Raw genomic sequence first — 115,343 nt, 5'->3', positions numbered from 1 at the left:
CGACCATGGACCAGACCCGACGTCAGGCGCGGATCCAGCTCAAGGGCCTGTACCTTGAAGCTGACGCGCTGCTGGGTGAGTTCGGTCACGGCTGGCCGCACCTTGAGCGCGTCCTGCAACTGGCCTGCATCGGCCTGGCTGCCGAACAGACCGGCGGCGCGCAGCAGGTGCTCGACCTCAGCGTGGCCTACATGCAGGAACGCCAACAGTTCGGGCGCCCGATTGCCAGTTTCCAGGCCCTCAAACACCGCGCCGCCGACATGATGCTGCAAGTCGAATGCGCGCGATCGGCCAGTTACTATGCCGCGTGCGTGGCCCAGGAAGTCCTTGATCCCCAGGGCGATCCGCAGGTCGCGGCCGAACTGCCGCTGGCGGCGGCGCTGGTCAAGGCACAGTGCTCCGAGACCTATTTCGACTGCGCGTCCGAGGCGATCCAGTTGCATGGCGGCGTCGGTTTCACCTGGGAATACGACCCGCACCTCTACTTCAAGCGCGCCCGCGCCAGCGAGAGCTTCCTCGGGCTACCGGCCTGGCATCGCGAGCGGATTGCTTCGGTGATTCTTGGAGAGCAGCCATGAAAATCAGTTTCAGCGAACAGGACGAACGCTTCCGCCAGGAAGTGGCCGACTGGATGAGCGCCAACCTTTGCGGCGAATTCGAAGCCCTGCGCTTTCGCGGCGGTCCGGGCGATGAGCACATGTTTCCCGAAGAGCGCAAAGCCTGGGAGCGCAAGCTCGCCGAGGGTGGCTGGACCTGCGTCGGCTGGGCGCCGGAACATGGCGGGCGTGGCTTGTCGATCACCCGGCAAGTGATTTTCCACGAAGAATACGCCCGCGCCGGCGGCCCCGGTCGCATGGGCCATATCGGCGAAGGCCTGGCCGGGCCGACCATTGCCGCGTTCGGCACGGTTGAACAGCAACAGCGCTTTTTGCCGGGAATCGTCAGCGGCACGTCGTTCTGGTGCCAGGGCTATTCGGAGCCGGGCGCCGGTTCCGACCTGGCCAACGTCAAGACCCGCGCCACGCTGGATGAGGCGAGCGGCCAATGGGTGATCAATGGCCAGAAAGTCTGGACATCCCTGGCCCACGAATCGGACTGGTGCTTTGTCATCGCTCGTACGGAACCTGGCAGCGTCGGCCATCGCGGCCTGTCGTTCCTGCTGGTGCCGATGGCCCAGGCGCAAATCACCGTGCGGCCTATCGAGCAACTGACCGGCACCTCGGAGTTCAACGAAGTGTTCTTCGACGATGCCCGCACTGACGCCGCCAACATCATCGGCGCGCCGGGCGACGGCTGGAAGATCGCCATGGCGCTGCTCGGTTTCGAGCGCGGTGTGTCGACCCTCGGCCAGCAGATGCAGTTTCAGAACGAACTGAACGAAATCATCGCCATTGCTAAAGCCAACGGTGCCGACCGCGATCCGATCCTGCGCCAGCGCCTGGCCGAAGCCTGGAGCGGGTTGCGGATCATGCGCTACAACTCGCTGCGCATGCTTTCGGGTAGCCAGGACGGTTCGCTGCGCAAAGAGGCGACCATCTACAAGCTGTTCTGGTCGACCTGGCACGCCAGCCTCGGCAAGTTGGCGATGGACGTACTCGGCGCCGAAGCGGAATTGCTCGAAGCGGCGCCTTACCAACTGACTCGCTTGCAGTCGCTGTACCTGTTCAGCCGCGCCGACACCCTGTACGGCGGCAGCAACGAAATCCAGCGCAACATCATCGCCGAGCGTGCCTTGGGCATGCCCAAAGAGCCGCGTCCGCGCGTCTGAAAGGAGAGAGTTCATGTCTGTACCTCAATATGTTGAAGGGCGCGGCCTGCTGCGCGGCAAGTCGGTACTGATCACCGCGGCGGCGGGTGCCGGGATCGGTTTTTCCGCCGCCGTGCGCGCTGCCGAAGAAGGTTGCCGGGCGCTGATGATCAGCGATATCCATGAAGGTCGGTTGGCCGAAGCAGTGCTGAAAATTCGCGAAACCACCGGGCTGCAGCAGGTCTTCGGCCAGGTCTGCAACGTCGCCGACGAAGCCCTGGTGCAGCAGCTGATTGCCTGCGCCGAGCGCGATCTGCAAGGCGTCGATGTGCTGATCAACAATGCCGGCCTCGGCGGCTCGCGCCTGCTGGTGGAGATGGGCGACGAAGAGTGGAACCGGGTGCTGGATGTGACGCTCACCGGCACCATGCGCATGACCCGCGCCATGCTGCCGAAAATGATGGAGCGGCGTGCCGGGGTCATCGTCAACAACGCCTCGGTACTGGGCTGGCGCGCGCAGAAAGAACAGGCGCACTACGCCGCGGCCAAGGCCGGCGTCATGGCGCTGACTCGCTGTGCAGCGGTCGAAGCCGCGGACTATGGCATCCGCATCAATGCGGTCAGCCCGAGCATCGCCCTGCACGATTTCCTGCGCAAATCCGCGCCTCAGGCGGTGCTCGATCAACTTGCCGCCAACGAAGCCTTCGGCCGCGCCGCCGAAGTCTGGGAAGTGGCCAACGTGATGATGTTCCTGGCCAGCGACTACAGCTCCTACATGACCGGCGAAGTGTTGTCGGTATCCAGCCAGAGGGCGTGACCATGCCACGTATTTTCGACACGCCGATGGCCCTGTTCGAAGCCGTTGGCCAATCGCTCGGCGTCAGCGACTGGTTGCTGCTGGAGCAAGACCGCATCGACCGGTTCGCCGACGCCACTGGCGATCACCAGTGGATTCACGTCGATCCGCTCAAGGCCGCCGATGGCCCGTTTGGCGCCTGCATCGCCCATGGCTACCTGAGCCTGTCACTGGTCAACCTGTTCCTGCCGCAGATCGTCGAAGTCCGTGGCCTGGCCATGGGCGTCAACTACGGCTGCGAGCGGGTGCGCTTCCCCTCGGTGGTACGCGTCGGTTCGCGGGTGCGCGGCAGTGCGCAATTGATCGCGGTCGAGGAAGTGAAGGGCGGCGTGCAGGCGACCATCCGCGTCAGCGTCGACATCGACGGCGAGGAACGCCCCGGCTGTGTGGTCGACACCATCAGTCGCTATTACCCGGCCTGACCTTCAACAGCATTTTCGAGGAATCCAGCATGAAAGAAGCCGTCATCGTTTCGACCGCCCGTACTCCGATCGGCAAGGCCTTTCGCGGTGCGTTCAATGACACCGAGGCGCCGCAACTGGGTGGCCACGTGGTGCGCGAAGCCGTACGTCGCGCGGGCATCGAGCCGGGTGAAGTGGACGACGTGATCATTGGCGCCGCCGCACAGCAGGGTACGCAGTCCTACAACCTGGGACGCCTGTGCGCGATCGCCGGCGGCTTGCCGGCATCGGTTGCCGGGATGGCCGTCGAGCGCCAGTGCTCGTCGGGCCTGATGAGCATCGCCATGGCCGCCAAAGGCATCATGTGCGACGAAATCGACATCGCCGTGGCCGGTGGCCTGGAGTCGATTTCCCTGGTGCAGAACAAGCACAAGAACCTCTATCGCAACCAGTCGGCTTCGGTGATCGAGCTGGACCCGCACGCCTACATCCCGATGATCGAAACCGCCGAGATCGTCTCCGCGCGCTATGGCATCTCCCGCGACGAGCAGGACGAATACAGCTACCAGAGCCAACTGCGTACCGCACAGGCCCAGAGCGCCGGGCGCTTTGACCGGGAACTCGCGCCGCTGGCCAGTCGCAAGGCACTGTTCGACAAGGCCACCGGTGAAACCAGTTATGAAACCGTGACCTTGCTGCGTGACGAATGCAACCGTATCGACACCACCCTCCAGAGCCTGAATGCACTTGAGCCGGTATGGCCGGGCGGTCAGTGGAGCGACAAGGGGCGTTTTATCACTGCCGGCAATGCCTCGCAGTTGTCCGACGGTGCGTCGGCCTCGGTGTTGATGAGCGCGAAAATGGCCGAGAAGCGCGGCCTGGAACCGCTGGGGATCTATCGCGGCATGGCGGTCGCCGGTTGCAATTCCGACGAGATGGGCATCGGCCCGGTCTACGCCATTCCCAAGCTGCTCAATCGCCACGGCCTGACCATGGACCACATCGGCCTCTGGGAGTTGAACGAAGCGTTCGCCTGTCAAGTGCTGTACTGCCGCGACACCCTGGGCATTCCCGCCGAGCGCCTGAACGTCAACGGCGGGGCGATTTCCATCGGCCATCCATTCGGCATGTCCGGGGCGCGGATGGTCGGCCATGCGTTGGTCGAAGGCCAGCGTCGCGGTTTGCGCTATGTGGTGGTGAGCATGTGCATCGGTGGCGGCATGGGCGCCGCCGCCCTGTTCGAGGTGGTCTGAATGATCAGCGCACAGCAGATCCAGACGACCATGGCGCGTTATGTGGAGCTGGTGGATGCCGGCGACATCGAAGGCATCCTCGCGCTCTACGCCAAGGACGCCACCGTTGAAGACCCGGTCGGCCAGGCGCCGTTGCAGGGCATCGACGCCATCGCGCGTTTTTATCGTGAAGGACTGGGGGCGATGAAGGTCTCGGCAACCCGGACCGGCCCGGTGCGCGCGACGCTCAACGGTTGCGGGGCGATACCGTTCCGGGTCGACATGGAGTGGGGCGGGCAACCGTGCTCGCTGCATGTGATTGATGTGATGGAGTTCGATGCCGACGAAAAGATCCGCTCGATGAAAGCCTACTGGAGTGAAGTTAACGTAACTGCGCGAGGTGAAGCATGAACCTGGAACAGCGGATCGCCCGCCTGGAAGCGCTGGAGGACATCCGCCAGCTCAAGCATCGCTACCTCAACGCCTGCGACCTCAAGCAGGTCGAGGTGATTGCCGACTGCTTTGCCGAGGGTGAAGTGCTGATCGATTACGGTCCGTTGGGGATCTTTCGTGAGCGCGACAGTTTTGTCGCGCTGTACGGTGAACTGGCCTGCCATGCGCGGGTGATCGACCTGCATCATGGCGCCAACCCGGAAATCGAGGTGCTGGACGAGGATCAGGCCCGGGGCCGTTGGGCCCTGTGGTATTTCAACCTGGATGGCGAGAGCGGGGCGACGCGGCAGTTGGGCGGCTTCTATAAGGACCGTTACCAGCGTATCGCCGGCCAATGGAAGATCGTCGCCACCCATTTTACCGCTCACTCGGAAGTGGCGCGCCCTTGAACACTGGCGACAATTGTGGCGAGGGAGCTTGCTCTCGCTGGCGGTGTGTCAGGCAACATTGATGTTGGATGTTCCGGCCCCTTCGCGAGCAAGCCCGCTCCCACTGGTTTTAGGGTGAGCCTGGTATTTGCGCACACCCCAATCCCCCTGTGGGAGCGGGCTTGCCCGCGAAGGCGGCGTGTCAGGCGACATCAATGTTGGATGTGCTCAAAGCCATATCAGAATTCTGCGTCCGGCCGGTTTCGTAGTACGCCTTGAGGTTCTCGGCAATCTGCCTCACGACCTTGTCGAAGGCCTTGGCCAGCAGCCACTCTGCCAACCGGCCACCGCGCAGGCTGTAACGCATTTGCAGGGTGATGCGGGTCGCACTGCCTTCGGCTTGCAGGGCATAGCTGAAGCTGGCCTCGCGAAACGGAAAGGGCGAACCATTGCTGCCTTTGTGCAATAGCAGCACGAACCCCGTGCCTTCCTGCCACTGCATCACGCTTTCATCCAGGTACTGACCGCCCTTGCGCAACACACGGCGACTGGCGCCGACACCTTCCGTTGCGCCGGGATGAAACTGGCAACCGGTCAGCCCTGGCACGTAGTGCGGGGCGAGGCTCAGGTCGCGCAGTTTGGTCCAGGCGGCTTGTGGCGGGAGATTGAGTAAAACACTGTGGCTGGCGATTGCGGGCATGTCGGAACTCCTTTTGTTATTCGAATGCTGGAAAGATCGCAGCCTGCGGCAGCTCCTACAGGTACGGCATTATCTTGTGTAGGAGCTGCCGCAGGCTGCGATCTTTTCAGGATTGTGCCGCGCCGAGAAACGCCGGTCGCTCGCCGGCACCGTGCACCGCAATGTCCGCGCCGCTGACATAACGGGCCAAAGACGACGCCAGGTACAGGCAGGTATCGCCAATGTCCTCCGGGGTCGCCAGGCGTTGCAATGGAATGGTCGCCGCCACCCGGGCAATGCCCGCGTCGTCACCATAATGCATGGCCGCCTGTTCGGTGAGAATCAGCCCGGCGGTGACCGCATTGACCCGCACCTTCGGCGCCCATTCCACCGCCAGCGAGGTGGTCAGGTTCAGCAGACCGGCCTTGGCCGCGCCATAGGCGGCGGTGCCGGGGGAGGGGCGGGTGGCGCTGACGCTGCAGATATTGATGATCGCGCCGCCGTCGGGCTGGGCCTGCATCGCCTGGTTGGCCTGCTGGCACAGGTTCAGTGGTGCGATGAGGTTCAAGCGAATGATCGCTTCACTGAAACGGGGAGATGCCGTGGCCGCGTCGGCATTCGGTGAGCCGCCGGCGTTGTTGACCAGCACATCGAGGCGGCCGAAACGCTCGACGATCTGTGCGATCAAGCGTCCGGATTGTTCGACATCCCGCAGGTCGCAGGGCACGAACAGCGCCTCGCGCCCGCCGCTGGCAGGCAAGGATGGCGGGGCTTCGCGACCGCAGATCACCACTTCGGCGCCACAGTCCAGAAAGCGCTGAGTAATGCCGCGACCCACACCTTTGCCACCGCCGGTGACCAGTACCACTTTGCCGCGAAAGTCCATTGGATCAAGCATGGGAATTCTCTTTTTGCCGCTCGGGAATGCCGTCGATGCTAGGTCTGTGGTCCCTGTAATCCAACGTCCGATGAGACTAGGGCCTTCTGTAGGAGCGAGCCTGCTCGCGATGGACGTCAACGATAACGCGTAAAACCTGATGCCCCACGGTGTCCTGGCGTTTTTCGCGAGCAGGCTCGCTCCTACAGGGGCGTAGTCCTGTCGGACGATGTTGCGCACCCGGCCCGCCTGAATAATCCGACTACAACAACAGGCCGGGAGGACACCTTATGGGCGCTTCAGCGCAAGGGCACTTCGTTACGCTGCCGGATGGTTTGCAGCTGCGCTATGTGGATACAAGCGGGAAGGATGGCGGCAACGGCGAGCCGGTGATTTTCATCCATGGCAGCGGGCCGGGCGCCAGCGGTCACAGCAACTTCAAGCAGAACTACCCGGTGTTTGCCGAGGCCGGTTACCGGGTCATCGTTCCCGACCTGCCTGGCTACGGCGCCTCGGACAAACCCGACACCCTCTACACCCTGGACTTCTTTGTCGCGGCCCTGAGCGGTTTGCTCGATGCCCTCGACATCCAGCGTTGTGTGCTGGTTGGCAACTCCCTGGGCGGCGCGATCGCGATCAAACTGGCCCTCGACCAACCGCAGCGTGTCAGCCGTCTGGTGCTGATGGCGCCCGGTGGCCTGATGGAAAAGGAACAGTATTACCTGCAGATGGAAGGCATCCAGAAAATGGGCGCGGCCTTCGCCAAGGGTGAGCTGAACGATGCGGCGGGCATGCGTCGGCTGCTGGCTCTGCAACTGTTCGACGAAAGCCTGATCAGCGACGAGACGGTCGACGAGCGCGTGGCCGTGGTGCAACAGCAGCCGGTGTGCGTGCTGTCGACCATGCAGGTGCCGAACATGACGTCGCGCCTGGGTGAGTTGCAGTGCCCGATCCTCGGTTTCTGGGGCATGAACGACAAGTTCTGCCCGTCCTCCGGTGCCCTGACCATGCTTGAACACTGCAGCAAAATCCGTTTCGTGATGCTCAGCGAGTGCGGGCATTGGGTTCAGGTCGAGCACCGTGACTATTTCAACAGCCAGTGCCTGGCGTTTCTTCAGGAGGCCCGCGGATGAGCGTGCAATTGCGCCGTGAGTTCGGCGAAGAGCTTTATCAGGCGCTGCGCAGCGGCTCCACCCTGGCGCCGCTGACCGAGCGTTGGCCGTCGATCAGCATCGAAGACGCCTATCACATTTCCCTGTACGCCATTGAGCGTCGGGTCGCGGCCGGTGACCAGATCGTCGGCAAGAAGATCGGGGTGACCTCGGCGGCAGTGCAGCAGATGCTCAACGTGCATCAGCCGGATTTTGGCTTCATCACCCGGCAGATGTCGTTCGATGACGATGCGCGCATTTCCCTGTCGGCGAACAAACTGATCCAGCCCCGCGCCGAGGGCGAAATCGCCTTCAAGCTCAAGCGCGACCTGGTCGGCCCCGGCATCACCGAAGCCGATGTGCTGGACGCCACCGAATACGTGATGCCGTGCTTCGAGATCGTCGACTCGCGGATTCACGACTGGCGCATCCGCATCCAGGACACGGTCGCTGATAACGCCTCCTGCGGCGTATTCGTACTGGGCGACAGCAAGGTCGACCCCCGCGAGCTGGACCTGCCGAACTTGCACATGCGTGTGTTCAAGAACGGTGAACCCCTGAGCGAAGGCCTGGGTTCGGCGGTGCAGGGCAATCCATTGACGGCGGTGGCCTGGCTGGCCAACACCCTGGGTGCCTTCGGCATTCCGTTCAAGGCCGGGGAAATCATCCTGTCCGGCTCCCTGGTGCCACTGGAACCGGCCCGTGCCGGCGACCGCTTTTCTCTGACCATCGATGGCCTGGGCAGTGCCCGGGTGTCTTTCTGCGCCTGACTTTTGGAGTTTGACCCCATGAGCAAAAAACTCAGAGCGGCCATTATCGGCCCGGGCAATATCGGCACCGATCTGCTGATGAAAATGTGTCGATCGGAATGGATCGAGCCGGTATGGATGGTTGGCGTCGACCCCGAATCCGAAGGCCTGAAACGTGCCCGGGAAATGGGCATCAAAACCACCGCCGGCGGAGTCGACGGCTTGCTGCCGCACGTGCTCGACGATGATATTCGCATCGCTTTCGACGCCACCTCGGCCTATGTGCACGCGGAAAACAGCCGCAAGCTCAACGAGCTTGGGGTGATCATGATCGACCTCACGCCGGCGGCCATCGGCCCGTTCTGCGTGCCGCCGGTCAACCTCAAGGAGCACGCGTCGAGCCTGGCAATGAACGTCAACATGGTCACCTGCGGTGGCCAGGCGACCATCCCGATGGTGGCGGCGGTGTCGCGGGTGCAACCGGTGAGCTACGGCGAAATCGTTGCCACCGTCTCTTCCGGTTCGGTCGGCCCGGGCACCCGACAGAACATCGACGAATTCACCCGCACCACCGCCGGTGCGGTGGAGAAGATCGGCGGTGCCCGACGCGGTAAAGCCATCATCGTCATCAACCCGGCCGAGCCGCCGCTGATGATGCGCGACACCATCCACTGCCTGACCGATGACGAGCCGAACCAGGATGCGATCCGCACCTCGGTACTGGAAATGGTTCGCGAGGTGCAGCGCTATGTGCCCGGCTACAAGCTGATCAACGGGCCGGTGTTCGACGGGCGCAAGGTGTCGATCTTCATCGAAGTCGAAGGCCTCGGCGATTTCCTGCCCAAGTCCGCCGGCAACCTCGACATCATGACCGCCGCCGGTTTGCGCACGGCCGAGATGTTCGCCGAAGAAGCCCACAAGGGCACCCTGCAACTGCCTGTCCGTTGAGTGGAGAATTGCCATGAATTTGCAAGGTAAGAGCGTCCGTCTGCATGACATGAGCCTGCGCGACGGCATGCACGCCAAACAGCATCAGATCAGCATTGAACAAATGGTCTCGGTGGCCACCGGTCTCGATGCGGCCGGTGTGCCGCTGATCGAAATCACCCACGGCGATGGCCTGGGCGGTGCGTCGCTGAACTACGGTTTCCCGGCCCACAGCGACGAAGAGTACTTCGCTGCGGTGATCCCGCAGATGAAACAGGCCAAGGTTTCGGCTCTGTTGTTGCCGGGGATCGGTACGCTTGATCATCTGAAAATGGCCCATGAACACGGCGTATCCACGATTCGCGTGGCGACCCATTGCACCGAAGCGGACGTGTCCGGCCAGCACATCGGCATGTCGGCGAAGATGGGCCTGGACACCGTCGGTTTCCTGATGATGGCGCACATGGTCAGCCCGGAGAAACTGCTGGAGCAGGCGCGGCTGATGGAAAGCTACGGCGCCAATTGCATCTACTGCACCGACTCGGCCGGCTACATGCTGCCCGATGAAGTGACGCAAAAGATCGGTGCCCTGCGTGCCGGCCTGAACGCCGGGACTGAAGTCGGCTTCCACGGCCACCACAACATGGGCATGGCCATCGCCAACTCCCTGGCCGCCATCGAGGCCGGTGCTGCACGCATCGACGGGTCCGTTGCGGGCCTTGGCGCGGGTGCGGGCAACACGCCGCTGGAAGTGTTCGTCGCGGTGCTGGAGCGCATGGGGGTCAACAGTGGCGTGGATCTGTACAAGATCATGGACGTGGCCGAAGACCTGGTGGTGCCGATGATGGACCAGCCGATCCGCCTCGACCGCGATGCGCTGACGTTGGGTTATGCCGGGGTCTACAGCTCGTTCCTGCTGTTCGCCAAACGGGCTGAGCAGAAGTACGGGATTGCTGCTCGGGAGCTATTGGTGGAACTGGGCCGACGCGGGACCGTGGGTGGGCAGGAGGACATGATTGAAGACCTGGCGTTGACCTTGTCGCGGGCCCGTGGGGTATTGCCAACCTGATCCATGCAGCAACGAAAAAACCACCGATGATTCGGTGGTTTTTTTATGCCCGGTGAAATTTTGCGCTCAAGGCAACAGATTACGTACCAGCGGTGGATAACAATTGATCGCCGTGCTCGCACAGCTGAAATACGCCGTGGTCGGTCGATAGGCTTCGTTTTTGAACAGTTGGCACAGGCTGGTGGACGCGCCAGCACAGACGATGATGAACAGAGCACAAGTGGATTTGCGCATGGTGGGTCTCGACACGGTTTTATTGTTGTAGAGACAGGTTAGGGCGGCGGATGGCGAGCGGCTTCGTCCGAATGGACTAGTTGATCAATGTGAAGCTCCGCGGATCCCTTGTGTAGGCGCTGTCGAGTGCAACGAGGCTGCGATCTTTTGATTTTCAAGAGCGAGATCAAGAGATCGCAGCCTTCGGCAGCTCCTACAAGGATGGGTGTGTCAATCACGGTGTAACAGCGCCGCAATGCCCACTGTAGGAGCTGTCGAGTGCAACGAGGCTGCGATCTTTTGATTTCAAGAGCAAGGTCAAGAGATCGCAGCCTGCGGCAGCTCCTACAAGGATGGGTGTATCAATCACGGTGTAACAGCGCGGCAATGCCCACTGTAGGAGCTGTCGAGTGCAACGAGGCTGCGATCTTTTGATTTTCAAGGGCAAGATCAAGAGATCGCAGCCTGCGGCAGCTCCTACAAGGATGGGGGTATCAATCACGGTGTAACAGCGCCGCAATCTCTTCTGTAGGAGCTGTCGAGTGCAACGAGGCTGCGATCTTTTGATTTTCAAGAGCAAGGTCAAGAGATCGCAGCCTTCGGCAGCTCCTACAAGGATGGGTGTATCAATTACGGTGTATTAGCGCCGCAACCTCCTCTGTAGGAGCTGTCGAGTGCAACGAGGCTGCGAACTTTTGATTTTCAAGGGCAAGATCAAGAGATCGCAGCCTTCGGCAGCTCCTACAAGGATGGGGGTATCAACCACGGCGTGCTATGGCGCCCATGGCCATGAACAGCGCGGCAATCGCCCGGGCTTCATGGAGGTCGCCGCGGGCCACCAGTTCGGGGATCTGTGCCAGGGGGACTCGCAGGCATTCAAGGGGTTCGGGTTCGTCGCCTTCGAGTTGGCAGGGGCTCAGCTGTTCGGCCAGTACCACCCGGTAGCGATGGCACAAATGCCCCGGTGCCAGGGTCAGCTCGCCCAGCTCGGTGAGGCGTGCGGCGCGCAGGCCGACTTCTTCGCTCAGCTCGCGCTGCGCCGCCTGCAGGTAGTCTTCATCGGGCTCGGCGCCGCCCTTGGGCAGGCCGAGGATGGTTTTTTCCACACCGACCGCGTATTCGCGCACCAGCAGCACATGCTCCGGATCAGGCATCGCCACCAGCATCACCGAGCGATAACCGGTGCCGCGCAGGCGTTCGTAGACCCGCTGCTGGCCGTTGCTGAATTGCAGGTGCAGGGCTTCGATCTGAAAGTGGCCGCTTTGCGCCAGCAGTTCAGTCTTGAGGATGGTTGGGCAGTTGCGCATGGGGCAGTCCCCTGTTTGGGATAAGGACACTGTGCGCTGTACAACGGGGGCCGCCATCGTCCGAGCGGACGAGGGCGGCAATGAGGTTCAGCCGAGGGTCGCCACGCTGCGCAGGATCAGGCGCACCAGCATGGTCTGGCGGGTCACGCCGGTCTTGGAGAAGGTCGAGCGCAGGTGGGCCCGCGAGGTGTTGCGGCTGATACCCAGTTCTTCCGAGGCTTCGTCCAGGGTCAGACCGTTGGCCAGCAGCATCGCCAGCTGGGTTTCCGCCGGGGTGAAGTCGAACAGCGCACGCACGATTTCCTGCGGTGCGGTGGACTGTTGTTCCGGGTCGCTGATGAAAATCACCACGGTCGGGCACTGTTTGCCTTCGCTCCAGTCGGTCAAAGGCACCGAGCGCACGATGATCCCCAGGTCCGCTTTGCCGGACGGTCGCTGCACACGCAGGGCTTCGACCACCGACGGGTTGCTGCTCTTTTGCGACAGCAGCGACTGCTTGACCAGGCGACGGAACTCCTGGGTGTCCCGGGCCGTGCCCACCTGCAGGCCATCGTTGACCAGTTTGATGCCGTCCTTTTCCTGGATCAGCCGGTCGGCCACCTGGTTGGTCTGCAGCACCTTGCCGGACTCGTCGAGGATGATCGTGCCGACCGCCATCTGGTTCACCGCGCCGGCGTACAGGTTGCGCTCGGCTTCGATGCGGTTGAGCTGCATGTGGATCTTGATCGACCGCTCCAGGTGCGGAATGAAATGCGTGAGCATGGCCTTTTCTTCGTTACCGAAAGGCTTGTCGTCACGTCCGCGGCTGATGCGAATGCGACACTGGGCGCCGTCGACGGTGTTGATGTCGGCACCGAGGATGTGGAACACGTCCACCGGTTCAAGGAAGTTCTTGTAGAACTCGGAATTCTGCCAGTCGTCGTTGGAGACGAACTCGGCGAGGGTCACGACCTGGCGGTTGGGCAGGTCGACAAAGGGGTCGAGGCTGAAAAAGTGTTTGTTGTACGACGCGGTCGCCTCGGTCGAAGTGCCGGTGGTGTTGACCATCAAGCCGTCCACGTGGGCGCTGGGCGGACGCAGGATGAAGGTCACGTACTTGCTGTTCAGATGCACATTGAGCTGATTGAGGAACGTCGCCCAGGGAATGTTTTCCAGCGGACCCTGATAGAGGTTGCCGATCAAATCACTGAACGTATCGAGGCTGAGGCTCTGCTGCATAGGGAAAAACCGTTTTTATTATTAGCGTTGGCGGTGGCCGAGAATAAGCGCCGGTATCGACTCCTTGCAACGCTCGGGCTCAGGGCCTGACAGGCGGCTGCCGATCAGGCCCGGGGCGGGCGAAAAGCCGCTGATATCAAACCCGTTCGCTGGCGCGCACGACAAACTTCTTGTGTTCGGCAACGTCCGCCGACAGCGCCTGTACGTCGGTGTAGAACTGCTCGTACCAACGGCGCAACTGATAGACCGGACCGTCGCCGTCGCACAGCAGCGGGTTGTCGACGCGGGTCTTGCTGTGCCAGATGGCCACGTCTTCGTAGAAGGCTGCCTGGGCCTGTGCCACATAGGCCTTGGCCATTTCCTGGTTCTGCTCTTCGCTGAGCCCCGGGATTTTTTTCACCAGCACGCCGTAGCGCAGGGTGAAACTGTCCAGATCGATCGGCACATGGCAGTTGAGCAGGATCGAGTGGATCGGCTGGCCGTTCATGGCGCCGTTCATTTCGGTGATCTGATAGGCCGGGCCGAAGTAGGTGGCTTCGGTGGTCAACACGCTGTCGCCGGACAGGCGTTCGCTGCGGGCGCGCATGATCTGGGTGGCCAGGTGGCCTTCGAAAATGTTGATGAACTCATCGACCGGCGCGCCGTGCACAGTGCCGAAGTGCGCCATGTCGGCGATGTTGTCGATCAGTTCGCGGCAGTTGGTGCCAATCTGCAATTCGGCGACTTCCCATGCAGCCCATTCGTCGCTGTAGCAGGCGTCGATGCGCGGAATGCGTTGCTCCGGCAGCGGCGGGTTGCCTTCGGGGTCATTCCAGACGAACAGCAGCTGGTTTTCTTCCATGATCGGCCAGCTCTTGATCCTGGCCCGTGGCGGAATGCGCTTGGCATAGGGGATGTCGTCGCACACGCCATCGGCGCCCCAGCGCCAGGCGTGGAACGGGCAGCGGATCGAGTTGCCCTCAACGCAACCGGTGCTCAGGTCGGCGCCCATGTGCGGGCAGTAGCCATCAAGAATATGCAGTTCGCCGTCTTCACCCTGGAACGCCACCAAGCGGGTGCCGAACACCTCCAGGCGATGGGCCTTGCCGTCGCGGTATTGCGCGGCCAGGCCCAGGCAATGCCAGCCACGGGCGTAGCGGTCTTCCAGCAGTTTGGCTTCGATGCGGTGCAGGGTACTCATCTTATTATTCTCCCAAGGGATCACGGGGTTGGCGCATGTAAGGGATTCTGCCGCCCCTGTAAAAGCGGGCATCGTCTGAATGGACGATGGCTGCTTTAAGCAGGCCCGCTCTACTGGCGCCATTGGACCCATGGCAGGAGTTGGCGATGAGTAATGAACAAGGGCCGGTCGCGGTGATTACCGGGGCCGCCAGTGGTATTGGCCGAGGCTTGGCCGAGCACGCGGCGACGCTGGGCATGCGCCTGGTGCTGGCGGATCGGGATGCGGCGGGCCTGCAAGCCCTGTGCGACGAATTGAAGGCCGCTGGTGCGCAAGCGATTGCCTGCGTCACCGATGTCGGTGTGGTGAAGCAGGTCGAGCGCTTGCGTGACCGGGCTGTCGAGCACTTTGGCGGGGTCGACCTGCTGTTCAACAACGCCGGGGTGATGCAGACCGGTTTCAGCTGGGAGATCACCGAAGCACAATGGCAGCGCATGCTCGACGTCAACCTGGGCGGCGTGATCAACGGCATTCGCAGTTTCGTGCCGCTGTTGCTCAGCCAGGGCCGGGCAGCCCATGTGATCAACACCGCGTCCCTTGCCGGGCTGGTCAGCAGCCCGCTGATGGCGCCGTACAACGTGACCAAACAGGCGGTGGTCGCGCTCTCGGAAACCCTGCATTACGAACTCGCCATGCTCGGAGCGCCGGTGTCGGTTTCGGTGCTGTGCCCGGGGCCGGTGGCCAGTGAAATCATGGCGTCGAACCAGGTGGTGGACAGCGCCGGATCCGACTTCAGTCAACTGCTCGACAGCACCATTCGCCAGGGCATGACCCCGGCGGAACTGGCTGCGCAAGTGTTCGCCGCCGTCGCGCAAAAACGCTTCTGGATCCTGCCCCACAAGGGTTTCAAGCCGGCCCTTGAGCGCCGGGTACAAAGCATCCTGGGCGAGACCAATCCGCAATTTCAAATGACCGACGTAGAGGACGATGCCCATGCCGCTCGATAAGCAGATCGCCGGGGTTCTCCAGCAATTTCGCGACCTCCCGGAGCCCGATTTCAGCCAGGTCGATGCCGCTCAGTACCGGCAGTTCTCCGATAACCTGCTGCCGGCCATCCCCGGCGATCCGATGAGCGAGGTGCGCGATCTGAAAGTGGCCGACGCGGACGGTGATCTGGATGCACGGCTGTACCGGCCATCGCAAGCGCCCGACCTGCCGTTGCTGGTGTATTTCCATGGCGGCGGATTTGTCATGGGCAATCTCGATACCCACGATAATCTTTGCCGTTCGCTGGCGCGCCAGACCGAGGCGGTGGTGGTGTCCGTGGCTTATCGATTGGCCCCGGAACACCCGTTCCCGGCGGCGCCCCTCGATTGCTATGCGGCCACCTGCTGGCTGGTTGAGCACGCAGCCGAGCTTGGTTTCGATGGCAGCCGACTGGCCGTGGCCGGCGACAGTGCGGGTGGCAATCTGGCGCTGGCGGTCAGCCAGCTGGCGACGCGAGGCAAGGGACCGAAGATCAGCTATCAGTGCCTGTTCTACCCGGTCACCGATGCCGGATGCGACAGTCAGTCCTTCGAAGAATTCGCCGAAAGTTATCTGCTTTCGGCCAAGGCGATGCGCTGGTTCTGGCAGCAATACCTGCAAGAGGATGGACAGGCGGATGATCCGTTGGCCTCGCCATTGCGAGCCGAAAGCCTGGCAGGCTTGCCGCCGACCACCTTGTTCAGCGCCGGGTTCGATCCGCTGCGGGACGAGGGCGAAGCGTTGGCCGAGTGCCTGCGCGAAGCCGGTGTGGTGGTGCGCGTGCAGCGTTACGAAGGCATGATCCACGGTTTTATCAGCATGGCGCCGTTTGTTGAAGCCGCAGCACAAGCGTTGACAGACGCTTGCGCCGATTTGCGTGGAGCACTCCAATGAGTGGCCTGGCCTTCAACACGGTGCCGCAACTGATCGAGGCCATTGGTGCCGGTCAGATGGTGGTGATCACCGACGATGAACACAACGGCGAAGGCTCGCTGCTGATGGCCGCCGAACAGGCCGGGGCCGAGGCCGTCACCTTCATGGCGGTGCAGGCACGCGGGCTGATTTGCCTGGCCCTGACCGAGCAGCGCTGCCGCGCGCTGGGCCTGGACCTGATGGTGCCCAACTCCCGGGCGCAGCATGGCGTGGGGTTTACCCGCTCGATCGAAGCCGCCACCGGGGTGTCCACCGGCATCTCGGCGGCAGACCGGGCGCGGTCGATCCAGGTGGCGGTCGACCCGGCCAGCGTACCGGCGGACCTGGTGCAACCGGGGCATATCTTCCCGGTGCAGGCCTTGCCCGGTGGCGTGATGCAGCGCGCCGGTCATGTCGAGGCCGCTTGCGACCTGACACGGCTGGCGGGGCGGCAACCGGCGGCAACCCTGGTGGGCATTCTCAACGAGGACGGTGAACTGGCCCGTGGTGCCGAGTTGCATGACTTCGCCCAACGTCATGGCTTGCGGATCGGCACCATCGCCGACCTGATTCACTACCGCATCCTGCATGAGGGCACGATCGAGCGCGGCGGTGAGTATCCGTTACAGACACGCCATGGCGAGTTCCAGGTGACGACCTATCAGGACACCTACCAGGGCGCGTTGCACCTGGCGCTGGTCAAGGGCCGGATCGACAGCACGCAACCGGTGCTGGTGCGGGTGCAAAGCATCGAGACGTTACGTGACGTGCTGGGGTGTGATAGCGAAGGCGGGACACAGCAGTGGACCCTCGAACGCTCGCTGGCGAGCATCGCCGCCACCGGTAACGGCGTACTGGTGTTGCTGGCACAGAAGGAAACCGCCGACGGCGTGCTCGAACAACTGCGCCAGCGCAGCGGCAGCAAGCCGCGCACACCGCAGTTTCCGCAACGGACCCTGGGCATCGGCGCCCAGATCCTGCGCGACCAGAACGTGCGCAAAATGCGCCTGATGAGCTCGCCGGTGCCCTACAAGGCCGTGTCCGGGTTTGATCTGGAGGTGACTGAGTTCGTGCCGTTTCAGCCCGCAGGCTAAAGCAAATACAAAACCTGTGGGAGCGAGCTTTTGTGGCGAGGGGGCTTGCCCCCGTTGGGGCGCGCAGCGGCCCTGGAATCAGCGTTCGCGTTTTTCAGTGAGAACGCATTCGCCGATTTTACGACTGCTTCGCAGCCGAACGGGGCGGTGCGGCGATCCGACAAGCCCCCTCGCCACAGGTCAGTGTGTTCCCACGGATTCAACTTAAGGCTTGATCCCGCGCAACATCATCTTCGCCTGATCCTGCACCGCCGCCGGTGCCGTCATGTTGCCGTCGATCACGGTGATCACCGCATGGCCTTGCCACAGTTGGTACGCATCGGCCTTTTGCTGGGCTTCGGTCGGTGACAGCGGGGCGGCCAGGTTGACGTGGACCACGCCGTCGGCGCCACGTTGTGAGGTGAAGTTCACCCGGTCCCAGTTGCCGATCGGGGCAAAGCTCACGCCCTTGACCTCATCGGGTTTCAGCGGCGGGTAGTTGAGGTTCAGGCCGCTGACGCCCGGCAGGCCCAGCACGTTCAAATCGCACTGATGTTTGCTCCTTGCACAGGCCTGTCTGGCTTCTGTACCGGCCAGGCTCGCCTGCTCTATCACCTTCACGGCAAAGCGCGCCGTGTCGTCCATCGCGCCGAGGGTCTTGCGGTATCCAGCCTGCTGGTCGCGGATGATCAGGTCCATGTCGATGGCCGTGGACACCGCCACCGCCGGAACCCCTTTGAACATCGCCCGCACAGCCGCGTTGAGGGTGCCTGACATCTGCGTCAGCGGGCCGACGTTTTCGCCAAAGTTGCTGCCCGAGACCACCAGGTCCGGCGGCGAATCCTTGAGGATCACGTCGAGGCCGACGTTGACCGCATCCACCGGCGTGCCAATGGCTGAGGTCTTGCCGGCAGGTGGGGTGTAGCCCTGCGGTGGTCCGACGCAATACCGGCCCGGCGCCAGTTCGGTCACCGCCAGGGCCTGACCGGGCACGACCACGCTGGCGGCACTGATGCCGCTGCTGTCGTTCAACGGGCCGACCAGGGTGACTTTGTGTCCGGCAGCGGTCAGGGCGCGGTACATCGCATCGATGCCGGGTGCGCGGCAGCCATCGTCGTTGGTCAGCAGGATGTTCAGGGCGTTGGCCTGCATCGACAGGCCAACGCTGGCCATGGCGATGACGCCGGTGAGGAGTTTGTTCATGGGGACTCTTCCGTGGGAGGCGCGGATTTTACAAAGCACAACGCCCCGACCGAAGAAATCGGTCGGGGCGCGGTGAGTTTAGCGGGTGCCGAGTTTGCGCAGGTTGCCAGGGGTGAATTCGTCTTCGGTGAAGGCGGTGGCGTTGAGCTTGGCCGGTTTCTGATCGACCAGCATGCGGTCAACCAGGTAGGAGCCGGCGATCAGGTCGTGGTAGATGCCGAGGCGAGCGTGGTAGCGCTGCATCTCGTAGGCGTAGATCGAGGTCTGCATGTTGGTGCGCCACAACTGGCCACGGCTGTCGTAGTTGTCGGCCATGGTGGCCGACCAGGTGTCTTCGTCGAGGTACAGCACGCGCTTGGCATACACGTGGCGGGCGCCTTCCTTGAGGTTGGCCTGCAACACCCAGACTCGGTGTTTCTCGTAGCGCATGTACTGCGGATCGACGTGACCGGTAGTGTCCAGGATCTGGTCGGCCGTTACGCTCGGGTCGTCGATCTTGTAGTTGTGGTACGGGATGTAGATCTCTTTCTTGCCGACGATGGTCCAGTTGTAGCGGTCCGGCGCACCGTTGAACAAACGGTCTTCGTCGTACACGCGAAAACCACCGGCGCCGGTCGGCGAATCGTAGCCCACGGTCGGTGCGCGACGTACCCGGCGTTGACCCGGGCTGTACTGCCAGGCCTGGCGCGGGGAGGCGGTCGGGTTGATGAACTCGTGGCCGACCACGATCTCGCCTTTCTTGCGCACCGGCTCCAGGGTGGTGATCAGGAAGTGGGTGAATACACCGTTCGCAGCTTCCAGGCTCTTGTCCGGGCTCGACCAGATCGAGAAGATCTTGTAGTTGACCTCTTCGAGCACCTTTTCCTTGTTGGAGTACACCACCGCCTGGCCGTAGTTGGCCTCTTCAGTGCTGGCGCGCCCCTGCAAGGTATGGTTGAACATCAACTCGCTGCCGTTCTTCGGGATCGGGAACGGCGAAGCTCCCCACGCGTTCTTCGTGTCGTTGTTGTCATTGTCGAGTTCGGCAGTGACGGCGTTTTTCTTGACCTGGTCTTCAAGGCGCTGATCGAGGCGGAAGTCGCGGTGGCTCGGGTACACCGGGATCTTGAACGTGTCAGGGTAACGCTTGAGCAACGCTTTCTGGCCATCGGTCAGGTTGTCGGCGTACTTGTCCATGTTCTTCGAATCGATCACGAACAGCGGTTTTTCCGCGGCGTACGGGTCCGGGTACGGCGTGCCCGGACCGGCGTATTTGAGGCCGGGCGGCAGGCCGCGCCATTTGCCGGACCAGGCCGGGATGCTGCCGTCGGCGTTGCCGGCTTTTTCGGCGCCCATCGGGGTCAGGTCCTGGCCCAGGTGGGCGGCTTCTTCAGGGCTGACCTTGGCGTAGGCCAGGCCACTGCCGAGCAGGCTGACGGTCAGCGCCGTGCTCAATAATGTTTGGGTGAATCTGGACATGCTGTGCTCCTCCGATTGGGGAATCAGAACCGGTACTTGAAGTTGAGCGCGACGTTGTCGCGGTCGGCCAACGGGCTGTTGTTGGCGTTGCCGAGGTAGGCGTTGTAGCGGGCCTCGACGGTGAAGTTGCCCAGGTAGCGCCACGAACTGCCGATGCTGGCGCGGTTATCGTTCTGGCCGGCGTTGATCGAGCCGACCATCGAACTGTCGCCGTGGGCGGCGGCGCTGAAGGTGACAGGCACCGACATGTCCCATCCGCTGAATACGTCGTTGTAGTCAAAGTTCGCCTGCACCGTGTAGCCCCAGGCATCGCGGTCATAGACCAGGCTGTCGGTTCCCGGCAGCGCGAAGCCCGGCGCCAGGGTGACCGGCTGCGACTTGTCGTTGCTGACCACGGTGTTGTAGACCAGCTCACCGGTCAGGGTGGTGTTGTCGGCGAAGGAGGTCGGGCCGAGCACGTAGATCATCGACGTTTGCGCCTGCACGGTCTTGCCACGCACGGGGCTGGAGAAACCGTTGTCGACCATCACTGGCGTGCCGTCGCGGTAGCTGACTTCACCGGCCCAGCTGACGTCGCCCAGCACGGTGGCGAAGCTCGCGCCGAACAGGTCGATGTTGTCGAAGTAGCGCACCTGGTAGCGGCCCAGCGTTGTCGCGAAGTCCAGCGACGGGGTCTTGTCGTGATAGCGCGAGTAGTAGATGCCGAACTCGGTGTTGTTCAACGACTCGGCAGCGTAGGTGAAGGCCAGGCCGTACTGGCCGCTGTCGCTCGGCTTGTCGTCCTTGAGGCGGGTGACGAAACCGGAGGCGTCGTTGAAGCCGCCCTCATCGATGAAGTCGGTGGTGGAGAAGTAGCTGCCCACGCCGAACAGTTCGGTCTTTTCCCACTTGTATTGGTAGTACGCCTGGATACCCAGGCTTTCGGTCAGGGCGAACTGGGTGAACAGTTGGCCGACCGGCAGCAGGATTTCCTTGACCTCGACGCCCGGGGTGGTCGCCTTGGTCGCATCGACCGGGCTCTGCGCTGCGGAAATACCCGGGTAGAACAGGCTTTCACCCCAGCTCACCACCTGATTACCCAGGCGCGCGTTGAGGGCGTGGCCGCTCACGTCCCAGGTACCGTAGGCGTAGTAATCGAGCATGCGCAGTTCATTGCGATGCTGGTCGACGGTGTCCTGGGAGAAACGGTCGGGTTGGCTGCAATGGCCACCGGCGAAGCAGTTCGAGGTGCCAGTGGTGTTGTCGTTGCCCTGATCGTAGACGTTGTCGTAGAAGCCCGTCGCGCGGACGAACACGCCGTAGTTGTCTTGCCACTTGATGTTGGCTTCGGTGAGAAAGCCGCTGCGGTTGTTGATCAGGCTGCCTTTGTCGAAGGCGTTGTCGCCGTCGTTGGCGTTGGCATCGGCAGTCAGTTTGTGATCGCGAGACTCGGTCCGCCAGGCGAGGCTGTACGTCAGTGTGGTGTCCCAGTCGATGCTCAAGTCTTCGCTCGGCTGAAAGCTCATGGCGTTAACGTGAGCGCTTAATCCGCCAGCCAGCAACAGCAATGCCAGCTGTACGCGAGGGTGCTGTGTTGGTGGGGCGATTATTGTTTTTATCATGTCGTCCTCATGGCCCAGGTCAGACCTGCCCGACCTGCATTTCAGGGGGGTGATTGGTGCTGTGGGCGACTATGGAGTCACGACTTGCGCGCAACATCGTCCAAGCGGACTAAGCGATTTGTACGGGAACCGCCACACCGGATCGCTGTAGGAGCTGCCGCAGGCTGCGATCTTTTGATCTGGCCTTTAAAAGATCGCAGCCTCGTTGCACTCGACAGCTCCTACAGGGAGTGGGGCGCTGCGGTTCTCGCTGTAGGAGCTGCCGCAGGCTGCGATCTTTTGATCTGGCCTTTGAAGGATCGCACCCTCGTTGCACTCGACAGCTCCTACAGGGAATGGGGCGCTGCGGTCTTCTCTGTAGGAGCTGCCGCAGGCTGCGATCTTTTGATCTGGCCTTTGAAGGATCGCAGCCTCGTTGCACTCGACAGCTCCTACAGGGAATGGGGCGCTGCGGTTCTCGCTGTAGGAGCTGCCGCAGGCTGCGATCTTTTGATCTGGCCTTTGAAGGATCGCAGCCTCGTTGCACTCGACAGCTCCTACAGGGAGTGGGGCGCTGCGGTCTTCGCTGTAGGAGCTGCCGAAGGCTGCGATCTTTTGATCTGGCCTTTGAAGGATCGCAGCCTCGTTGCACTCGACAGCTCCTACAGGGAGTGGGGCGCTGCGGTTTTCGCTGTAGGAGCTGCCGTAGGCTGCGATCTTTTGATCTGGCCTTTAAAAGATCGCAGCCTCGTTGCACTCGACAGCTCCTACAGGGAGCTGCGGTCTTCGGCTTAGTCCCATCGGACGATGAACACCCGGCGCGTGCGGCGAACAATCCCGAGACCGACTGCACCGGGCGAAGATCCGGCGGTGGCGGTTTCTGCCTGATGGGCGCTGAACAAGGGTGATCGCATGAACGCTGCCGGGATCAAATGGGACGAGTGTTGTGATGTGTTGGTGATTGGCTCGGGAGCCGGGGGCATGACCGCTGCGCTGCGCGCCCACGACCTGGGCCTGAATGCGCTGCTGATCGAGAAGAGCGGCGAGTACGGCGGCACCTCGGCGGTGTCCGGCGGTGGCATCTGGATCCCCAACAACCACCGGATCAATGCACTCGGCGGCAGTGATTCGGCAGCCGAAGCGATTGCCTACATCCGCGCCGTGACCCATGGCGAGATCGACGACGGGCGCATCGAGGCCTATGTCGAACATGGCCGGGAGATGGTCGAGTACCTGGAAAGACACACCCGGGTGCGCTTCGAGGCGCAACCTCGCTACGCCGATTACTACCCGGAAGTCGCGGGCGGCAAACCGGGCTATCGCTCGATGGATCCACAACCTTTCGATGCCGCCGAACTCGGCGAAGAATTCCTGCGCATGCGCGCACCGTCCCCCGGCACCCTGATGATGGGGCGCATGGCGATGACCATGAAAGAGGCGCAAGTGCTGCTGTGTCGTGGCCCCGGCTGGTTGCGCCTGACCCTGCGGGTGATGTGGCGCTACTGGCGTGACCGCGAGGGGCGACGCTTGTCCCGCCGTGACCGCTACCTGACCCTGGGCAATGCCTTGATCGGTGCCTTGCGCTGTTCGTTGCAGGACCGCGGTAAATCCCTGTGGCTCAACTGTGCGCTCGAAGAACTGCTGTTGGTCGGCGACCGGGTCGGCGGTGCGCGGGTCAATCGCAACGGTCAGTTGCTCAACGTCAAGGCGCGCTACGGGGTGATCGTTGCTGCCGGTGGTTTCGAGCGCAACCAGGCGATGCGCGAGCAGTACCTGCCGCAGCCGTCCCGGGCCAACTGGAGTGCCACGCCGCCGAACAATACCGGCGACGGCATTCGCGCCGGCCAGGCCATTGGTGCGCGGACCGCGTTGATGGAGCACAGCTGGTGGGCGCCAACTACTTACGTCAAGGGCGAAGAGAAGCAGCGTGCGTTGTTCGTCGAACGTACCTTGCCGGGGTGCGTGATGGTCAACGCCGCAGGCGAACGTTTCGTCAATGAAGCCGCGCCCTATACCGACATCGTTTATGCGATGTACGCCAACAACCGCGAAGGCGCCGCGAGCGTGCCGTGCTGGATGGTGTTCGACGCCGAGTTCCGCCGCAAATACCCGTGCGGTGCCTTGCTGCCGGGCTATGCCCAGCGCGATTGGCAATTGCCCGAGCATCTGCGCGACTACTTCCACAAGGCGTCGAGCCTGGAAGAGCTGGCGACAAAAATCGGCGTCGACGCTGGCGGGCTGCTGCGCACCGTGCAGCGCTTCAACGGCATGGCCGTGCAGGGCGTCGACGAGGATTTCCACAAGGGAGACTCACTGTTCGACCGCTACTACGGCGACCCGAACGTGCAACCCAATCCGTGCCTGGCACCGTTGCTCAAGGGACCGTTCTACGCCGTGCGCATCGACGCCGGTGACATCGGCACCAAGGGGGGGCTGCTGACCGACGTGCACGCCCGCGTGTTGCACGAAGACGGGCAACCGATCAACGGCCTGTACGCCATCGGCAACAGCGCCGCCTCGATGATGGGCCGCACTTATCCAGGTGCCGGCTCGACCATCGGCCCGGCCATGACCTTCGGCTACCTGGCCGCCAATCACATCAAGCGCCAGAGCGAAACCGCTTCGGCCAAAACCTTGTTCGGGAGCGTTGAATGAATCAGCCACGTCAACAAATCGCTATCGTGACCGGTGCCAGTCGCGGAGTGGGCCAGGGCATCGCCCTGGCCCTCGGTGCGGCGGGCATGACCGTATACATCACTGGCCGCGCCCCGGCGCAGGGCGGCTCGAATCTGTATGGGCATGCCTTGTGCGGCTCGCTGGAGGACACCGCCGCCGCGATCACCGCCGCCGGTGGACGCGGTATCGCGGTGGTCTGTGACCACGCCGATGACGCGCAGGTCCGGGCGCTGTTTGCCCGAGTAGAAGCCGAGTGCGGGCATCTGGATTTGCTGGTGAACAACGCCGCGTTCATTCATGACCAGTTGATCGAACCCGGACCGTTCTGGGCCAAACCCCTGGACCTGGTGCGCATTCTTGACGTGGGCCTGCGCTCGGCCTACATCGCCAGCTACTACGCCGCGCCGCTGTTGCTCAAAAGTACCCAAGGACTGATTTGCTTCACTTCGTCGTTCGGGGCCGGGTGCTACATGCACGGCCCGGCGTACGGTGCGCAAAAGGCCGGGGTCGACAAACTGGCGGCGGACATGGCGATCGATTTCGAGGGGCAGGGCGTGGCGGCGTTGTCGCTGTGGCTCGGCCCCCAACTGACCGAACGCACGAAGATTGCCGGCGAGCAGCATGGCGAGCAGTACCAGGCGTTTCTCGCCCATGCCGAAACCCCGCAGTTCAATGGGCGGGTGATCCATGCCTTGCTCAATGATCCACAGTTGATGGCGCTATCCGGGCAGACCTTGATCACCGCCGAAATCGCTCCCGGCTACGGCATCAGCGAAGCCGAAGGCCGCCAGCCGCCGTCGCACCGCGCCATGCTCGGCGACCCTCGCCAGCAGCATCCGGCGCGGGTGGTCTGAATTCACAGTCGTCAGGCACACACAAACCTGTGGGAGCGGGCTTGCCCGCGATGAGGGCGTCAGCTTCAACATTGATGTTGACTGACACACCCCCATCGCGGGCAAGCCCGCTCCCACAGGTAATGTGGCATTAATCAAAATATCGCCGACGCTTAACTGACTGGCTGCAATGCCCACTCGCGCAACACATTCTTCGTCACTTTGCCCGCCGCATTGATCGGCATGCTCTGCAGCACCTGCACCCGGCGCGGCACCTTGTAGTTGGCCATCTGCTCACGGCACCAGGCGAGGAATCGCGCCTGCTCGATTTCCATTCCGGGTGCCGGCAACAGGAACGCCATCGCCACCTCACCCATGCGCTCATCGGGAATACCGATCACCGCGGCCTGGGCCACGCCCGGGTAGGTCAGCAGACACTGTTCGATCTCCGCCGGGTACACGTTGAAGCCACCGGTGATGAACATGTCCTTGAGGCGATCGGTGATGCGCAGATAACCCTGTTCATCGAGCATGCCGATGTCGCCGGTGTGCAGCCAGCCGTCGGCGTCGAGAATTTCCTGGCTGGCGTCGGGGTTGTTGAGGTAACCCTGCATCAGGTTGTAACCGCGAATCTGCACTTCACCGGGAGTGTTCGCCGGTTGGCTGCGACCCGTGTTGCCGACACAGCGCACTTCCACCCCAGGCATCGCCCGGCCACTGGTGTTGGCGACCAGTTCCGCGGAATCACCGGAGCGGCAGATCGTGGCGAAACCGCAGACTTCCGTCAGGCCATACGCGGTGACGATGGTGGCGAACCCCAGTTCGTCGCGCATGCGGTGGATCATCTCCACCGGGATCGCCGCCGCGCCGGTTACCGCTACCCGCAATGAGCCCAGGTCGAACTCGCCGCGTTGCGGATGGGCCAGCAACGATTGATACAGCGTCGGCGGCCCGGGCAACACGGTGATGCGTTCGCGCTGCACGCATTCAAGCACGGCCTGCACGTCGAACACTTGCTGCGGCAGGAGAGTGCAGCCACGCATCAATGCGGCCAGCCAGCCGGCCTTGTAGCCAAAGGAATGGAAGAACGGATTGACGATCAGGTAGCGATCGCTCTCGCGCAGTCCGACGATGTCACTCCAGTCGCGCACGATGCGCAGGTTCTGGCCGTGGCTGGTCATCACGCCTTTGGGCTTGCCGGTGGTGCCCGAGGTGAACAGCACATCGGACAAGGCTTGCGGGCCAACGCTTTGCTCGCGGGTGCGCAGGGCCAGTTGCGGCACGTCGGCCGCCAGATCCATGAACCGCTCCCAGGCCAGGGTGCCCGGATTGGCGCCGCGCAGGCTGACGATGTGACGCAGCTCAGGGAGGTCTTCCGACACCAGCATGCCGGGGTAGTCCGCGCCGAGGAATTCGCCGATGGCGAACAGCACGCAGGTGCCGCTTTCGCGCAGGATGTAGCCCGCCTCGCTGCCCTTCATCCGGGTGTTGAGCGGTACCAGGGCGGCGCCGACACTTTGCAGGGCGCCGGCGGCGACGATCCATTCCCATACGTTGGGCGCCCAGATCGCCACGCGGTCCCCGACCTGTACGTCGAGGGCCAGCAGTGCGCGGGCAGCCTGGCGACGCAACTGGTCGAGTTGTCGATAGCTGATGCTGTGGCCCGCGTCCTCGATGGCCGGGCGGTCGCCGTAGGCCTGGGCAGCGTTGGCGAACAGTTGAGCGATGGTCAGTGCGGTGGCGACAGGCGGCATGGGGCCTCCCCGGTTAGAAGACAATGACGAAAAAGGGAGTAGGCCGGGCAGGGCGCCCGGCCGGATTGCGAATTACTGGGCGGGCGGGGCGAAACGGCGACCGGCGGAGAAACCACCGTCCACGGCGATCATCTGGCCGCTGACAAAGGACGCTTCGTCCGAAGCCAGGAACAGCGCGACATTGGCCACTTCTTCCGGTTGCCCGGAGCGGCTGAGCATGTGCTGCGAGGCGAAGAAGGCGTGGAACGCATCGTTGTCACGGACCATGCTGGTCATCGGCGTTTCGATCAGGCCCGGGCACAGGCCGTTGACGCGAATGTTGGCGTAGCCGTAATCGATGGCCATCGAGCGGGTCAGCTGGTTGATGCCGCCCTTGGACACGTTGTAGGCCACGTTGCCGTCGCAGCCTTGCAGGCCGAAGATCGAACCGACGTTGATGATCGAACCACCGCGCTGCTCCACCATCGACGCCAGCGCGTACTTGCTGGTGAGCATGCTGCCGGTCAGGTTGATGTCCATCACCCGTTGCCAGTTGGCGGTGGTGGTCTGGGTCACGCTGCCCTGGTCGGCGACGCCGGCGGCGTTGACCAGAATATCGATGCGCCCGAAGCGGCTGATGACGTCTTGCATGACCTGCTGCACCTGCGCTTCGTCGCGCACGTCGAGGGTCATGAACAGGCCGGGGAAGTCTGCCGGGGCGCTGCCGATGTCCAGCCCGACCACTTGCGCGCCTTCGGCCGCGAAACGGCGCACGCAGGCCAGACCGATCCCCGAAGCGCCGCCGGTGACCACCGCGACCTTGTTCTGCAAACGAGCCATAACTGCACCTCTTTATTGTTGTGGGCTAATGCTGTGGCCGAGTCTAACTGCAGACCGGGCCTGAGTGATCGTCCGTTGAGACTAAGGCGACAAAGCCTGTACGCAATCCCCTGTAGGAGCTGCCGCAGGCTGCGATCTTTTGATTTTCAAAGGCAAGATCAAAAGATCGCAGCCTGCGGCAGCTCCTACAGGGTTATGCGTAGCCTTAATCCGGGAATTTCAGGCGTACCCGGGCACCCGTCGGGCGGCTCTGGCAGGCCAGCGTCCAGCCGTCGGCGAGTTCCTTGGGGGTCAGTACGTCGTTGCGCGCCAACTGGACTTCACCTTCCTTGACCACGCACATGCAGGCCCCGCAAAAACCTTCTTCACAGGACGACGGCACGTCGAGGCCAGCCGCTTTGCAACTTTGCAGCAAGGTGTCGCCGGGTTGGCAGGCAATTTCGTGTTGCTGGCCGTCGAGTTCGACGATCAGCGCTTCGCATTGCGACTGCATGGCCGCGGCTCGCGCCACGGCCTCTTCGGCCAACAGCTCGTCGGGGTCCGGGGGCGAGACGAAGCGTTCGACATGAATGCGTTCGGCCGCTTCGCCCAGTGCCAGCAGCGTGCGCTCCACGGTGTCCATGAAAGGACCCGGCCCGCAGATGAAGTAGTCGCCGCCGGCCGATCCGCGCAGCAGATGATGGACCTGATGGTCCGTCAGGAAGCCCTGCACCGAATCGAGGACGTGCACCACGTGCAATTGATCAGGATGCGCCTTGATCAACCGGCACAGCTCGTCCTTGAAAATCACCGACGCCTCATCGCGGTTGGCGTAGATCAACTTGATCGGCCGCCGGCTGCCATGGAGCACTGATTTGAGAATGGAAAACACCGGGGTGATGCCCGAACCGCCCCCGAACAGGACCAGGGGCTTTTCGGTGTCCGCCTGCGGGTCCAGGCAGAAATGCCCGGCCGGTGGCAACACTTCCAGCCAGTCGCCGACCTGGACTTCGTTCATCCAGTTCGACACCCGGCCGCCGTCGACCCGTTTCACCGTGACCTTGGGCAGTGCGTCCGCGAGGGGCGAACTGGCCATGGAGTAGCAGCGGGTCAACAGTTTGCCGGCGAAGGGCACGCGAAAACTCAGGAACTGGCCCGGTTTGTAGCGAAAGCGCTCACGCAGGGTTGGCGGTATGTCCAGCACCAGCGAGCGCGCATCGGCGGTCTCGTCGATCACCGCGCACACTTGCAATGAGACGCTTGCCGTCGTCGATTCGGCCGGGGTCAGGTTCTGTTGTTGCGTGCCCATGTTCACCTCGACCTCAGAGCCCGCTGATCAGTTGGGCGTTGTCGACGCGGATCTCGGCACCGTTGACGAACCGCGACTCGTCGGTGGCGAGGAACAGCACCACGTTGGCAATGTCCCGTGGCGCCGCCATGCGGTTCATCGGGTCCTGGTCCAGCGCTTCCTGCGGGATCGGCTGACCACCGGCCAGGGCCTGGGTCATCGGCGTGTTCACGCCATCGGGGTGCACGCTGTTGCAGCGAATGCGATAGCCCTGCTGCTTGCAGTGCAGGGCGATGGAGCGGGTCATCGCCGCCACCGCGCCTTTGGACGCCGAGTAAGCGCAGAACATCGGCATGGCGCCCAGGGCGGCGACCGACGACATGTTGATGATCGAGCCGCCACCGCTTTCCTTCATCGCCTGGATGGCGTACTTGCAACCGAGGAAGTAGCCGTCGCCGTTGATCTTCTGCACCTTCTGCCACAGCTCCAGGGTGGTGTCTTCGATGCTGCCCAGGGCCAGGATCGCGGCGTTGTTGACCAGTACGTCGAGGCGGCCGAAGCGTTCGACTGTGGTCTTGACCACGTGTTGCCAGTCGCTTTCGCTGGTGATGTCGTGGCGGATGAACAGCGCGTTGGCGCCGATTTCTGCGGCGACATGGCGGCCGGCTTCTTCGTTGAGGTCGGTCAGTACCACTTTGGCGCCTTCGCGGGCCAGCAGCAGAGCGTCTTCGCGACCAATGCCGCTGGCGGCGCCGGTGATGATGCAGACTTTGCCTTCTACACGTTGCATTGTTGTTCTCCTGATCGTGCGGTTTGAAGTGCGAATTGGTCGGCCACGTGGGCGGCAGCCCGGCGACCGGAATAGATGCAGTCGGCCAGTGACAGGCCGGAGACATAGAGGTTGGAGGCGACCCCGACCGCATTGCGGCCGGCGCTGTACAGGCCGTTTATTGGTTGGCCGGCGTGGTCCAGCACCCGACCGCTGGCCTCGCAGACTTTCAACCCGCCCAGGGTGATGACCGGGCAGGGGAACAGTTTGCTGGCGAATGAAAGGTCGAGGGCATACCACGGGCCCTGATCGAGGTTGGCGAGCATCGCCGCGGATTTGCCGAACTCGTCGGCGACTTCACCGCGTGCCGCGCGGCTATAGCGTTCGACACTCTGGCGCAGCAGTTCCGGCGGCAGATGGCAGCGCTTGGCCAACCCGGCCAGGCTGGTGCTGCGTTTGGCGTTGAACAGCAAATTGAGCAGCACTGGCAGGCGCTGGAAATTCCACACTTTGCCCGGGCCGACCTGACGCAACGCTTCGCCGACCAGCGCGCGGTTGAGCAGCAGAATGGCGCGGCCATCCTGTTCTTCGACCATGGCGTGGCCGAGGGTCGCGCCGTAGATTTCTTCGTTGGCGTAACGTTGTCCCCGGGCATTGACGATCAGCCCGCGAGCCCAGGCCAGCGGCGGATTGATGAAACGCCAGGCGCTGACCTTGTCCATCCGCGCCACGCTGCCACCGGCGCTCTGGCCCAGGGCGATGCCGCTGCCATTGCACCCGGTGGCGCCCAGCGGCAGACCGGCCAGGTACTGCGGCGCGTGCTGGCTCACCAGATCGCGATTGAAGATGAAACCACCGCTGCTCAACAGCACTGCCTGTTCGGCGCGAATCAATTGGCGGATGGCGCAGGTCTGTTCGATGCGACGTTGACGGGCGCGCAAGCGGTCGGCCAGGGCCGGAGCGTACATATGAATGGCCGCGGCCCAGCGCGACAGCCGCGCATGTTGCCGGGCGGCGCGGCTGCCCGACGGCAACTGCCAGGCTTCGACGCCGAGGACCTTGTCGTCGAGGTCGAGCACCAGCCGCCGCACTTCACACTGACTGCGCAGGCGTGCGCCGTGGCGCAAGGCGCTGGCCTTGAGCGGGGCGAACAGGCTGGCGCCGGACATGCCCGGGCCTTTGGTGCGGTGACCCCGTGGCGCTGGTTTGGCGCTGGCGGCATAGGCCGGTACGGCTTCGTTGCCCGAGTAATAGAGGTAGTACTGATCGCTCGGGTACGAGGTCTTGTGCGGCGGCACGCTGGCTTCGAAGGCCGTGCCTTGACGCTCCAGCCAGGCCAGTTGCTCACGGCTGCCTTCGCAGAAATCCCGTAGTGTCTCGAGGCTGACGGCCTCGCCGACTTCCTGGCGCAGGTAATTGAACATCGCCTCGCTGGTGTCTTCATAGCCAGCCTGGCGCTGATATGGCGTACCGCCGCCGGCATAGACCACGCCACCGCTGAGTGCCGTGGCGCCACCGCCTTCGAAGCGATCCAGGGCGAGCACCGACAGGCCGCGAGTGCTGGCTTCGATGGCGGCACAGGCGCCGGCTCCGCCAAACCCGACGATCAGCAAGTCGCAGCGGTCATCCCATGGCAACGGGTCGGCGCTGTTCACTCGCAGCGCCGTCAACCGGTTCAGGCTGTCCATGTTCGGGCCTCAGCCAGCGGCTGCGAGAGAAGGTGCGGGTTTGGCGGTGGTGGTGTAGCTGCCGTCGAGGTAGACCAGCGGGGTGATGGCGTCAGTGGTGTGAATCTGCAGGATGCGTCCGATGAACACGGTGTGGGTGCCGTAGCTGAAGTGGCCGTCCTGGCGGCAGAGGATCGCCGACTGTGCGTCGCCCAGGTAAGGAATGCCGCCGGGGCTGGTGAGCCAGTTGCCACGGTCGAAGCGCGCTTCGCCCTTGATCGCGCCGCTGCACAGGTTGGCCAGGTCTTGTTGTTCGACACCGAGGATGTTCACGCAGAAGTCGGCGCCGGTCGCCAGTGCGGCGTGGGGCGAGGCGGTCTTGTTGACACAGATCAGCAGCGATGGCGGTTCGGTGCTCAGGGAGTCGACCGCGGTGGCGGCCATGGCGAAGCGTTCGGAGCCGTTGCTGGTGCTGATAATGGTGACGGACTTGGCCAGGCGGCGCATGGCCTGGAGCATGTCGGCTTTGAGATTGGCGTCGTTCATCGCACTGGGCCTTTTTTGTTGGGGGTGGAGTGCGATGGATTCTTGCTCTGGTGTCTATTTGGAACATCGTCCGAGGGGACTAGGCCTTGGCGGCCTCTGGGCCGACCAGGCTGATGTTGTGTTGTGTACATATCCGTTTTTTTGGTAACGGCGGCTTATGGTTTCGCCCTTACGGCGAGTCACTTTTTTTACAAGCGCCTAAAAAAAGTAACCAAAAAAACGCTCGCCCCTTACGTACGGCCCCTCGCTGAGGCTCGGCGTTCCTTCGCTCCGGTATTCATCCGGGGGCATTGCCCTCCGGTCGGCTTCGCTTCGACCTACATGCAATGAGTTCGACTGCGTCGAACGGCGCTGCGCGCCCATCCCCGGATGAACACCTGCGCTCAGCCTGCCGAGGGGGCGGGTGGATCAAGATCAAGAGCTGCAGGCGAGCTAACGCTCGGCCTGATGAGTGGTGAGAAGCGGCGCGGTGTGGGCTGCTCTGCTTTTGCTCTTCTGTGGGAGGGGCGGTGCGGCGATCCGACTTGCTCGCGAAGGCGGCCTGGCAGCCGACCTGATATTTGCAGATGTCCCCAATCCCTGTGGGAGCTGGCTTGCCAGCGATGGCGGACTACTGGTCGGCAGAAACCTTGCTGCTGTACTCAGTTCCTGTGGGAGAGAGCTTGCTCGCGAAGGCGGCCCGACAGCCGACTGGAATTTTGTGTATGTATCACCTCCAAAAGATCGCAGCCTCGTTGCACTCGACAGCTCCTACAGGGGAATGCGCATGCATCAGAACCAGGCCGGCCTGTAGGCCGCCTCGGGCGCCGTTGTGGTGTACGCCCCCTCGTGAGGCGAGTGGAGGTTCTGCGCAGTGGGCAACCCGGCATGGATGCCGGGTTAGCCGCCCCCGGCCATGGATGGCCGATGGCGGCGGGCCCACGGAGCAGGACCGAAGCGAGGGCATGCCGAGCCTAGGCGAGGCACCGAATGTCAGGGGCAAGAGCGTTTGGTTACTTTGCGCTTTTCAAAGTGACCCGCTGTAAGAGCGGAACCCTAAGCGGCCGTTACCGCAGAAACGGATATGTCCACCCTCAAAAGTCCATGCCGCCTGACACAAAGCCATCGCGAGCAAGCTCCCACAGTGATCTTCAGTGGCCACCAGTCTCGAATAAAACAGGGAGCTCAATGTGGGTCTGCCCGCGAAGACGGCCTGCCAGCCAACACATCACCTTCTGATTCACCCCCACCCAGATACCAGTTCCCCAAAACCACATGGTCCGTTTGAGGGATGCCCGTCGCTTTGCGCATTGTTTGAATGCCAGCGTAGGGGCACTACACCCGCCCCGTTGCACGCGCGCCCCGGCGGATGGGGTGAACAAAGGAGAACAATAAAAATGCTCAACCAAGACCTGATTCGCCAGCGTCTGAGCCAACGTGCCCGTGAGTTGGTGCCGATCCTGCGTGAACGCGCCCTGAACGCCGCGCAAGCCGGGCAGTTGCCTGAAGAAACCCTGAAGGATTTCCACGACGCCGGGTTCTTTCGCATCCTGCAACCGTCCCGTTGGGAAGGCTATGAGCTCGAGCCCAAGGATTTCTTCGACGTGCAGATGACCCTGGCCGAAGGCTGCATGTCTTCGGCCTGGGTGCTGGGGGTGGTGGCGATCCATAACTGGCAGCTGGCGCTGTTCGACGACCGCGCCGCACAAGATGTCTGGGGTAGCGATTCCAGCGTGCTGATCTCGTCTTCCTACATGCCGGTGGGCAAGGTCGAGCGAGTCGACGGTGGTTTCAAGTTGAGCGGCCGTTGGGGATTTTCTTCCGGCAGCAAGCACTGCGACTGGGCGTTCCTCGGTGCGCTGGTGCCGCCGGAAGAGGCGGGCGGGGCGCCGGATTATCGGACGTTCCTGGTGCCGCGCAGTGACTACCAGATTCTCGACAACTGGAATGTCATGGGCCTGGAAGCCACCGGCTCCCACGACATTCTGGTGGAGAACGCCTTCGTTCCCGAGTACCGCACCCATCGCGCGCTCGACGGTTTCATGCAGAACAGTCCGGGCAATGCTGTGAACACCGCGCCCTTGTTCCGCCTGCCGTTCGGACAGATTTTCGTGCGTGCCGTTTCGTCCTCGGCCATTGGTGCCCTGCAAGGTGCGGTGGATCAGTTTGTCGAGCACAACCGCGCTCGAGTCGGGGTCAATGACGGTCGCAAGATGGTCCAGGACCCGGCCGCGCAATCGTCGCTGGCCAATGCCATGGTCTGCGTCGACGAGTGCAAGACCGTGCTGCACCGCAATTTCGCCCTGATGCTGGAGCGCGCGCAGAAGGGGGAGCCATTGAGCATGCCCGAGCGGGTGAAGATGCGTTACGACTCGGCGCTGGTGGCCGACAAGTGCGCCAAGGCTGTTGGCGACCTGATGTTCAACAGCGGTGCCTCGACGATCTTCCGCAGTCACGCAATCAACCGTGCCTTCCGCGACATTCACACCGGTCGCGCCCACGTCGCCAACAGCCCGGCCAAGTACGCCTGGAACCTTGGCGGCGTGAGCATGGGGCAGGACAGCAGCGACTTTTTCCTCTGACGCTTCCCTACAGCTCTTTTTCTATGAAACGGGCTAGTCCGTTTGCGTGATTCGAGCGCCCCGTCGATGCACGAGCATTGACGGTAAGGCGAAGGTCTACGGCGCCGACTGCGCATCCAAATAAGCACAAGGATCAACCATGAAATTTTCCCTGATTTACGAAGCCCAGACGGTGGACTCCAGCCGCGAAGGCGACCGCAAGATTTTCCAAGACACGGTCGAGCAGGCCGTCCTCGCCGACAAGCTCGGCTTCGACACTTTCTGGTGTGTAGAGCACACGGCGCTGAGCAACTACTCGCACATGTCCGCGCCGGAAACCATGCTGGCTTTCGTGGCCGGTAAAACCGAGCGCATCGGCATCGGTCACGGCGTGGTCTGCCTGCCTCCGGCGATGAACCACCCGGTGAAAGTCGCCGAGCGCATCGCCACCCTCGACCTGCTGTCCAAGGGCCGTGTGCACTTCGGCGTCGGCAAGGGCGGCACCCAGCAGGAAGCCGGCACCTTCGGCTACGACCTGGCGACCTTGCAGCCGCAGATCGACGAGATGATGTACCTGATCCCGAAAATGTTCGTGCAAGACGAGATCGAGCACAACGGCGACTTCGTGCAGATCCCCAAGCGTCCGATCCATCCAAAACCGTATCAGGACCCGCACCCGCCGATGTACCTGGCGTGCACCAACACCGAATCGCTGAAGAATGCCGGCGGTCGCGGCATGGGCGCGCTGGTGCTGGGCTTCGGTGGCCCGGAGGAAATCGCCAAGAAGGTCGAGGTGTATCACACGGCCTACGACAACCGCGATGAGAAGAAGCAAGTGGGTTTCCGCCCTAATCGGCACATCGCCGCGCTGTGCCCGGCCATCGTGCTGGACGACAACGAGGAGGCGCGCCGCATCGGTATCCGTGGCCAGCGTTACTTCATGGAGTCCCTGGGCTACTGGTACGGCGGTGGCGAGCGTCCGGATCCTGAGAAGTGGAAGGACGACACCTTCGTCGACGGCAACGGCCAGAGCGTGATCAAGTCGCGCTTCGCCTCCGAAGAAGTCAGTGTCGATTTCTCGGACCCGACCATGGCGATGATGAACCCGAACCACGCCTACGGCACCGTCGAGGATTGCATCGGCTACGTGCAACGCCTGATCGACGCCGGCGCCGACGAAATCCTGTTCATCTGCCAGATGGGCACCGTGCCGCAGTGGGCGCAGCTCGAGACGCTGAAGAACATTGGCGAGAAGGTGATTCCGCACTTCCGCAAGGGTTGATTCCGGACGAGGCCTGTTGGTTAACGAATGTTCTCCATGCGGACCGAACCTGTGGCGAGGGGGCTTGCCCCCGTTCGGCCGCGCAGCGGTCGCAAAACAGGGTTGCACGGTTTTTCAGACATTCCGTGTCGCCTGGATTTGGGACTACTGCGTAGTCCAGCGGGGGCAAGCCCCCTCGCCACAGGAAGTAGCACAAGGAAATTGATCGCTTGTGTTACAGGCCTGGCACGGACGTCAGGTCACCTTTCCAACGGGTCCCCAAGGCCCGTTTTTTTATGCCTGCACTACTCCCTCAGCCACCACACCTCTGTAGGAGCTGCCGCAGGCTGCGATCTTTTGATCTTGATCTTCAGTCATTCCAACTCCGCCAAAAGATCGCAGCCTTCGGCAGCTCCTACAGGGTGTTTGTGAGGGTTGTTTAATGCCTGTCGGAATCCCAACCCGTCGGACACCGATCAAATCGAACAACTCGCCTGACACGCCCCTGTAGGAGCTGCCGAAGGCTGCGATCTTTTGATCTTGATTTACATCGACTCCGAGAAAATCGCGACCATCGATAATTCCTACAGGGATTTCCGGGTCTTGACGAAGAGGTTAAAACACCCATTATTTTGTTGGCCTTTATTGAAGGTCATTACTGCTGTAATTGTTTCAAATATATACCTGAGTATTGTGGGCGGCTGATATCACTTCTATATTTCATCAGCTGCTCGCAGCGATTGTTTTTTTGAGGGCAAAAAACAACAAACAAGCGTCACCACTAAAATCGGCAAGGAATTATTCCATGCGAAAATACAACGCAATGTTTAAAGGCCTGCTCCTCGCTGGACTACTCAGTCCACTTGTCAGCCATGGAAAACAGATGGAAGATAAGACTGATATTCAGGCATTGGCCACATCTCCTCAATGGTTGACAACCAAGGTTTATATAGAGGGAGCCCCGGAAGTCGACGTCAAGGAAAAATATCCGGGTGTTGTTGGAATATCCATGTGGGATCCCGGACGTAATCGCTATGAATTTTTTTATACCGATACCGGGCAATCAAAGTATGACAATGGCGGCGGCGGTTACTTCCTTGTCACCGGTGACAAATCAACACATATTCTGGTACCTGATAAAGGAACTGTCAGAACGGTGGTCAGAAGACTGGAAAAGTTGAATGACGAAGAATTCACCTACTCACGAGAGGTGCCTCGCGACATGGTAGATACCAATGCCCCTGTCCGGATCTATGTGGTCCATGCGCCCTACAGAGGGCCTTTAAAGACCTCGATGTCAAACTAAATGCCTTTTGGTAGTCATTTATTAAGTAGTTATTTCGATACTTCAACACGTCCGCGTTAAATGACGCCACTCTGAAGTAGCATCCATAAAATCCATAAAATAAAAGGTGTGACATGAGTATGAAAATCAGAACGCTATTGATGTCTACGCTACTACTGGCCGGAATATACTCGGCTGGCGCCCATGCACAGCCGACAACACCTTCGGCCGCAAAAGACGCTATCGCCACGCCAGATAATGCACTCATGCTGACTGTTTTCCTGAAGCACGATCAATCGCGCCCATTGGGAGAGTTGAAAGAGCAACTCGCCAAACAGGATTTTTACAAGGTGTTCCCTCCGGCCGGGGTGGAGGTTGTCAGCTGGAATATAACCATGGGGATTGGACAGGTCATCGTTTTGCGCCTGCCTGCCTCGCGTCTCGCAGCGGTCAACCTCGCACTCGAAAACACCGCGTGGGGAAGTTACCGGACAGAATTCTTTCCGACCTATGATTTCAAGGAAATAGCCCTGGCAGAGCAAAAGAAAGTGCGAGAAGCCAAGTCTACCCAGTAATCACAGAGCCAATGCGCAGCGTCTTTGCCTGTAGGATTTTCCTCGGCTTTGAACACAATCGCACTTTCCTCAAACGGGCCATTTATGGCCCGTTTCTTTATGCCTGCACTCATCCCACAGCCACCACACCGTTGTAGGAGCTGCCGCAGGCTGCGATCTTTTGGCGGAGTTGGAGTGACTGAAGATCAAGATCAAAAGATCGCAGCCTTCGGCAGCTCCTGCAGGGTTGAATCCGCTAGTCCCATTGGACGATGTTGCCCCTCCCCGAACCCGTTTGAATAGGCCCTACATAAAGTCTCCCCCGGCACCAGCCGAAGGGCGGCACCGCCTGAGTAAAACGAGGAGTGCATCCATGGATATCCGCGGTCTGGGTTACGTCACCCTGTTATCCAGCGACCTGGCGCAATGGCGCCACTACGCAAGCCAGGTGCTGGGCATGATGGTCAGCGGCGACGATGAGCTTTTGTACCTGAAAATGGACGAGCGTCATTACCGCGTGCTGGTGCAGAACAGTGCCGAGAACGGTTTCGGTGCCTGCGGCTGGGAAGTGGCCGGCAAGGCGGCGCTGGAGCAGGCGGTCAGCGAGCTGCAACAGGCCGATGTGCAAGTGACCCGTGGCACCGCCGCCGAGGCCGAGCTGCGCAAGGTTCAGGAACTGGTGCACTTCAGTGATCCGGATGGCAATCGCCACGAAATTTTCTGGGGCCCGCTGCAGGACTTCGCCCGTTTCGTCTCGCCGGTGGGCGTCAAAGGTTTTGTCACCAACGACCTGGGCATGGGCCACGTGGTGCTGCCGGCACCGGCCTTCGAACGCTGCCGCGACTTCTACGAACAGGTGATGGGCTTTGGCCTGTCGGACCTGATGAAAGTCCGCTTCACCCCGGACCCGGCCGAGCCGCAAAAGCGCATCCACTTCCTGCACTGCAACAACGGCCGCCACCACTCGCTGGCGATTTTCGAGTGCCCGATGCCCCACGGCTGCGTGCACATGATGGTCGAGGTGAATGCGCTTGATGAGGTGGGCAGAGCGCTGGACCGTGTCCACGCCAACGGCGTGAAGCTGTCGGCCACCCTCGGCCAGCACACCAACGACCAGATGATTTCTTTCTACATCAAGACCCCGTCCGGGTTTGACCTGGAATACGGCTGTGATGGCCTGGTGGTCGACTGGGACCGCCACACGCCGTTCGAAAGCACCGTGGTCAGCCACTGGGGCCACGACTTCAGTGTCGGTCGCCAATGAGGAACATGACGATGGACAAGCAAATGACTACGGCCGAGATCGTCGGCCAACTGCGTGACGGCATGACCATCGGCATCGGTGGCTGGGGCCCGCGACGCAAGCCGATGGCGCTGGTGCGCGAAATTCTGCGCTCGGACCTCAAGGACCTGACGGTGGTTGCCTACGGTGGTGCCGATGTCGGCATGCTCTGCGCCGCCGGCAAGATCAAAAAACTGGTGTTCGCCTTCGTCTCCCTGGATTTCATTCCGCTGGAGCCGTACTTCCGCAAGGCGCGCCAGGAAGCGGCGCTGGAAGTGATGGAAATCGACGAAGGCATGTTGCTGCTCGGCCTGCGGGCGGCGGCGATGAATGTGCCGTTCATTCCGACGGCGGTGGGCCTGGGCACCGATGTGCTGCGCTACAACCGCCAGATCAAGTTGATCGCCTCACCCTACGCCGATGGCAAGGACTGGGTGGCGATGCCGGCGCTCAAGCTCGACGCAGCACTGGTGCACGTCGACCGTGCCGACAAACGCGGCGTGTGCCAGATAAGCGGCCCCGATCACTACATGGACGACCTGTTCGTGCGGGCCGCGACCCACAGCTACGTGACCTGCGATGAACTGGTCGACAGCGACTACTTCCATCAGGACAGCGCCCACGCCCATCAAGTGTTCTGGGAGCGCAACCTGACCACCGCCGTGGCCCACGTGCCGGGTGGGGCGCACCCGTCGTCCTGCGCGCCGCTTTACGGTTTCGACGTCGCGCACTTCAAGGCCTACAACGCCACGGTGCAGGCGGCCGATGGCTGGGAGGGCTACGTGCGCGATTACGTCGACTGCACCCACGAACAGTACCTGGACAAGGTTGGCGGCCTGGCTGCGATCCGTGAACTGCCGTTGCCGATTTTCTAAGGGAGCCTTCCGATGAGCACTACCACTTACAGCCTCGCCGAGCTGATGATCTGCGCCGCCTCCGAAGCCTGGCGCGAAGACGGCGAAGTGTTGGCCAGCGGCATCGGCGTGATCCCGCGTCTGGCCGCTTCGCTAGCCATGCTGACCAGCAACCCGCAACTGCTGATGACCGACTCCGAAGCCTACATGGTCGCCGAACCGGTGCCTTTGGGCGCACGCAAGGGCTATGAGCCCAAGCGCGACAGCTGGATGGGTTTCTCGCGAATTTTCGACAACGTCTGGGGCGGCAAGCGCCATGCACTGGTCGGCCCGACACAGATCGACCGCTTTGGCCAGGCGAACATTTCCTGCATCGGCGACTACGCCAAGCCCAAGGCACAGATGCTCGGTGTGCGCGGTTTCCCCGGCAACTCGATCAGCCACGCCAACTCGTTTTGCGTGCTGAGCCACAACCGTCGGGTGTTCGTCGAAGGCGAGGTCGATATGGTCGCCTCGGTCGGCTACAACCCGGCCCGCCTGGCGCGCGGCTGGGGGCTGGACGACATCGACATCCGCCTGATCATCACCGACCTCTGCGTCCTGGATTTCCTCGGCCCGCAACGACAGATGCGCATTCGTTCGCTGCACCCCGGCGTGACGGCGGCGCAGGTCCAGGACAACACCGGCTTCGAGTTGCACGTGCCGGACGACTGCCCGACCACCGCGGCCCCGACCGCCGAGCAATTGCAACTGATCCAGCGTCTGGACCCGCACAACCTGCGGGCCATGCAGCTCAAAGACAACCCGCCAGGCCAGCGCTGAGCGCCCGCGTTTTCGGAGACAAGTGATGGCTGAACATAACGACAAGAACGAGGCCGAGGTGGTCCTGTACGAAGTGCGCGACGCGGTGGCAATCGTCACCATGAATCGTCCCGAGTACCACAACGCACAGAACTCGCAGATGACTTATGCGCTGGACGCGGCGTTTCGCCGGGCCTGCGATGACGATGAAGTGAAGGTCATCGTGTTGCGCGGCGCCGGCAAGCATTTCTCCGCCGGGCATGACATCGGCACCCCGGGCCGCGACGTCGACAAGACGTTCGATCGGGCGAGCCTTTGGTACGACCACACCAACAAACCGGGCGGCGAGTTTCTCTATGCCCGGGAGCAGGAAGTCTATCTGGGCATGTGCCGGCGCTGGCGCGAGATGCCCAAGCCGACCATCGCCATGGTCCAGGGCGCGTGCATTGCAGGTGGGCTGATGCTGGCCTGGGTCTGCGACCTGATCGTCGCCAGCGAGGATGCGTACTTCGCCGATCCGGTGGTGCGCATGGGCATTCCCGGGGTCGAGTATTTCGCCCACGTGCATGAATTGAACCCGCGCATCGCCAAGGAATTCCTGTTCCTCGGCGAGCGCATGCCGGCACCGCGTGCCTATCAGATGGGCATGCTCAATCGGGTGGTTGCTCGCGATGAGTTGGAGCATCAGACCCTCGACATCGCCGGGCGCATCGCCCAGATGCCGCGCCTGGGCCTGCAACTGAGCAAGCAAGCGGTGAACAACGCCGAAGACCTGATGGGCAAGCGCGCGACCATGGACATGGTGTTCGGCCTGCATCACTTCGCCCACGCCCACAACGAACTGGTGTCCGGCGACCGCCTCGGCGGCTACGACGCCAAGGCCATGGCCAGTTCCCAGCGCAAAACGGGCGAGGCGTGAGCATGGCGATTTCGTTGAATACCCGCCTGACCGAACTGCTCGGTTGCCGCTACCCAATCATCCAGACGGCCATGGGCTGGGTCGCTGACCCGAAGCTGGTGGCGGCCACGGGCAATGCCGGTGGTTTCGGTTTTCTCGCCGGTGCGACCATCGAACCGCAGCAGATGGAAGCGGCGATTATCGAAACCCGACGCCTGACCGATCAGCCGTTCGGGGTCAATTTCCACATGTACCAGGCCAATGCCGGTGAGATCGTCGAGCTGGTGTTGCGCCACAAAGTCCGTGCGGTCAGCTACAGCCGTTCGCCGGGCAAGCTAATGATCAGCCGCCTGAAAGATGCCGGCGTGGTGTGCATTCCCACGGTCGGCGCGCTCAAGCATGCACAGAAAGCCGTGGAAATGGGCGCCGATGCGGTGACCGTACAGGGCGGCGAGGGCGGTGGGCACACCGGTTCCGTGCCGACCTTGATGCTGCTCGATCAAGTGGTCAACGCAGTCTCAGTGCCGGTGGTGGCGGCGGGCGGCTTCAAGGACGGTAAGGGGCTGGTTTCTGCATTGGCCTACGGTGCCGAAGGCATCGCCATGGGCACGCGTTTTCTGATGTGCGCCGATAGCCCGGTGCCGCAAGCAACGTTGGCCCGTTACCTGGCGGTCAAGGACCCGGCGGCGATCATCATCAGCCGCGCCATCGACGGCATGCCGCAACGGATGATCCGCAACGAATTGCTCAACCAGCTGGAAAACAGCGGCGGTCTCAAGCGCCTGCTGCTGGCCTTGCAGAGTGGTCTGGCCTACCGCCGCCACACGGGCATGAGCCTGACGCAACTGCTCGGCAGTGCCCTGAAAATGCGCGGTGCCGGAGAGCTGACCGCCGCGCAAAGCATCATGGCCGCCAACGCGCCGATGGTCATCCAGAAAGCCATGGTCGATGGGCAACCGGCCGCGGGCGTGTTGCCCGCCGGGCAGATCGCCGCTTCCATCGACAGCTTGCCCAGCTGCGCCCAATTGATTGAACAGATCGTCCGCGACGCCGAAGCGCGTCTGGGCGAGTTGTGCCGCCGTGTGTCGTAAGGGGAAAAGACATGAAACCATTTAGTGTCAGCATCGATAACGGCATTGCCGAACTGGTGTTCGACCGGCCGCCGGTCAACGCCTTCAACAACCAGGGCTGGGCGGATATCGCCAGCGAAATCGAGGACCTGGGCCGCAACAACGACGTGCGGGTGATCGTGATACGTGCCGAAGGTCGCGGCTTCTGCGCCGGGGTCGACATCAAGGAACTGGCCGCCGACGGCAACCTGATCGTCGCGGTGAACAAGGGCAACTACGACAGCTTCAAGGCCATTCACCGCAACCCGAAACCGGTGATCGTGGCCGTGCACGGCTTCGTCCTGGGCGGCGGCATCGGCATCTGCGGCGCTGCCGACATCATTGTCGCGTCCGAGTGCGCCACCTTCGGTGTGCCGGAAGTGGATCGCGGGGCCATGGGCGGCGGCGCGCATTTGCAGCGGCTGTTCCCGGTGCAGAAAGTCCGCCACATGTACTTCACCGGCGAGCCGATCGACGCCGCCGAGGCTTACCGCCTGGGCGCCGTGGAGCGGGTGGTCAAGCGCGAAGACTTGCGCGAAGCCGCGTTACAGATCGCCCGCACCATCGCCGCCAAGAGCCCGGGCATGATCAGCCTGGCCAAGGAAGCGTTGACCGGCATCGAAGACGGCAATCTGGAAGACAAATACCGCTGGGAGCAGGGCTTCACCCTCGAAGCCTACCGCTCACTGGACTCTCAGGAAGCACGCGACTCGTTCGTCGAGAAACGCGATGCCCGATTCAACGGCTGAAGGCATATCCATGGACCTGACCTATACCCCGGCCCAGCAGGCCTTTCGTGCCGAGGCGCGAACCTGGCTGGCGGCCAATGTACCGAGTGAACCGCTGCAATCGTTCGACACCGAACGGGGCTTTGCCGAGCATCGCGCCTGGGAAGCCAAACTCAACGAAGGCCGTTGGGGCATGGTCACCTGGCCGACCGAACTCGGCGGGCGCGGCTGCGACCTGATCGAATGGCTGATTTTCGAAGAGGAATACTACCGTTCCGGGGCACCGGCACGGGTCAATCAGAACGGTATCTTCCTGCTCGGCCCGACCCTGATGGAGTACGGCAGCTTCGATCAGAAAGCGCGATTCCTGCCGCGCATGGCCACCGGCGAAGACATCTGGGCCCAGGCCTGGTCCGAGCCGGGTGCCGGTTCCGACATGGCGGCGATCCGCTCCAAGGCGGAACGGGTGGGCGACCACTACGTGATCAATGGCCAGAAGACCTGGTCGACCCGCGCGGTGTGGGCCGATTGGGTGTTCGGTATTTTCCGTACCGATCCACAGTCCCAGCGCCATCACGGCCTGACTTTCATCCTGCTGCCGCTCAATACACCGGGCATCACCGTGCGCCCGATTCCGCAGCTCAACGGCTTGCCGGGTTTTGCCGAGATCTTCTTCGACGACGTCAAGGTGCCGGTGGAAAACGCCCTCGGCGGCGAAGGCATGGGCTGGCACGTGGCGATGTCCACCGCCGGTTTCGAGCGCGGTTTGCTTTTGCGTTCGCCGGCGCGTTTCCAGGAAACCGCCAAGCGTCTGGTGCAGCTGTACCTGGCCAACCGCGAGCAGGCCGACCGCGACCCGGCCATCGGTGAGGCGGTGATGCGCGCCTGGCTCGATGCCGAGGCCTACACCCTGAGCACCTACATGACCGCCTCGCAACTGGTGCAGGGCGGCAAGATCGGGCCGGAGTCGTCGACCAACAAGATCTTCTGGTCCGAACTCGACCAGCGCATGCACGACACCGCCATGAGCATTCTCGGTTTGCGTGGCGAGCTGCTGCCGCAAGCCCCGGCCGCCGGTGACGTCGGCCATTGGCTGGACGGTTTCCTGTTTGCCCAGGCCGGGCCGATCTACGCCGGCACCAACGAGATCCAGCGCAACATCATTGCCGAACGCATGCTCGGCATGCCGCGTGCCTGAGGAATAGACCATGGACTTTAGTTTCAGCCGCGACCAACTGCTGTTTCAGGACAACGTCCGCAGCTTCCTGATCAACGAAGTCACCCCGGAGCGCATTCGCGAACTGTGGCAGAGCGACAGCGGGCGCAGTGAGCGGCTCTGGGCGCAACTGGTGGAACTGGGCCTGACCGCACTGACCGTGCCCGAGGCGCAGGACGGCATGGGCATGAATGAATTGGATTTCGTGCTGATTGCCCAGGAATGCGGTTATGCCGGTCTGCCCGAACCGCTGGTGGACACCATGTTGGTCGGCGTGCCGTTGCTCGCCGCCCTCGATGAGCAACACGCGGCGCTCACGCAATACTGGTTGGCGCGGGTCGCCGGGGGCAGTGCACGGCTGGCCGTTTCCGAACCGGGGAACCCGTTGGTCAGCGATGCCCATGTTGCCGATCTGCTGTTGCTGGCCCATGGCGATGAAGTGCATGCGCTGGAGCGCGATGCCGTGCGCCTGACCCGCAATGAGTCGGTCGACCCGAGCCGTCAACTGTTCCAGGTCGAATGGACGCCGACTTCCGCTACTTGCGTGGCCAGCGGCGAACAAGGAAGGCAACTGTGGGCAGCCGCCTTCAACCGTGGCGCCCTCGCCAGCGCCGCGCAATTGCTCGGGCTGGCCAAACGCATGGTCGACCTGGCGGTGGACTACACCTTCGAGCGCAAGCAGTTCGGCAAGCCGGTCGGCTCGTTCCAGGCGGTCAAGCATTTGATGGCCAACGTCGCGGTGCAGATCGAGTTCGCCAAAGGCCCGTTGTACCGCGCCGCTTATGCGCTGGCCGAGCAGCAACCGGGGCAGGATGTGCTGGTGTCCCACGCCAAGCTGGCAACGGCGGAAGCGGCCATGCTGGCGGCGAAGAACACCATCCAGGCCCACGGCGCCATGGGTTACACCTGGGAAGTCGACCTGCATCTGTTCATGAAACGCGCCTGGGCGCTGGACAAGGTCTGGGGCGATCGCGGCCGTCACAAAGGGCGGATTCGCGCGGCGTTGTTCGAGGGCAATCCAGCGTTGGGTGCGGGCAGTACGTTTTAACTCGTCAGTAAGAGTGGCGCCCCCCCCTGTGGGAGCGAGCTTGCTCGCGATGGCGGTGCGTCAGATGGCATCAATGTCGGATGTGTCGGCCTCATCGCGAGCAAGCTCGCTCCCACAGGTTTTTCGGCGCTCTCAATACCAGATTTCAATTTCTTCACCGAGGTAGACCATGCCTGAAGCCTATATCGTCGACGCCCTGCGCACCCCCACCGGGCGGCGCAAGGGTGGTCTGAGCCAGATTCACGCCGCCGACCTGGGTGCGCATGTATTGCGCGCGTTGGTCGAGCGCAATGACATTCCCGACGAGGATTACGACGACGTGATCTTCGGCTGTGTCGATACCATCGGTCCGCTGGCCGGTGACATCGCCCGCACCAGTTGGCTGGCGGCCGGCCTGTCGCAATCGGTGCCGGGCACCACCATCGATCGCCAGTGCGGTTCGTCCCAGCAAGCGGTGCACTTCGCCGCCCAGGCGGTGATGAGCGGCACCCAGGACGTGGTCGTCGCCGGTGGCGTGCAGACCATGACCCAGATCCCGATTTCCTCGGCGATGATTGCCGCCGAGCCCTTGGGCTTCACCGATCCGTTCAGCGGCTCCGAAGGCTGGGTGCGGCGCTATGGCGCGCAACCGCCGACGCAGTTCCGTTCGGCGCAGATGATCGCGGAAAAGTGGGACCTGTCCCGGGCGCAGCTCGAAGCCTATTCGCTGGAGTCCCATCGACGGGCCCTGCAGGCCATCGAGCAAGGTCGTTTCAACCGCGAGATCGTGCCGTTGGCCGGTGTGCTGCATGACGAAACGCCGCGCCAGACCAGTCTGGAAAAAATGGCCGAGCTGGAATTCCTGTTCGGCTGCGACCGGGTCACTGCCGCGGTGTCGAGCCAGACCTGCGACGCGGCCAGCGCGATGCTGATTGTCTCGGAGGCGGCGCTCAAGCGTTACGGCCTAACGCCACGGGCCCGCATCCATCACCTGAGCGTGCGCGCCGAAGACCCGATCTGGATGCTCACCGCGCCGATTCCGGCCACCGCCTACGCGCTCAAGCGTGCGGGGATGAAACTGCAAGACATCGACCGGGTGGAGATCAACGAGGCCTTCGCTTCGGTGGCCATGGCCTGGCTCAAAGAGACCGGTTATCCCCACGACCAGACCAACGTCAACGGCGGCGCGATTGCCCTCGGCCATCCGCTGGGCGCCACCGGCACGCGTTTGATGTGCAGCCTGCTGCATGAGCTGGAGCGCAGCGGTGGCCGCTTCGGTTTGCAGACCATGTGCGAAGGCGGTGGGCAGGCCAATGTGACGATTATCGAGCGTTTGTGAGTTGACCTGATTCCAGGAAACACATCGATCCTGTGGGAGCTGGCTTGCCAGCGATGCAGGCGCCGCGGTGTATCAGGCGCACCGCAGTGATCCTATCGCTGGCAAGCCAGCTCCCACAGGTGATGTGTGTATTTGAGATGAAATTGAAGGAATACCCGCATGAAAATCTGTGAAAACCGCGTCGTGATCATCACCGGCGCTGGCGGTGGCCTGGGCCGGGCCTACGCGATGGCGTTCGCCGCCGAAGGCGCGAAGGTGGTGGTCAACGACATCAACCGCGAAGCGGCCCTGGCCGTGGTCGGCGAAATCCTCGGCCAGGGCGGCAGTGCCGTGGCCAACAGCGACGACATCACCCGATATGACTCGGCAGGGCTGATCGTGCGCCAGGCCATCGAAACCTTTGGCGACCTGAACGTGGTGGTCAACAACGCCGGCATCTGCCGCGACCGCATGTTCGCCAGCCTCAGCGAAGCCGACTGGGACGCCGTGGTGGCCGTGCACCTCAAGGGCCACTTCTGCATTTCCAGCCACGCCGTGAAGTACTGGCGTGAGCAGGCCAAGGGCGGTGCCAGAGTCGATGCGCGGATCATCAACACCAGTTCCGGCGCCGGTTTGCAGGGTTCCATTGGTCAGTCCAACTACGCGGCGGCCAAGGGCGGTATTGCCTCGCTGACGCTGGTGCAGGCGGCTGAGCTGCGTCGTTACGGGATCACCGCCAACGCCCTGGCGCCGGCCGCGCGGACCGGGATGACCGAGCAGGTGTTCGCCGACACCATGAAAAAGCCTGAAGAGGGCTTCGATTACTTCGCCCCGGAAAACGTCGCGCCGCTGGTGGTGTGGCTGGGTTCCGAGGCGTCCGCCGAGGTGACCGGGCAGATGTTCGAAGTCGAGGGCGGCAAGTTGTCGATCGCCGATGGTTGGCGCCGTGGCCCGCAACTGGATCGGCAGGGCCGCTGGGCGGTTGGCGAGATGGGCGATGCCGTCGCGCAACTGCTGACGCAAGCGGTCCCGGCGGCCAAAGTGTACGGCAGCTGAAAAAGACCGGTCTCGGGAGGACGGCACGCGGCTATAATCGGCCCCTGATGCTGATCACCTGTAGGAGCGAGCCTGCTCGCGATGGACTTCGGCGCAACGCGTTCATCCAGACAGAACGCGTTATCGTTCACGTCCATCGCGAGCGAGCTCGCTCCTACAGATGCACATGAACCACGTTCCTCCACACGAGACCTGCCATGACCATTTCCCTGTACGACGCTTCCGTGCCAGTTTTCCAGCAAATGCTCAATGCCCTGAGCGATGTACTGAAAAAGGCCGAGGCTCACGCCACCGAAAAAAACATCGACCCTAACGCTTTCCTGCAAGCGCGCCTGTTCCCGGACATGTTCCCGCTGGTGCGTCAGGTGCAGATCGCCGTTGATTTCGCCAAGGGCGTTTCTTCGCGTCTGGCTGAAGTTGAAGTGCCGAAGTACGACGACACCGAAACCACTTTCGCCGAACTGCAGGCACTGATCGCCAAGGTTTTGGCCTACATCGGCGAGTTCACGCCGGAGCAGATCAACGGCAAGGAAGGCATAGAGATCGTGACCCGTCCGGGCACGCCTAAAGAGAAGCGCTTCAGTGGCCAAGCCTACCTGCTGACCTACGGCCTGCCGCAGTTCTTCTTCCACGTCACCACCACTTACGCACTGCTGCGCCACAATGGCGTGGAAGTGGGCAAGCGCGACTACATGGGCGCGTTCTAAACCACCCAGGTACAAAAAAGCCCGCCAAGGTTTACGCCTTGGCGGGCTTTGTTTTACGTCAAAAGATCGCAGCCTGCGGCAGCTCCTACATGGGAACGGTGTACGCCCTGTAGGAGCTGCCGCAGGCTGCGATCTTTTGATTGTCAGGCCAGGCGCTCTTCACCCAGGCAAGCCGCCGCGGTGAACAGTACATCGGTGGACGAGTTCAGCGCGGTTTCCGCCGAGTCCTGCAACACGCCGATGATGAAACCGACCGCCACCACCTGCATGGCGATTTCGCTCGGGATGCCGAACAGGCTGCACGCCAGCGGAATCAGCAACAGCGAACCACCGGCTACACCCGAAGCGCCGCAGGCGCAAATCGCCGCGACCAAGCTCAGCAGGATCGCGGTCGGAATGTCCACGGCGATGCCCAGGGTGTGCACGGCCGCCAGGGTCAGCACGGTGATGGTGATCGCAGCACCCGCCATGTTGATGGTCGCGCCCAGCGGAATCGATACCGAGTAGGTGTCTTCGTGCAGGCCCAGGCGCTTGCTCAGTTCCAGGTTGACCGGAATGTTCGCCGCCGAACTGCGGGTGAAGAATGCGGTGATGCCGCTTTCGCGCAGGCAGGTCAGCACCAGCGGGTACGGGTTGCGGCGCAGTTTCCAGAACACGATGATCGGGTTCATCACCAGTGCCACGAACAGCATGCAGCCCAGCAGCACGGCCAGCAGGTGCGCATAGCCGATCAAGGCGCCGAAGCCGGAGGTGGCGAGGGTCGAGGCGACCAGGCCGAAGATCCCCAGCGGGGCGAAGCTGATCACCAGACGCACGATCACGGTCACGCCGTTGGACAGGTCGCCCAGCACTTCACGGGTAGTGTCGCCGGCATGGCGGATGGCGATACCCATGCCGATGGCCCACGCCAGAATGCCGATGAAATTGGCGTTCATCAGCGCGCTGACCGGATTGTCGACCACGCTCAGCAACAGGCTTTGCAGTACTTCGCCAATCCCGCCCGGTGCAGTGACTGCAACGTCCTGGGTCGACAGCACCAGGCTCGACGGAAACGCCATGCTGGCAACCACCGCGACCACGGCGGCGGCGAAAGTGCCGAGCAGATACAGGAACAGAATCGGCCGGATGTGGGTTTCCTGGCCGTGCTTGTGGTTGGCAATCGACGCCATGACCAGCACGAACACCAGAATCGGCGCGACGGCTTTCAGTGCCGAAACAAACACTTTGCCGATGAACGCCGTGGATTTGGCCACGTCGGGGGCAAACAGGGCCAGGGCAATACCGGCGATCAGGCCGATCACGATCTGCGTGACCAGGCTCAAGCGTTTAAGGCGGTGCAATAGAGAAGGGGATGAAGCAGTCATAAAACAGCATCTCTGATTTTTTATTAATGCATGGTTTCGCAGGTTTGCGGCAACAAACAGGGCAGGCCGCAGGCGGGAAACCGAGAAGGAAACACAGGGCTAATGCCAGCGCTGATTCCTGTGGCAAGGGAGCTTGCTCCCGCTGGGCAGCGAAGCGGCCCCAAAAAATGGGCCTGCTGCGCAGTCCAGCGGGAGCAAGCTCCCTCGCCACGGGGGCTCGGCTAACCGATCGGCATTAACCACAGGGTGTACTTTTTTCAGGGCGCGGACTTTATCACAGCGCAGGTACGATCCTTCAGACCTGTGACGAACTGACGCCCTGGTCTTCAACGCGAATTGCAGGTTCGTGCAACCGCATCCGAAAACACTCTGTTAAGATTCGCCATCCTCATTTTCATGTCTGCCAGTGGGCCTTCGGGCTATCGCTGGTGTCGTCGTTTTCTGGAGTTGTGCATGCGGTTGTTGCCCATTCTTCTGTTGTCTGCCGCCGGCTTCACGGTGCTTACCACGGAATTCATCATCGTTGGCCTGTTGCCGGCGATCGCCAGGGACCTGGAGGTCAGCATCCCGCAGGCCGGTTTGCTGGTGACCTTGTTTGCCTTTACCGTGGCCGCGTTCGGGCCGTTCCTCACCGCGTACTTCGCCCGCTTCGAGCGGCGCAAGCTGTTCATCTCGGTGCTGGTCCTGTTTGGCCTGGCCAATACACTGGCGGCGCTGGCGTCGAACATCTGGGTGATGGCGTTTGCCCGGTTGATCCCGGCGCTGGGGCTGCCGGTGTTCTGGGCGCTGGCCAGCGAGACAGCGGTGGACATCGTCGGGCCGGATTACGCCGGTCGCGCCATTGCCAAGATTGGCTTCGGCATCGTCTGCGCCACGGTGTTCGGCATTCCGGTGGGCACGCTGATTTCCGATGCGTTCGGCTGGCGCAGTGCCTTTGCGATTCTGGCGGTCATCGCCTTTGCCAAGGCGTTGCTGCTGTTTATCTATCTGCCCAGGACCAATCTGCACCAGCATCAGGTGAGCTTCCTGTCGCAGTTCAAGATCCTGCGCAGCCCGCTGATGCTCGGTCATGTGTTGTTGTCGGTGATCGTGTTCAGTGGCATGTTCACGGCCTATACCTATCTGGCCGACATCCTCGAGCGTCTGGCCGGCTTCAACGGCACCGTGGTCGGCTGGTGCCTGATGGGCTTCGGCGCGGTCGGGTTGATCGGCAACTCCCTGGGCGGCCGGGCGGTGGATCGGCATCCGTTGATGGCGTCGATGATGTTCTGCGCGTTCATGATTGCTGGCCTTGTGGCGCTGGTGCCGAATATCCATTCGCCGCTCGGTCTGGCGGCGGCGATGGGCATCTGGGGCGTGACTCAGGCGGCGTTGTTCCTGGTCAGCCATGTGCGCCTGATGAAAGCCGCGCCCGAAGCGCCGGCATTTGCCGCGTCGCTGAACATCGCCGGGGCCAACCTCGGCATCGGCCTGGGCGCGATGATCGGGGGCCGGGTGATCGACAGCGTCGGCCTGCAAGGCCTTGGCTTTGCCGCCGCCGCTTTCATTCTGGCTTCGATCCTGCTGGCCATCGCCCTGATGACGTTCAAGCCGCGCGAAGCGGCTACAGCGCTGTAAACAGCTCGCGTCGGGCACCTTCGGTAATCGCGACAATGCCGGGGTGCTTGACCTTGCGCTCCACTGAGATGGCATAGAACGACTCGCTCACCGCGTCGGTCTGGCCTATCACTTGCACGCCACACTGGCGTTGCACTTCATCGGCAATCACGCTCGGGCCGATGAAGATCCCGCTGCCGGATTGGCCGAAGGCCTGCATCAGGGCACTGTCGTCGAACTCGCCGACAATCTGTGGCTGGATCTGCTGCTCGGCGAACCAGCGCTGCAAACGGCTGCGCACCACGGTTTCCGGACCCGGAATCAGCAGGGGCGCACCGTGCAGGTTGCGCGGGAAGTCCTGACCGTAACGGGCCGCCAGCGTTGGGGTGGCGAAGAAGCTGATCCCGCACTCACCCAGTTTCTGGCTGTAACCCTTGATGTCCAGGTGCGACGGCATCGGGCTGTCTGAGATCACCAGGTCCAGGCGCTGGATCGCCAGGTCGGCCAACAAACGTTCAAGCTTGTCTTCGCGGCAGGTGATGCGCAGCGGTTCGCTCAGCTCCATTGTCGGGGCGATCAGGCGATAGACAATGGATTTGGGCACCACGTCGGCCACGCCGACACGAAACAGAATCTGCTGCTCATTGGGTTGTGCCCGCAGCATCAGTTCCAGTTCGCCACCCAGCTGGAACATTTGTTCGGCATAGGGCAGTGCCTGGCGTCCGGCCTCGGTCAGTTCGAGTTGCCGTCCGACGCGCCGAAACAACTCGATGCCGAAGGTCTGTTCCAGCAATGAAATCTGCCCGCTGATGGTTTGTGGCGTGAGGTTCAGCTGTTCGCAGGCGCGCACGATGCTGCCGGTCTTGGCCACCACCCAGAAATAATGCAGTTGTCGATAATTCAACATAGGTACGTAGTCCCGGTAGGAGCTGCCGAAGGCTGCGATCTTTTGATTTGAAAGATCGCAGCCTTCGGCAGCTCCTACACAAAAGCAAGAAGGTATGAGTTCGTGAAAATCGAAGTATATACCGCAAAAATACGAATTTTCCTGAAGTGTTTGCTTCCCTAGAATGCATCGCTATCAACGGGCCATCGTTTCGGTCCCGTTCGTTCTATCGAGGGAGCATCATGAAAATTAAAGCCACGGCGCTGTTGATCACATCTTTACTGGTATTGGCCGGTTGCGACCAGGCCGAGAAAAGCGCGCAACAGTTGATGGGCAAGGCCGCCGAAAGCGCCAAACAGGCGATTGACGATACCCACAAGGCCGCCGAACAGGCGCTCAGCGATGCCACCGGCGGGTTGATCAGCAAAAAAGAATCATCGGAAAAAGAATCGGAAAAAACCGAATCTTCCTCCCAGGAAATCTAAACCGTATTACAACGAGTCAGGACTGACCCATGGACTACCTTTTACAACTTGCCGCCAGCCCCACTGCCTGGGTTGCCCTGGCCACCCTGGTGGTGATGGAAATCGTGCTCGGCATCGATAACCTGATCTTCATTTCGATCCTGACCAACAAGCTGCCGGAGCAACACCGGCAGAAGGCGCGGCGCATCGGTATCGGCATGGCGCTGATCCTGCGATTGGGCCTACTGAGCACCATCGCGTTCATCGTCCAGTTGACCGCTCCGGTGATCGAGATTCTCGGCCACGCGTTTTCCTGGAAAGACATGATCCTGATTGCCGGTGGCCTGTTCCTGTTGTGGAAGGCGACCACCGAGATCCATCACAGCATGGACCCGGCGCCGGATGATCCGACGTCGAAGACATCCACCGTGACCTTGGGCTTTGCTGCCGCGATCGGCCAGATCCTGATGCTGGACATGGTGTTTTCCATCGACAGCATCATTACCGCTGTCGGCATGACCGAGCATTTGCCGATCATGATCATCGCGGTAGTGGTGTCGGTGCTGGTGATGTTGTTTGCGGCTGATCCGCTGGCCAAGTTCATCAACGACAACCCGACGGTGGTGATGTTGGCCCTGGGCTTCCTGATCATGATCGGCATGACCCTGATCGCCGAAGGCTTTGGCGCCCATGTACCGAAAGGCTACGTCTATGCGGCCATGGCATTCTCTGCTTCGATCGAGGTGTTGAACATGATGTCCCGTCGGGCCCGGCAGAAGCGGGTAGCCACTGAAGCCTGACCGCCGCTAAAACGAAACGCCTGAACACCTTGTAGGAGCTGCCGCAGGCTGCGATCTTTTGATCTTCTGGAAAAAAGATCGCAGCCTGCGGCAGCTCCTACAGATGTGTTCAGGCGTTTTTGTTTGTAATGCAGGTCAGTGGGCGCTGGCGTGTCGGCGGGTTGCCTTGGCGGGTTTTGCAGGTTGAACGGGAGGGTGGTGGTGGCGGCGAGTGATGCGCAGCACACCCCACAGCATGGCGGCGGCTACCGCCAGCCAGCTGCCAATCAACATCGCAAGGATCATGGTCAGGCTCATCTGCGCCTCCTCTTTGCCCTGCTGCGGGCACACACGCTTCACTGTCGTCTCTTTAGAACACAGTCTAGCCGTTACTGCATTTCAGACTATTGACCGAAAGTCGGCAGTCACCAACCAGTTCGCTCTATCGAATGCACTCGTCTGCCGTTTAAAGCTATACCCGGGCAGCGCGGCGACCTATGATCGACGACCGAGCCGGGAATGGGATTGCCTGGCGTCTGAACCTGAACAAGAGAGAGCTGATGGTGCGGGTATTTTCTCGAATTTTGTCGGCCATGCTGATGGCCGGTTGCGTGGCAAGTCTGGCGGGCTGCGCCGGGAGTGTTGCGCCCGAGATCAAGCGTTTGCCGGAGCGAGTCGAACTCAGCGGCCGATTCTACCGGGGCGACGCGTATCAAAGCGGGCCGCAGGTGCTGGCCAGCATGCTGTCCCAGCAGGGCATCGTGATCACCCCGGGCTTGCTCGAAAAGCCCTTGCATTTGCCGGGGGGCGAAGCGCAGTTGCAACAGAACATGCAGAACCTGGCCCGCGAGTACGGGATGGTGGTTTATCCCCTCGACAGCAACCTTGCGGCCTTGTTGACGCAGGTCGCCGCCGGTTTTCCGGTGATGGTGCGCTTCACCGAGGGCTCGGCGATGTGGGCCGAACCGCGTTACGCCATTCTGGCCGGCTACAACCGCCAGAAGCAGACGGTCCTTTTGCGTGCAGGGATGGATCGCCGCGAACTGATGAGCTTCAGTGCCTTCGAGTCGGCCTTCAAGGACGCCGGTGGCTGGGCCGTGCTGATCCAGAATCCGACGCAAATCCCCTCTCAGGTCGATCAGCAGCGCTGGCTCAAGGCTGCCAACGATCTGGCTCAGGCCGGTCAGGAGCAGGCTGCCGCGAAGGCTAAAAAGGCCTTGGCCGCCCACTGAGTCCGTTGGTCACCCGGCGGGCACCATCGCTCGCCGCCAGCCTCTGATCTTCAAGGGCCCGGATCATTGTTCCAGGCCGAGATCAGGAGGCACCCATGGCTCACACCACAACGCCCGTCGGTCCGCACTCGTCTGAACATTCCTCTGGCGATGAGCTGGGTTTCGATCCCGATTCCCCGGACCTTGCCGATCCTCAGGTCGACCCGATCGGGCCCGCCAAGGCACCGAGGGATGTAAAGCCGGGTGACAACCCCAAGGCTCCGGCCAAGCCCTACGATCCACTGGGTGATCTGAAACATTAGGTCCAATGGAGGTGTGTATGTCTACCGATTCCAGTTTCGACGACAAACGTCCTGAAACAGTCCCCACGACTCCCGAGCAAAGCACTGACCCGGTGATGGATCCGGACAGCCCGTTGCGCGATCCCCTGGCGCGGCCAACAGTGGTGCCCACTGAAAAGCCGAAGGGTTGGAGAGATCCAAGTACCGGCGACGGCATCCCGGATGACGACCAGATGCCGCTGCCCAACGACTGAGTAGCCGCCACCTGTAGGAGCTGCCGAAGGCTCGGGCCGCGTTCGGACGATCTTTTGATCTTGCTTTTAAAAGATCAAGGTCAAAAGATCGCAGCCTTCGGCAGCTCCTACAGATTGAAGTACCAAAAAAAGCCCCGAGTGATCGGGGCTTTTTCATGGGTCTGCAGCAAGGTTACTTCGACGCTTCAACCACGCCGGTCTGCCGCTGCTTGAGGTTCTTGTCTGCCTTGTACTGCAAGGCTACGGAAGGCACCTCCGCGCTCTTTCCGCTCTCTACCCAATTACGCATGCGCGTGGCATCGGCAAAATGGGTGTACTTGCCATAGGCGTCAAGAATCACCAGGGCCACCGGGCGGTTACTCATTCGGGTCACCAGCACCAGGCAGTGGCCTGCTTCGTTGGTGAAACCGGTTTTTGTCAGCTGGATGTCCCAGTCCGGCTTGCGGACCAAATGGTCGGTGTTGCGGAAACCCAGGCTGTAGTTCGGTTTACGGAACGAAACGGTCTTTTCCTTGGTTGTACTCAGCTCGGTCAGCAACGGGTACTTGTGCGCGGCGATCAACAGCTTGCTCAGGTCGCGAGCAGTGGACACGTTGCGCGGGGAGAGACCGGTTGGTTCGACGAAATGCGTGTTGGTCATGCCCAGTGCCCGGGCCTTGGCGTTCATGGCCGCGATGAACGCGGCATAGCCGCCCGGATAGTGGTGCGCCAGCGTCGCGGCGGCGCGGTTTTCCGAGGACATCAGGGCAATCAGCAGCATTTCCCGGCGCGGCAGCTCGCTGCGCAGCTTGACCCGGGAGTACACGCCTTTCATTTCCGGTGTGTCGCTGATGTTGACGTCGATGAATTCGTCCATGTTCTGCCGGGATTCAACCACGACCAGGCCGGTCATCAACTTGCTGACGGAGGCGATTGGCACCACCACGTCAGGGTTGCTGGCATAGATGACTTTGTTGGTCTGCATGTCCAGCAGCAGGGAGCTGCCGGAAGCGAGCTTGAGTGTCTTCGTGTCTCGCGGCGCTGCGGTGGTCTCGTCAGCACTGGCGAGGGGCGTGAGGAAAGTCCCTGTTACTGCAAAAAATAGGCTCAGGATGGAAAGACGGATTTTCACGCTGGCAGACTCACAAAGTGTTGATAAGCCGTTTTGTAACGGGCTATTTCTTAAAAAGCGCGACATTCTGGAGTATGGCTGAATAACTGTCGATGGTTGTTCAAACAACAGGCGAAAGTCCTGAGAAACATGAAAAAAATGTCATTTTCCGTCGGATGGTCCAGCGTGTGTTGCAGGCAAAAAAAACCCCGCCAAGGGCGGGGCTCTTCGATTCGCTGACAGCGTCTGCGGTGAAACTCAGCTGTGCAGGGTTTCAGCGGCGTACAGGGTGTTTTCCAGCAGGCAGGCACGGGTCATCGGGCCAACGCCGCCTGGCACCGGAGTGATCCAGCCGGCGCGGGGCAGGGCGGTTTCGTAGATCACGTCACCGACCAGCTTGCCATCGTCCTGGCGGTTGATGCCGACATCGATCACGATCGCGCCTTCCTTGATCCATTCGCCCTTGACCAGGCCCGGCTTGCCGGCGGCGACGACGACCAGGTCCGCACGACCGACATGCCCGGCCAGGTCCTTGGTAAAACGGTGGGTGACGGTCACGGTGCAACCGGCCAGCAGCAACTCCATCGCCATCGGGCGGCCAACGATATTGGACGCACCGACGACCACGGCATTCATCCCGTAGAGATCGACCCCGGTGCTTTCCAGCAGGGTCATGATGCCTTTGGGGGTGCATGGGCGCAGCAGCGGGATACGCTGGGCCAGGCGACCGACGTTATAAGGATGGAAGCCGTCGACGTCTTTGTCCGGACGAATGCGCTCCAGCAGTCTGGAGGCGTCCAGGTGTTCGGGAAGCGGAAGCTGGAGCAGAACGCCGTCGATCGCGGGATCGTCGTTCAGGCGATCGATCAGCTCGGTCAGCGCTTCTTGAGTGGTTTCGGAAGGCAGGTCATAAGCTTGGGACAGAAAGCCGACCTCTTCACAGTCTTTACGCTTGTGCGAGACATAAACCTGAGAGGCAGGATCGCTACCGACCAGGATCACCGCGAGGCCGGGCGTGCGCAGGCCTTGCTGGCGACGCTCGGTGACACGTTGGGCGATCTGCTGGCGCAGGCTGGCGGCGATCGATTTGCCGTCGATTAGTTGTGCAGTCATTGCGCGTGATTAACCATCGAGAGGGGAAAAAAAGAGAACGCATTCTCGCATGTCATGCGGTGAGGGCAAAGGCGCTTGGTCTGCAAATTCCCCTAACTCCTTTAATTAAATGAATTTTTTTTAAAAAGGATTTGACGACCTTCGGGTGGCTCTATACTATTCGTCGCACTTGTCGGGCACAGCCTAGCACTGGTTAGGAAGGTTGAGCGGGATTACGATTCTGCAAGACTGGAAAGCACTTAGTTTGTAGTCCTCCAAGGGTACAGCTAACAAGGCGCCCGTAGCTCAGCTGGATAGAGCATCCGCCTTCTAAGCGGATGGTCGCAGGTTCGAGTCCTGCCGGGTGCGCCATTAGGCAGCTTTGGCACAAGTAACGCGATATGGTGGGCGTAGCTCAGTTGGTAGAGCACGGGATTGTGACTCCCGTTGTCGTGGGTTCGATCCCCATCGTCCACCCCATATTTCGAAAGGCGCCAGATTAACAGTCTGGCGCCTTTGCTTTAACGGCTTCATCCGCGGATGTGGTGGAATTGGTAGACACACTGGATTTAGGTTCCAGCGCCGCGAGGCGTAAGAGTTCGAGTCTCTTCATCCGCACCAAATAAAGCTTCACTCAGGCTGTTGGCCTGGCTGGAGCTTGATAAAGAAGTTTGTTTGGCTTCTTTAACAGGCAATATGGTGGGCGTAGCTCAGTTGGTAGAGCACGGGATTGTGACTCCCGTTGTCGTGGGTTCGATCCCCATCGTCCACCCCATATTTCGAAAGGCGCCAGATTGAAAAGTCTGGCGCCTTTTTTGTTTCAGCGGCCGCAGGTTCCGGGTCGCAGGGGCGGGGCGTTTCGTCGTATTTATGTTTCTCGATGATGCTGTCCTGTCCGCCGGTCCTGCTTGCGAGATCGGCTGTCAGGGAGATGATTGGCGACCTCTTCCATATAGGAACGGTCGGCGCAGAGCCCTGGCGTGATTGGTTGTATTTGCCATCGGGGCGAGGTGCATTCGTGCATTCGCACCTATAAATTGCCTGCTGCTTTTTTACCCGTTTTCAGTAGGGTGACTTCTTGAGTTTGACCCACTAGAATGCATGCCCTTGATTCTGGGGTCGGAAACGGCCGGCTAACGTCTGTGCAACGAGGAATATCCATGCAAGTTTCTGTTGAAAATACTACTGCTCTTGAGCGCCGCATGAGCGTCACCGTGCCGGCTGAGCGCATCGAGAGCCAGGTCAACAAGCGTCTGCAGCAGACCGCCCAAAAGGCCAAGATTGCTGGCTTCCGTCCAGGCAAAGTGCCAATGAGCGAAATCAAGCGCCGTTTCGGTGCTGACGCTCGCCAGGAAGCTGTAGGCGACGTGATCCAGTCTTCTTTCTATGAGGCTGTGGTTGAGCAGAAGCTGAACCCGGCTGGTCAGCCTTCGATCGAGCCAAAATCCCTGGAAGCGGGCAAGGACCTGGAATACGTAGCTGTATTCGAAGTGTTCCCTGAGTTCACCGTTGCCGGTTTTGACGGTATCGCTGTCGAGCGTCTGAGCGCTGACGTGACTGACGCCGATCTGGACAAGATGCTGGAAATCCTGCGCAAGCAGAACACCCGTTTCGAAGTGGCCGATCGCGCTGCCCAGAACGAAGATCAGTTGAACATCGATTTCGTCGGCAAGGTCGACGGTGAAGTGTTCGCTGGCGGTTCCGCCAAGGGTACCCAGCTGGTTCTGGGTTCCGGCCGCATGATCCCTGGTTTCGAAGATGGCCTGGTTGGCGCCAAGGCCGGTGAAGAACGCGTTCTGAACCTGACTTTCCCAGAGGACTATCAGAACCTGGACCTGGCTGGCAAAACCGCCGAGTTCACCGTGACCGTCAACACCGTTTCCGAGCCAAAACTGCCAGAACTGACTGAAGAGTTCTTCGCTCAATTCGGCATCAAGGAAACCGGTCTGGAAGGCTTCCGCGCCGAAGTTCGCAAGAACATGGAGCGTGAGCTGCGTCAGGCGATCAAATCCAAGGTCAAGAATCAGGTAATGGACGGTCTGCTGGCCACCAACCCGATCGAAGTGCCAAAGGCTCTGCTGTCCAACGAAGTTGACCGTCTGCGCGTGCAGGCTGTCCAGCAGTTCGGCGGCAACATCAAGCCTGACCAACTGCCGGCCGAGCTGTTCGAAGAGCAAGCCAAGCGCCGCGTAGTGCTGGGCCTGATCGTCGCTGAAGTGGTCAAGCAATTCGACCTCAAGCCAGACGAAACCCGCGTTCGCGAGATGATTCAGGAAATGGCTTCGGCCTACCAGGAGCCTGAGCAAGTTGTGTCCTGGTACTACAAAAACGACCAGCAACTGAACGAAGTTCGTTCGGTTGTGCTGGAAGAGCAAGTTGTGGATACTGTTCTGCAGAAAGCTAGCGTGACCGACAAATCGGTCTCTTACGAAGAAGCGGTCAAGCCGGTAGAAGCACCACAAGCCGACTGATCACTTTTGCGGTAAGAAGCAAACACCATAAGCCAGCCTTCGTGCTGGCTTATGCGTATTCAAGACATAACTATTTGGGAGTGACTGCAGAGCATGTTCCGTAATTCGTATATTCAGCAGAACTCTGATATCCAGGCCGCAGGCGGCCTGGTCCCGATGGTTGTCGAGCAGTCCGCTCGTGGCGAGCGCGCCTACGACATCTACTCGCGCCTGCTCAAGGAGCGAGTGATCTTTCTGGTTGGCCCGGTAGAGGACTACATGGCCAACCTGATCTGTGCGCAACTGCTGTTCCTTGAAGCGGAAAACCCGGACAAGGACATCCATCTCTATATCAACTCCCCGGGCGGTTCGGTGACGGCGGGCATGTCGATCTACGACACCATGCAGTTCATCAAGCCTAATGTATCGACCACCTGTATCGGTCAGGCGTGCAGCATGGGCGCGTTCCTGCTGACGGCCGGTGCCCAGGGCAAGCGTTACTGCCTGCCGAACTCGCGTGTGATGATTCACCAGCCACTGGGCGGTTTTCAGGGCCAGGCGTCGGATATCGAAATCCACGCCAAGGAAATCCTCTTCATTCGTGAGCGTCTCAACACGCTGATGGCCAAGCACAGCGGGCGCACGCTTGAAGAAATCGAGCGCGATACCAACCGCGACAATTTCATGAGTGCGGAAGCCGCACGTGAGTACGGGTTGATCGACGAAGTGATCAGTCAGCGCCCTGCTTAAAATAAGCAGCTCAAAATAAGGTTGGTCGGCGGGTCCGATCACCTGCGGGCTTGAAAAAGCCCGCAATAGCCTTCATCTTGTGTTGCAAGCCTATCGGATTTGGATCGAACGAATGACTGACACCCGCAACGGCGAGGACAACGGCAAGCTGCTCTATTGCTCCTTCTGTGGCAAAAGCCAGCATGAAGTGCGCAAATTGATTGCCGGCCCCTCGGTCTTTATCTGCGACGAGTGCGTCGACCTGTGCAATGACATCATCCGCGAGGAGGTGCAGGAAGCACAGGCCGAAAGCAGCGCGCATAAATTGCCTTCGCCTAAAGAAATCAGCGGCATCCTTGATCAGTATGTGATTGGTCAGGAGCGTGCGAAAAAGGTTCTGGCCGTAGCGGTGTATAACCACTACAAGCGCCTGAATCAGCGTGACAAGAAGAATGACGACGTCGAACTCGGCAAGAGCAACATTCTGCTGATCGGCCCGACAGGCTCGGGTAAGACCCTGCTTGCCGAAACACTGGCCCGCTTGCTGAACGTTCCGTTCACCATCGCCGACGCAACCACCCTCACCGAGGCGGGTTACGTGGGTGAAGATGTCGAGAACATCATTCAGAAGCTGCTGCAGAAATGCGATTACGACGTGGAAAAAGCCCAGATGGGCATTGTCTACATCGATGAAATCGACAAGATTTCGCGCAAATCCGACAACCCGTCGATCACCCGGGACGTATCCGGTGAAGGCGTGCAGCAGGCCCTGCTGAAGTTGATCGAAGGCACGGTCGCTTCCGTTCCGCCTCAAGGTGGTCGCAAGCATCCGCAGCAGGAATTCCTTCAGGTCGACACCCGTAACATCCTGTTCATCTGCGGCGGTGCGTTCTCCGGTCTGGAAAAGGTTATTCAGAACCGTTCCACCAAGGGCGGTATCGGTTTCAACGCGGAAGTGCGCAGCAAGGAAGAAGGCAAGAAAGTCGGTGAGTCCCTGCGTGAAGTCGAGCCTGACGATCTGGTCAAGTTCGGTCTGATCCCGGAATTCGTCGGTCGTCTGCCGGTGCTTGCGACGCTGGACGAGCTTGATGAGGCTGCGTTGATGCAGATCCTCACCGAGCCGAAAAATGCTCTGACCAAGCAGTATGCCAAGCTGTTCGAGATGGAAGGCGTTGACCTGGAATTCCGTTCCGACGCTCTGAAATCGGTCGCCAAGCGTGCCCTGGAGCGTAAAACCGGTGCCCGTGGCCTGCGTTCGATTCTTGAAGGTGTATTGCTCGACACTATGTATGAAATCCCCTCGCAATCCGAGGTGAGCAAAGTAGTGATCGATGAAAGCGTGATAGAAGGCAAGTCCAAGCCACTGTATATCTATGAAAACAGTGAGCCGACCGCCAAGGCCGCGCCAGACGCTTAAGCGTCACGCAGCCTGAACAAAGAAGGGGCCTTCGGGCCCCTTTGCTATTTGGGGCTGGCTCGCCAAAACGGCGGCCTGGCTTTTGTAGGAGCTGCCGCAGGCTGCGATTTTTTGACTTTGCTTTTCAAAAGAGCAAGATCAAAAGATCGCAGCCTGCGGCAGCTCCTACAGGGTTATGCAACGTATCCAGCCACTTGCAGGCTTCGATCTTAAAAGTCGTTCCTTTATCTGCTTGTTTTTTTCCAGAGCAGCCCCCATCTTGGTTTCAAGCTTACTTCCATCTGTTTACGGCCTTACGGCCGCCGTAGAGGCGAAATCATGAAGACCACCATCGAATTGCCTCTCCTGCCATTGCGTGATGTCGTGGTTTATCCGCACATGGTTATCCCGCTGTTCGTGGGGCGCGAGAAATCCATCGAAGCCCTCGAGGCTGCGATGACGGGTGACAAGCAGATTCTTCTGCTGGCCCAGAGAAACCCGGCTGACGACGATCCTGGTGAAGATGCCCTGTATCGCGTGGGTACGATTGCCACCGTTCTGCAGCTGCTGAAGCTGCCTGACGGCACGGTCAAGGTCCTGGTCGAAGGTGAGCAGCGGGGCGCCGTTGAGCGCTTCAGCGAAGTGGACGGCCACTGCCGTGCCGAAGTCTCCCTGATCGACGAAGTTGACGCACCAGAGCGCGAGTCGGAAGTGTTCGTTCGCAGCCTGCTGTCGCAGTTCGAGCAATACGTGCAGTTGGGCAAGAAAGTCCCGGCTGAAGTCCTCTCGTCGCTCAACAGCATCGATGAGCCAGGCCGCTTGGTGGACACCATGGCTGCGCACATGGCCCTGAAGATCGAGCAGAAGCAGGAAATCCTCGAAATCATCGATCTGTCGGCCAGGGTCGAGCACGTTCTGGCGTTGCTCGATGCCGAGATCGACCTGCTGCAAGTCGAAAAACGCATTCGTGGCCGCGTCAAGAAACAAATGGAGCGCAGCCAGCGCGAGTACTACCTGAATGAGCAGATGAAGGCCATTCAGAAAGAGCTCGGCGACAGTGATGAAGGTCACAATGAAGTCGAAGAGCTGAAAAAACGTATCGATGCCGCCGGCCTGCCCAAAGATGCCCTGGCCAAGGCGACGGCCGAGCTGAACAAGCTCAAGCAGATGTCACCGATGTCTGCGGAAGCGACCGTGGTGCGTTCGTACATCGACTGGTTGGTTCAGGTGCCGTGGAAAGCCCAGAGCAAGGTACGCCTGGATCTGGCGCGTGCCGAAGACATTCTGGATGCCGACCACTATGGCCTCGAAGAGGTCAAGGAACGCATCCTCGAATACCTCGCCGTGCAAAAACGCGTGAAGAAGATTCGTGGTCCGGTGCTGTGCCTGGTCGGTCCTCCAGGGGTCGGTAAAACGTCCCTGGCAGAGTCGATTGCGCATGCCACCAACCGCAAATTCGTACGCATGGCCCTCGGCGGCGTGCGTGACGAGGCGGAAATTCGTGGTCATCGCCGTACTTACATCGGTTCGATGCCAGGAAGATTGATTCAAAAGATGACAAAAGTGGGCGTGCGCAACCCGCTGTTCCTGCTCGATGAAATCGACAAAATGGGCAGCGACATGCGCGGCGATCCGGCATCGGCGTTGCTGGAAGTGCTCGATCCCGAACAGAACCACAATTTCAACGATCACTATCTGGAAGTCGATTACGACCTGTCCGATGTGATGTTCCTGTGCACTTCGAACTCGATGAACATTCCGCCGGCGCTGCTCGACCGGATGGAAGTGATCCGTCTGCCGGGCTACACCGAAGACGAGAAGATCAACATCGCCGTGAAGTACCTTTCGCCGAAGCAGATCACTGCCAACGGCTTGAAAAAAGGCGAGCTGGAATTCGACGCCGAGGCAATTCGCGACATCATCCGCTACTACACCCGTGAAGCCGGTGTACGTGGCCTTGAGCGGCAGATTGCCAAGGTTTGCCGCAAGGCCGTCAAGGAGCATGCGCTGGAAAAACGCTTCTCGGTGAAGGTCACCGCAGACATGCTGGAGCACTTCCTGGGCGTGCGTAAATTCCGCTATGGCCTGGCCGAGCAGCAGGATCAGATCGGCCAGGTGACCGGGCTGGCGTGGACTCAGGTGGGTGGCGAACTGCTGACCATCGAAGCCGCCGTGGTACCGGGCAAGGGCCAGTTGATCAAGACCGGTTCCCTGGGTGATGTGATGGTCGAGTCGATCACGGCCGCGTTGACCGTTGTTCGTAGTCGGGCGAAGAGCCTGGGCATTCCCCTGGACTTCCATGAGAAGCGCGACACGCACATCCATATGCCGGAGGGGGCGACCCCGAAAGACGGCCCTAGCGCCGGCGTGGGCATGTGCACGGCCCTGGTTTCGGCGTTGACCGGCATTCCGGTGCGCGCGGATGTCGCCATGACCGGCGAAATCACCTTGCGTGGCCAGGTGCTGGCCATTGGCGGCTTGAAAGAAAAACTGCTGGCTGCCCATCGCGGTGGAATCAAGACGGTGATCATTCCTGAAGAGAATGTGCGCGATCTCAAAGAGATTCCGGACAATATCAAGCAGGATCTACAGATTAAACCGGTTAAATGGATTGACGAGGTCCTGCAAATTGCGTTGCAATACGCGCCGGAGCCCTTGCCGGACGTGGCTCCGGAGATAGTCGCGAAGGATGAGAAACGCGACGCGGATTCTAAGGAAAGAATTAGCACGCATTAGTACGTATTTGCCTGGGGGGCTTCCTTGACAGTTTTTTAGAGCCCTTGTTATAAAGCGGCTCTTAAGTGTCTGTAGGCCATTCAGCACTCGTTTTTGCTTTCACCAAAAAAACTTAGAATCATACTCAAATAGATATAAGGGGACTTAGAGTGAACAAGTCGGAACTGATTGATGCTATCGCTGCATCCGCTGATATCCCGAAAGCTGCTGCTGGCCGTGCGCTGGACGCTGTAATCGAATCCGTCACTGGCGCTCTCAAGGCTGGCGACTCTGTTGTTCTGGTTGGTTTCGGTACTTTCTCCGTAACCGATCGTCCAGCTCGCATCGGTCGTAACCCACAGACCGGTAAGACGCTGGAAATCGCAGCAGCCAAAAAACCAGGTTTCAAAGCCGGTAAAGCACTGAAAGAAGCTGTCAACTAAGTTCGATTCAGGTTTTTACCCATCCGGGTCGGGGTCATGCCTGACTTGGCAGCGGAGCGGCAGTCCTGACTGCAGGTCGCCGGTTCAAGACACCAAGGGTCGCCAGTTCGAGTCCTTGATCCGCTCCGCCAGTTACGAGAAGGCGCATCCTCGGATGCGCCTTTCTTCTATCCGGATTCTACCCACGCTCCACGGTTGCCTAATTTTGAAGTTCAACCGTTTCTGGGGGACGCATGCTGCAGAATATCAGGGACAATTCACAAGGCTGGATTGCCAAGACTATTATCGGGGTCATCGTTGTTCTGATGGCCTTGACCGGTTTCGACGCCATTTTCAAGGCCACGTCGCACAGTAATGATGCGGCCAAGGTCAACGGCGATGAAATCAGCCAGAACGAGCTGAGCCAGGCGGTCGATATGCAACGCCGCCAGCTCATGCAACAGCTGGGCAAGGATTTCGATGCTTCCTTGCTGGATGAAAAAATGTTGCGCGAATCGGCCCTCAAGGGCCTGATCGATCGCAAGCTGCTGCTGCAAGGTGCAGAAAAATCGAAGTTCGCCTTTTCCGAAGCGGCACTTGATCAGGTCATCCTGCAAACACCGGAATTTCAGGTTGATGGCAAGTTCAGCTCCGAGCGTTTCGATCAGGTGATTCGCCAGCTTGGCTATACCCGCATGCAATTCCGCCAGATGCTGGCTCAGGAAATGCTGATTGGCCAACTGCGTGCCGGTCTGGCCGGTAGCGGTTTCGTGACCGATGCGCAGGTGCTGGCATTTGCCCGACTGGAAAAGCAGACCCGCGATTTCGCTTCGCTGAGCATCAAGGCTGACCCGTCGGCTGTGAAGCTGACCGACGAAGAGGTCAAGGCCTATTACGACGAACACGCCAAGGAATTCATGACGCCGGATCAGGTGGTCATCGATTACCTCGAGTTGAAGAAGGCTGCTTTCTTCGACCAGGTCAGCGTCAACGACGAAGACCTGCAAGCGGCCTATCAGAAAGAAATCGCGAACCTGTCCGAGCAACGCCGGGCTGCGCACATTCTGATTGAAGTGAACGACAAGACCACCGAGGCGCAAGCCAAGGCGAAGATCGAAGAGATCCAGGCCCGTCTGGCCAAGGGTGAGCAGTTCGAGGCACTGGCCAAGGAGTTCTCCCAGGATCCGGGTTCGGCAAACAACGGCGGTGACCTGGGTTATGCCGGTCCTGGCGTCTACGACCCGGCGTTCGAAAAAGCCCTGTATTCGTTGGCCAAGGACCAGGTTTCGGCGCCGGTTCGCACCGACTTCGGTTTCCACCTGATCAAGCTGTTGGGTGTGGAAGCACCTGAAGTGCCAACCTTCGCCAGCCTGAAAGACAAACTGACCCGTGGTCTGAAAACCCAGCAGGTCGAGCAGCGTTTCGTTGAGGCGAGCAAGCAACTGGAAGACGCCTCGTTCGAAGCGTCCGATCTGGCTCAGCCGGCGCAGGACCTGAAACTGACCGTACAGACGTCCAAGCCGTTCGGTCGCGAAGGCGGTGAGGGTATTGCAGCCAACCGTGCCGTGATCACTGCCGCCTTCAGCCCGGAAGTCCTGGATGAGGGTGCGAACAGCACAGCCATCGAGCTCGATCCGGAAACCGTGGTCGTGTTGCGTGCCAAGGAGCATCTGAAGCCTTCGCAGCTGCCGCTGGAAAGCGTTGATGCGGCCATCCGCGGGCAATTGGCCAAGGAACACGCCAGCGCCGATGCCAAGACCAAGGCTGAAGCCTTGATCGCCAACCTGCGCGATGGCAAGACCCCACTGGATCAGGCCGTCGACGGCCAGGCCTGGAAAGTCACCGAGGCGGCGACTCGCGCTCAGGAAGGGGTTGATCCTGCCGTGCTGCAAGCGCTGTTCCGCATGGCGAAGCCGGCGGCCAAGGACAAGCCGACCTTCACCAGCGTGACGCTGGCGGATGGCAGCCTGATGATCGTGCGCCTCAATGGCGTGAACGAAGCCGCGGCGCCTACCGACGAAGAGAAAGCGCAGTACCGTCGCTACCTCGCATCGCGCATCGGCCAGCAGGACTTCGCGGCGTATCGCAAGCAGCTGGAAAGCCAGGCGGACATCAAGAAGTACTGATGCCTGACCAGGTTTAGCGCGACACAGGAGACCCCGGCCGAAACGCCGGGGTCTTTTCGTTTGGCCGTACGTCATTTGCCGCGGTGACTTTTACGCAAAACCGCGGTCAATCAGCCTGTAACCGTTTTAAGACACGATCGATGCTCCGCTAAGCATCGATCTGTTGCACAATACGCCCCGAACCGTTTTCCTCAGGATGTTCAATGTTTAAATCATTTCCCATGCGGATTGTCGGCGTGGCTGCCGTGCTGGCCGTTGCTGCCGGTTGTTCATCGAACAAGGCTGCCATCTACGAGCATGAGAACTTCGACGATTCCGGCACCTTTTCCCGTAACTATCCGGTCACCGATATCCAGAGCTGTGAAGCCGCCCGCCGTGCCTTGCTCAGCCAGGGTTACATCATCACCAGCAACGATCCGAAGCTGGTCAGCGGTCACAAGAGCTTCCAGCAGACCGGCGAAAACCACATGGAGATCAGTTTCAGTGTGGTGTGTGCCGATGACGGTAGCGAAGGGCACCACGCGACCGTGTTCGCCAACGCCCTGCAGGATCGTTATGCGCTGAAGAAAACCAACAACTCCGCCAGTCTGGGTGTGGGTGTGCTGGGCTCGGTGTCGATGCCGATCGGCTCCTCTGACGACTCGATGGTCAAGGTCGCCAGCGAAACCGTCTCGTCTGCCAAGTTCTACGAGCGTTTCTTTGCACTGGTCGAGCTGTTCCTGCCGCCGGAAGCGAAAAAGGCTGCGCACATCACCGAAAAGCCGAAAACAGACCTGGGCATGCCTGAAGCCCAGGTGGCACCGGCGCCTCTGGCGCCTGCCGCAACCACGGCACCGGCTGCACAGCCAACCCCGGCAAACCCGGCGCCTGCTCCAGCGGAACCCGCTCCAGCGGCCTCGGAACCGCTCATGCCGCCGCCTGAAGCGGCACCCATTACCCCGGTTCAGAACATGGATCCGGCACCGTCGGCAGAAACCATCACGCCACCGACAAATCCAACCGACATGCCGCCGCCGAGCGAGGCGATTCCGGCGATGCCTGTCACCGGCCAGTGATTGTTCCCGCTACGGGGTCGGCCAACGAGTCACGATCCCGTAGCGAGCGCATGGATTGATCCGCGTCAAACAAGGCCGCTGTCCTGCGGCCTCCCGCGAAAAAAACCAATGATAAATTCCTGACCAACTGCTACGTTTTATTCAGTAGCGACGGAGCGTCGTGTCCGCGTCATTTTTCTTTCATGCGGACACTTTATGCTCAAGGCATTGGTCATTTGTTCTGACGTTTTTCAATACGGGTTGGGGGATTCAACAATGGACGATTATCAAGAAGAACTGCTCGAGTACCAGGCATTCGAACTAGATCCGCTGGAGCCTGCAGAAGACGCTACCGAGCTTTAAAGCTCCAACTTGTCGCTTGCGGCTAAAGGCTTCAGGCTGTTTTTCCATGACTGCGGCGAAATTCGCCGGGTGTCTGCCCGTTCCAGCGTTTGAATGCGCGTTGAAAGGCTTCGGCTGAGGCAAAGCCCAGCAGGTAGGCGATTTCCCCGAACGCCAGTTCGGTGTCGCGTACGTAGGTCATGGCCAGATCGCGACGGGTTTCATTGAGGATGGCGCGAAATTGCGTGCCTTCCTCGGCAAGTTTGCGGCGCAGGGTCCAGGTGGGCAGCTTCAGGCGTGCCGCCACTTCTTCCAGGTCGGGCTCCCGGCCACCATTGAGCAGGGGGCCCAGCAACGCGATGATGCGCTCACGCAGGCTGCGGGTGCGTGTCAGTTGTTCCAGCTCCTGCTCACACAGTTGCAGCAAATGCCGCCAGGTACTCGGGCAATGCTCGGGGTTGCGCTGGGCGAGGCTTGCCAGGCTCAGGCGCAGTTGATTGCGTTCGCTGCCAAACTGGATCGGACAGTCACCCAGTACGTCATAGGCCGCACGGTAATCGGGTTCGTCGAATTCAATCTCGATACGTTCGGCGCGTAGCGCGATGGCGCTGACGCTGGATAATTGCTGCAACCAGCCGGCAATGATCGAATCCACCACGAAGCGGTTGTAGGCGTTATAGGGGCTGATCGAATAGAAACGCAGCCAGGCGCCCTGGGCGTCTTCGTGAAAGCTTGATTGGCCGCGATAATTGGAACCGTACAAGGCTTCGAAGCGGATCAGGCAGCGCGCGGCTTCACGTACTGTGGGTGCCTGGGCTGCGGTGACCCCTGCGAGGCCGACCTGGCTCAGGCGACTGAGCTGCCCCATGCGCAAGCCAAGGGCCGGGTTGTCGGTCAGTTGAATGGCGCCGTGGCCCAGTCGCATGTAGCGCGGTATTGACAGGCGGGCGCCGGCCTCGCTCAGTCGCGCTGTATCGAGGCCGTATTGATCGAGCAGTGGCTGCGGATCGATGCCATGACTGCGCACGGCATCGGCCAGGCTATGAACAAAGCCTACCGATAGATCGCCGAGGCGCATCGGCTGCGGTTTCATGGCTTACAACCAGAGGTTCAGCAAACGCGCACCCTGGGCGTTGCCGTCGGCAAACTGCTGGCCGTTGCGGCTGAGGAAGCTGTGCCCGGCGCTGCCTTGATCCCAGAATTGCCCCCGCAGGAACACGCTCATGCCCGCGACAGCCTGACTGGCCGGTACCCGGGTCGTGAGGGTCAGGCGCTGCCAGGCCTGGCCTTCGCTGACTTCTCCTGGCTTGAGGTTGACCGACGCCGGCTCCGATGCCCCCCTGTAGCCACGCCACGGCTGCTCCCAGGTGCCACGGCCGGAAACAAAGGCCGGTACCGCAACCAGCTGTACGCTCTGGTCGTTGAGCTTGAGGTAGTTTTCCGGGTACCAGCTGTCGTGTCCGATCAATACGCCCAACTTGCCTGCGGGGGTATCCACGACATTGAGCGAGTGTTCGGCGTTCGCCTTGATCCCGTTCTGTTCTGCGAAGAACGGGTGCATCTGGCGCTGGGGCTGGCCGATCGGCAGGCCATCGTTGTTGAACACCACGCTGCTGTTGTAAAGCGCGCCGCGACCGATCTTCAAGGTGCCGTCGATGATGCTCGGTTCGGGCAGCACGATGGAGCCCGCGACCAGCGTCACGTGGAACTCCCTGGCCAATCCACCGAACAATGCCTGGTAGTCTCTGGCCATCGCCTTGGCTTTCATGCGCAGGTGGGCATCGTCCAGACGGTTGCCTCCCTCGGCGCTGATCAACGCTTTGGCGAACTTCAGGGGATTGCTCACCGCCAGCCAGTTCATGGCCTCCTTGAGGGTGCTGGCCTGATACAACTCATCCTTTTCGCCGCTGACCATCAGCCAGGTGCCGACGTGTTCCGGCAGCACGACGACGGTCTTGCCGTTCAACAAACCCTGGTCCCGGGCCGCTTGCAGATAGGCCGCGAGTTTGCGGTGCAAACGCTCGGGGCTTTGATAATCGGTAGGAAAGAGTTCGGGCTGAATGCCCAGCAGATTGCCACGATCGGCAGGGGTACCCTGGTCGACAGCCAGGTTGATCCGCAGGTCCGAAAGGTAATGACCCACCGGCCTGTCTGCGGCCCACATCGCGTAGGTCGTGAGGACGGCGAGCAATGCCATGGATAATGTCAGATACAAAAGTTTGCGCATGGGGACACAGTTTACAGCCTGGAGCCGGGCGTGGCTTTTGATTTGGAACCGGATCGAGCATAAAGGGAATCAAGGGCCAGGTGGGCAAATTTCAACGCTGACGGTTTTTTGCGGTCGGCGGCTTTTCTGCATCGATAGGCGGCAATGAATGACCGGGTTAAACGCCAGGGGAATTGACGGGGAGGGGGGGCACCGGTCAGCCACCCCTTTGCTCGACCGGCCGGCAGGTGAACGTTATTTGGTGACCAGCAGTTCCGGGCCGAGGTAGTTGTTGATCTGGTCGATATCGTCGTCGCCCAGGCTGCCCACCGAAGAAGCCAGACGCAGACGCGACAGCAAATAGCGCACTTTGGCCTCGAACAGATCGTGACGTGCAACAAAGAGCAGTTCTTCGGCATTGAGGACGTCCGAGTTGGTGCTGGTGCCGCCTTCCTTGAAGCCCTTGCGTGTCGATACCAGTGAGCGTTCGTTGGACACTACGGCCTTCTCCAGGGCGCGAATGCGTTTGGCGCCACTCAGTATGCCTTGATACTCACGGGTGGTTCCGGTGATGACTTCCTGACGCGCGGCGTCAAGCTCATCCAGGGCCTTGTCGCTATTGGCACTGGCCTGGCGTGTCAGCGCGCTGACGCCGCCACCGCTGTACAGTGGGATATTGACTTCCAGCCCGATCGAGCCGTAATGGTTGCGTTGGTTCAGTTCGGAAAGTGATTGGCTTTCACCCGCGGTGTAGCCGGCAATGAAGTCCAGTGTTGGCCAGTGGCCGGCGCTGGCACGCTTCACTTCTTCTGCGGCAAGGTCGCGGCTATAGCGGCGCGCATGGATCAGCGGGCTGTCGGTCTGGGCTTTGACCAACCAGTCCTGCAGGTTGCTCGGCAGCAGCGGCGGTGTATCGAAACTCGGACGCAAGGTGGTCAGGGATTCCGGGGTTTCACCTATGTACTCCTCAAGCTTGGCGCGCGCGTTGACCAGGTTGTCCTGCGCTTCGATCAGTTCGGCTTCGGCGAGGTCGCGGCGGGCGGCCGACTCGTCGATGTCGGTGACGGTGCCGGCGCCCAACTCCATGCGCCGTTTCGCCGAGGCGAGTTGTTCATCGAAGGCGTTCAGTTTGGACTTGGCCAGGGTGATGGTTTCGCTGGCCAGGAGCACGTCGAAATAGCTTTCGGCCAGGCGCACCGCGGCGTCCTGGCTCTTGGCATCGAACACCGCGTTGCTGTAGTCGGCACGCTGCTGACCCTGGCGGTACTCGGCCATCTTCTGCTTGTTGAACAGCGGCTGGCGCAGGCGCACGTTGGCACCCTTGGAGTCGTAGTGCAGATCTCTGTCGATGCCGCTCTGGCTTTGAGAGCCATTGACCTTGTTGTCGTAGGCCGACGCATTGATCTGCGGCAGCAGGCCGGCCTTGCCGATGGCGCGGTTTTCGCCGCCGGCTTCTTTTTCATGCACGGCGGCCTGGTAGATAGGGCCCTGGTACTGCAACAGGTCCCAGGCTTGCTTGAGGTCCATTGCGTCAGCCGGCAGGGCCAACCCCAGCAGGCAGAAGAGCAGGCAATGACGTTCCATTTCATTGTTCCTTGAATGAGCTGTCCACGCGTTCGAGCATTGGTTTAAGAAGATAGCTCATCATGTTGCGTTCGCCCGTCTTGATGGTGACGCTGGCGGGCATGCCGGGGCGAATGTGATTGGTGCCAAGCAGGTTCATGCCGTCGGGTGTGACTTCCACCTGGGCCAGGTAGAAGGGTTGCTTGCTTTCCTCGTCCATCAGGCGGTCGGCGGAGATGGTCAGCACGCGGCCGGGAATGTTGGGCGTCCTGGCATGGTTGAAGGCCGGGAAGGAAATATCCACGGGCAGTCCGGGGACCATCTTGTCGATGGCCTGCACGGGAATCATCGCGTCGACCTGCAGCGGTTCGTTGAGCGGAACGATTTCCATGATCTTGAAGCCGGGCTGAATGACCCCGCCGACGGTGGCAATACTCAGGCCCTGGACCATGCCATCGATGGGCGAGCGAATCACCGTGTGGGTCACTTCATAGTCGAGCGCGCGCAGGCGGTCGGCCAGGGTAGTGTTTTCCTTGGCGGTTTCAGTCAGCTGCGATTCGACTTCCTTGAGGTAATCGTGCTGGCGCTGCAGGATGCGCAGCTTGATTTCAGTAGTCTGGCTACGCACACGGGCGATGTTATTGAGGTTCTCGGCCTGGCCGGCGGACAGGTCGGCGTTGCTGCGCTCCAGTTCGAGCAGGCGGTTGCGCGGCACATAGCCTTCAGCCGACAGCACGCGGGTGCCTTGCAGTTCCTGGTTGAGGAAACCGATCTGCGAGGCGCGGGCGCTGTAGACCTGCTGCAGGCCCTTGAGCTGCACTGCCGATGCTGCCAGGTTCTCCTGCAGGATGCTGATTTCGCCAGCGAGTCCGGCGCGGCGGGTGTCCAGCAGGCGCTGCTGCAGGTCCATGGCGGCCTCCAGGCGGTAATCACCCTTGAAGCGCTTGAGCAGTTCGGGATCGTAGGTCACTACATCGCGACCGTCCCGTTCCGCTTCCAGGCGGTTTTCCACGGTCTTGCTGACGATGTACTGGGCGCTGATCGCACCTTCTTCGGCAGTGGCTCGCAGCGAGTCGAGGCGGACCACTTCCTGTCCTTTTTTCACTAGATCGCCTTCGCGAACGAGAATGGCCTCCACGGTACCGCCGGTGAGGTGCTGTACGGCTTTGCGATTGTTGGTGACTTTGACCGTGCCGGTCGCGACCACGCCGGCATCCAGCGGTGCCAGCCAGGACCACAGGAGGAAGCCGCCGAAGCCGGCAATCACCAGCCACACGCCCCATCGCGCAGGTCTGCCGACGTCCAGATCCACCATGCTGCGGGGATCGGCAGGAATCATCTCGGTATGTTGGCTCATTTGCATGATCGGTCACTCCCGTGCTTTGACGGAGGCCAGCGGAGTCGAGGCGCCTGCAGGCATCACACTGGCCTTGCGCAGCGCTGCGAATACTTCATCGCGCGTGCCGAGCATCTGCACGCCGCCGTCACGCAGCATCAGCACCTTGTCGACGGCGCAGAGTACGTTGGGACGGTGGGAAATCAGGACCACGGTGGCGCCACGACCCTTGAGTTCGGCCAGCGCATCGACCAGGGCCTTTTCGCCGATGTCATCGAGGTTGGCGTTCGGCTCATCCAGCACGATCAGATTGGGCTCGCCATACAGTGCGCGGGCCAAGGCAATGCGCTGCTTCTGGCCACCGGAAAGCGGGCTGCCATCGGTGCCCAGGCGGGTGTCATAACCCTGCGGAAAACGCAGGATCATCTCGTGCACCCCAGTGATCTTGGCGGCGCGGATGACCGCTTCGCTGTCCACTTCGCCAAAGCGCGCAATGTTGTCGGCGATGTTGCCTTCGAACAGCTCGACGTCCTGTGGCAGGTAGCCGAGCCAGGGGCCCAGTTCGCCTTTGTTCCAGGTGAATATGTCCGCGCCGTCCAGGCGCACCTTGCCGGCCTGCGCCGGCCAGACTCCGACCAGCAGGCGGGCGAGGGTGGATTTGCCCGAGGCGGACGGGCCGATGATGCCAAGGCTTTCACCGGGGACCAGGCTGAAGCCCACACCGCGCAGAATCGTGTTGGTGGTACCAGGGGCACCGGCATACACATTTTCCACCGCCAGCATGCCCTGCGGCCGCTGCAGCGACATGCTCGGTGGCCGGCGTGGATAGTCGTGCAGCATTTCGTTGAGCCGGGCCCAGGCCGAGCGGCAACCGAGCAGTTGCTTCCACGAGGCGATGACTTGTTCCACCGGACCCAGTGCACGGCCGGTGAGGATCGAACAGGCAATCATCATCCCCGGGGTGATCTTGCCTTCGATCGCCAGCAGTGCGCCGGCGCCGAGGATCAGTGATTGCAGCGTGATACGCACGAAGCGCCCGGTGCTGCTGATCAAGGCGGCGCGGTCGGAGGCCAGGGTCTGCATTTCCAGAATGCGCAAATGGCTTTGGAACCAGCGCTTGCTGATCGAAGGCAACATGCCCATGGCCTCGATGACCTCGGCATTGCGCAGGTTGTTGTTGGCATATTGGGCGGAGGACATGGCGGCCTGATTGGCTTCGGCCAGCGGTTTCTGCGTCGCCTTTTCAGTGAGATAAGCCAGGCCCATCAGAATCAGGGAGCCGACCAGCGTGAGCAGTCCGAGCAGCGGGTGGATCAGATAGGCGACCAACAGGTAGATCGGCGTCCACGGTGCATCGAAGAACGCGAACAGGGAATTGCCGGTGACGAACTGACGAACCTGGGAGAGGTCTTGCAGGGCCTGGGCCGGATTGCCCCCGGCGCGGCTCAGGTTGCGTTCGAATGCCGCGTTGAAAATGCGTCGGTTGAGTTCCATGTCGAGACAGTTGCCGACCCGGATCAGCACCTTGGTGCGGACCATCTCCAGGGTGGACATCAGCAGGAAAAGACCCACCACCAGCACAGTCAGCATCGTCAGCGTCGTGACGTTGCGACTGACCAGGGCTCGATCATAAACCTGCAGCATATAAACGGCTGGCGTCAACATCATGACGTTTATGACGCCGCTGAACGCCGCCAGCATGTAAAAGCTGCGGCGCATGCGAAAAAGGGCGTCGGAAAGTTCGGAACGGATGCTCGACTGCTTGGGCATGGTGATCCTCCCACTTCGAAAAGGCGGTTGCCCTTGGGGCGCAACAGCTAACAGTAAATGTAGTCCCTTAAACGACTTATGCACGCGCAGGCTGGTCGCTCTGTGGATGGCGAGTCTTCCGAAATCTCTGCGTTGCTCCCTTATGCAGGAGCGTAGGTCGCGCCGTAACACTCCGAAATAACATTTCGCTCTATACCTGCACTCAACTTTCTATATGTCTTTTAAAAACAGCTAGTTGTGATCACCAAGCACCAGTCGTCTGTTTTAACGACGTAATATTGACAAAGATTTGCTATGGAACTTTAGTCTTAGTTATCGGGGGGCCCACCCGCCTGAAGCTTGTCATCGTTTTGGCAACGCAAGGTGCGGTGATTTCCCGGAAGGAGCAGAGCATGTCGATCATTGCGTTCTTTTGCAGAGTGAAGGGGCTTTCCAGCCAGTTTGCCTTTACCTCCTGTTTCCATGGCCCGCCCAGGGCGCGTACTCGCTCTGCCTGACCGTTCGGCGAGCCATCCACTACGCGAATTCCAGGCGCGTATCCCGGGTCCCGGGTAACGCCAGCTCTCTCGCTAGAAAACAAGACCAACAAACTGCACAAGCCAGCACGTGACTTGGCGCGGATGGACCTTCTCGTCCCGCGCCTTTACCCAGACAGATCGAGGGCAATCCAAAATGGCCAATTTCAACAAGTCGGACCTGGAGTTCATCCTCAAGCAAATCTTCATCGCAGAAGCGAATGCCGACGGCGCCAGCCTCAGTGATTTGCTTCCCAACAGTCAGGTGCCATTCGGCCTGCGTACCGTCGATGGCAGCTTCAATAACCTGGTCACCGGCCAGAGTGAATTTGGCGCCTCGGACAACGCCTTCCCGCGCCTGCTTGATCCTTCCTTTCTATCGCCGGCATACGCCGGGACCGGGACGGTGATCGACCCGCAACCACGGATTATCAGTAACCTGGTCGTCGACCAGACCGCCAACAACCCGGCGGCCTATGCCGCAGCTTTCGACCCGGGCCTGGACGGTGTGCTCAACTTCGGCACGGCGGGTAATGACGACGTACTCAAGGATGGCGTACAGATAGTCTCCAGCCCTGGTCTGGATGGGGTGTTTGGCACGGCCGATGACAAGGACGTGTTCTTCATGCCCAACGTCTCGCCAGACGTCGGCCTGACCGCCAGTTTCAACTCGTGGATGACCTTCTTCGGTCAGTTCTTCGACCACGGTCTCGACCTGGTCACCAAGAGCGCTACCGACGTCGTGTTTATTCCGCTGCAGCCGGACGATCCATTGTTCGTACCGGGCAGCCCGACCAACTTCATGGTGCTGTCCCGTGCCGTGCGTACGGCTGGCGCGGACGGAGTAATCGGCACGGCCGATGATGGCCAGCCCAACACCACTTCGCCGTTCGTGGACCAGAGCCAGACCTACAGTTCGCACCCGTCGCATCAGGTGTTCCTGCGTGAGTACGTGCTCAATGCCGCAGGCGATCCTGTTGCAACAGGACGCTTGATTACCAACCGCGATCTCGGCGCCGACGGCGTATTCGGCACTGCCGATGATGGCGCCGGTGATGGCATGGCGACCTGGAAGGTGGTCAAGGCACAGGCCCGTGACATACTCGGCATCGACCTGACTGACGCCGATGTACACAATGTTCCGCTGCTGGCAACCGATGCTTACGGCAACTTCATCCGTGGGCCGAACGGCATGCCGCAAGTGGTGATTCGCATCAGCAACGGAGCCGACGGCATCGCCGGGACGGCTGATGACGTCACTCAACTGGTCGAAGGCAACCGGGCTGCCCCGATCAGCCTGGCCAACGCCGTGAGCACCGGACATGCCTTCCTCGACGACATCGCCCACAATGCCGCGCCGGTCGTCGTCGGCGGGGTCCTGCAGGCGGATGCCGACATCGCTGTCGGCAATGCGCAGCCCGTTGGCCCGACCGGCAACAACCTGACCTATGACAACGAATTGCTCGACGCCCACTACATCGCCGGCGACGGTCGGGTCAACGAGAACATCGGCCTGACCACCGTGCACCATGTGTTCCACTCCGAGCACAACCGCCTGGTCCAGCAGTCCAAGGACACCATCCTTGCCTCCGGCGACCTGGCCTTCCTCAATGAGTGGCTGGCTGACGACGTGACCGCGATACCGACTACACCCGCCGAGATCGCGGCGCTGGTGTGGGACGGCGAACGCCTGTTCCAGGCCGCCAAGTTCGGCACCGAGATGCAGTACCAGCACCTGGTGTTCGAAGAGTTCGCGCGCACCGTTCAGCCACAGGTCGACGAATTCCTTGCGCCCAACGGCTATGACACCTCGATCAACCCGGCAATCCTCGCCGAGTTTGCCCACGTGGTGTACCGCTTCGGCCACTCGATGTTGACCGAGACCGTCGATCGCTTCGACCCCGCATTCAATCCACTGCTCACTAACCCGGCCAACCCGGACTCGCAACTGGGGCTGATCGCGGCCTTCCTCAACCCGCTGGCGTTCGCCGGTAGCGGGGTGACTGCGGACGAGGCGGCAGGGGCGATCATTCGCGGTGTGACCCGCCAGGTCGGCAACGAGATCGATGAGTTCGTCACCGAAGCGTTGCGCAACAACCTGCTTGGCCTGCCGCTCGATTTGCCGGCCCTGAACCTGGCGCGTGGTCGCGACACTGGCATTCCCACCTTGAATGAAGCGCGGCGTGAGTTCTATGCATCAACCGGTGACAGCCAGCTCAAGCCCTACATCAGTTGGGCTGACCTGGCGGACAGCCTCAAGCACCCCGAGTCACTGGTCAACTTCATCGCGGCCTTTGGCACGCATAGCACGATCACGGCGGCGACCACGCTGGCAGACAAACGCGCTGCAGCCTTGGCGCTGGTACTCGGTGGTGCGGGTTCGCCGGCTGACCGCCTGGACTTCCTCAACAGCACCGGTGCCTATGCCAACGTAACGACGGCCGGCAAGGATGGGATACTGGGAACAGCAGATGACCAGACAGGTGTGACGGTCACAGGCGTCGACGACATCGACTTCTGGGTCGGCGGTCTTGCCGAACAGAAGATGCCGTTCGGCGGCATGCTCGGATCGACGTTCAACTTCGTGTTTGAAACCCAGATGGAAGCGTTGCAGAACGGCGACCGCTTCTACTACCTGTCGCGTACCGCGGGCCTGAACTTCGGCACTGAGCTTGAGAACAACTCCTTTGCCAAGCTGATCATGCTCAATAGCGATGTCACCCACCTGTCGAACACCGTGTTCCTGACGCCGACGTTCACCCTCGAGGTGGATCAGACCCATCAGTTCACCGGCCTGGGTGTAGCCGGCCGCGATGATCCGACAGGCGGCATCATGATCAACGGCGTGGAAGTCGTACCGCTGGTGATTCGCGACAACCCCGACACCGTCGGTCCGGACACCAATTATCTGCAGTACACCGGTGAAGACCATGTTGTCATGGGCGGCACCGCCGGCAATGACATCATCATCTCCGGTGACGGCGATGACACCGTTTACGGCGATGCCGGGAACGACCGCCTCGAAGGCGGTGCGGGGAACGATGCGGTGCTGGGCGGCGATGGCGATGACATCATCAGCGACTCCTTCGGCGACAACCGCCTGGAAGGTAATGCCGGTAACGATGTGATCGTGGCCGGCAGCATGCTTGCATTGGGCAACCTGATCCTGGGGGGCGATGGCCAGGACTTCATCATCACCACCGAAGACATCACCACCACCTTCGGTGGCCAGGGTGACGACTTCATCCTCGGTGCCAAGACCAACTTGCCTCCTACCGGCAACGCAGGTGATGACTGGATCGAGAAGGGCACCCAGGACGGAGCACCTGGCGATAACTTCTCGCCGTTGCTCACTGACGATGTGATCGGCAACGATATCTTTGTCGGCGGCGGTGGCTTCGACGAAATGATCGGCGAGGGTGGCGATGACATCTTTGTCGGCAGCGATGCCCAGGACAAGATGGACGGCATGTCCGGCTTCGACTGGGTCACCTACAAGAACGACAAGGTCGGCGTGACCGTTGACCTGAGCCTGGCCGCGCTGGCGCAGCCACACGGCAATGCACCAAACCAGAACGCCGGGGTGTTCAATCCGGTCGGCGCCTCGCCGGCCTCGATTCTTGACCGGTTTGCCGAGGTCGAAGGCTTGTCCGGTTCGAGTTTCGGCGATGTGCTCAAAGGCGATGATGTTGATGCAGTCACAATCGTCAACCACGGTGGTGCCACGGGCAGTGCGCTGACCAATGTGGCGTTGATCCGCGGACTGGACCAGTTCCTGGCCGATGCCGGCTTGCCGGTCACCGGCTTTGCCACTGGCAACATCATCCTCGGCGGCGATGGCAGTGACCTGATCGAAGGTCGCGGTGGCGATGACCTGATCGACGGCGACAAATGGATCAACGTCAGGATTGCCGTTTATGCCCCTGGCGACGTCAACCATACCGGTCCCGAAGTCGCTTCCTTCGACAGCATGGTCGATATGATCCCGTTCATGCTGGACGGTACCTTCAACCCCGGTCAGCTCAAGGCCGTGCGGGAAATCCTGCCCGGTACTTCGACCGGCGGGGCGGCCTTCGACACGGCCATTTACTCCGGGCTTCAGAGCGAGTACACGGTGACCGTCGACGATCGCGGCACCGCCGATCTGGCGGACGACGTCTATACCGTGACAGACAGCGTAGCGGGCCGTGACGGCGCCGATACCCTGCTGCATATCGAACGCCTGCAGTTCTCCGATAACCAGCAAGTGCTGGTGGACGGGCTCAATGCCCAACCGACTGGCAGTCCGACTATCACCGATGGCAACGGCGGCGCGATCGTCGTGGGCGACACGCTGACTGTCAGCGTGGCCGGGCTGCGCGATGCCGACAACATCACGGCGGGTAATCCGCTGGGCTTGATCAACAGCTCCGTGTCCTACTACTGGCAGTTCGAGGCAACTCCGGGCAGTGGCGTTTTCGAGGACATCATCCTGTTGCCGGCCGGTGACCTGGCGTTCCAGAGTGCCGATGGCACCTCGTTCAAGGTCTCTCCCGACCTTGCCGGGCTGTCGTTGCGGGTCAAGGCGATCTACCAGGATGCCCATGGCACCACTGAAATGATGTTCTCGCAGCCGACCTCCGTGGTGGCTCCGGGCACACCGGTCGTACCGACGGCGCCAGTACCGGTCGTGGATGCAACCGCCGGTGGCGCAGGCCTGCACATGGTCCGCTCCGACCTCAACTTCATTCTTGACCAGATCAAGATTGCCGAGGCTGAAGCGTCCGGTCAGGACATCCTCTCGCTGATCCCGAACATCCGTGCGCCATTGGGCCTGCGGGCGGTCGACGGGTCGAACAACAACCTGCTGAACCTCAACGGCAATAATCACACCGAGTTTGGTGCTGCCGACAACGTCTTTCCGCGGTTGAGCGATCCGGTCTTCAATCCGGCGGAAGGGGGAACGACGTATGCGAGCAACGGCGGCCTTGTGATTGACTCGCAGCCGCGCACCATCAGTAACCTGATCGTCGACCAGACGTCGAACAACCCGGCGGCCTATGCCACGGCATACGATCCGGGCGTGGACGGAGTGCTCAACTTCGGCGCGGTGGGTAACGACGACGTGCTCAAGGATGGCGTACAGATAGTCGCCAGCCCCGGCCTGGACGGTCAGTTCGGTACTGCCGATGATCACGACGTGTACCTGTTCGAGAACACTGCGGCGGATGCGGGGCTGTCAGCTCCGTTCAACGCCTGGATGACTTTCTTCGGGCAGTTCTTCGACCATGGCCTGGACCTGGTGACCAAAGGTGGCTCGGGCACTGTCTTCATTCCGCTTCAGCCGGATGATCCACTGTTTGTCCCAGGTAGCCCGACCAACTTCATGGTCCTGACCCGCGCGACCAATCAGCCAGGGCCTGATGGCGTTCTCGGCACCGCCGACGACATCCATGAGCACACCAACACCACCACGCCGTTCGTGGACCAGAACCAGACCTACAGTTCTCACCCGTCGCATCAGGTGTTCCTGCGCGGATATGAACTGACCGCCGACGGCCCTGTCGCGACAGGCCGGTTGATCACTAACCGTGACCTGGGAGCGGATGGTACCTTTGGTACCGCTGACGACGTTGAAATCGGTGGCATGGCCACCTGGAAGGTGGTCAAGGCGCAGGCCCGTGACATTCTCGGTATCAACCTGACCGACGCCGATATCGACAGCGGCCCGCTGCTGGCGACTGACGCCTATGGCAATTTCCTCAAGGGGCCGAACGGCTTCCCGCAGATTGTCATTCGGGTCAACAACGGGGTAGACGGCATTGCCGGCACCGCCGATGACGTCACTACGCTTGTCGAAGGCAATCCGGCCAGTCCGGTCAGCCTCGTGAACGCAGTGCGCACGGGGCATGCCTTCCTTAACGACATCGCGCACAACGCCACTCCGGTCGTTGTCGGTGGCGTTCTGCAGGCGGACGCTGACACCGATGTCGGCAATGCGCAGCCTGTTGGCCCAGGCGGCAACAACCTGACCTACGACAACGAACTGCTCGATGCTCACTACATCGCCGGCGACGGTCGGGTCAACGAGAACATCGGCCTGACTGCAGTGCATGCGATCTTCCACTCCGAGCACAACCGCCTGGTCCAGCAGACCAAGGACACCGTGCTCGATTCGGGTGACGTGGCCTTCCTCAATGAGTGGCTGCTCAATCCGGTGACCGCATTGCCTGCCACCCAGGCCGAGTTCGATGCGCTGCAGTGGAATGGCGAGCGCTTGTTCCAGGCTGCCAAGTTCGGCACCGAGATGCAGTATCAGCACCTGGTGTTCGAGGAGTTTGCGCGGACCATCCAGCCTAACATCGACCTGTTCTTCGCACCGACCCAGGTCTATGACGTCGACCTCGATGCCTCGATCGTTGCCGAGTTCGCCCACACCGTGTACCGGTTTGGCCACTCGATGCTGACCGAGACCGTCGATCGTTACGATATCGACTTCAATGTGATAGGTGATCCCGCCAGTGCCAACCCCGATCAGCAAATGGGCTTGATCGCGGCGTTCCTCAACCCGCTGGCGTACGCCGCCAGTGGCGTATCGCCAGAGGATGCAACCAGTGCAATCATACGCGGGGTAACACGGCAAGCCGGTAACGAAATCGACGAGTTCGTCACCGAGGCGCTGCGCAACAACCTGCTCGGCCTGCCGCTCGACCTGCCGGCGCTCAACATCGCCCGTGGCCGCGACGTGGGGATTCCTTCACTCAACGCCTTCCGCCGCGACATCTACAGTCAAACCGGTGACACCCAACTCAAGCCGTACAACAGCTGGGTCGACCTGGTGCAGCACCTCAAGCATCCGGAGTCGTTGATCAACTTCATCGCCGCCTATGGCACGCATGACACGATCACGGCGGCGACCACGCTGGAAGGCAAACGCGCTGCAGCGCTGGCGCTGGTCTTCGGTGGTGCGGGTGCACCGGCTGACCGCCTGGACTTCCTCAACGGCAGCGGTGCCTGGGCCAACGTGACGCTGCCTGGCAGGGATGGAGTGCTGGGTACTGCCGATGACCTGAAGGGGGTGACGATCACAGGCGTCGATGCCATCGATATGTGGATTGGCGGCCTGGCCGAACAGAAAACTCCGTTCGGCGGCATGCTCGGCTCGACCTTCAACTTCGTGTTCGAGAACCAGTTGGAAAAACTGCAGGACGGCGATCGCTTCTACTACCTGGAGCGCACCTCTGGCCTGTCGATGAATGCCGAACTCGAAAGCAACTCGTTCGCCAAGCTGATCATGGCCAACTCCTCGGCCACGCACTTGCCGGGCCTGGTGTTCTCGGATCCGGGGTTCTACCTGGAAGTGGACCAGGGCAAGCAATTCAACGAAGGCCTGGTCTCCGTTGATCCGCTCGGCCCGAACGGCGAGCAGGTGGTGTTCCGCGACAACCCGCTGACCGTGGGGGCAGACACCAACTACATCCGCTACAACGGTGCCGAGCACATCGTGCTGGGTGGCACCGATAACGACGACATCCTCATCTCCAGTGAAGGTGATGACACGGTCTGGGGCGATGGCGGCAACGATCGCATCGATGGCGGTGACGGCAACGACCAACTGCGTGGTGGTACCGGCGACGACATCATCACTGACACCGGTGGCGACGATAACATCCAGGGTGGCGACGGCAACGACGTGCTGCATGGAGGCAACGGCGTCAACCTGATCATCGGCGGGTTCGGCAACGACTTCATCGTCACTGGTGAGGACGCCTCCGAAGCCATTGGTGGCCAGGGCAACGACTTCATCCTGGGCAGCAAGGCCAACGAACAGGACATGGGTAACGAAGGCGACGACTGGATCGAGAAGGGCACCTCGGACGGTGCACCTGGCGACAACTTCGACCCGCTCGGCAACGACCCTGTAATCGGCCACGATGTATTCGTCGGCGGTAACGAGAACGACAAGTTCAACGGCGAAGGCGGTGACGACATCATGGTCGGCAGTCTCGGCATGGGTGACCGCTATATCGGCGGCTCCGGCTATGACTGGGCAACCTTCAAGGATCTCGCCCAAGGCGTGACCATCGATTACAGCGATCGCTTCTTCGATGTGCCACCGGTGCCGGGTTCAGGTGCTTCGGCGCTGGTGCGGTTCGACATCATGGAAGGTCTGTCGGGGTCGTCTCACGGTGACTTCCTGCGCGGTGACAACGAAGATGCAACTTCGCTGCCTACCGCGGGTGCAACCGGCAGTGTGCTGACCAACATCAGCCTGATCAACGGTCTGTCTGATCTGCTGGCAGCCGGAGCGACGTTCTTCGACGGCGGCAACATCATCCTTGGCGGCAGCGGCAGCGACCTCATCGAAGGTCGCGGTGGTGACGACATCATTGATGGTGACAAGTGGCTGAACGTGCGCATCAGCGTACGGGCGAACGCTGATGGCACTGGCGCGGAAATCGCCAGCTTCAACAGCATGGAGCCGATGGTCCAGGCAATGCTGAACGGTACTTACAACCCGGGCCAGTTGGTCATCGTGCGGGAGATTCTGAGCGGCACTGACAGCTTCGACACCGCAGTGTTCTCCGGTAATGCATCGGAGTACACCGTCACAGTCGATGGCAATGCTGTCATCGTGACTGACCTGGTGGCGGGCCGTGATGGCGTCGATCGCCTGACCGGCATCGAGCGCCTGCAGTTCGCTGACCAGGCGCAGGCGTCAGGCGTTGGCACCGCCTTGAACAGCGGGCCTGTGGGGCGTCTGGCGATCCTTGATAATGCCACCGGTGCGCGTGAGGATACGCCTGTCGCCGGCCAGTTGTTGCGCGTCAGCGATCAGTCGATCCGCGACCTGGACAACGTGGGTGCGGGCAATCTGACTGGCGCGGTTACCGGTCCGGTGGCTTACTACTGGCAGGTCGAAAACGTTGCGGGCTCGGGTGTCTATGAAGACATCACCTTTGTCGCCGCCGGTGAGGTATCGCGGGCGATCGGTGCCACCTATCTGGTGGCGGATGATGTCGCCGGTCTGAACATCCGTGTTCGGGCGGTGTATCAGGATGCCAAGGGTACGCTGGAGTTCGTCAGTTCGTCGGCGAACAACGCACCGACTGCCGGGCCGACCGTTACTGGCCTTGCGACGCAGAATCAGGTGTTGACCGCTGACCCGTCGACCATCATCGATGTCGATGGTCTGAGCAATCCGCAGTTCACCTTCCAGTGGCAGGTGACCAACGGCGTCAACTTCGTCAACATCGCCGGGGCCACCGGTAGCACGCTCACGCTTACCCAGGCTCAGGTCGGTAATCAGGTGCGGGTGGTGGTCAGTTACGTCGATGACTTCGGCGTCGCCGAAAGCGTTGCGTCCGATGCCACGGCACCGGTGGTCAACGTCAACGATGCACCGACAGGCGCGTTGCTGATCAGCGATACCACACCGACCCAAGGGCAGGTGCTGACCGCACAGACGGCCGGGATTGTCGATCCGGACGGGGTGGGCACCTTCAGCTACCAGTGGCAGCAAGGTACCGGGACTACCTTCACCAATATCGCCGGCGCGACCAACGCGACTTTCACCCCGGGTGCGGCGCAGATCAACCAGCAACTGCGGGTGATCGCACGCTATACCGATGGCTTCGGCACGCTGGAGTCGGTGACCTCTGCGGCGACGGCGCTGGTCGTGCTGCTGGGTGCGGTGCAAACGGGTGACGCCCTGGCGAACACCCTCAACGGTACCGCAGGTAGCGATGTGCTGTTTGGCTTGGGCGGGAACGATACGCTCAATGGCCTGGGTGGTGTCGACCAGTTGTTTGGCGGCCTTGGCGACGACTCTCTCAGCGGCGGGGACGGCAACGACTTCCTCAATGGCGAGGAAGGCAATGACTTCCTTAACGGTGGTGCGGGTAATGACCAGATGCTCGGCGGTGTCGGCAACGACACCTACCGCGTCGATTCAGTCGGCGATGTGCTGATCGAGTTGACGGGTGAGGGTGCGGATTCCGTACAGACGACACTCAACAGCTACACACTGGGCGCCAACGTGGAGCACATGATCTATCTCGGCACCGCCAACTTCACCGGCAACGGCAACGCGTTGAACAACATCATGACCGGTGGGACGGCCAATGACACCCTCAACGGCGGTGACGGCAACGACACACTGATCGGTGGCGCCGGCAACGACCTCCTCTCTGGCGGTGCGGGCAATGACCGGATGGTCGGTGGCGCCGGCAACGACACCTTCCGCGTCGATTCGAGCGGAGACCAGGTGGTCGAGACGGCGGGTGAGGGTGCGGACTCCGTACAGACGACACTCAACAGCTACACATTGGGTGCCAACGTCGAGCACATGATCTTCACCGGAACCGGCAACTTCACCGGCAACGGCAACGAGCTGGGCAACATCATCACCGGCGGGGTAGGTAATGACACCCTCAGCGGTGCTGACGGCAACGACACCTTGCTCGGTGGAGCCGGCAACGACTTCCTCAATGGTGGTGCGGGCAATGACCGGATGGTCGGTGGCGTCGGTAACGACACCTTCCGCGTCGACTCAACCGGGGATCTGGTGACCGAGGTGGCGGGTGAGGGTGCGGACTCCGTACAGACGACACTCAACAGCTACACCCTGGGAGCCAACGTCGAGCACATGATCTTCACCGGCGTCGGCAACTTCACCGGCAACGGCAACGCGTTGAACAACATCATTACCGCTGGAGCCGGTAATGACACGCTCAACGGCGGTGACGGCAACGACACCTTGCTCGGTGCAACCGGCAACGACTTCCTCATTGGCGGTGCGGGCAATGACCGGATGGTCGGTGGCGTCGGCGGCGATACCTTCAACGTCAATTCAACCGGGGATCTGGTGACCGAGGTGGCGGGTGAGGGTGAGGACTCAGTGCAGACGACACTCAACAGCTACACCCTGGGTGCCAACGTCGAGCACATGATCTTCACCGGCGTCGGCAACTTCGTCGGCACCGGCAACGCGTCGAATAACGTCATCACCGGCGGGGTGGGTAATGACACCCTCACCGGCGGCGACGGCGGCGACACCTTGCTGGGCGGTGCAGGCAACGACATCCTCGATGGCGGTGCCGGCAACGACGCTATGACGGGTGGTGCCGGCAACGACACGATGAATGCCAGCGCTGGCGACGATGTCTTCGTGTTCGGACCGGCCTTCGGCAACGATCGGATCATCGGCTTCGATGCCAACGCGGCGGGTGGCCAGGATCTGCTCAACTTCGTCGGGGTCGGCATCACGGCTGCGACGTTCAACAGCAGTGTCAACGTCTTCGACCAAGGAGCGGATACGTTGCTCACCTTCGGAGCCGGTTCCATCACCCTGGTAGGTGTGGGAGACCCGAACACCATCTCGGCCGCAGACTTCATTCTGGCCTCTTGATGTTCTGACAAACACTGTCGCAAGGAGCGTGGACCACGGAGGGGAGGGCAATGGATGCCCTCCCTTTTTTTTTCCACTCGATGACCCATCGTGAGTCGGGGTGCCAGCAGCGTACTGGAGCTCAACAAAGCAGGCTGGAACCGAGCTGCGAAATCAAAAAAATGGTAAAGGGGAAACCTGGCCGTGAACATTTCAGCCATCTGCATCTTGAGCAGCCTACTGGTTTCCGTCGCGGCTTCTGCTACCGGGGCCGCTTCGGTCTTCGACCTGGACTTCACCAGATCAGCCATGGAAACGCTGGAAAAACTGGATATCAACGACGCTTGCATTATCTCCGTATCAAGTCCTGCCGCGTTTACCTTCTGCCGAGAAGGATCGTCAACACTCTGGAAGTATCAGGTGCTGGATCTGGAGCAACAGGCGGCGATGCAGGTGGGGCAAAAGCGCTCTGTGACGGACTATCAACGAATTACCGTTGTGCAACTCAATAGCGTTGCCTGCGAGCAGGATCACCTTGCAGCCTTGGCTGAACCGGCCATCAGGCGAGGACTTGCCCTTGGCCTGATCACCCTGTTTCTGTTGGTCGGCCTGCGGCAAACCTACCGGGCAATCAGGCAGGGTTATTACGTACAGGCCGGTGTTGCGAGGCCCGGTTTTCAGCGATTGAGCGAATCCGGATTACCGCAAAATTCAACGGTCATGGCGTTGCTCGCCTGGGGTATGGCGGCAGCTACGGCTTTTGTGTATTTCGGCTTTTGAGTCTGGGGCGAACAGCGTTCATCCATCAGACGGAGTGAGCTCGCTGGCTCACACGCTTGAGCACCTGCCAGTAAGTGGGTGGTGGCGGCACGATGCCGCGTTGCCGCAAAAGAGCATGCAACTTCGGCAGGCGAAAATACGGCACCGATGCCATCAGATGGTGCTCGATGTGGAAGTTGACCCGGATAGGCGCCACGCAAGCGCGGGCGATCAAACCGGCCTGTGTGGTTCGCGTATTGCGAAGGACGTCCGTGTCTGGTTCCAGGCAGGCATGTTCCGCCATGGAACGAATGCGGATGAACAACGGGAACGGCGTGACATAGGCCAGCACCCACACGCCGTACAACCACGCCTGTCCACTGATCCAGAATGCGGCAAGGAGCAGGCCGTTGGTGAGCAGCATTCCGCTGGCGTTTCTGAAAAAGGTCCGTGGGTAATCCCACCAGCGACGACCTGCCTGTGGCAGGCGGCGGATATCGCTGGTGAGCGACCACTGCAGCACGCCGGCATCCATCAGCACGCGTCCCGCCAGGAACTTGAGCCCGGTAATGCCTGAAAGATCACGCAGGCACTTGCGCATCATGGAGCGGCGCGTCGCAGGCAATCCGGCAACCAGGCAGAGATCGGGATCGTCGACGGATGAGGTCTTGGCGTGATGAGTCAGGTGATAGGGACGATATTTGCGCAGCTCGTTCCAGATCGGCCGGGCGCACACCCAATCGACCAGTACGTCATTGCACCATTTGCTCTTGAACAATGTTCCGTGCGCGGCGTCGTGCTGCAAAATGCCAAGGCACAACTGGCGTCCGGCAATAATCACGACACCCACGATCAGAGCGGGACTGAATCCCCACCAGGGCAAGAATTCGCGGGCCCAGGCCAGGCTTGTAAAGGCCAAGGCCAACACGCCCCAGGTAGACACCACCGCCCAGGCACCCCAGAGGTCTGAGCGTTCGCTGAAGGATTTGATTTCGTCGCGGCTGAGAATATCGCTGATTTTGGTTTTGTTATGCATGTCTATCCTCGACATCAAGGGCCTGGAACGGCACGGGTGATGAGTCAGTTGAGTCTTCAGGGGTGTTGCAGAAAGGTGCGCCAGATTTGGTGGCCGCGATCCACGAATCGCTGGGTGCAGGCAAAGAACTCTGTGCGCAGCGCCACATCGACCATAGGTTCCGGTAGCAGGGGATCGAAGACGATCTGGCGGATGCCTTCGCGACCGAGGATGAAAGACTCGCGTGCGGCCATGTCCGGCTTCAGTTGCCCGGCGCGCAGTGTCCAGCTTTCCAATTGCTCGCAATGGCGGCGGTAGCTGTCGTCGAGCAACTCACCCTTCCACAGGTTTTGTATTCGCTGCGCCTGCGCCTCTTCGAAGCCCTGGGCCTGGAAAACCAGTGCGGCCGGTTCCAGGCCGAGTTCGATCAAACGTCGACGCAACGACTCGATATCAGGCGAGATATTGTTCGGGCGTACGTACAGGTCTTTGTCCAGCTCCGCGAAACCCAGCATGTGCAGGGCCCGTTCACGCTGGCGCAAGATGTTGCGATCACTGCGCCCCAGGGCGTTGCACGCCACCATCAGATAACTGCCGTCCCACGGCCGCAGATGCTGCTCCACGTTGCGCCACTCGAACAACTGCGCCGAGATGTCCCTGGCCTGCGGCCCCAGCTGATAACTGCCTCGGCCCGCACCTTCCAGCAACGCTTCGATAGTGAGGCGCGCCAAGGTGACCCGGACGTTGTTTTCGCTGATGCCGAATAGCTCGCAGGCTACGATGGCTTCCCTGACCTGCAGAGGGGCGCCGTTTTTAGCGACCAGCAGTTCGAGCACCAGGCTTTTTACGCAAGGTTTCATTGTCTTTCCAGGTCATTACAGGTTCTGAATAAATCTATCGTGATGTGTAATATTACACAATAGTAAGTTAATTCATTTTTGGTGTAATGATCAGGGTGACGGCCTTATGTCATGCACCGGTCTGGAAAACGCCTTCGCCGGCAAGCCGGCTCCCACAGGGATTTGCGTCGCTCACAAAACGAGGGTGAATCCGCGTTCTCTGTGGGAGCTGGCTTGCCAGCGAAGACGGCCTCGGGTCACGCACCGGCCTGGAAAACGCCTTCGCCGGCAGGCCGGCTGCCACAGGGATTTGCGTCGCTCACAAAACGAGGGTGAATCCGCGTTATTTGTGGGAGCTGGCTTGCCAGCGAAGACGGCCTCGCGTCAGGCGCCGGCCTGGAAAACGCCTTCGCCGGCAAGCCGGCTGCCACAGGGTTTTGCGTCGCTCACAAAACGAGGGTGAATCCACGTTCTCTGTGGGAGCTGGCTTGCCAGCGAAGATCGCCTCACGTCAAACGCCGGCCTGGAAAACGCCTTCGCCGGCAGGCCGGCTGCCACAGGGTTTTGCGTCGCTCACCAAACGAGGGTGAATCCGCGTTATTTGTGGGAGCTGGCTTGCCAGCGAAGACCGCCTCACGTCAGGCGCCGGCCTGGAAAACGCCTTCGCCGGCAGGCCGGCTGCCACAGGGTTTTGCGTCGCTCACCAAACGAGGGTGAATCCGCGTTCTCTGTGGGACCTGGTTTGCCAGCGAAGATACCTTGGGCTGCCTGATCAACGGCGGTTTACCGCTCCAGGCGTGGCCACTACCCACCTTGTGGCAGCACCCGAGCATTATTCCCCGAGCCTTCGATGTAAACGTTCATGCCTTTGCTCAGGGCTGGATTGATCGGCTGGGTCACCGATACCAGCACGCCACTTTTCACCCGCACGATGACCTGTTGCGCCGCTACCGGCTGGTCATACTTTTTCTTCTCTGCATAGTTACCGCCCACCGCACCGGCGAGTGCGCCGGCAACCATCGCGACGTCGCGCCCGGTGCCACTGCCGATCAGGCTGCCGATACCGAGGCCGCCAAGGCCCCCGAGTACGGCGCCGACACCACTGTCATGATTGGTCTGCATCTGCGTCAGCGATATCTGCTCGATCTTGCCCGAGCGAATCTCCATTTCACCGGCGCCGCCATCGTTCGACCCCACGGCGGAACAGGCACTGATCAAGACCGTCGCCAACGTGACCGTCAGCCAGGACATGATTGCTTTCATAGCTGTACACCTCGTCATTGGTATTTGATGGCAATGCCTTTGAGCTTGCGACCCTGGATCGTATCGATGTCGCGGTTCCACAGAGGACCGGTCACGTAGGCGGCGACGGGTTGGATCCGGTCGTAAACCACCACCACCGCGTCTGCACCCAGCTTGGCGCCTTCTTCACGCAGTTTCTGTTCGACCTGGGTGATGGGCGGTGCCGGGTCGACGCTGGCATCAATCAGGATTTCGCCCAAACGCACACTGGGTCGCGTCGGTTCCGTGCGTAATATCTGGACTTCGGCGGGCAGGGTCGGAGCAGGGTGCTCGACCCCGACGTAGGCGGTCGTCTGGGCATCCACCGTTGCGCAAGCGCTTAACGCAAGCGCGCTGGCGATGAGCGCTGCGGCGATTAAAGGTCTGTGCAAATGTGTGAGTCGAAGCAATGCATGGGAAGCCATATCAGCCATTCCTCTTCCGGGAGCGATTCAGCCGCCAACATCGGTTGGCGGGTTGAATCAGGGATTCAACTGCGGATGAATGCCCAGAGATCGACGTTCAACTTGTCGATCGCCGCCTTGAAGTCCTGGGCGGTGATTTTCTGGGTTTCGTTGGACAGTTGCTTGCCGAACACCTTGCGCACGACCCTGACCACAGTCTGGTTGTCTCTCGCGTCGATGAGCTCGGCCTCGATATACAGCTCGGTGTCCTGATCGCGGTGACCGGTAGCCGCCTGTGTCGCCCCGACGACAGCGGCGATGGGCACCACTTCATACCATTTCATGCCTTCGTTGGAGGCGCTCACGCCGGTAATCGCGGCGCGCAGGATCAAGGGTTTCGAACCTTTTGGCGCGGCACTCGTGTGGTGGACCATCCGGTATTTCTGCCCCAGCGTCGCCTTGACCCTGTTGCTCATGTAGTCCCGGATGTCATCGAGTGTCTGCTGGTTGACCCGCTCATTGGGCTTGGGCGCCGGATACAGTTCCAGTCGCTCGAACGCTACCGTGTCATAGGCATTGGGGTTCCACGATGGGCTCACCCAGCGCATCGCCGTACCGCCGCTGGGCGTGGTGACCTCCTGCAGATTGTCGTAGTTGGACAGGTAGCCGGAGTACTGCGTCTGTTCAGTGACTTTGGAGGTGCAACCGCCGAGCAGAAGCCCGGCCACGGCGGCACCGAAAAGCAGGTTTCGGGACAGATTCATGATGCTGTGTGCTCCTCGGATGAAGTCGCTTTGGTGTGGCAAGACACTCAAAAGCGCCAGGTCATGTTTCCGGTCACGGCTTGAATCCAGGCGCTGTCGAATTGACCGGAAATTCGATTGCCCGAAACGTTTCTGGTCTGGTCAACCGGCATGTCGCCAATCCAGATCATGGCCCAGCTGAGGTTGACGTCGGTGTCCTTGTCCAGCGCATAGGTGGCTCCTGTCGCAAGGCGCCAGGACTCGGCCATCGGTACGGTCACGGTGCGGTTGTGGTCCGACACGGCGCTGCTGTCGTACGCCACGCCGACGTTCCACAACCATTGCTCGGTGGCCTGGTATTGCGCGCCGAGCGACAGATGCCAGGTATCCTTGAAATGTGCGTCGACCGTGGTCGATTGGGAGCCAGCCGCGGTGGTGTCGACCTGCACCGCAATGTCGCCGAACTCTGACCAGTCCTGCCAGTTGAGCGAAGCGAGCAAGGCCCATTGCCGGTCCAGTTGCTGGAACAGGCTCAGGGTGACGGTTTGCGGCACCTTCATGTCGAGTTCGGTCTTGGTGTTGTTGACGCGCTCGAGCAGTCGGCCATCGCCATTCACGTCCAGCCGGTCCTCGAAGTCCAGATCGACCTGGCTGGTGTAGGTCAGGCCAATGCGTGTGCCGGCTTGCGGGGCGTAGATGACGCCGACATTCGCACCGAAACCCCAATCCTGGTCCTTGTACTTGAATTGGCCGTCTGTGCGGTCGGTAAAACCGAACGGCGAGCGGTCAATCGCGGTCTGGGCTTGCAGCATGCCGTACATGGCCTTGACCCCCAGACCCACCGACCATTGCTCGTTGAAGCGATAAGCCACGCTCGGCACCAACGACAAACCACCGAGGCTGGCGTTCTGTGCGAAGTAGCGCCCGGACCAGTCGTTGTCGTAATTGACCGCCAGGCCGAAATCGGCGTATTGGCCGAAGCCGACGCTCCAGTGATCGTCCAGTTCATGGCTGATGAAAAAACTGCCGCCGGGGATCGGGTCGAGGGCATTGCCGCTGCCGCTGCCCGGCACGTTGGTGTCGGCATCGCGATCGAACTTGAGGTTGCCGTAAAGCACCTGCAAGCCCGCGGTGATCTGTGTTCCCGGCAAGTAACTCAGGCCCGCCGGATTGCTGGCGATAGTGGAAGGGCCCTGGGCCCGGGCGGAGGCTCCGGCATTGGCCAGGCCGGCGTTATCGGTGCCGATTTCGTAAAGCATGATGCCGCCGGCGTTTGCTTGCTGGCTGCACAAGGCAAGTAGCGTAAAGGCAGGCAGTGCACCTGTTCTGGTTTGCATGGATCAGATCCCGGCAAATGTGCATTTTCGAATAAGGGTGAATTAACGAACGTCGAAAAACCTGAGTTACGTTCAAGTGGCCTGGTGGGGGCACACATAAGTGGTAGTTCATATTCTCGATATTGGAAGGAACAACTTGTGAATAGCGCCATCCAGGCTCGTTATTGTTTATTCAGGGTCGCGAAGTTGAACGCCAAAGCGCTTCATCCCCGGGCAGGATGAAGCGCAGTCCTGGTGGATTACTGGAGGGTGCCTGGCAGTAATTCAAAGGTCGGGGTAAACGGGGTGATTGCCGCCATCAACATTTCGAACGGTTTGCGGTTGCCTTCGAAGGTGGCCTTGCCGGTTGCGACGAGTTGCTCAAATCCGGTCTTGCGCGCCATCACGCCTTCCAGATCAGCACGGTCAAGGGTGATGGTGAGGTCGGCATTGCTGGCTTGTTGCCCCTTGATATTGGTCAATGTCGAGTTGCTCAACTCCACCACGAACTGCTCGCCGTTATCGGGCGTCTTGAGATTGAAGATGAAGTGTTGATCCGCGACTTTGCTGCCATCGAGGGCAATGCCCAGGTATTCGAGCCATAACTCGGTGCTCATGCCGCGAATCATGTCGGGGCCGCCGGTTTTTGGCGGCAAGCCCTTGGGCATGCCATGGCGCAGTTCATAGGCTGCCGAAAGGAAACTGTTGCGCACGCCGGCACTTTCCTTCTGATAACCGACTTGCTCATAGACATCCGCGAGCAAGTCCTTGGCCTTGCTGTTCTGCGGTTCGGCATACACCAGCTTGTTGAGGATTTCATAGGCTTCGCGGTACTTGCCCTGATCGAACAAGGATTGCCCCTTGGTCATGATCTTGTCGGCGCCTCCCATCATTTCCACGTAGAGCGGGGCCGAGTCCTTTGGCGATAGCGGCATCAGCGTCGCCGGATTGGCATCCCAGTAACCCAGGTAGCGGTTGATCACCGCACGACTGTTGTGCTCTTCCGAGCCGTGGTAGCTATGGGTCGCCCAGTTGTTTTTCAGGCTTTCGGGCAACTTGTAGACGTTTTGAATCTCGTTGATGGTGACGCCCTGGTTGGCGGCATGCAGCACGGCGTTGTTCAGGTTGGCGTAGGCGTCGCGTTGCGCGCGCATCACATCCTGAATCCGCTCGTTGCCCCAGCGTGGCCAGCTGTGGGAGGCGAACATGACGTCTGCCGTTTGACCGTAGCGATACAGGGCATTGTTGATGTTCTTCGACCAGACCAGCGGGTCGCGGACGAGGGCGCCGCGCAGGGTATAGATGTTATGGATGGTGCCGGTGATGTTTTCGGCGGCCCAGAACGCCTTGAACTGTGGGAACCAGGTATTCATCTCCGCAGGCGCTTCAGTGCCCGGCGTGCTCTGGAACTCCATTTCGATACCGTCGATGGTCAGGCTTTCGAAATCTTTGGCAATGTATCGGTTGGGCTCGATCAACCCCATGTTGCCAATCGAAGCATTTTTACCAATGGCCATGTCGACATGACCGTACGGGCTGTGGGGCAACAGCAAGCCATATTGCAAGAACGCCCGCCGGTTCATGGCGTTGCCGGCGTAGACGTTTTCAGCCACGGCATGCTCCATGAAGCCTTGCGGCGCAATCAGCGGGATCTTGCCGCTGCGGACATCGGCCTCGTCGACCACGCCGCGGATTCCGCCAAAGTGATCGGCATGGGAGTGGGAGATCACCACCGCCACGACCGGGCGCTTGCCCAGTTTTTCGTTGATGAAGTCCAGGGCGGCCCTGGCGGTTTCCTTCGACAGCAGCGTGTCGAAGACAATCCAGCCGGTGTCGCCCTTGATGAACGTGATATTGGCCAGGTCAAACCCGCGCACCTGGTAAATCCTTTCCGGAACGACTTCATAGAGGCCATAGGCCGTGTTGAGCACCGCCTGACGCTGCAGCGACGGATTGATGCTGTCGTAATCCTTGCCTTCATTCAGGAAGTTGTAGCTCCCCATGTTCCACGCGACGTTCCCGGCGTCGGCCATGATCTTCTTGTAGGGCGGTGCGGCGATAAAGCCTTTTTTCGCTTCTTCAAGGTCGCGCTTGTCGGCAAAGGGGAGTGTCTTGCGCACAGTGTTCTGCATGTCGACCGTGTAGGACGAAGGCGCCTTGCCTTTGCTGTCGAAGTGCACGTTTTGCGATGGAGCCGGATCGGAAGCTGCGCCGTTTGCATCGGCAGCGAAAACGCAAGGGCTGATGCCACCGCCAAGTGTGATCGCCAGTGCCAGATGGAGGGTCTTGTTGTACATGAAAGGTTCCTGCGCCAGATGAAATGTCCAGGGGCGTCAAGGCAACGCAAGCGTTCTGCGTTCTCGGCTTGACCCGTCGAACCATGAATAGCATATTGGTCTGATTCCTAAAAATTCCGTTTTAAATGTTTTCGATAACATAAAGGTTATGAAATGACGCCGAACCGTCTACGTCAGTTTTTGGCATTGATCGAGCACGCACACTTTGGCCGGGCCGCCAAGGCTCTGGGTGTTTCCCAACCGGCGCTGAGTAAAAGCATCCAGATGCTGGAACGCGAACTCGGGGTCACGTTGTTCGATCGACGCACCGACGGTGTGGTATTGACTGCATTTGGCCATTTGCTGCGGGAGAAGAGTCGGCGCCTGTTAGTGGCGGAGCAGGATCTGCGGCGTGACATCGCCTTGCTGGCGGGCGGGGATATCGGCGCACTGAAAGTCGCTTTCGGTCCTTACCCCAGCATCATCAGCGGCTACGCCGGCATCGCGCGGATGCATGCCCGGCATCCGCAAATCAGGGTGACGGCCCATGTGGCCGGGTGGCGCGAGGTGGCTCACCAGGTCACAACCGGCGTGGTGGATCTTGGCATCGCTGAAATCAGCACCTTGCAAGGCCGGGAAGAACTCACCTGCGAGCTGTTGGGGGAGCATGAAGGCCGCCTGTTCTGTCGCCCGGACCATCCGCTGCTTGGGCAAGACCGTCCTCTGACGCTGGCACAAACACTCGATTACCCCTGGGTGGCTTCGCGCATTCCCTTGCGGTTGGCGACCCACTTGCTTCCGGCAACGCTGGGCTGCGCCGGTGCCTATGATGCGCTGACCGGAGACTTCGTACCGGCCATTGAAATTGATGTCCCCATGCAAATCGTGAAGTTCGTCGAGAACAGCAACGCCCTGGCACTGGGGAATCTGTCGACGTTCGAGCGCGAATTGTCGGCGGGTGAAATCGCGCCGTTACCCGTTCAGGACCTCGCACTGCGTACCCGGTACGGCTTCATTTACCTAAAGGAGCGTTCGCTGCCACCCGCGGTAGAGGTGTTCATGCAAGAAGTGAGGGCCGTGGAGGCCGACGTTTGCCAGCGCGAAAGTCTGTTGGTCAAGATCATGGGGGCGTGAAAGCAAGGACAGATGACACTGTCAGCGTTTCTTCTATTTTTTTGCCTGATCACCGGGTGACAGGTGCGAAGTTGTCCAATGCGGATTTATTGAGGTACAGCCCATTTATTAATGAGCTATACCCAATGTTCCCCCATGCACTTCTTCCACTTTCGGAGGTTATTATGAATGCCCGCATCGTTCCACTCGCGCTACTCATGGCAGGTCTCTTCGGTTGCAGCACGGCTTCAAATCATTCAATGAATCTGCCTCTGGCTGCCACCCACAGAAATGCGGGCCAGACGGGCAACGCCACACTGACAGCCGAAGGCAACCAGACCAATTTTGATTTCTATATCACTGGCGTTCCGACCGGAACCCTCCTGCCGCCGCGCATTTACACCTTCATCAACAAAGGCAGCTGTCAGCAACCCGGACCTGTCGCCTATGCAATGAACGATAAGGTCAATACAAAAAATGAAGCCGGGTCCAATGGCTGGAGTTTTTACCGCAATGCGCCGATCGCAACGTCAGAGTTGCTTTCCGGAAAATATTCCGTCGTCGTGCGGACATCACCCGAAGACGGCAGCGTCGATATTTTCTGCGGCGATGTTGCGCAGGCAAAGCGATGAAATGAGGTGATCCAAGGAGGGGCGGCCTTGCGGCCGACACCTTGTAAATGCGCGTCTATACTCACCATCCGGTTAGTGGTAGGGCTGAGCACTGGGTATGCATAGGACTGGAGCCAATCGCCATTGCGGTCAAAGCTCAACATATTTAAGAAAGCCGCACCCGTGACGGATGACCGTCAGTATTAAGGATGGGGCAGTTGAAGTTTTTGAGCCTTGAGAGATGAGAGCACGACGTATCCGAGATGGGTAGTTATGTGAATCAACTGGAAGAGGATCAAGTTCATGAAACTGAGAAAACTTGTACTGACGGGATTGGCGTTAAGCAGTCTTGCCGGTGCAGCCAGCCTGTCGACAGTGACTCAAGCGGCCGACAAGAAACCCAACATCCTGTTCATCATGGCCGATGACATCGGCTGGATGCAGCCGAGCATCTATCACCAGGGCCTGGCGGTGGGTGAAACGCCGAATATCGACCGCATCGCCCAGGAAGGCGCGAAATTCATGACCTACTACGCCGAGCAGAGTTGTACGGCGGGGCGCAATGCTTTTTTTACCGGGATGCACCCGCTGCGTACCGGCATGATCCCACCGCAATTGCCCGGCAGCCCGTCATGGCTGCGCCCTGGCACACCTGCGTTGTCCAAGTTCCTGCTGGATCTGGGCTATACCACCGGTGAGTTCGGCAAGAACCACCTGGGCGACAACTTCGAAGCGCTGCCGACATCCCACGGCTTCCAGGAATTCTGGGGTTACCTCTATCACCTCGATGCGATGCAGGGCGTGAGTTTTGTCGACATCAACAAGACGCCCCAGGTGCAGGGCATAGCCCCACCCTGCAAGGCCACACCGATCAACGGACTGCCGGACGTGCCTGGCGCCATCGATCCGCGGGAAGGTACCTGCCTGACGCCACCTCGTCCGGTCATGTCCTGCGTCTCCAGCGACGGTACGCAAAAGAACACCACGTGCAAGGACGAAGGGCCACTGACGCTGGAACGTTCGAAGTCCGTGGATGAAGAAATCTCCGCCAAGGTCATCGACTTCCTTGACCGCAACGATCCGAAGAAGACCAGTAAACCCTTCTTCGTCTGGTACAACCCGGCACGCATGCACATCACCACGGTGCTGCCACCCAAGTATGACGCCATGGTCGGAGAGCCCGGCGGAAAAGACTGGGGCACCAACGAAGCGGGCATGAAACAACTGGATGACAACATTGGATATGTCCTGAAGAAACTCGAGGACATGGGCCAACTGGACAACACCATAGTCGTCTTCACCACCGACAACGGCGCGGAAACCATAACCTTCCCCGACGGCGGCACGACCCCGTTCAAGGGCGGCAAGCTGACCACCTGGGAAGGTGGCATGCGCGCTCCGCTGGTCATGCGCTGGCCTGGGGTGATCAAGCCAGGCACGATCATGACCGACATCTTTGCCTCGCTCGACTGGGTGCCGACACTGGTCAGTATCGCTGGCGGCAAGAAGGGCAATGAGCTGAACGAGCAGATCATGGCGGGCAATTATCCCGGCATCGTCAAGACCAAGCTCGATGGTGTGGATCAAACCGATTACCTGACCGGCAAGTCCGACAAGTCGGCGCGCGACACCTTTTTCTACTACACCGGCTCGCAACCTTCGGCAGTGCGCTACAAGAACTGGAAGATGTACTACACCATGGTGCCGGATACCGCGACGGGCGGGTTGTATGGCGCGACCACTTTCCACTGGACCCAACTGCTCAACCTCAAGCGCGACCCCTTTGAAACAACCGTCGGTGCCGACGCCAAGTCCATCACCGGCTATGGCGGTGCCTTGGGCTCACCGGGCAACGCCTATATCTACAACTGGAACATGCTGCCGATCGGACAATTGCTCTGGGAGAAGGAGTTGATGTCGTACAAGGACTTCCCGCCCATGCAGGCGCCGGAAACCTACAACCTGGACGGCATTCTCAAAGCCATGCGGCAGAGTGGTCATAACGGACACGATTAAACAGGCGTAAGGCCGATCAGTTAGGCGTGAGAAAACGGCAATCACTGTAGGAGCCGGCTTGCTGGCGATAGCGCTTGATCAGACGACAATTGTGTCGACTGTACCTGCGCAATCGCCAGCAAGCCGGCTCCTACAGGTTTATCTCCTTAACTGACTGACATTACCCACACAGGCGCCCGTTTTTTTGCGGGAGAGCTTTCAGTCCTACTTCGTTACACCGTTGAGTAACACCCCATAGGACTGCAGAAACTCCACCGTCCCGTGAAAGATCAGCCCCACGCCCATCGCCGAAACGAAAAAACCGACGATGCGGGTCGCGGCATCGATGCCTTGCGGGCCAATCTTCTTGAGGATGGTGTTGGCGTAGGCCAAAGAGAGGTAAGTGACCAGCATGGTGGCGCAGATTGCCAGCGCCACGACGGCGAAGGACAGTACGGCGCGGTCGGAGTCCTTGATGGTGCTGGTCAGGCCGATCACCGTGGCAATGGCGCCGGGGCCGAACATGATCGGCATGGCCATGGGGATGAAAGATACGTCCTCGTCGCCTTTGCCACCGCTTGGAATCAGGCTGCTGTCGGGCGAGGGCGCAAAAAGCTCGAACCCGATCCGCATCAGGATCACCCCGCCGACCACCCGAATCATACTCAGCGGAACTTCAAACAAACGCAGCAGCAGGTTGCCGAAAATCAAAAAGAAAAACATCAACAGCAGCGCATAAAGGCAGGCTCTGCGTGCAACGCGGCGCTGTTCGGCAGAGTCTTTGCCCTGCAGCAGACCCAGGAATACCGGAATGGCCTCCAGTGGGTTGATGATTGCCAGCAGGGTTGTGAACATACCGAAGAACAGGGTGAGGTATGAGTTCATTGCTGATCTGCCCAAACGGGTGGTCGACCCAGTTACCTTAGCTGATCAGGAACAAATCACCTCAAACCACTGCCGCACTGTCCGGAACCTGTGTAGCGAAACCGCTGACCTGCGGCAGTAACGCCGAAGGTCGATTCGACAGCACGATCACCTGCTGGCGGACACCCAGTCCGCTGCGCGTTCGGCGATCATGATTGAAGCGGCGTTGGTGTTGCCGCCCACCAGCGTCGGCATGATCGAGGCATCCACCACCCGCAGCCCCTCGATGCCATGCACACGCAATTGGCTGTCCACCACCGCATGCTCGTCGTTGCCCATCTTGCAGGTACCGACCGGGTGATAAATGGTGTCGGTACGCTGGCGCAACAGTTCGATCAGCTGTTCATCGCCGTACAAGCCCGCGCTGAACATATCCTTCAAGCCATAACGCGCCATCGGTGCTTGTTGAATGATGTTGCGGGTCATGCGGTAGCCCGTGAGCAGGGTCTCGACATCGTCGTCATGCCCGAGAATGTTCGGGTCGATGCGCGGTGGGGCGTTCGGATCGTTTGATTGCAAACCGACACTGCCGATGCTCTTGGGCCGCAACACGCAGACGTGGCAACTGAAGCCGTGACCCCAGTGCAGTTTGCGGTTGTGGTCGTCGATCATCGCGATCACCGAATGCAGCTGGATATCCGGGCGTGCAAGTTTGGCATCGGTTTTCAGGAAGCCGCCACCTTCGGCGAAGTTGCTCACAAAAGGGCCGCGCCGATGACGGGCATAGTCGATCAAGGCCTTGCCCATCTTCACACTGCCGCGCAGGGAGACACCCATCAATGACGTATCCTGGCTCCTGTAGCTGAGCACGACATCCGGATGGTCCTGCAGGTTTTGCCCGACACCGGGCAGTTCGTGCTGCACCGTGATGCCTTGGGGTTTGAGTTCCTCTTGCGGGCCAATCCCCGAGAGCATCAGCAATTGTGGGCTGCCGAAACAACCGGCACTGAGCAGGACTTCCCGGCGTGCTTTGATGGTCTGGCGATTGCCCTTGAGACGCAGCTCGACACCGACGGCTTTTTTGCCTTCGAGCACAATGCGTTCGGCCGCAGCCGAAGTCAGCACCGTGAGGTTCTTGCGCAGGTGTCGAACCGGTTTGAGGAACGCGGTGGCCGTGCTCCAGCGCCGACCGTTGCGGATCGTCACATCGAACTGGCCAACGCCCTCCTGGTCGACGCCATTGAAGTCGGGATTGTGGCGGTGTCCGGCCATCTGCCCCGCTTCGATGAACGCTTGCGTGACGGGATGCATCGGGTTCTTGCCGACATAGAGTTCGCCCTGCGCCCCGTGGTAGTCGCATGCGCCGCGGTGGCTCATCTCACTCTTGCGAAAGTACGGCAGTACATCGGCGAACGACCAGCCGGGGTTGCCCAGCGCCTGCCAATCGTCGAAGTCACTGTGGTGGCCACGGATATACACCATGCCGTTGATCGAGCTGCTTCCGCCCAGTACCTTGCCGCGTGGCTGGTAGCCGCGACGTCCGTTCAAGCCGGGCTGCGGTACTGTGTGAAATGCCCAATTGACGTGTCGGCTCGGCAGGATCGCCGCGACCCCCACCGGGGCATGGATCAATGGCGAGCGGTCTTCCGGACCGGCCTCCAGCAAACATACCGTGATATCGGGATTTGCACTCAAGCGGTTGGCCAGGACACAACCGGCTGAACCGGCACCAATGATTACGTAGTCGAATTCCATCACACAATGATCCCGAGCGAGCGAACAGGGGCTGCTTCACCAGGAAGCAACAAAGGTACCCGGGACCGATTGTTGGCTGAAGGCGTTAGAAAATAATTGACCTCTCATGCCAATTATTTGATCTTTGACGACATGACTACATTGATCAGAACAAGCTCGTTTACCGGATTCCGTGAGGTGGCAAGCCAGCTTGGCGGGCAAGCCGACCTTATGCTCGAGCGCTTCCGCATCCATCCGGACGTGCTGATGGACGAGGAGGCACGGGTTCCGTTGCGTTCGCTGGTCGGGCTGCTGGAGTTTGCCGCACGAGAGCTCGATTGCCCTGACTTTGGCCTGCGCATGGCCGAGTACCAGGACTTGCACGTCCTGGGGCCGATTGCGGTCATCGCTCGAACGTGCGCAACGGCAGGGGAGGCGTTGGAGCAAATCATCCGTTTTATCGGCTACCACAGCCCGGGCATCCAGCTTGATCTGGACCTGAGCGAGAACCACGCGCCGCGCCTGTTGATCGACATCCGCCTGTCCGGACCGACCCCGCGACGGCAAATGGTGGAGCTGGCAATGGGGGTGGCGCATAACGGCATGAAGCTGCTGTATGGCGACAACTTCGTTGCCCAGGCGGTTCTGTTTTCCGCCAATCACCCAGCGGCTCAGGCACGGTACCGGCGCTATTTCAAAACCGCGGTGTGCACCGGCCAATCCTGCAACGCCCTGGTACTTCGTGACGAACAACTCAATCAGCGGATTGAACAGCAGGCCCCCTACCTGCATCGCGCACTGGAACAGTATTTCCAGCAGTTCGACTTGCAAGCGACGTCGGATGTTGTCAGCCAGGTCGAGCGCCTGGTCTTGCGCATGATGCCGATACAGCGTTGCCGTTTGCCATTGATTGCCGAGCAACTGGGCATGCACGTGCGTATGTTGCAGCGAAGGCTGGCCGAGCAGGGGAGAAGCTTCGATGAAATAGTCGAGAGCCTGCGGCGTGACCGTGCCGATCACTATCTGGCGGAGCGGCACATGCCGATGTCCCAGGTTGCCGGTCTGCTCGGCTATAGCGAACAGAGCGTGTTCAATCGCGCTTGCCAGCGCTGGTTTTCCATGTCGCCGGGAGCCAGGCGCCGTCAGTTGTTCGAATGAAAGGTTATCGATCTTCGCGCGGGACCTGATGGCTGGCGACATCGAGACCGTCGCCGAAATGGCTGCTTTTGCGAATCACAGCCTTTAACCAGCGCCGCAGCCGCAAGACTTTGGGAGACATCTCATTGCCATTGAGACACAGCAGGCGGTAGGCAGACACTCGCTCCAGCCTCTCCTTGAAAGGCAGGACCAATTGGCCATTCTTCAGGTGCTTTTCGATAAGCCCCAGCGGAGCCATCATCAATCCGTGACCGTCAATGGCCGCCTGCAGGCCATCACTCAGATTTTCAAAAAGCAGCTCACGCTGTGGCGGGATATTCATGCGTCCGGCGGCTTGATTCCAAAGCGTCCAGACCCCAGGCGCTTGGGCTAGCGCAATGCGAGGGATACTCTCGATACGTTCCCCGGCAACGAGTCTTGCCGCTATTTGCGGTGCACAGACAGGCGCACCGGATACATCTGCCAGTTTTTCGGAAAAAACGTTGAATCGGGTTTGCGTGGTATGGCGAATGGCGATGTCCAGCTCGCGGGCTTCCAGATCGGCCACCCTGGATGAAAACTCCATATGCACGGTGATGTCCGGGTTCTCACGTTCGAACTGCGCCATGCCCGCACTCAGATAGGTAGCCGCGAAACTGGGCGCCACGCTGATGCGTAATGGGCTGGTGTCACTGGCTTGTTTGACCGCCTGAAGCCCGATAGAGATCTCGGCCAGCCCCCGGCTGACGTGCAGCTGCAGCTTGCGCCCGCTTTCGGTCAATTCGATTTGCCGATTGCGTCGAACAAAAAGCGCCACACCCAATACGCCTTCCAGCCTTCGAACCTGGTGACTGATCGCCGAAGGCGTCAGGTGCAGGAACGTCGCGGTCTCTTGAAAGGAGCCCAGCCGCGCAGCGGCTTCAAAAGCATTGAGCGCGGGCAGCTGTCGCACGCTTTCCGCAGGGATGAGGATCTTCTTTTCACGTGACATTTTGTCATCCAAGTAAAACCAATGTCGTTTGTCGAGCTCACGACCCCGCTCGTACTGTGGTTCACGAGTCGATGACCCCTAAGGCGCACCAACGTGCCTCGGAACATGCGATGACCAATACCACGAGCGGGGTAAATACATGAATTCATTTCTGTCGCAAAGGCCTTTGGAAGTACCTGTCGGTTCCTTCGCCGGGCTATTTCTGGAGCGAATCCAACGCTACGCAGACAACCCGGCGTTGATCGACGGGCTGAGCGGTGAACAGCTCACCTATGCCGAACTGTCCCGGCATGTGCGTGTGCTTGCCGGCAATCTGATCGAGCGTGGTCTGGAGCCTGGGGAGGTCACCGCCATCATCGCGCCGAACAGCATCTGGTTCCCGGTGGCTCTGTACGGTATAGCCTTCGCCGGCGGCGTGTACTCCACACTCAATCCCATGTCCTCGCCGGAGGACGTGCGAGAACTCCTCAAGCTGGTGGGGGCCACGCGTGTGATCGTCACCCCGCAAGTCTTCGAACGGCTGCGTGACACCTTGATCACGTTGCCGTTGAAAGACATTTTCGTGCTGGGTGAGTCCGCGGGCCTCACGCCGTTTTCCTCGTTGCTGGAGGGCAAGCCTCTGGCCGAAGAGCGCTGCCGTGATCTGCAAAAAGACCTGTTGGCCCTGATGTTCTCCAGTGGCACCAGCGGCTTCCCCAAGGCGGTGATGCTCAGCAATCGCAACTACGTTGCGGCGACCGAGCAGGTGACCGCCGCCCAGGTTTTCCGCCGGTCCGACACCATCCTGGCGGCGCTGCCGTTCTTCCATATCTATGGACAGACCAGCTTCATAGGCTCGGCGCTTTCTCAGGGCGCGTGCTTGATCGTGCTGCCCGCACTCGACCTGGAAGTGACTTTGCGCGTGATTCAGGACTACAAAATCACTGTCGCTCCGGTCGTTGCGCCCGTTGTGTTGCAGTTTGCCAAGCATCCTTTGGTCGATCACTTCGACCTGTCGAGCCTGCGCCTGGCCATCTCCGGTGCCTCGCCCATCAGTGCCGAGCTGCTGAAGAGCGCCGCCGATCGATTGAAAGTACCGGTGCTCAACGGCTGGGGCCTTACCGAATCCACCACCACCGGCGCTGTTTCCGAGCCAGGCATGCCGAAAGAGGCCGAAGGTTCGGTCGGCCGGGTGATGCATGGCATTGAGGTGCGGGTCGTGGAAATCGGCGGCAACCAGGACGTGGCGCCAGGTGCGGATGGCGAGTTGCTGATACGCGGTCCCAACGTGATGCTCGGCTACTTCAACAATCCGGCGGCAACCGCCGAAACGATCGATGCGCAGGGCTGGCTGCGAACCGGAGATGTAGGCCGGATCGATGAGCACGGCAATCTGCGAATCATCGACCGCGCCAAAGAGTTCATCAAGTTCAAAGGCTTCCAGATCAGCCCGGTCGAACTCGAAAGTGTGTTGTTGATGCACCCGGCGGTGGCCGATGCCGGCGTCGTGCCCAGCCCTGACACCGAATCCGGTGAGGTGCCCAAAGCCTTCGTTGTGCTGCGCTCACCTGTGACCGAAGCCGAACTGATCGACTTCGTCGCCCAGCGTGTAACCCCCTATAAAAAGCTGCGCGACATCGAATTCATCGACGCCATTCCAAAAACACCTGCAGGGAAAATCCTGCGGCGGATCCTGGTACTGCGCGAGCGCGAAAAACGTGAAACCCTCGCCGTGTCCGGCGACCGCCTCGAGGATCGGGTGGTCATCACACGCCACGGTAATGTGCTGTCGATCTGCCTGGACCGTCCGCGCAAGATGAATGCCTTCGACCGCGACATGTTCATCGGCCTGGCCAAGGCCATGGCGATCTACGAAGACGATCCAGGCCTGCGTTGTGCGGTGTTGCATGCCAATGGCCTGCTCTTTACCTCGGGCATGGACATCGTCAGCTCTGCGCCTCTCGCCGCACGTGGAGAGTTGCGTATCGGCGATCCATCGCTGGTGGATATGCTCGAAATCGACCCGACCGTTCGCCGCCGGAGCAAACCGGTGGTCCTTGCCGTTCATGGCAAGTGCATGAACCTTGGGGTGGAGCTGGCGGCAGCGGCGGACATTGTCATCGCCGCGCAAGATGTCACGTTCATTCAACGCGAGGTGGCAGTCGGCTTGTTCCCGTTCGGGGGGGCCACCGTGTTCTTGCCGGCAAAAATCGGTCTCGGTAATGCGCTTCGCTACATCCTGACGGCGGAGGAGTTCGATGCTCAGTCCGCTTGCCGGATGGGGCTGGTGCAAGAAGTCGTCCCGCAGAGCCAGCTGATGACGCGCGCTTTCGAATTCGCACGGCTGATTGCGCAGAACTCACCGTCCGGTGTTAAGGCAGCGCTTGCGTCGGTGCGCCTGGCCCGTGAAAAAGGCCCCGAGGCGGCGCTTGCAACTCTGCTAAGTGAAGTCGCCCGGTTGACCGGCGCAGAAGACTTCAAGGAAGGCGCTGCAGCCTTCCTGGAAAAACGAGCGCCGAACTTCAAGGACGCGTGAGCGCCACACCTGAGGCATTGAATCCTTTGCAATAGAAGGGGGGGCGGCTGCGCGACAAGCGTAGCCAAACCCATTTGCCGCCTTTCAATCACTACACAAGGAACTCGGCATGAGTGCCCTGAACATTGCCCAGCCCATCGTTCCCCCTGCCATGCAATCCTGCTTCGAGCACCAACGCGCCGCCTACCTTGCCATGCCCGAGCGCAGCCATGCCCAGCGCGTGGAAGACCTCAAGAAGTTGGCGCGGATGCTGAAAGACAACCGCCAGGCACTGATCGAAGCGATCAACCAGGACTACGGCAACCGCTCCACCTTCGAGACGCTGTTCGCCGAGTTTTTCGTCGTGCTGGGAGACATCAAGTCCACCATCAAGCACCTGAAGAAGTGGATGAAACCGCAGAAACGCCACATCGATCTGATGGTCTACCCCACCTCCAGCAACCGTGTCATTCCCCAGCCGCTGGGCGTGGTCGGCGTGATCGTACCCTGGAACTTTCCGCTGCTGCTGTCGTTCGGGCCACTCACCGCCATCTTCGCCGCCGGCAACCGGGCGATGGTCAAGATGTCGGAAAACTCGAACAATCTGACGCGTCTTCTGATGTCCATCTCACCGAAATATTTCCCGCCGCAACAGCTTCAGTTCTTCGAAGACAGCGGCGCCAATGGCTCGGTGGGCCCGGCTTTCTCCTCGATCTCCTTCGACCATCTCTTCTTCACGGGCTCGGGTCAGACCGGCCGCGCCGTGATGGCGAATGCTGCGCGCAACCTGACCCCGGTGACACTGGAGTTGGGCGGAAAATCACCCGCTGTGGTCGCGCCGGATTTCCCGATGACCCTGGCCGTCGATCGCATCATGTGGAGCAAGGCCTTCAACGCGGGACAGATCTGCACCAACGTAGACTACGTCTTCATTCCCGCCGGCTCCGAGGCGGACTTCGAACGCGAAGCCCAGCGGGTAATAGCCGAGCGCTACCCCGACATCAATCATGCCGATTACACGTCCATGATCGACCAGCGCGCCTATGACCGCATGCAGGCCACGCTGGATGACGCTGTGGCCAAGGGCGCGCGGGTGGTCAATCTTTTCCCCGACCAGACGCCGGACAAGACCCTGCGAAAATTCCCGCTGACCCTGGTATTCGACGTCAGCGACGACATGGTCATCATGCAGCGCGAGATCTTCGGCCCGCTGCTGCCGGTCAAGACCTACACCAGCCGCGAAGACGTGGCTGGTTATGTCAACCAGCACGACAGGCCACTGGCGCTGTATCCCTTCACCAGGGACCGCGCCCTGCAGGACTACTACGTGACCCACATCATGTCGGGCGGCGTATGCATCAACACCGCGCTGCTGCACGTGGCTCAGCACGACATGCCCTTCGGCGGCGTCGGCGCCAGCGGCATGGGCCATTACCACGGTTACGAAGGCTTTCAGACCTTTTCCAAAATGCGCCCTGTCTATCGTCAGGGCTTCTTCGCCGCCACCAGGATGATGCTGCCGCCCTACGACAAGGGACCGCTCAAGCCCAACAAGCTGATCGAACTGATCATCAAGTTGAAGGGCTGAAGCCCTGTGTACCTGACTGTTGCATAACGTCTTCAAAGGAGTTTTCCATGCCCCTCTATGAATGCCAGACCGTCAAGGGAACGCTCAGCGAGCGTCAACGCCAATCGCTGGCCGAGTCCATCACATCCATTCACACCCAGGAGACGGGCGCGCCGGCCAGCTATGTGCACGTGCTGTTCAAGGAGCTTGAAGCGGGAAGCGCATTCACCGCCGGCCAAGTCGCGGCCCCCGCGATAATCCGCGGCCAGATCCGTGCAGGACGACCACAAGCGACGCGCCACGCCATCCTGCGCGCAATCACCGAGGTTTACATGGCCGTCACCGGGGCCGATGCGAATGCAGTGGTCGTGGCAGTGGTCGACATTCCCGCTTCATGGGCCATGGAAGGCGGTCATATTTTTCCGGAGCCGGAACAGCCCCCTGAAGTGGCCTGACACGCTTCGCTGCGACGAAAACATTTGCGCATTTTCGCGCTTGTTGGGCATCCGCGGGTGTAGCAGCTATTTCCCAGTCACTCCCTGTTGCTGCACATTTCGATCATTAAGTTGTCAGTTACGGTCATTGAGCGACGGTGTCGCGGCTCTTAGTCTGTCGAACATGACTGACGGGGGCCACAGAGCTCCTGCACTTTCCGTGATCGATCGATGTGGAGTTACCGATGACCGCCGCTCAATACCCGCACCTTTTGGCTCCGCTGGACCTGGGTTTCACCACGCTGCGCAATCGCACCCTGATGGGCTCGATGCACACGGGCCTTGAAGAGAAACCGGGTGGTTTCGAACGCATGGCGGCGTACTTTGCCGAACGTGCCCGTGGCGGTGTCGGCCTGATGGTCACCGGCGGCATCGGCCCCAACGACGAAGGTGGCGTGTATTCCGGTGCGGCCAAGCTGACGACCGAAGAAGAGGCGCTCAAGCACCGTATCGTCACCCGTGCCGTTCATGACGCAGGCGGCAAGATCTGCATGCAGATCCTCCACGCCGGTCGTTATGCCTACAGCCCGAAACAGGTTGCACCCAGCGCCATTCAAGCGCCGATCAATCCGTTCAAACCCAAGGAGCTGGACGAGGAAGGCATCGAGAAGCAGATCAGCGATTTCGTCACCTGCTCGGTACTGGCGCAAACCGCCGAGTACGACGGTGTGGAAATCATGGGCTCCGAAGGTTATTTCATTAACCAGTTCCTCGCCGCCCACACCAACCACCGTACCGACCGCTGGGGTGGCAGCTATGAAAACCGCATGCGCCTGCCGGTGGAAATCGTTCGCCGCGTGCGTGAAGCGGTCGGCCCGAATTTCATCATCATTTTCCGTCTGTCGATGCTCGACCTGGTCGAAGGCGGCAGCACCTGGGAAGAGATCGTTCAACTGGCCAAGGCCATTGAGCAGGCCGGTGCGACCATCATCAACACCGGTATCGGCTGGCACGAAGCGCGGATTCCGACCATCGCCACCAAAGTGCCGCGTGCGGCGTTCAGCAAGGTCACGGCCAAGCTGCGGGGTTCGGTGAATATTCCGCTGATCACCACCAATCGCATCAACACGCCAGAAGTCGCCGAGCAGATCCTGGCCGAGGGCGATGCCGACATGGTGTCCATGGCGCGGCCATTCCTCGCCGACCCGGATTTCGTCAACAAGGCCGCTGAAGGTCGCGCCGATGAAATCAACACTTGCATCGGCTGCAACCAGGCCTGCCTCGATCACACCTTTGGCGGCAAGCTGACCAGTTGCCTTGTGAACCCGCGTGCCTGCCACGAAACCGAACTCAATTACCTGCCCGTGCAGCAACTGAAGAAAATCGCCGTGGTCGGTGCCGGCCCTGCCGGTTTGTCCGCCGCGACCGTGGCGGCCGAGCGGGGCCATCAGGTGACGCTGTTTGATTCGGCCAGCGAAATCGGCGGTCAGTTCAACATCGCCAAGCGCGTTCCGGGCAAGGAAGAGTTCTTTGAGACCCTTCGCTACTTCAACCGCAAGCTGCAGACCACCAATGTCGAAGTGTGCCTGAACACCCGCGTCGACGTGGCACAGCTGGTCGAGGGCGGCTACGACGAGATCATCCTGGCCACCGGCATTGCGCCGCGCGTGCCGGCGATTCCTGGCGTGGAAAACGCCAAGGTGCTGAGCTACCTGGATGTGATCCTTGAGCGCAAACCGGTCGGCAAGCGTGTCGCGGTGATTGGTGCCGGTGGTATTGGTTTCGACGTCTCCGAGTTCCTCGTTCATGAAGGTGTCGCCACCAGTCAGGACCGCGCCGCGTTCTGGAAGGAGTGGGGCATCGATACGCACCTTGAGGCACGCGGTGGTGTCGCCGGTATCAAGGCTGCGCCCCATGCGCCGGCCCGCGAGGTGTTCCTGCTGCAACGCAAGAAGTCCAAGGTCGGCGACGGCCTGGGCAAGACCACCGGCTGGATCCATCGCACGGGTCTGAAGAACAAGCAGGTACAGATGCTCAACAGCGTTGAATACCTGAAGATCGACGACGAAGGCCTGCACATCCGCATCGGCGAAACCGGCGAGCCGCAGGTGCTGCCGGTGGACAACATCGTGATTTGCGCCGGGCAGGATCCGTTGCGTGAGTTGCATGAAAGCCTGGTGGCGGCAGGGCAGAGCGTGCACCTGATCGGCGGCGCGGATGTTGCGGCAGAGCTGGATGCCAAGCGGGCGATCAATCAGGGTTCGCGGTTGGCGGCGGAGTTGTAATACGCATCGTTTGGGCTCACACACAACCTGTGGCAAGGGAGCTTGCTCCCGCTGGGCCGCGAAGCGGCCCCAAATCGGTTAGTCCGGTACATCGAGTGTTCCGGGTTTGCGCCTGCTGCGCAGCCGAGCGGGAGCAAGCTCCCTCGCCACAAATCAGGTGATAACATGCCGGCTCTTCACCCAGAGCCGGCATTGATGCTTCTCCCTCCCGACACCTGGCTACCCCAGGCTCCCCTCGAACCCCTTCAACTTGACTGGCTCACCCACGCCGGCATCGAAGTGGCGATCCTGCGTCTGGACCAGATCGATCCGCTGATCAGCGGCAACAAATGGTTCAAGCTCATCGAGCACCTGAAGGCCGCCGACCGCCTCGGTGCAGAAGGCATCATCAGTCTCGGTGGCGCGCATTCCAATCACCTCCACGCCCTGGCGGCGGCGGGCAGGCGTTTCGGCTTTGCCACTGTCGGCCTGTTGCGCGGGCATCCTCAGGAAACGCCGACCGTGAGGGATTTGCAGGCATTTGGCATGCAGTTGCACTGGCTGGGTTACGGCGGCTATCGGGCGCGACACGAGGCCGGTTTTTGGCAGCCATGGCAAACGCAGTATCCGACTTTGCATCCGGTGCCTGAAGGTGGAGGCGGATTACCCGGCGCACGAGGGTGCATGCAGTTGCGGGCGCAGGTTTGTGCGCAACTGACTGGATTAGGCTGGAGTGATTACGACGGCTGGTGGCTGGCCTGCGGAACCGGCACGACGCTGGCAGGCCTGGTACTCGCCGAAGCGGGGGATCACCCGGTGTACGGTGCCCTGGCGGTGCCTGACGATCATGGGGTGGCGCAGCTGGTCGAGCGGATCGTGCAGGAAGCCGGTGTGGTCGATGCGGCGTATGAGCTGTTTGAGGCCAGTCGCGGCGGCTTCGCGAAGGTCGATCCGCTGCTGCTTGAGTTCATCGAAAAGACCGGGCAGGCCAGCGGCGTACCCCTGGAACCGCTGTATACCGGCAAAGCGCTCATGGCCCTCGAGCAACAAGTCACTGCAGGCAAGTTCGCTCCGGGCACGCGACTGATCTTCATCCACACCGGCGGCTTGCAGGGGCGGCGGGGATTGAAATCAAAAAACTGAGCGGCGCTGCGATCCAGTGTGGGAGCGGGCTTGCTCGCGAAAGCGGAGGATCAGTCAATTTTGTATTGCCTGACACACTGCCTTCGCGAGCAAGCCCGCTCCCACATTTGAATTCATTGGTTTCAGGAGTCGCGGTTCACGCTCTTGGGCATCATCCGCAGCAAGGTGTTATCGCCCACCACATAATGGTGATACAGCGCGGCCACGGCATGCAGGCCGATCAGCCAATAGCCGATAGTGCCGCCGAGCTCGTGCCAGTCCTGGAGTTGTTTGGCCAGGTCCTTGTTTTCCGCAATGGGCATCGGCAGGTCGAAACCGTAGAACATCACCTGGTTGCCTTTGGCGCTGGTGACCAGCCAGCCGAGAATCGGCGTGACGATCATGAAAATGTACAGCGCCCAGTGCATCAGCCTGGCCAGCGTCGTTTGCCAGGGCGGCGAGGCGGGGAAGACCTGCGGCGCCGGGCCGAGACTGCGTGCGAACAATCGCAGCCAGACCAGGACGAATACGGTCAGGCCGAGCATGAAGTGTGATTCGACGATCAGTGTTCGCCCGCCACTGCCCTTGGGAAAGAGCCCGCGAAACTCGATACAGGCATAAACCAACGCCAGCAGGACCAGCATCAACCAATGCAGCGTGATCGATACGGTGCTGTAGCGCGAGGCAGAGTTTTTCCACGGCATTCGGTGTTCCTCAGAGGTCCGGTTTAAAGCCACCGCTCTTGTCCGACGGTGTGCCTTTACTGTAATCCTGTTTCACCGGGTTTGCCTGAGGTGATTGATCGCTGGATGCTCTGGATCAGGTAATTGACGGCAAAAACGTATCGGCCCCTGTAGGAGCTGCCGCAGGCTGCGATCTTTTGATCTTCAGGTCCCCAATGACGCCGAAAATCAAAAGATCGCAGCCTGCGGCAGCTCCTACAAGAGCGGTGCGGTTTTTAGCTTGATTGCGGCATTTCGCCGTTGGCCAGGCGCTTGTTGATGTCGGCGATCACTTGCGGCAGATCGGTGATGGTGTCGATCATGTAGTGCGGGCGCGAATCTTCGAACATCCCATGGATACGCTTGCGCTCGCTGTCCAGTTGGTCGCTGCCCAGCGCGCGATAACCTTCGTAATCCAGGCCCAGGGCGTTGCCCGAGCAGATCAGCGCCACGGTCCACATGCCGGCGCGGCGACCTTCGAGAATGCCTGGCACGGTGTCATCGATCTTCACGCACGCGGCAACATCGTCGATGCCCAGGGCGATGACGTTGGCCAGTGCCTGGGCGGGCCATGGGCGGCCATTCGGGACTTCGTCGGTGGCTACCACGTGATCGGCCACATAGCCGTTGGTGGCAGCCAGTTCGACCACCTTGTCCATGACCTGTTTCGGATAACCGGAGCAGGAGCCGATCTTGATCCCTTGCTCGCGCAGGTTGGCGATGGTCTCCAGAGCGCCCGGAATCAGCGCCGAGTGTTCGGCGATTTTCTCGATCTGCAGCGGCATGAAACGCTGGTAAATCGCGGTGACGTCGTCGTCGGTCGGTGTGCGGCCGAAGACTTTGCGATAGCGCTCGGCAACTTCCGGCAGATCGCACAGGGTGCGGATGTGGTCCCACTTGCCCATGCCCATCGGGCCACGGGCTTCTTCGATGGACACCTGGACGTCGAACTCGGCGAACGCCTCGACGAAAATCTGCGTCGGGGCGAAGGAGCCGAAGTCGACCACGGTGCCGGCCCAGTCGAGGATGGCGGCCTGGAGTTTGCTTGGGTTGGAGTAGTTCATGGTGATCAAGTCCTGTGGCAACTGGCTAATAGGGAAGCTGCTTTTGGTGGGAGCGGGCTTGATCGCGAAAGCGGTGTGTCAGCCGACATCTACGTTGAATGTCGGTCCGTCTTCGCGAGCAAGCCCGCTCCCACAGGGGAATGCGGTGTGGGTCAGATCTCCAGCACTTCCATCTCGCGCAACACCTCGCCAATCGCGGCCACGGCTTCGCGCATCTCGGCCGGTTGCACATGTCCGATGCAGCCGACGCGGAAGGTTTCGACCTGGGTCAGTTTGCCGGGGTAGAGGATGTAACCCTTGGCCTTGACCCGCTCGTAGAATTCCTTGAACTGGTAGCGAGGATCTTGCGGGGCGTGGAAGGTGGCGATGATGGGCGCCTGAATGGCAGCCGGCAGGAAGCTGCGCAACCCCAGGTTGCCCATCTCTTCCATGAGTGCCTGGCAGTTGGCGGCGTAGCGTTCGTGCCGGGCTGGCAAGCCGCCTTCTTCGTTGTATTGCAGCAGGGCTTCGTGCAGCGCCGCGACCACGTGGGTCGGCGGGGTGAAGCGCCACTGGCCGGTCTTGGCCATGTAGGCGTGCTGGTCCTGCAGGTCCATAGCCAGCGAATGCGAGTTGCCGGCGGCGCTGGCCAGGGATTCTTTGCGAGCGAAGACAAAACCCATGCCTGGCACGCCTTCCAGGCATTTGCCCGAGGCGGCGATCAGGGCATCGAACGGCACTTGTTGCGCGTCCACCGGCAAGGCACCGAAGGAACTCATGGCGTCGATGATCAGGCGCTTGCCGTGTCCCGCCACGACCTGGGCGATCTCCGGCAACGGATTGAGGATGCCGGTGCTGGTTTCGCAGTGAATCAGGGCGACGTGGGTGATGCCGTTGTCGGCGCGCAGCAGGCGGTCGACGTCGGCAGCGGTGGTCGGTTCGTCTTCGGCGGTTTCGAAGGTGCTGAAGGAACGGCCCAGCACT

General features: G+C 60.8%; 94 protein-coding genes and 4 tRNA genes (2 of these 98 running past the window's edge). 60 read left to right on the top strand and 38 right to left on the bottom strand.

Annotated elements, in window-relative coordinates; all coding sequences use genetic code 11:
• The 7 genes in view from ACEN83_RS21020 to ACEN83_RS20990 are tightly spaced (at most 29 nt apart) and all read left to right on the top strand, a layout consistent with a single transcriptional unit that may run on beyond the window.
• Positions 1-578: the end of an acyl-CoA dehydrogenase family protein gene (locus ACEN83_RS21020; RefSeq protein ID WP_495578306.1), read on the top strand. 595 nt of this gene lie to the left of the window's left edge; the window shows 578 of its 1,173 coding nt (coding positions 596-1,173); its start codon lies off the left edge, out of view; the stop codon is at positions 576-578.
• A complete protein-coding gene (locus tag ACEN83_RS21015; protein WP_495578305.1) occupies positions 575-1,768 on the top strand; it encodes an acyl-CoA dehydrogenase family protein in 1,194 nt (397 codons plus the stop codon). Before ACEN83_RS21020 ends, ACEN83_RS21015 begins: the two co-directional genes overlap by 4 nt.
• A gap of 13 nt (positions 1,769-1,781) precedes the next feature.
• Positions 1,782-2,564, top strand: coding sequence for an SDR family oxidoreductase (locus ACEN83_RS21010; protein WP_495578304.1), 783 nt, complete (start codon positions 1,782-1,784; stop codon positions 2,562-2,564).
• 2 nt (positions 2,565-2,566) lie between these two features.
• The gene (locus ACEN83_RS21005; RefSeq protein ID WP_007976864.1) at positions 2,567-3,025 is read left to right on the top strand and encodes a MaoC family dehydratase; all 459 of its coding nucleotides are present in this window, start codon (positions 2,567-2,569) and stop codon (positions 3,023-3,025) included.
• A gap of 29 nt (positions 3,026-3,054) precedes the next feature.
• Positions 3,055-4,257, top strand: coding sequence for an acetyl-CoA C-acyltransferase (locus ACEN83_RS21000; RefSeq protein ID WP_495578303.1), 1,203 nt, complete (start codon positions 3,055-3,057; stop codon positions 4,255-4,257).
• On the top strand, positions 4,258-4,647 hold the full coding sequence (locus tag ACEN83_RS20995) for a nuclear transport factor 2 family protein (RefSeq protein ID WP_495578302.1): 390 nt from the start codon (positions 4,258-4,260) through the stop codon (positions 4,645-4,647).
• A complete protein-coding gene (locus ACEN83_RS20990) occupies positions 4,644-5,078 on the top strand; it encodes a nuclear transport factor 2 family protein (RefSeq protein ID WP_495578301.1) in 435 nt (144 codons plus the stop codon). Before ACEN83_RS20995 ends, ACEN83_RS20990 begins: the two co-directional genes overlap by 4 nt.
• A gap of 181 nt (positions 5,079-5,259) precedes the next feature.
• On the opposite strand, the gene ACEN83_RS20985 is transcribed toward ACEN83_RS20990, so the two are convergent.
• Positions 5,260-5,757: an SRPBCC family protein gene (locus tag ACEN83_RS20985; RefSeq protein WP_495578300.1), complete on the bottom strand. Its 498-nt coding sequence runs from the start codon at positions 5,755-5,757 to the stop codon at positions 5,260-5,262.
• A gap of 106 nt (positions 5,758-5,863) precedes the next feature.
• Positions 5,864-6,634, bottom strand: coding sequence for an SDR family oxidoreductase (locus ACEN83_RS20980; RefSeq protein WP_495578299.1), 771 nt, complete (start codon positions 6,632-6,634; stop codon positions 5,864-5,866).
• Between the two features lie 269 nt (positions 6,635-6,903).
• Between ACEN83_RS20980 and ACEN83_RS20975 the strand changes: the two genes are divergently transcribed.
• Genes ACEN83_RS20975 through dmpG form a run of 4 tightly spaced genes read left to right on the top strand, consistent with a single transcriptional unit; the run spans position 6,904 to position 10,509 of the window.
• Positions 6,904-7,746 (top strand): alpha/beta fold hydrolase, encoded by an 843-nt coding sequence (locus tag ACEN83_RS20975; protein WP_495578298.1) that lies wholly within the window; start codon positions 6,904-6,906, stop codon positions 7,744-7,746.
• On the top strand, positions 7,743-8,534 hold the full coding sequence (locus ACEN83_RS20970) for a fumarylacetoacetate hydrolase family protein (RefSeq protein ID WP_495578297.1): 792 nt from the start codon (positions 7,743-7,745) through the stop codon (positions 8,532-8,534). Before ACEN83_RS20975 ends, ACEN83_RS20970 begins: the two co-directional genes overlap by 4 nt.
• An 18-nt stretch (positions 8,535-8,552) precedes the next feature.
• Positions 8,553-9,461, top strand: coding sequence for an acetaldehyde dehydrogenase (acetylating) (locus ACEN83_RS20965; RefSeq protein WP_477799956.1), 909 nt, complete (start codon positions 8,553-8,555; stop codon positions 9,459-9,461).
• 13 nt (positions 9,462-9,474) lie between these two features.
• Positions 9,475-10,509, top strand: a complete 1,035-nt coding sequence (gene dmpG / locus ACEN83_RS20960) for a 4-hydroxy-2-oxovalerate aldolase (protein WP_102702278.1) — start codon at positions 9,475-9,477, stop codon at positions 10,507-10,509.
• A gap of 66 nt (positions 10,510-10,575) precedes the next feature.
• On the opposite strand, the gene ACEN83_RS20955 is transcribed toward dmpG, so the two are convergent.
• The 4 genes from ACEN83_RS20955 to ACEN83_RS20940 form a co-directional block, all read right to left on the bottom strand.
• Entirely contained in the window at positions 10,576-10,743 is a 168-nt protein-coding gene (locus ACEN83_RS20955; protein ID WP_007976884.1) for a hypothetical protein, read from the bottom strand.
• Positions 10,744-11,480: 737 nt separating this feature from the next.
• A complete protein-coding gene (gene nudE / locus ACEN83_RS20950) occupies positions 11,481-12,029 on the bottom strand; it encodes an ADP compounds hydrolase NudE (protein WP_495578296.1) in 549 nt (182 codons plus the stop codon).
• 87 nt (positions 12,030-12,116) lie between these two features.
• Positions 12,117-13,247, bottom strand: a complete 1,131-nt coding sequence (locus tag ACEN83_RS20945; protein WP_007986294.1) for a helix-turn-helix transcriptional regulator — start codon at positions 13,245-13,247, stop codon at positions 12,117-12,119.
• A gap of 136 nt (positions 13,248-13,383) precedes the next feature.
• Complete coding sequence (locus ACEN83_RS20940; protein WP_495578295.1) at positions 13,384-14,427, bottom strand: 3-ketosteroid-9-alpha-monooxygenase, oxygenase component; 1,044 nt, start codon at positions 14,425-14,427, stop codon at positions 13,384-13,386.
• Positions 14,428-14,573: 146 nt separating this feature from the next.
• On the opposite strand from ACEN83_RS20940, the gene ACEN83_RS20935 reads away from it, so the two are divergent.
• The 3 genes from ACEN83_RS20935 to ACEN83_RS20925 are packed head-to-tail and all read left to right on the top strand — an operon-like array spanning position 14,574 to position 17,438.
• Positions 14,574-15,413 carry an SDR family NAD(P)-dependent oxidoreductase gene (locus ACEN83_RS20935; RefSeq protein WP_495578294.1) on the top strand — a complete coding sequence of 280 codons (840 nt, stop codon included), beginning with the start codon at positions 14,574-14,576 and terminating at the stop codon, positions 15,411-15,413.
• The gene (gene lipP1 / locus ACEN83_RS20930) at positions 15,400-16,326 is read left to right on the top strand and encodes a LipP1 family hormone-sensitive lipase (protein WP_495578293.1); all 927 of its coding nucleotides are present in this window, start codon (positions 15,400-15,402) and stop codon (positions 16,324-16,326) included. Before ACEN83_RS20935 ends, lipP1 begins: the two co-directional genes overlap by 14 nt.
• Positions 16,323-17,438, top strand: a complete 1,116-nt coding sequence (locus ACEN83_RS20925; RefSeq protein ID WP_495578292.1) for a 3,4-dihydroxy-2-butanone-4-phosphate synthase — start codon at positions 16,323-16,325, stop codon at positions 17,436-17,438. The genes lipP1 and ACEN83_RS20925 overlap by 4 nt, the downstream gene beginning before the upstream one ends.
• A gap of 204 nt (positions 17,439-17,642) precedes the next feature.
• Here the strand turns inward: ACEN83_RS20925 and surE are convergent, their stop codons facing one another.
• The 3 genes from surE to ACEN83_RS20910 form a co-directional block, all read right to left on the bottom strand.
• Positions 17,643-18,620 (bottom strand): 5'/3'-nucleotidase SurE, encoded by a 978-nt coding sequence (gene surE, locus ACEN83_RS20920; protein ID WP_495578291.1) that lies wholly within the window; start codon positions 18,618-18,620, stop codon positions 17,643-17,645.
• Between the two features lie 78 nt (positions 18,621-18,698).
• Positions 18,699-20,078 (bottom strand): DUF1329 domain-containing protein, encoded by a 1,380-nt coding sequence (locus tag ACEN83_RS20915; protein WP_495578290.1) that lies wholly within the window; start codon positions 20,076-20,078, stop codon positions 18,699-18,701.
• A gap of 23 nt (positions 20,079-20,101) precedes the next feature.
• Complete coding sequence (locus tag ACEN83_RS20910) at positions 20,102-21,679, bottom strand: DUF1302 domain-containing protein (protein ID WP_495578289.1); 1,578 nt, start codon at positions 21,677-21,679, stop codon at positions 20,102-20,104.
• Positions 21,680-22,570: 891 nt separating this feature from the next.
• Here ACEN83_RS20910 and ACEN83_RS20905 point away from each other — a divergent pair.
• Together ACEN83_RS20905 and ACEN83_RS20900 are read left to right on the top strand one after the other, a co-directional pair.
• Positions 22,571-24,313 (top strand): FAD-binding protein, encoded by a 1,743-nt coding sequence (locus tag ACEN83_RS20905; RefSeq protein WP_495578288.1) that lies wholly within the window; start codon positions 22,571-22,573, stop codon positions 24,311-24,313.
• On the top strand, positions 24,310-25,188 hold the full coding sequence (locus tag ACEN83_RS20900; RefSeq protein WP_495578287.1) for an SDR family NAD(P)-dependent oxidoreductase: 879 nt from the start codon (positions 24,310-24,312) through the stop codon (positions 25,186-25,188). The genes ACEN83_RS20905 and ACEN83_RS20900 overlap by 4 nt, the downstream gene beginning before the upstream one ends.
• A 152-nt stretch (positions 25,189-25,340) precedes the next feature.
• Here the strand turns inward: ACEN83_RS20900 and ACEN83_RS20895 are convergent, their stop codons facing one another.
• From ACEN83_RS20895 to ACEN83_RS20870, 6 genes are all read right to left on the bottom strand, one after another.
• Positions 25,341-26,921, bottom strand: a complete 1,581-nt coding sequence (locus ACEN83_RS20895; protein WP_495578286.1) for a FadD3 family acyl-CoA ligase — start codon at positions 26,919-26,921, stop codon at positions 25,341-25,343.
• A 72-nt stretch (positions 26,922-26,993) separates the two neighbouring features.
• Entirely contained in the window at positions 26,994-27,740 is a 747-nt protein-coding gene (locus ACEN83_RS20890) for an SDR family NAD(P)-dependent oxidoreductase (RefSeq protein ID WP_095967411.1), read from the bottom strand.
• Positions 27,741-27,945: 205 nt separating this feature from the next.
• Positions 27,946-29,028, bottom strand: coding sequence for a 2Fe-2S iron-sulfur cluster-binding protein (locus ACEN83_RS20885; protein WP_495578285.1), 1,083 nt, complete (start codon positions 29,026-29,028; stop codon positions 27,946-27,948).
• Between the two features lie 13 nt (positions 29,029-29,041).
• Positions 29,042-29,797 (bottom strand): glucose 1-dehydrogenase, encoded by a 756-nt coding sequence (locus ACEN83_RS20880; RefSeq protein ID WP_495578284.1) that lies wholly within the window; start codon positions 29,795-29,797, stop codon positions 29,042-29,044.
• The gene (locus ACEN83_RS20875) at positions 29,785-31,464 is read right to left on the bottom strand and encodes an FAD-binding protein (protein ID WP_495578283.1); all 1,680 of its coding nucleotides are present in this window, start codon (positions 31,462-31,464) and stop codon (positions 29,785-29,787) included. Before ACEN83_RS20875 ends, ACEN83_RS20880 begins: the two co-directional genes overlap by 13 nt.
• Positions 31,465-31,473: 9 nt before the next feature.
• A complete protein-coding gene (locus ACEN83_RS20870) occupies positions 31,474-31,989 on the bottom strand; it encodes a flavin reductase family protein (protein ID WP_007976920.1) in 516 nt (171 codons plus the stop codon).
• A 1,376-nt stretch (positions 31,990-33,365) separates the two neighbouring features.
• Between ACEN83_RS20870 and ACEN83_RS20865 the strand changes: the two genes are divergently transcribed.
• The 15 genes from ACEN83_RS20865 (at position 33,366) to ACEN83_RS20795 (ending at position 48,625) form a co-directional block, all read left to right on the top strand.
• A complete protein-coding gene (locus ACEN83_RS20865) occupies positions 33,366-34,550 on the top strand; it encodes an acyl-CoA dehydrogenase family protein (RefSeq protein ID WP_126050361.1) in 1,185 nt (394 codons plus the stop codon).
• A 139-nt stretch (positions 34,551-34,689) separates the two neighbouring features.
• A complete protein-coding gene (locus ACEN83_RS20860; RefSeq protein WP_007977170.1) occupies positions 34,690-35,811 on the top strand; it encodes an LLM class flavin-dependent oxidoreductase in 1,122 nt (373 codons plus the stop codon).
• 784 nt (positions 35,812-36,595) lie between these two features.
• Positions 36,596-37,096, top strand: a complete 501-nt coding sequence (locus ACEN83_RS20855; protein WP_495578282.1) for a DUF4822 domain-containing protein — start codon at positions 36,596-36,598, stop codon at positions 37,094-37,096.
• Between the two features lie 119 nt (positions 37,097-37,215).
• Positions 37,216-37,650 (top strand): hypothetical protein, encoded by a 435-nt coding sequence (locus ACEN83_RS20850; RefSeq protein WP_495580899.1) that lies wholly within the window; start codon positions 37,216-37,218, stop codon positions 37,648-37,650.
• Between the two features lie 352 nt (positions 37,651-38,002).
• Complete coding sequence (locus tag ACEN83_RS20845; protein WP_007977166.1) at positions 38,003-38,893, top strand: VOC family protein; 891 nt, start codon at positions 38,003-38,005, stop codon at positions 38,891-38,893.
• Between the two features lie 11 nt (positions 38,894-38,904).
• A complete protein-coding gene (locus ACEN83_RS20840; protein ID WP_495578281.1) occupies positions 38,905-39,786 on the top strand; it encodes a CoA transferase subunit A in 882 nt (293 codons plus the stop codon).
• Between the two features lie 12 nt (positions 39,787-39,798).
• Positions 39,799-40,587, top strand: a complete 789-nt coding sequence (locus tag ACEN83_RS20835; protein ID WP_495578280.1) for a CoA-transferase subunit beta — start codon at positions 39,799-39,801, stop codon at positions 40,585-40,587.
• 25 nt (positions 40,588-40,612) lie between these two features.
• The gene (locus ACEN83_RS20830) at positions 40,613-41,485 is read left to right on the top strand and encodes an enoyl-CoA hydratase (protein WP_495578279.1); all 873 of its coding nucleotides are present in this window, start codon (positions 40,613-40,615) and stop codon (positions 41,483-41,485) included.
• Between the two features lie 2 nt (positions 41,486-41,487).
• Entirely contained in the window at positions 41,488-42,555 is a 1,068-nt protein-coding gene (locus tag ACEN83_RS20825; RefSeq protein WP_495578278.1) for an NAD(P)H-dependent flavin oxidoreductase, read from the top strand.
• 11 nt (positions 42,556-42,566) lie between these two features.
• Entirely contained in the window at positions 42,567-43,322 is a 756-nt protein-coding gene (locus ACEN83_RS20820; RefSeq protein WP_495578277.1) for an enoyl-CoA hydratase family protein, read from the top strand.
• 10 nt (positions 43,323-43,332) lie between these two features.
• The gene (locus ACEN83_RS20815) at positions 43,333-44,499 is read left to right on the top strand and encodes an acyl-CoA dehydrogenase family protein (protein WP_495580898.1); all 1,167 of its coding nucleotides are present in this window, start codon (positions 43,333-43,335) and stop codon (positions 44,497-44,499) included.
• A 10-nt stretch (positions 44,500-44,509) separates the two neighbouring features.
• Entirely contained in the window at positions 44,510-45,565 is a 1,056-nt protein-coding gene (locus ACEN83_RS20810; RefSeq protein ID WP_495578276.1) for an acyl-CoA dehydrogenase family protein, read from the top strand.
• 169 nt (positions 45,566-45,734) lie between these two features.
• Positions 45,735-46,883, top strand: a complete 1,149-nt coding sequence (locus ACEN83_RS20805) for an acetyl-CoA C-acetyltransferase (protein ID WP_495578275.1) — start codon at positions 45,735-45,737, stop codon at positions 46,881-46,883.
• Positions 46,884-47,042: 159 nt separating this feature from the next.
• Positions 47,043-47,918 carry an SDR family oxidoreductase gene (locus ACEN83_RS20800; RefSeq protein WP_116581273.1) on the top strand — a complete coding sequence of 292 codons (876 nt, stop codon included), beginning with the start codon at positions 47,043-47,045 and terminating at the stop codon, positions 47,916-47,918.
• 197 nt (positions 47,919-48,115) lie between these two features.
• On the top strand, positions 48,116-48,625 hold the full coding sequence (locus tag ACEN83_RS20795) for a DUF1993 domain-containing protein (RefSeq protein ID WP_116581274.1): 510 nt from the start codon (positions 48,116-48,118) through the stop codon (positions 48,623-48,625).
• A gap of 143 nt (positions 48,626-48,768) precedes the next feature.
• Here ACEN83_RS20795 and sstT read toward each other — a convergent pair whose 3' ends face one another.
• Entirely contained in the window at positions 48,769-49,989 is a 1,221-nt protein-coding gene (gene sstT, locus ACEN83_RS20790; protein ID WP_495578274.1) for a serine/threonine transporter SstT, read from the bottom strand.
• A gap of 453 nt (positions 49,990-50,442) precedes the next feature.
• On the opposite strand from sstT, the gene ACEN83_RS20785 reads away from it, so the two are divergent.
• Positions 50,443-51,606 carry an MFS transporter gene (locus ACEN83_RS20785; RefSeq protein ID WP_495578273.1) on the top strand — a complete coding sequence of 388 codons (1,164 nt, stop codon included), beginning with the start codon at positions 50,443-50,445 and terminating at the stop codon, positions 51,604-51,606.
• On the opposite strand, the gene nhaR is transcribed toward ACEN83_RS20785, so the two are convergent.
• Entirely contained in the window at positions 51,593-52,492 is a 900-nt protein-coding gene (gene nhaR, locus ACEN83_RS20780; RefSeq protein WP_495578272.1) for a transcriptional activator NhaR, read from the bottom strand. The two genes, ACEN83_RS20785 and nhaR, sit on opposite strands and share 14 nt — an antisense overlap.
• A gap of 221 nt (positions 52,493-52,713) precedes the next feature.
• Between nhaR and ACEN83_RS20775 the strand changes: the two genes are divergently transcribed.
• Together ACEN83_RS20775 and ACEN83_RS20770 are read left to right on the top strand one after the other, a co-directional pair.
• Positions 52,714-52,956: a hypothetical protein gene (locus ACEN83_RS20775; protein WP_102702184.1), complete on the top strand. Its 243-nt coding sequence runs from the start codon at positions 52,714-52,716 to the stop codon at positions 52,954-52,956.
• A 29-nt stretch (positions 52,957-52,985) separates the two neighbouring features.
• On the top strand, positions 52,986-53,735 hold the full coding sequence (locus ACEN83_RS20770) for a TerC family protein (RefSeq protein ID WP_493725123.1): 750 nt from the start codon (positions 52,986-52,988) through the stop codon (positions 53,733-53,735).
• A gap of 135 nt (positions 53,736-53,870) precedes the next feature.
• On the opposite strand, the gene ACEN83_RS20765 is transcribed toward ACEN83_RS20770, so the two are convergent.
• Complete coding sequence (locus ACEN83_RS20765) at positions 53,871-54,032, bottom strand: hypothetical protein (protein WP_495578271.1); 162 nt, start codon at positions 54,030-54,032, stop codon at positions 53,871-53,873.
• 179 nt (positions 54,033-54,211) lie between these two features.
• Between ACEN83_RS20765 and ACEN83_RS20760 the strand changes: the two genes are divergently transcribed.
• From ACEN83_RS20760 to ACEN83_RS20750, 3 genes are all read left to right on the top strand, one after another.
• Positions 54,212-54,946, top strand: a complete 735-nt coding sequence (locus ACEN83_RS20760) for a C39 family peptidase (protein ID WP_495578270.1) — start codon at positions 54,212-54,214, stop codon at positions 54,944-54,946.
• Positions 54,947-55,041: 95 nt separating this feature from the next.
• A complete protein-coding gene (locus ACEN83_RS20755) occupies positions 55,042-55,248 on the top strand; it encodes a DUF6021 family protein (RefSeq protein WP_495578269.1) in 207 nt (68 codons plus the stop codon).
• 17 nt (positions 55,249-55,265) lie between these two features.
• Complete coding sequence (locus ACEN83_RS20750) at positions 55,266-55,481, top strand: hypothetical protein (protein ID WP_007977127.1); 216 nt, start codon at positions 55,266-55,268, stop codon at positions 55,479-55,481.
• Positions 55,482-55,653: 172 nt separating this feature from the next.
• Here the strand turns inward: ACEN83_RS20750 and pbpG are convergent, their stop codons facing one another.
• Positions 55,654-56,592: a D-alanyl-D-alanine endopeptidase gene (gene pbpG / locus ACEN83_RS20745; protein WP_495578268.1), complete on the bottom strand. Its 939-nt coding sequence runs from the start codon at positions 56,590-56,592 to the stop codon at positions 55,654-55,656.
• A gap of 237 nt (positions 56,593-56,829) precedes the next feature.
• Entirely contained in the window at positions 56,830-57,684 is an 855-nt protein-coding gene (gene folD, locus ACEN83_RS20740) for a bifunctional methylenetetrahydrofolate dehydrogenase/methenyltetrahydrofolate cyclohydrolase FolD (RefSeq protein ID WP_008001570.1), read from the bottom strand.
• A 274-nt stretch (positions 57,685-57,958) separates the two neighbouring features.
• On the opposite strand from folD, the gene ACEN83_RS20735 reads away from it, so the two are divergent.
• The 12 genes from ACEN83_RS20735 (at position 57,959) to ACEN83_RS20680 (ending at position 68,898) form a co-directional block, all read left to right on the top strand.
• Positions 57,959-58,035: transfer RNA gene (locus tag ACEN83_RS20735), tRNA-Arg, on the top strand.
• Between the two features lie 32 nt (positions 58,036-58,067).
• Positions 58,068-58,143: transfer RNA gene (locus ACEN83_RS20730), tRNA-His, on the top strand.
• 56 nt (positions 58,144-58,199) lie between these two features.
• Positions 58,200-58,284 (top strand) — tRNA-Leu (locus ACEN83_RS20725).
• Between the two features lie 78 nt (positions 58,285-58,362).
• Positions 58,363-58,438 (top strand) — tRNA-His (locus tag ACEN83_RS20720).
• A gap of 385 nt (positions 58,439-58,823) precedes the next feature.
• Positions 58,824-60,134, top strand: coding sequence for a trigger factor (gene tig, locus ACEN83_RS20715; protein ID WP_102702178.1), 1,311 nt, complete (start codon positions 58,824-58,826; stop codon positions 60,132-60,134).
• Between the two features lie 93 nt (positions 60,135-60,227).
• Positions 60,228-60,863 (top strand): ATP-dependent Clp endopeptidase proteolytic subunit ClpP, encoded by a 636-nt coding sequence (gene clpP, locus ACEN83_RS20710; protein WP_007970761.1) that lies wholly within the window; start codon positions 60,228-60,230, stop codon positions 60,861-60,863.
• 112 nt (positions 60,864-60,975) lie between these two features.
• Entirely contained in the window at positions 60,976-62,259 is a 1,284-nt protein-coding gene (gene clpX / locus ACEN83_RS20705; RefSeq protein ID WP_007982210.1) for an ATP-dependent Clp protease ATP-binding subunit ClpX, read from the top strand.
• Positions 62,260-62,577: 318 nt separating this feature from the next.
• Positions 62,578-64,974 carry an endopeptidase La gene (gene lon, locus ACEN83_RS20700; protein WP_104447853.1) on the top strand — a complete coding sequence of 799 codons (2,397 nt, stop codon included), beginning with the start codon at positions 62,578-62,580 and terminating at the stop codon, positions 64,972-64,974.
• 149 nt (positions 64,975-65,123) lie between these two features.
• A complete protein-coding gene (locus ACEN83_RS20695; RefSeq protein ID WP_002552737.1) occupies positions 65,124-65,396 on the top strand; it encodes an HU family DNA-binding protein in 273 nt (90 codons plus the stop codon).
• A gap of 233 nt (positions 65,397-65,629) precedes the next feature.
• Positions 65,630-67,501, top strand: a complete 1,872-nt coding sequence (locus ACEN83_RS20690) for a SurA N-terminal domain-containing protein (protein WP_495578267.1) — start codon at positions 65,630-65,632, stop codon at positions 67,499-67,501.
• A gap of 203 nt (positions 67,502-67,704) precedes the next feature.
• A complete protein-coding gene (locus ACEN83_RS20685; RefSeq protein ID WP_495578266.1) occupies positions 67,705-68,556 on the top strand; it encodes a DUF2242 domain-containing protein in 852 nt (283 codons plus the stop codon).
• A 195-nt stretch (positions 68,557-68,751) separates the two neighbouring features.
• On the top strand, positions 68,752-68,898 hold the full coding sequence (locus ACEN83_RS20680) for a hypothetical protein (protein ID WP_165824781.1): 147 nt from the start codon (positions 68,752-68,754) through the stop codon (positions 68,896-68,898).
• Between the two features lie 31 nt (positions 68,899-68,929).
• Here ACEN83_RS20680 and ACEN83_RS20675 read toward each other — a convergent pair whose 3' ends face one another.
• From ACEN83_RS20675 to ACEN83_RS20655, 5 genes are all read right to left on the bottom strand, one after another.
• Positions 68,930-69,970 carry an AraC family transcriptional regulator gene (locus ACEN83_RS20675; protein WP_495578265.1) on the bottom strand — a complete coding sequence of 347 codons (1,041 nt, stop codon included), beginning with the start codon at positions 69,968-69,970 and terminating at the stop codon, positions 68,930-68,932.
• Between the two features lie 3 nt (positions 69,971-69,973).
• A complete protein-coding gene (locus tag ACEN83_RS20670) occupies positions 69,974-71,104 on the bottom strand; it encodes a carbon-nitrogen hydrolase family protein (protein WP_495578264.1) in 1,131 nt (376 codons plus the stop codon).
• Positions 71,105-71,338: 234 nt separating this feature from the next.
• Positions 71,339-72,667: a TolC family outer membrane protein gene (locus ACEN83_RS20665; protein ID WP_116581285.1), complete on the bottom strand. Its 1,329-nt coding sequence runs from the start codon at positions 72,665-72,667 to the stop codon at positions 71,339-71,341.
• A gap of 1 nt (position 72,668) precedes the next feature.
• Positions 72,669-74,009 carry an HlyD family type I secretion periplasmic adaptor subunit gene (locus ACEN83_RS20660; protein WP_116581286.1) on the bottom strand — a complete coding sequence of 447 codons (1,341 nt, stop codon included), beginning with the start codon at positions 74,007-74,009 and terminating at the stop codon, positions 72,669-72,671.
• Positions 74,010-74,015: 6 nt separating this feature from the next.
• Positions 74,016-75,752 (bottom strand): type I secretion system permease/ATPase, encoded by a 1,737-nt coding sequence (locus tag ACEN83_RS20655; protein ID WP_495578263.1) that lies wholly within the window; start codon positions 75,750-75,752, stop codon positions 74,016-74,018.
• 672 nt (positions 75,753-76,424) lie between these two features.
• Here ACEN83_RS20655 and ACEN83_RS20650 point away from each other — a divergent pair.
• Together ACEN83_RS20650 and ACEN83_RS20645 are read left to right on the top strand one after the other, a co-directional pair.
• Positions 76,425-87,656: a peroxidase family protein gene (locus tag ACEN83_RS20650; RefSeq protein ID WP_495578262.1), complete on the top strand. Its 11,232-nt coding sequence runs from the start codon at positions 76,425-76,427 to the stop codon at positions 87,654-87,656.
• A 183-nt stretch (positions 87,657-87,839) separates the two neighbouring features.
• The gene (locus ACEN83_RS20645) at positions 87,840-88,415 is read left to right on the top strand and encodes a hypothetical protein (protein ID WP_495578261.1); all 576 of its coding nucleotides are present in this window, start codon (positions 87,840-87,842) and stop codon (positions 88,413-88,415) included.
• A 25-nt stretch (positions 88,416-88,440) separates the two neighbouring features.
• Here ACEN83_RS20645 and ACEN83_RS20640 read toward each other — a convergent pair whose 3' ends face one another.
• The 7 genes from ACEN83_RS20640 to ACEN83_RS20610 form a co-directional block, all read right to left on the bottom strand.
• On the bottom strand, positions 88,441-89,430 hold the full coding sequence (locus tag ACEN83_RS20640) for a fatty acid desaturase family protein (RefSeq protein ID WP_495578260.1): 990 nt from the start codon (positions 89,428-89,430) through the stop codon (positions 88,441-88,443).
• 56 nt (positions 89,431-89,486) lie between these two features.
• On the bottom strand, positions 89,487-90,269 hold the full coding sequence (locus ACEN83_RS20635; RefSeq protein WP_495578259.1) for a PaaX family transcriptional regulator C-terminal domain-containing protein: 783 nt from the start codon (positions 90,267-90,269) through the stop codon (positions 89,487-89,489).
• A 783-nt stretch (positions 90,270-91,052) separates the two neighbouring features.
• Positions 91,053-91,511, bottom strand: coding sequence for a glycine zipper 2TM domain-containing protein (locus ACEN83_RS20630; protein ID WP_495578258.1), 459 nt, complete (start codon positions 91,509-91,511; stop codon positions 91,053-91,055).
• Between the two features lie 14 nt (positions 91,512-91,525).
• Positions 91,526-91,954: a hypothetical protein gene (locus ACEN83_RS20625; protein ID WP_116581291.1), complete on the bottom strand. Its 429-nt coding sequence runs from the start codon at positions 91,952-91,954 to the stop codon at positions 91,526-91,528.
• A 65-nt stretch (positions 91,955-92,019) separates the two neighbouring features.
• Positions 92,020-92,697: a DUF3313 domain-containing protein gene (locus ACEN83_RS20620; RefSeq protein ID WP_218483398.1), complete on the bottom strand. Its 678-nt coding sequence runs from the start codon at positions 92,695-92,697 to the stop codon at positions 92,020-92,022.
• Positions 92,698-92,744: 47 nt separating this feature from the next.
• Positions 92,745-94,013, bottom strand: coding sequence for an OmpP1/FadL family transporter (locus ACEN83_RS20615; RefSeq protein ID WP_495578257.1), 1,269 nt, complete (start codon positions 94,011-94,013; stop codon positions 92,745-92,747).
• 239 nt (positions 94,014-94,252) lie between these two features.
• Positions 94,253-96,289, bottom strand: coding sequence for an alkyl/aryl-sulfatase (locus tag ACEN83_RS20610; protein WP_495578256.1), 2,037 nt, complete (start codon positions 96,287-96,289; stop codon positions 94,253-94,255).
• A gap of 153 nt (positions 96,290-96,442) precedes the next feature.
• On the opposite strand from ACEN83_RS20610, the gene ACEN83_RS20605 reads away from it, so the two are divergent.
• From ACEN83_RS20605 to ACEN83_RS20595, 3 genes are all read left to right on the top strand, one after another.
• Positions 96,443-97,402 (top strand): LysR family transcriptional regulator, encoded by a 960-nt coding sequence (locus ACEN83_RS20605; protein WP_495578255.1) that lies wholly within the window; start codon positions 96,443-96,445, stop codon positions 97,400-97,402.
• Between the two features lie 164 nt (positions 97,403-97,566).
• Complete coding sequence (locus ACEN83_RS20600; protein WP_116581296.1) at positions 97,567-98,013, top strand: hypothetical protein; 447 nt, start codon at positions 97,567-97,569, stop codon at positions 98,011-98,013.
• Positions 98,014-98,295: 282 nt separating this feature from the next.
• Positions 98,296-100,008: an arylsulfatase gene (locus ACEN83_RS20595; RefSeq protein WP_495578254.1), complete on the top strand. Its 1,713-nt coding sequence runs from the start codon at positions 98,296-98,298 to the stop codon at positions 100,006-100,008.
• A 204-nt stretch (positions 100,009-100,212) separates the two neighbouring features.
• Here the strand turns inward: ACEN83_RS20595 and ACEN83_RS20590 are convergent, their stop codons facing one another.
• Complete coding sequence (locus ACEN83_RS20590; protein WP_495578253.1) at positions 100,213-100,872, bottom strand: MarC family protein; 660 nt, start codon at positions 100,870-100,872, stop codon at positions 100,213-100,215.
• Positions 100,873-101,019: 147 nt separating this feature from the next.
• A complete protein-coding gene (locus ACEN83_RS20585) occupies positions 101,020-102,606 on the bottom strand; it encodes a GMC family oxidoreductase (RefSeq protein WP_495578252.1) in 1,587 nt (528 codons plus the stop codon).
• Positions 102,607-102,783: 177 nt separating this feature from the next.
• Between ACEN83_RS20585 and ACEN83_RS20580 the strand changes: the two genes are divergently transcribed.
• The gene (locus ACEN83_RS20580; RefSeq protein ID WP_256589972.1) at positions 102,784-103,743 is read left to right on the top strand and encodes an AraC family transcriptional regulator; all 960 of its coding nucleotides are present in this window, start codon (positions 102,784-102,786) and stop codon (positions 103,741-103,743) included.
• A gap of 4 nt (positions 103,744-103,747) precedes the next feature.
• On the opposite strand, the gene ACEN83_RS20575 is transcribed toward ACEN83_RS20580, so the two are convergent.
• Positions 103,748-104,713 (bottom strand): LysR substrate-binding domain-containing protein, encoded by a 966-nt coding sequence (locus tag ACEN83_RS20575; RefSeq protein ID WP_495578251.1) that lies wholly within the window; start codon positions 104,711-104,713, stop codon positions 103,748-103,750.
• A gap of 139 nt (positions 104,714-104,852) precedes the next feature.
• On the opposite strand from ACEN83_RS20575, the gene ACEN83_RS20570 reads away from it, so the two are divergent.
• The 5 genes from ACEN83_RS20570 (at position 104,853) to ACEN83_RS20550 (ending at position 112,615) form a co-directional block, all read left to right on the top strand.
• Positions 104,853-107,228, top strand: a complete 2,376-nt coding sequence (locus tag ACEN83_RS20570) for a crotonase/enoyl-CoA hydratase family protein (protein WP_495578250.1) — start codon at positions 104,853-104,855, stop codon at positions 107,226-107,228.
• 109 nt (positions 107,229-107,337) lie between these two features.
• Complete coding sequence (locus ACEN83_RS20565) at positions 107,338-108,795, top strand: coniferyl aldehyde dehydrogenase (protein WP_495578249.1); 1,458 nt, start codon at positions 107,338-107,340, stop codon at positions 108,793-108,795.
• Positions 108,796-108,842: 47 nt separating this feature from the next.
• Positions 108,843-109,229, top strand: coding sequence for a tautomerase family protein (locus ACEN83_RS20560; RefSeq protein WP_116581302.1), 387 nt, complete (start codon positions 108,843-108,845; stop codon positions 109,227-109,229).
• A gap of 224 nt (positions 109,230-109,453) precedes the next feature.
• A complete protein-coding gene (locus tag ACEN83_RS20555) occupies positions 109,454-111,493 on the top strand; it encodes an oxidoreductase (RefSeq protein WP_116581303.1) in 2,040 nt (679 codons plus the stop codon).
• A 195-nt stretch (positions 111,494-111,688) separates the two neighbouring features.
• Positions 111,689-112,615, top strand: coding sequence for a 1-aminocyclopropane-1-carboxylate deaminase/D-cysteine desulfhydrase (locus tag ACEN83_RS20550; protein WP_495580897.1), 927 nt, complete (start codon positions 111,689-111,691; stop codon positions 112,613-112,615).
• 122 nt (positions 112,616-112,737) lie between these two features.
• Here the strand turns inward: ACEN83_RS20550 and ACEN83_RS20545 are convergent, their stop codons facing one another.
• The 3 genes from ACEN83_RS20545 to ACEN83_RS20535 all read right to left on the bottom strand — a co-directional run.
• Entirely contained in the window at positions 112,738-113,298 is a 561-nt protein-coding gene (locus ACEN83_RS20545; protein WP_116581306.1) for a cytochrome b, read from the bottom strand.
• Between the two features lie 254 nt (positions 113,299-113,552).
• Positions 113,553-114,380, bottom strand: a complete 828-nt coding sequence (gene phnX, locus ACEN83_RS20540; protein ID WP_102700637.1) for a phosphonoacetaldehyde hydrolase — start codon at positions 114,378-114,380, stop codon at positions 113,553-113,555.
• 152 nt (positions 114,381-114,532) lie between these two features.
• A protein-coding gene (locus ACEN83_RS20535) for a 2-aminoethylphosphonate--pyruvate transaminase (protein ID WP_495578248.1) crosses the window boundary here: on the bottom strand, positions 114,533-115,343 show its 3' portion. 299 nt of this gene lie beyond the right edge of the window; 811 of the gene's 1,110 nt are visible here — the last part of the coding sequence; its start codon lies off the right edge, out of view; it ends in the stop codon at positions 114,533-114,535.

This window comes from Pseudomonas sp. Pseusp49, from assembly GCF_059491875.1.
This window is presented reverse-complemented; position numbering and strand designations above follow the sequence as displayed.

Coding starts and splice junctions, on each gene's coding strand:
- ACEN83_RS21015 (WP_495578305.1), top strand. CDS start 575: ATGAAAATCAGTTTCAGCGAACAGGACGAACGCTTCCGCCAGGAAGTG.
- ACEN83_RS21010 (WP_495578304.1), top strand. CDS start 1,782: ATGTCTGTACCTCAATATGTTGAAGGGCGCGGCCTGCTGCGCGGCAAG.
- ACEN83_RS21005 (WP_007976864.1), top strand. CDS start 2,567: ATGCCACGTATTTTCGACACGCCGATGGCCCTGTTCGAAGCCGTTGGC.
- ACEN83_RS21000 (WP_495578303.1), top strand. CDS start 3,055: ATGAAAGAAGCCGTCATCGTTTCGACCGCCCGTACTCCGATCGGCAAG.
- ACEN83_RS20995 (WP_495578302.1), top strand. CDS start 4,258: ATGATCAGCGCACAGCAGATCCAGACGACCATGGCGCGTTATGTGGAG.
- ACEN83_RS20990 (WP_495578301.1), top strand. CDS start 4,644: ATGAACCTGGAACAGCGGATCGCCCGCCTGGAAGCGCTGGAGGACATC.
- ACEN83_RS20985 (WP_495578300.1), bottom strand. CDS start 5,757: ATGCCCGCAATCGCCAGCCACAGTGTTTTACTCAATCTCCCGCCACAA.
- ACEN83_RS20980 (WP_495578299.1), bottom strand. CDS start 6,634: ATGCTTGATCCAATGGACTTTCGCGGCAAAGTGGTACTGGTCACCGGC.
- ACEN83_RS20975 (WP_495578298.1), top strand. CDS start 6,904: ATGGGCGCTTCAGCGCAAGGGCACTTCGTTACGCTGCCGGATGGTTTG.
- ACEN83_RS20970 (WP_495578297.1), top strand. CDS start 7,743: ATGAGCGTGCAATTGCGCCGTGAGTTCGGCGAAGAGCTTTATCAGGCG.
- ACEN83_RS20965 (WP_477799956.1), top strand. CDS start 8,553: ATGAGCAAAAAACTCAGAGCGGCCATTATCGGCCCGGGCAATATCGGC.
- dmpG (WP_102702278.1), top strand. CDS start 9,475: ATGAATTTGCAAGGTAAGAGCGTCCGTCTGCATGACATGAGCCTGCGC.
- ACEN83_RS20955 (WP_007976884.1), bottom strand. CDS start 10,743: ATGCGCAAATCCACTTGTGCTCTGTTCATCATCGTCTGTGCTGGCGCG.
- nudE (WP_495578296.1), bottom strand. CDS start 12,029: ATGCGCAACTGCCCAACCATCCTCAAGACTGAACTGCTGGCGCAAAGC.
- ACEN83_RS20945 (WP_007986294.1), bottom strand. CDS start 13,247: ATGCAGCAGAGCCTCAGCCTCGATACGTTCAGTGATTTGATCGGCAAC.
- ACEN83_RS20940 (WP_495578295.1), bottom strand. CDS start 14,427: ATGAGTACCCTGCACCGCATCGAAGCCAAACTGCTGGAAGACCGCTAC.
- ACEN83_RS20935 (WP_495578294.1), top strand. CDS start 14,574: ATGAGTAATGAACAAGGGCCGGTCGCGGTGATTACCGGGGCCGCCAGT.
- lipP1 (WP_495578293.1), top strand. CDS start 15,400: ATGCCGCTCGATAAGCAGATCGCCGGGGTTCTCCAGCAATTTCGCGAC.
- ACEN83_RS20925 (WP_495578292.1), top strand. CDS start 16,323: ATGAGTGGCCTGGCCTTCAACACGGTGCCGCAACTGATCGAGGCCATT.
- surE (WP_495578291.1), bottom strand. CDS start 18,620: ATGAACAAACTCCTCACCGGCGTCATCGCCATGGCCAGCGTTGGCCTG.
- ACEN83_RS20915 (WP_495578290.1), bottom strand. CDS start 20,078: ATGTCCAGATTCACCCAAACATTATTGAGCACGGCGCTGACCGTCAGC.
- ACEN83_RS20910 (WP_495578289.1), bottom strand. CDS start 21,679: ATGATAAAAACAATAATCGCCCCACCAACACAGCACCCTCGCGTACAG.
- ACEN83_RS20905 (WP_495578288.1), top strand. CDS start 22,571: ATGAACGCTGCCGGGATCAAATGGGACGAGTGTTGTGATGTGTTGGTG.
- ACEN83_RS20900 (WP_495578287.1), top strand. CDS start 24,310: ATGAATCAGCCACGTCAACAAATCGCTATCGTGACCGGTGCCAGTCGC.
- ACEN83_RS20895 (WP_495578286.1), bottom strand. CDS start 26,921: ATGCCGCCTGTCGCCACCGCACTGACCATCGCTCAACTGTTCGCCAAC.
- ACEN83_RS20890 (WP_095967411.1), bottom strand. CDS start 27,740: ATGGCTCGTTTGCAGAACAAGGTCGCGGTGGTCACCGGCGGCGCTTCG.
- ACEN83_RS20885 (WP_495578285.1), bottom strand. CDS start 29,028: ATGGGCACGCAACAACAGAACCTGACCCCGGCCGAATCGACGACGGCA.
- ACEN83_RS20880 (WP_495578284.1), bottom strand. CDS start 29,797: ATGCAACGTGTAGAAGGCAAAGTCTGCATCATCACCGGCGCCGCCAGC.
- ACEN83_RS20875 (WP_495578283.1), bottom strand. CDS start 31,464: ATGGACAGCCTGAACCGGTTGACGGCGCTGCGAGTGAACAGCGCCGAC.
- ACEN83_RS20870 (WP_007976920.1), bottom strand. CDS start 31,989: ATGAACGACGCCAATCTCAAAGCCGACATGCTCCAGGCCATGCGCCGC.
- ACEN83_RS20865 (WP_126050361.1), top strand. CDS start 33,366: ATGCTCAACCAAGACCTGATTCGCCAGCGTCTGAGCCAACGTGCCCGT.
- ACEN83_RS20860 (WP_007977170.1), top strand. CDS start 34,690: ATGAAATTTTCCCTGATTTACGAAGCCCAGACGGTGGACTCCAGCCGC.
- ACEN83_RS20855 (WP_495578282.1), top strand. CDS start 36,596: ATGCGAAAATACAACGCAATGTTTAAAGGCCTGCTCCTCGCTGGACTA.
- ACEN83_RS20850 (WP_495580899.1), top strand. CDS start 37,216: ATGAAAATCAGAACGCTATTGATGTCTACGCTACTACTGGCCGGAATA.
- ACEN83_RS20845 (WP_007977166.1), top strand. CDS start 38,003: ATGGATATCCGCGGTCTGGGTTACGTCACCCTGTTATCCAGCGACCTG.
- ACEN83_RS20840 (WP_495578281.1), top strand. CDS start 38,905: ATGGACAAGCAAATGACTACGGCCGAGATCGTCGGCCAACTGCGTGAC.
- ACEN83_RS20835 (WP_495578280.1), top strand. CDS start 39,799: ATGAGCACTACCACTTACAGCCTCGCCGAGCTGATGATCTGCGCCGCC.
- ACEN83_RS20830 (WP_495578279.1), top strand. CDS start 40,613: ATGGCTGAACATAACGACAAGAACGAGGCCGAGGTGGTCCTGTACGAA.
- ACEN83_RS20825 (WP_495578278.1), top strand. CDS start 41,488: ATGGCGATTTCGTTGAATACCCGCCTGACCGAACTGCTCGGTTGCCGC.
- ACEN83_RS20820 (WP_495578277.1), top strand. CDS start 42,567: ATGAAACCATTTAGTGTCAGCATCGATAACGGCATTGCCGAACTGGTG.
- ACEN83_RS20815 (WP_495580898.1), top strand. CDS start 43,333: ATGGACCTGACCTATACCCCGGCCCAGCAGGCCTTTCGTGCCGAGGCG.
- ACEN83_RS20810 (WP_495578276.1), top strand. CDS start 44,510: ATGGACTTTAGTTTCAGCCGCGACCAACTGCTGTTTCAGGACAACGTC.
- ACEN83_RS20805 (WP_495578275.1), top strand. CDS start 45,735: ATGCCTGAAGCCTATATCGTCGACGCCCTGCGCACCCCCACCGGGCGG.
- ACEN83_RS20800 (WP_116581273.1), top strand. CDS start 47,043: ATGAAAATCTGTGAAAACCGCGTCGTGATCATCACCGGCGCTGGCGGT.
- ACEN83_RS20795 (WP_116581274.1), top strand. CDS start 48,116: ATGACCATTTCCCTGTACGACGCTTCCGTGCCAGTTTTCCAGCAAATG.
- sstT (WP_495578274.1), bottom strand. CDS start 49,989: ATGACTGCTTCATCCCCTTCTCTATTGCACCGCCTTAAACGCTTGAGC.
- ACEN83_RS20785 (WP_495578273.1), top strand. CDS start 50,443: ATGCGGTTGTTGCCCATTCTTCTGTTGTCTGCCGCCGGCTTCACGGTG.
- nhaR (WP_495578272.1), bottom strand. CDS start 52,492: ATGTTGAATTATCGACAACTGCATTATTTCTGGGTGGTGGCCAAGACC.
- ACEN83_RS20775 (WP_102702184.1), top strand. CDS start 52,714: ATGAAAATTAAAGCCACGGCGCTGTTGATCACATCTTTACTGGTATTG.
- ACEN83_RS20770 (WP_493725123.1), top strand. CDS start 52,986: ATGGACTACCTTTTACAACTTGCCGCCAGCCCCACTGCCTGGGTTGCC.
- ACEN83_RS20765 (WP_495578271.1), bottom strand. CDS start 54,032: ATGAGCCTGACCATGATCCTTGCGATGTTGATTGGCAGCTGGCTGGCG.
- ACEN83_RS20760 (WP_495578270.1), top strand. CDS start 54,212: ATGATCGACGACCGAGCCGGGAATGGGATTGCCTGGCGTCTGAACCTG.
- ACEN83_RS20755 (WP_495578269.1), top strand. CDS start 55,042: ATGGCTCACACCACAACGCCCGTCGGTCCGCACTCGTCTGAACATTCC.
- ACEN83_RS20750 (WP_007977127.1), top strand. CDS start 55,266: ATGTCTACCGATTCCAGTTTCGACGACAAACGTCCTGAAACAGTCCCC.
- folD (WP_008001570.1), bottom strand. CDS start 57,684: ATGACTGCACAACTAATCGACGGCAAATCGATCGCCGCCAGCCTGCGC.
- tig (WP_102702178.1), top strand. CDS start 58,824: ATGCAAGTTTCTGTTGAAAATACTACTGCTCTTGAGCGCCGCATGAGC.
- clpP (WP_007970761.1), top strand. CDS start 60,228: ATGTTCCGTAATTCGTATATTCAGCAGAACTCTGATATCCAGGCCGCA.
- clpX (WP_007982210.1), top strand. CDS start 60,976: ATGACTGACACCCGCAACGGCGAGGACAACGGCAAGCTGCTCTATTGC.
- lon (WP_104447853.1), top strand. CDS start 62,578: ATGAAGACCACCATCGAATTGCCTCTCCTGCCATTGCGTGATGTCGTG.
- ACEN83_RS20690 (WP_495578267.1), top strand. CDS start 65,630: ATGCTGCAGAATATCAGGGACAATTCACAAGGCTGGATTGCCAAGACT.
- ACEN83_RS20685 (WP_495578266.1), top strand. CDS start 67,705: ATGTTTAAATCATTTCCCATGCGGATTGTCGGCGTGGCTGCCGTGCTG.
- ACEN83_RS20680 (WP_165824781.1), top strand. CDS start 68,752: ATGCTCAAGGCATTGGTCATTTGTTCTGACGTTTTTCAATACGGGTTG.
- ACEN83_RS20675 (WP_495578265.1), bottom strand. CDS start 69,970: ATGAAACCGCAGCCGATGCGCCTCGGCGATCTATCGGTAGGCTTTGTT.
- ACEN83_RS20670 (WP_495578264.1), bottom strand. CDS start 71,104: ATGCGCAAACTTTTGTATCTGACATTATCCATGGCATTGCTCGCCGTC.
- ACEN83_RS20665 (WP_116581285.1), bottom strand. CDS start 72,667: ATGGAACGTCATTGCCTGCTCTTCTGCCTGCTGGGGTTGGCCCTGCCG.
- ACEN83_RS20660 (WP_116581286.1), bottom strand. CDS start 74,009: ATGCAAATGAGCCAACATACCGAGATGATTCCTGCCGATCCCCGCAGC.
- ACEN83_RS20655 (WP_495578263.1), bottom strand. CDS start 75,752: ATGCCCAAGCAGTCGAGCATCCGTTCCGAACTTTCCGACGCCCTTTTT.
- ACEN83_RS20650 (WP_495578262.1), top strand. CDS start 76,425: ATGGCCAATTTCAACAAGTCGGACCTGGAGTTCATCCTCAAGCAAATC.
- ACEN83_RS20640 (WP_495578260.1), bottom strand. CDS start 89,430: ATGCATAACAAAACCAAAATCAGCGATATTCTCAGCCGCGACGAAATC.
- ACEN83_RS20635 (WP_495578259.1), bottom strand. CDS start 90,269: ATGAAACCTTGCGTAAAAAGCCTGGTGCTCGAACTGCTGGTCGCTAAA.
- ACEN83_RS20630 (WP_495578258.1), bottom strand. CDS start 91,511: ATGAAAGCAATCATGTCCTGGCTGACGGTCACGTTGGCGACGGTCTTG.
- ACEN83_RS20625 (WP_116581291.1), bottom strand. CDS start 91,954: ATGGCTTCCCATGCATTGCTTCGACTCACACATTTGCACAGACCTTTA.
- ACEN83_RS20620 (WP_218483398.1), bottom strand. CDS start 92,697: ATGAATCTGTCCCGAAACCTGCTTTTCGGTGCCGCCGTGGCCGGGCTT.
- ACEN83_RS20615 (WP_495578257.1), bottom strand. CDS start 94,013: ATGCAAACCAGAACAGGTGCACTGCCTGCCTTTACGCTACTTGCCTTG.
- ACEN83_RS20610 (WP_495578256.1), bottom strand. CDS start 96,289: ATGTACAACAAGACCCTCCATCTGGCACTGGCGATCACACTTGGCGGT.
- ACEN83_RS20605 (WP_495578255.1), top strand. CDS start 96,443: ATGACGCCGAACCGTCTACGTCAGTTTTTGGCATTGATCGAGCACGCA.
- ACEN83_RS20600 (WP_116581296.1), top strand. CDS start 97,567: ATGAATGCCCGCATCGTTCCACTCGCGCTACTCATGGCAGGTCTCTTC.
- ACEN83_RS20595 (WP_495578254.1), top strand. CDS start 98,296: ATGAAACTGAGAAAACTTGTACTGACGGGATTGGCGTTAAGCAGTCTT.
- ACEN83_RS20590 (WP_495578253.1), bottom strand. CDS start 100,872: ATGAACTCATACCTCACCCTGTTCTTCGGTATGTTCACAACCCTGCTG.
- ACEN83_RS20585 (WP_495578252.1), bottom strand. CDS start 102,606: ATGGAATTCGACTACGTAATCATTGGTGCCGGTTCAGCCGGTTGTGTC.
- ACEN83_RS20575 (WP_495578251.1), bottom strand. CDS start 104,713: ATGTCACGTGAAAAGAAGATCCTCATCCCTGCGGAAAGCGTGCGACAG.
- ACEN83_RS20570 (WP_495578250.1), top strand. CDS start 104,853: ATGAATTCATTTCTGTCGCAAAGGCCTTTGGAAGTACCTGTCGGTTCC.
- ACEN83_RS20565 (WP_495578249.1), top strand. CDS start 107,338: ATGAGTGCCCTGAACATTGCCCAGCCCATCGTTCCCCCTGCCATGCAA.
- ACEN83_RS20560 (WP_116581302.1), top strand. CDS start 108,843: ATGCCCCTCTATGAATGCCAGACCGTCAAGGGAACGCTCAGCGAGCGT.
- ACEN83_RS20555 (WP_116581303.1), top strand. CDS start 109,454: ATGACCGCCGCTCAATACCCGCACCTTTTGGCTCCGCTGGACCTGGGT.
- ACEN83_RS20550 (WP_495580897.1), top strand. CDS start 111,689: ATGCTTCTCCCTCCCGACACCTGGCTACCCCAGGCTCCCCTCGAACCC.
- ACEN83_RS20545 (WP_116581306.1), bottom strand. CDS start 113,298: ATGCCGTGGAAAAACTCTGCCTCGCGCTACAGCACCGTATCGATCACG.
- phnX (WP_102700637.1), bottom strand. CDS start 114,380: ATGAACTACTCCAACCCAAGCAAACTCCAGGCCGCCATCCTCGACTGG.